This window comes from Massilia sp. UYP34, assembly GCF_056279385.1.
This window is the reverse complement of record NZ_JBWBRF010000004.1, coordinates 224,463-338,837: the sequence shown is the minus strand read 5'-3', so window position 1 is coordinate 338,837 and position 114,375 is coordinate 224,463. Positions and strand designations below refer to the sequence as shown.

Annotated in this window: 98 protein-coding genes, 1 tRNA gene and 2 pseudogenes (2 of these 101 running past the window's edge); 47 read left to right on the top strand and 54 right to left on the bottom strand. The window is 66.2% G+C overall.

Translation table 11 applies throughout. From position 1 onward, the window contains the following. The 3 genes from ACZ9AQ_RS10345 to ACZ9AQ_RS10335 all read right to left on the bottom strand — a co-directional run. Positions 1–921, bottom strand: the 5' portion of a protein-coding gene (locus ACZ9AQ_RS10345) for a high affinity choline transporter 1 (protein ID WP_429203672.1). The gene continues 540 nt to the left of window position 1, outside the view; only the first 921 of its 1,461 coding nucleotides appear in the window; it begins with the start codon at positions 919–921; its stop codon lies beyond the left edge, outside the window. Positions 922–1,104: 183 nt separating this feature from the next. Next, entirely contained in the window at positions 1,105–1,866 is a 762-nt protein-coding gene (locus ACZ9AQ_RS10340; RefSeq protein WP_429203671.1) for a LytR/AlgR family response regulator transcription factor, read from the bottom strand. A 4-nt stretch (positions 1,867–1,870) separates the two neighbouring features. Continuing rightward, positions 1,871–2,968 (bottom strand): sensor histidine kinase, encoded by a 1,098-nt coding sequence (locus tag ACZ9AQ_RS10335; RefSeq protein ID WP_429203670.1) that lies wholly within the window; start codon positions 2,966–2,968, stop codon positions 1,871–1,873. Positions 2,969–3,103: 135 nt separating this feature from the next. Here ACZ9AQ_RS10335 and ACZ9AQ_RS10330 point away from each other — a divergent pair, with 135 nt between their 5' ends. Both ACZ9AQ_RS10330 and ACZ9AQ_RS10325 read left to right on the top strand, forming a co-directional pair. Next, complete coding sequence (locus ACZ9AQ_RS10330) at positions 3,104–3,880, top strand: DeoR/GlpR family DNA-binding transcription regulator (protein WP_429203669.1); 777 nt, start codon at positions 3,104–3,106, stop codon at positions 3,878–3,880. Next, complete coding sequence (locus tag ACZ9AQ_RS10325) at positions 3,877–5,040, top strand: MFS transporter (RefSeq protein WP_429203668.1); 1,164 nt, start codon at positions 3,877–3,879, stop codon at positions 5,038–5,040. Before ACZ9AQ_RS10330 ends, ACZ9AQ_RS10325 begins: the two co-directional genes overlap by 4 nt. 89 nt (positions 5,041–5,129) lie before the next feature. Here the strand turns inward: ACZ9AQ_RS10325 and thpR are convergent, their stop codons facing one another. From thpR to hda, 7 genes are all read right to left on the bottom strand, one after another. Next, positions 5,130–5,663 (bottom strand): RNA 2',3'-cyclic phosphodiesterase, encoded by a 534-nt coding sequence (gene thpR, locus ACZ9AQ_RS10320; RefSeq protein ID WP_429203667.1) that lies wholly within the window; start codon positions 5,661–5,663, stop codon positions 5,130–5,132. 7 nt (positions 5,664–5,670) lie between these two features. Then, on the bottom strand, positions 5,671–6,537 hold the full coding sequence (panB, locus tag ACZ9AQ_RS10315; RefSeq protein ID WP_429203666.1) for a 3-methyl-2-oxobutanoate hydroxymethyltransferase: 867 nt from the start codon (positions 6,535–6,537) through the stop codon (positions 5,671–5,673). 87 nt (positions 6,538–6,624) lie between these two features. Then, positions 6,625–6,972 carry a DMT family protein gene (locus tag ACZ9AQ_RS10310; protein WP_429203665.1) on the bottom strand — a complete coding sequence of 116 codons (348 nt, stop codon included), beginning with the start codon at positions 6,970–6,972 and terminating at the stop codon, positions 6,625–6,627. A gap of 12 nt (positions 6,973–6,984) precedes the next feature. Next, on the bottom strand, positions 6,985–7,458 hold the full coding sequence (gene folK, locus ACZ9AQ_RS10305; protein WP_429203664.1) for a 2-amino-4-hydroxy-6-hydroxymethyldihydropteridine diphosphokinase: 474 nt from the start codon (positions 7,456–7,458) through the stop codon (positions 6,985–6,987). After that, positions 7,455–8,855, bottom strand: a complete 1,401-nt coding sequence (gene pcnB, locus ACZ9AQ_RS10300; protein ID WP_429203663.1) for a polynucleotide adenylyltransferase PcnB — start codon at positions 8,853–8,855, stop codon at positions 7,455–7,457. The genes folK and pcnB overlap by 4 nt, the downstream gene beginning before the upstream one ends. Beyond that, entirely contained in the window at positions 8,848–9,522 is a 675-nt protein-coding gene (locus ACZ9AQ_RS10295; protein WP_429203662.1) for an HAD family hydrolase, read from the bottom strand. Before ACZ9AQ_RS10295 ends, pcnB begins: the two co-directional genes overlap by 8 nt. After that, on the bottom strand, positions 9,519–10,202 hold the full coding sequence (hda, locus tag ACZ9AQ_RS10290; protein ID WP_429203661.1) for a DnaA regulatory inactivator Hda: 684 nt from the start codon (positions 10,200–10,202) through the stop codon (positions 9,519–9,521). Before hda ends, ACZ9AQ_RS10295 begins: the two co-directional genes overlap by 4 nt. A 181-nt stretch (positions 10,203–10,383) precedes the next feature. On the opposite strand from hda, the gene purM reads away from it, so the two are divergent. After that, the gene (purM, locus tag ACZ9AQ_RS10285; protein WP_429203660.1) at positions 10,384–11,427 is read left to right on the top strand and encodes a phosphoribosylformylglycinamidine cyclo-ligase; all 1,044 of its coding nucleotides are present in this window, start codon (positions 10,384–10,386) and stop codon (positions 11,425–11,427) included. 137 nt (positions 11,428–11,564) lie between these two features. On the opposite strand, the gene ACZ9AQ_RS10280 is transcribed toward purM, so the two are convergent. The 5 genes from ACZ9AQ_RS10280 to ACZ9AQ_RS10260 form a co-directional block, all read right to left on the bottom strand. Beyond that, positions 11,565–13,586 carry a S9 family peptidase gene (locus tag ACZ9AQ_RS10280; RefSeq protein ID WP_429203659.1) on the bottom strand — a complete coding sequence of 674 codons (2,022 nt, stop codon included), beginning with the start codon at positions 13,584–13,586 and terminating at the stop codon, positions 11,565–11,567. A gap of 125 nt (positions 13,587–13,711) precedes the next feature. Then, positions 13,712–15,760 (bottom strand): sodium:solute symporter family protein, encoded by a 2,049-nt coding sequence (locus tag ACZ9AQ_RS10275; RefSeq protein WP_429203658.1) that lies wholly within the window; start codon positions 15,758–15,760, stop codon positions 13,712–13,714. Further along, on the bottom strand, positions 15,757–16,083 hold the full coding sequence (locus tag ACZ9AQ_RS10270) for a DUF4212 domain-containing protein (protein ID WP_429203657.1): 327 nt from the start codon (positions 16,081–16,083) through the stop codon (positions 15,757–15,759). Before ACZ9AQ_RS10270 ends, ACZ9AQ_RS10275 begins: the two co-directional genes overlap by 4 nt. After that, complete coding sequence (locus tag ACZ9AQ_RS10265) at positions 16,061–17,650, bottom strand: sensor histidine kinase (protein WP_429203656.1); 1,590 nt, start codon at positions 17,648–17,650, stop codon at positions 16,061–16,063. The genes ACZ9AQ_RS10270 and ACZ9AQ_RS10265 overlap by 23 nt, the downstream gene beginning before the upstream one ends. Further along, a complete protein-coding gene (locus ACZ9AQ_RS10260) occupies positions 17,647–18,408 on the bottom strand; it encodes a response regulator (protein WP_429203655.1) in 762 nt (253 codons plus the stop codon). The genes ACZ9AQ_RS10265 and ACZ9AQ_RS10260 overlap by 4 nt, the downstream gene beginning before the upstream one ends. Positions 18,409–18,610: 202 nt before the next feature. Here ACZ9AQ_RS10260 and recA point away from each other — a divergent pair, with 202 nt between their 5' ends. The 6 genes from recA (at position 18,611) to ACZ9AQ_RS10230 (ending at position 24,164) form a co-directional block, all read left to right on the top strand. Further along, positions 18,611–19,687 (top strand): recombinase RecA, encoded by a 1,077-nt coding sequence (gene recA / locus ACZ9AQ_RS10255; protein ID WP_429203654.1) that lies wholly within the window; start codon positions 18,611–18,613, stop codon positions 19,685–19,687. Between the two features lie 87 nt (positions 19,688–19,774). After that, positions 19,775–20,242, top strand: a complete 468-nt coding sequence (recX, locus tag ACZ9AQ_RS10250; protein WP_429203653.1) for a recombination regulator RecX — start codon at positions 19,775–19,777, stop codon at positions 20,240–20,242. A 434-nt stretch (positions 20,243–20,676) separates the two neighbouring features. Further along, complete coding sequence (locus tag ACZ9AQ_RS10245) at positions 20,677–21,240, top strand: DUF2889 domain-containing protein (protein ID WP_429203708.1); 564 nt, start codon at positions 20,677–20,679, stop codon at positions 21,238–21,240. A gap of 68 nt (positions 21,241–21,308) precedes the next feature. Further along, positions 21,309–22,478 carry an ADP-forming succinate--CoA ligase subunit beta gene (gene sucC, locus ACZ9AQ_RS10240; protein WP_429203652.1) on the top strand — a complete coding sequence of 390 codons (1,170 nt, stop codon included), beginning with the start codon at positions 21,309–21,311 and terminating at the stop codon, positions 22,476–22,478. Between the two features lie 18 nt (positions 22,479–22,496). After that, positions 22,497–23,378 (top strand): succinate--CoA ligase subunit alpha, encoded by an 882-nt coding sequence (gene sucD, locus ACZ9AQ_RS10235; protein WP_429203651.1) that lies wholly within the window; start codon positions 22,497–22,499, stop codon positions 23,376–23,378. 303 nt (positions 23,379–23,681) lie between these two features. Further along, positions 23,682–24,164, top strand: a complete 483-nt coding sequence (locus ACZ9AQ_RS10230; protein ID WP_429203650.1) for a pilin — start codon at positions 23,682–23,684, stop codon at positions 24,162–24,164. Between the two features lie 66 nt (positions 24,165–24,230). Here the strand turns inward: ACZ9AQ_RS10230 and ACZ9AQ_RS10225 are convergent, their stop codons facing one another. Further along, entirely contained in the window at positions 24,231–26,309 is a 2,079-nt protein-coding gene (locus ACZ9AQ_RS10225) for a S9 family peptidase (protein ID WP_429203649.1), read from the bottom strand. A 187-nt stretch (positions 26,310–26,496) separates the two neighbouring features. Beyond that, complete coding sequence (locus ACZ9AQ_RS10220; RefSeq protein ID WP_429203648.1) at positions 26,497–26,952, bottom strand: fasciclin domain-containing protein; 456 nt, start codon at positions 26,950–26,952, stop codon at positions 26,497–26,499. A gap of 277 nt (positions 26,953–27,229) precedes the next feature. On the opposite strand from ACZ9AQ_RS10220, the gene ACZ9AQ_RS10215 reads away from it, so the two are divergent. Beyond that, on the top strand, positions 27,230–28,198 hold the full coding sequence (locus ACZ9AQ_RS10215; RefSeq protein ID WP_429203647.1) for a MerR family transcriptional regulator: 969 nt from the start codon (positions 27,230–27,232) through the stop codon (positions 28,196–28,198). A 359-nt stretch (positions 28,199–28,557) separates the two neighbouring features. Here the strand turns inward: ACZ9AQ_RS10215 and ACZ9AQ_RS10210 are convergent, their stop codons facing one another. Next, a complete protein-coding gene (locus ACZ9AQ_RS10210; protein ID WP_429203646.1) occupies positions 28,558–28,893 on the bottom strand; it encodes a hypothetical protein in 336 nt (111 codons plus the stop codon). A 117-nt stretch (positions 28,894–29,010) separates the two neighbouring features. Then, a pseudogene (moaC, locus tag ACZ9AQ_RS10205) lies at positions 29,011–29,115 on the bottom strand (cyclic pyranopterin monophosphate synthase MoaC); the annotation flags it as partial. A gap of 207 nt (positions 29,116–29,322) precedes the next feature. Here moaC (ACZ9AQ_RS10205) and ACZ9AQ_RS10200 point away from each other — a divergent pair. Together ACZ9AQ_RS10200 and ACZ9AQ_RS10195 are read left to right on the top strand one after the other, a co-directional pair. Next, a complete protein-coding gene (locus ACZ9AQ_RS10200; RefSeq protein WP_429203645.1) occupies positions 29,323–30,789 on the top strand; it encodes a benzaldehyde dehydrogenase in 1,467 nt (488 codons plus the stop codon). 49 nt (positions 30,790–30,838) lie between these two features. After that, positions 30,839–31,732, top strand: a complete 894-nt coding sequence (locus ACZ9AQ_RS10195) for a transporter (RefSeq protein ID WP_429203644.1) — start codon at positions 30,839–30,841, stop codon at positions 31,730–31,732. 23 nt (positions 31,733–31,755) lie between these two features. Here ACZ9AQ_RS10195 and ACZ9AQ_RS10190 read toward each other — a convergent pair whose 3' ends face one another. After that, entirely contained in the window at positions 31,756–33,639 is a 1,884-nt protein-coding gene (locus ACZ9AQ_RS10190; protein WP_429203643.1) for a sigma-54-dependent Fis family transcriptional regulator, read from the bottom strand. Between the two features lie 211 nt (positions 33,640–33,850). After that, positions 33,851–34,351, bottom strand: a complete 501-nt coding sequence (gene moaC / locus ACZ9AQ_RS10185; protein ID WP_429203642.1) for a cyclic pyranopterin monophosphate synthase MoaC — start codon at positions 34,349–34,351, stop codon at positions 33,851–33,853. 101 nt (positions 34,352–34,452) lie between these two features. Between moaC (ACZ9AQ_RS10185) and ACZ9AQ_RS10180 the strand changes: the two genes are divergently transcribed. Beyond that, positions 34,453–36,024 carry a beta-barrel assembly-enhancing protease gene (locus ACZ9AQ_RS10180; protein WP_429203707.1) on the top strand — a complete coding sequence of 524 codons (1,572 nt, stop codon included), beginning with the start codon at positions 34,453–34,455 and terminating at the stop codon, positions 36,022–36,024. A gap of 6 nt (positions 36,025–36,030) precedes the next feature. On the opposite strand, the gene ACZ9AQ_RS10175 is transcribed toward ACZ9AQ_RS10180, so the two are convergent. The 3 genes from ACZ9AQ_RS10175 to ACZ9AQ_RS10165 are packed head-to-tail and all read right to left on the bottom strand — an operon-like array spanning position 36,031 to position 37,838. Continuing rightward, entirely contained in the window at positions 36,031–36,618 is a 588-nt protein-coding gene (locus ACZ9AQ_RS10175) for a DUF2946 family protein (protein ID WP_429203641.1), read from the bottom strand. Then, positions 36,619–37,611, bottom strand: coding sequence for a YheT family hydrolase (locus ACZ9AQ_RS10170; protein ID WP_429203640.1), 993 nt, complete (start codon positions 37,609–37,611; stop codon positions 36,619–36,621). It lies immediately after the preceding gene. 32 nt (positions 37,612–37,643) lie between these two features. Beyond that, on the bottom strand, positions 37,644–37,838 hold the full coding sequence (locus ACZ9AQ_RS10165; RefSeq protein WP_429203639.1) for a zinc-finger domain-containing protein: 195 nt from the start codon (positions 37,836–37,838) through the stop codon (positions 37,644–37,646). Positions 37,839–38,106: 268 nt separating this feature from the next. Here ACZ9AQ_RS10165 and ACZ9AQ_RS10160 point away from each other — a divergent pair, with 268 nt between their 5' ends. The 11 genes from ACZ9AQ_RS10160 (at position 38,107) to ACZ9AQ_RS10110 (ending at position 49,356) form a co-directional block, all read left to right on the top strand. Beyond that, positions 38,107–38,859 carry an AzlC family ABC transporter permease gene (locus ACZ9AQ_RS10160; RefSeq protein WP_429203638.1) on the top strand — a complete coding sequence of 251 codons (753 nt, stop codon included), beginning with the start codon at positions 38,107–38,109 and terminating at the stop codon, positions 38,857–38,859. Continuing rightward, on the top strand, positions 38,852–39,196 hold the full coding sequence (locus ACZ9AQ_RS10155) for an AzlD domain-containing protein (RefSeq protein ID WP_429203637.1): 345 nt from the start codon (positions 38,852–38,854) through the stop codon (positions 39,194–39,196). Before ACZ9AQ_RS10160 ends, ACZ9AQ_RS10155 begins: the two co-directional genes overlap by 8 nt. A gap of 50 nt (positions 39,197–39,246) precedes the next feature. After that, entirely contained in the window at positions 39,247–40,449 is a 1,203-nt protein-coding gene (locus ACZ9AQ_RS10150; protein ID WP_429203636.1) for a phosphoglycerate kinase, read from the top strand. 59 nt (positions 40,450–40,508) lie between these two features. Next, positions 40,509–41,957 (top strand): pyruvate kinase, encoded by a 1,449-nt coding sequence (pyk, locus tag ACZ9AQ_RS10145; RefSeq protein WP_429203635.1) that lies wholly within the window; start codon positions 40,509–40,511, stop codon positions 41,955–41,957. A gap of 89 nt (positions 41,958–42,046) precedes the next feature. Further along, on the top strand, positions 42,047–43,111 hold the full coding sequence (fba, locus tag ACZ9AQ_RS10140) for a class II fructose-bisphosphate aldolase (RefSeq protein ID WP_429203634.1): 1,065 nt from the start codon (positions 42,047–42,049) through the stop codon (positions 43,109–43,111). Positions 43,112–43,360: 249 nt separating this feature from the next. After that, positions 43,361–44,257, top strand: a complete 897-nt coding sequence (locus tag ACZ9AQ_RS10135) for a phosphoribosylaminoimidazolesuccinocarboxamide synthase (protein WP_429203633.1) — start codon at positions 43,361–43,363, stop codon at positions 44,255–44,257. Positions 44,258–44,261: 4 nt separating this feature from the next. After that, positions 44,262–44,759, top strand: a complete 498-nt coding sequence (gene purE, locus ACZ9AQ_RS10130; RefSeq protein ID WP_429203632.1) for a 5-(carboxyamino)imidazole ribonucleotide mutase — start codon at positions 44,262–44,264, stop codon at positions 44,757–44,759. 5 nt (positions 44,760–44,764) lie between these two features. Next, entirely contained in the window at positions 44,765–45,949 is a 1,185-nt protein-coding gene (locus ACZ9AQ_RS10125) for a 5-(carboxyamino)imidazole ribonucleotide synthase (RefSeq protein WP_429203631.1), read from the top strand. Position 45,950: 1 nt separating this feature from the next. Then, positions 45,951–46,994, top strand: a complete 1,044-nt coding sequence (locus tag ACZ9AQ_RS10120; RefSeq protein WP_429203630.1) for an L-threonylcarbamoyladenylate synthase — start codon at positions 45,951–45,953, stop codon at positions 46,992–46,994. A gap of 259 nt (positions 46,995–47,253) precedes the next feature. Continuing rightward, positions 47,254–48,615, top strand: a complete 1,362-nt coding sequence (locus tag ACZ9AQ_RS10115) for an SGNH/GDSL hydrolase family protein (protein WP_429203629.1) — start codon at positions 47,254–47,256, stop codon at positions 48,613–48,615. A gap of 57 nt (positions 48,616–48,672) precedes the next feature. Next, positions 48,673–49,356 carry an OmpW/AlkL family protein gene (locus tag ACZ9AQ_RS10110; RefSeq protein ID WP_429203628.1) on the top strand — a complete coding sequence of 228 codons (684 nt, stop codon included), beginning with the start codon at positions 48,673–48,675 and terminating at the stop codon, positions 49,354–49,356. Between the two features lie 170 nt (positions 49,357–49,526). On the opposite strand, the gene ACZ9AQ_RS10105 is transcribed toward ACZ9AQ_RS10110, so the two are convergent. Continuing rightward, complete coding sequence (locus ACZ9AQ_RS10105) at positions 49,527–51,614, bottom strand: putative bifunctional diguanylate cyclase/phosphodiesterase (RefSeq protein ID WP_429203627.1); 2,088 nt, start codon at positions 51,612–51,614, stop codon at positions 49,527–49,529. A 294-nt stretch (positions 51,615–51,908) separates the two neighbouring features. Between ACZ9AQ_RS10105 and ACZ9AQ_RS10100 the strand changes: the two genes are divergently transcribed. The 5 genes from ACZ9AQ_RS10100 (at position 51,909) to ACZ9AQ_RS10080 (ending at position 57,009) form a co-directional block, all read left to right on the top strand. Continuing rightward, positions 51,909–52,262, top strand: coding sequence for a hypothetical protein (locus tag ACZ9AQ_RS10100; RefSeq protein WP_429203626.1), 354 nt, complete (start codon positions 51,909–51,911; stop codon positions 52,260–52,262). Positions 52,263–52,345: 83 nt separating this feature from the next. Then, positions 52,346–52,693 (top strand): hypothetical protein, encoded by a 348-nt coding sequence (locus ACZ9AQ_RS10095; protein ID WP_429203625.1) that lies wholly within the window; start codon positions 52,346–52,348, stop codon positions 52,691–52,693. A 170-nt stretch (positions 52,694–52,863) separates the two neighbouring features. Continuing rightward, positions 52,864–53,754 carry an oxygenase MpaB family protein gene (locus ACZ9AQ_RS10090; protein WP_429203624.1) on the top strand — a complete coding sequence of 297 codons (891 nt, stop codon included), beginning with the start codon at positions 52,864–52,866 and terminating at the stop codon, positions 53,752–53,754. Between the two features lie 110 nt (positions 53,755–53,864). After that, positions 53,865–55,322, top strand: a complete 1,458-nt coding sequence (locus tag ACZ9AQ_RS10085; protein ID WP_429203623.1) for an ATPase domain-containing protein — start codon at positions 53,865–53,867, stop codon at positions 55,320–55,322. Then, positions 55,312–57,009 carry a response regulator gene (locus tag ACZ9AQ_RS10080; RefSeq protein WP_429203622.1) on the top strand — a complete coding sequence of 566 codons (1,698 nt, stop codon included), beginning with the start codon at positions 55,312–55,314 and terminating at the stop codon, positions 57,007–57,009. Before ACZ9AQ_RS10085 ends, ACZ9AQ_RS10080 begins: the two co-directional genes overlap by 11 nt. A gap of 22 nt (positions 57,010–57,031) precedes the next feature. Here the strand turns inward: ACZ9AQ_RS10080 and ACZ9AQ_RS10075 are convergent, their stop codons facing one another. Together ACZ9AQ_RS10075 and ACZ9AQ_RS10070 are read right to left on the bottom strand one after the other, a co-directional pair. Beyond that, the gene (locus tag ACZ9AQ_RS10075) at positions 57,032–58,225 is read right to left on the bottom strand and encodes an acyl-CoA dehydrogenase (protein WP_429203621.1); all 1,194 of its coding nucleotides are present in this window, start codon (positions 58,223–58,225) and stop codon (positions 57,032–57,034) included. Between the two features lie 107 nt (positions 58,226–58,332). Beyond that, a complete protein-coding gene (locus ACZ9AQ_RS10070; RefSeq protein WP_429203620.1) occupies positions 58,333–58,854 on the bottom strand; it encodes a flavin reductase family protein in 522 nt (173 codons plus the stop codon). Positions 58,855–59,011: 157 nt separating this feature from the next. On the opposite strand from ACZ9AQ_RS10070, the gene msrA reads away from it, so the two are divergent. Next, a complete protein-coding gene (msrA, locus tag ACZ9AQ_RS10065; RefSeq protein WP_429203619.1) occupies positions 59,012–59,554 on the top strand; it encodes a peptide-methionine (S)-S-oxide reductase MsrA in 543 nt (180 codons plus the stop codon). Positions 59,555–59,629: 75 nt separating this feature from the next. Here msrA and ACZ9AQ_RS10060 read toward each other — a convergent pair whose 3' ends face one another. After that, positions 59,630–60,889, bottom strand: a complete 1,260-nt coding sequence (locus ACZ9AQ_RS10060) for a class I SAM-dependent methyltransferase (protein ID WP_429203618.1) — start codon at positions 60,887–60,889, stop codon at positions 59,630–59,632. A 48-nt stretch (positions 60,890–60,937) separates the two neighbouring features. Further along, complete coding sequence (pdxH, locus tag ACZ9AQ_RS10055; protein WP_429203617.1) at positions 60,938–62,146, bottom strand: pyridoxamine 5'-phosphate oxidase; 1,209 nt, start codon at positions 62,144–62,146, stop codon at positions 60,938–60,940. Positions 62,147–62,242: 96 nt separating this feature from the next. On the opposite strand from pdxH, the gene tcdA reads away from it, so the two are divergent. The 3 genes from tcdA (at position 62,243) to cysK (ending at position 64,803) form a co-directional block, all read left to right on the top strand. Then, complete coding sequence (gene tcdA / locus ACZ9AQ_RS10050; RefSeq protein ID WP_429203616.1) at positions 62,243–63,127, top strand: tRNA cyclic N6-threonylcarbamoyladenosine(37) synthase TcdA; 885 nt, start codon at positions 62,243–62,245, stop codon at positions 63,125–63,127. A gap of 43 nt (positions 63,128–63,170) precedes the next feature. After that, on the top strand, positions 63,171–63,704 hold the full coding sequence (locus ACZ9AQ_RS10045; RefSeq protein WP_429203615.1) for an FKBP-type peptidyl-prolyl cis-trans isomerase: 534 nt from the start codon (positions 63,171–63,173) through the stop codon (positions 63,702–63,704). 166 nt (positions 63,705–63,870) lie between these two features. Continuing rightward, complete coding sequence (gene cysK, locus ACZ9AQ_RS10040; RefSeq protein ID WP_429203614.1) at positions 63,871–64,803, top strand: cysteine synthase A; 933 nt, start codon at positions 63,871–63,873, stop codon at positions 64,801–64,803. Positions 64,804–64,837: 34 nt separating this feature from the next. Here cysK and ACZ9AQ_RS10035 read toward each other — a convergent pair whose 3' ends face one another. The 7 genes from ACZ9AQ_RS10035 to ACZ9AQ_RS10005 all read right to left on the bottom strand — a co-directional run bounded on the left by ACZ9AQ_RS10035 (position 64,838) and on the right by ACZ9AQ_RS10005 (position 71,606). Next, on the bottom strand, positions 64,838–65,821 hold the full coding sequence (locus ACZ9AQ_RS10035) for a cation diffusion facilitator family transporter (protein WP_429203613.1): 984 nt from the start codon (positions 65,819–65,821) through the stop codon (positions 64,838–64,840). After that, on the bottom strand, positions 65,818–66,129 hold the full coding sequence (locus tag ACZ9AQ_RS10030) for an ArsR/SmtB family transcription factor (RefSeq protein WP_429203706.1): 312 nt from the start codon (positions 66,127–66,129) through the stop codon (positions 65,818–65,820). Before ACZ9AQ_RS10030 ends, ACZ9AQ_RS10035 begins: the two co-directional genes overlap by 4 nt. 198 nt (positions 66,130–66,327) lie before the next feature. Then, the gene (locus ACZ9AQ_RS10025) at positions 66,328–67,245 is read right to left on the bottom strand and encodes a LysR substrate-binding domain-containing protein (protein ID WP_429203612.1); all 918 of its coding nucleotides are present in this window, start codon (positions 67,243–67,245) and stop codon (positions 66,328–66,330) included. 105 nt (positions 67,246–67,350) lie between these two features. Next, entirely contained in the window at positions 67,351–67,989 is a 639-nt protein-coding gene (gene leuD, locus ACZ9AQ_RS10020) for a 3-isopropylmalate dehydratase small subunit (RefSeq protein ID WP_429203611.1), read from the bottom strand. Beyond that, positions 67,989–69,416: a 3-isopropylmalate dehydratase large subunit gene (gene leuC / locus ACZ9AQ_RS10015; RefSeq protein ID WP_429203610.1), complete on the bottom strand. Its 1,428-nt coding sequence runs from the start codon at positions 69,414–69,416 to the stop codon at positions 67,989–67,991. The genes leuD and leuC overlap by 1 nt, the downstream gene beginning before the upstream one ends. A 58-nt stretch (positions 69,417–69,474) precedes the next feature. After that, a complete protein-coding gene (locus ACZ9AQ_RS10010; RefSeq protein ID WP_429203609.1) occupies positions 69,475–70,413 on the bottom strand; it encodes a hydroxymethylglutaryl-CoA lyase in 939 nt (312 codons plus the stop codon). Beyond that, positions 70,410–71,606, bottom strand: coding sequence for a CaiB/BaiF CoA transferase family protein (locus ACZ9AQ_RS10005; protein WP_429203608.1), 1,197 nt, complete (start codon positions 71,604–71,606; stop codon positions 70,410–70,412). Before ACZ9AQ_RS10005 ends, ACZ9AQ_RS10010 begins: the two co-directional genes overlap by 4 nt. A gap of 248 nt (positions 71,607–71,854) precedes the next feature. Here ACZ9AQ_RS10005 and ACZ9AQ_RS10000 point away from each other — a divergent pair, with 248 nt between their 5' ends. After that, the gene (locus ACZ9AQ_RS10000) at positions 71,855–72,811 is read left to right on the top strand and encodes a Bug family tripartite tricarboxylate transporter substrate binding protein (protein WP_429203607.1); all 957 of its coding nucleotides are present in this window, start codon (positions 71,855–71,857) and stop codon (positions 72,809–72,811) included. A gap of 105 nt (positions 72,812–72,916) precedes the next feature. Beyond that, positions 72,917–73,666 (top strand): maleate cis-trans isomerase family protein, encoded by a 750-nt coding sequence (locus ACZ9AQ_RS09995; RefSeq protein WP_429203606.1) that lies wholly within the window; start codon positions 72,917–72,919, stop codon positions 73,664–73,666. A gap of 179 nt (positions 73,667–73,845) precedes the next feature. On the opposite strand, the gene ACZ9AQ_RS09990 is transcribed toward ACZ9AQ_RS09995, so the two are convergent. Genes ACZ9AQ_RS09990 through ACZ9AQ_RS09980 form a run of 3 tightly spaced genes read right to left on the bottom strand, consistent with a single transcriptional unit; the run spans position 73,846 to position 78,140 of the window. Next, positions 73,846–76,683 (bottom strand): M16 family metallopeptidase, encoded by a 2,838-nt coding sequence (locus tag ACZ9AQ_RS09990; RefSeq protein ID WP_429203605.1) that lies wholly within the window; start codon positions 76,681–76,683, stop codon positions 73,846–73,848. Between the two features lie 14 nt (positions 76,684–76,697). Then, a complete protein-coding gene (locus ACZ9AQ_RS09985) occupies positions 76,698–77,651 on the bottom strand; it encodes a metallophosphoesterase family protein (RefSeq protein ID WP_429203604.1) in 954 nt (317 codons plus the stop codon). A 6-nt stretch (positions 77,652–77,657) separates the two neighbouring features. Further along, on the bottom strand, positions 77,658–78,140 hold the full coding sequence (locus ACZ9AQ_RS09980) for a CinA family protein (RefSeq protein WP_429203603.1): 483 nt from the start codon (positions 78,138–78,140) through the stop codon (positions 77,658–77,660). Between the two features lie 296 nt (positions 78,141–78,436). Here ACZ9AQ_RS09980 and ACZ9AQ_RS09975 point away from each other — a divergent pair, with 296 nt between their 5' ends. Both ACZ9AQ_RS09975 and ACZ9AQ_RS09970 read left to right on the top strand, forming a co-directional pair. Next, positions 78,437–80,488, top strand: coding sequence for a sensor histidine kinase, YfiR-like protein-associated (locus ACZ9AQ_RS09975; protein WP_429203602.1), 2,052 nt, complete (start codon positions 78,437–78,439; stop codon positions 80,486–80,488). Continuing rightward, a complete protein-coding gene (locus ACZ9AQ_RS09970; RefSeq protein WP_429203601.1) occupies positions 80,485–83,106 on the top strand; it encodes an EAL domain-containing protein in 2,622 nt (873 codons plus the stop codon). Before ACZ9AQ_RS09975 ends, ACZ9AQ_RS09970 begins: the two co-directional genes overlap by 4 nt. Positions 83,107–83,143: 37 nt before the next feature. On the opposite strand, the gene ACZ9AQ_RS09965 is transcribed toward ACZ9AQ_RS09970, so the two are convergent. From ACZ9AQ_RS09965 to thiL, 4 genes are all read right to left on the bottom strand, one after another. After that, entirely contained in the window at positions 83,144–85,006 is a 1,863-nt protein-coding gene (locus ACZ9AQ_RS09965; protein ID WP_429203600.1) for a hypothetical protein, read from the bottom strand. An 83-nt stretch (positions 85,007–85,089) separates the two neighbouring features. Next, entirely contained in the window at positions 85,090–86,076 is a 987-nt protein-coding gene (locus tag ACZ9AQ_RS09960; RefSeq protein ID WP_429203599.1) for a glycosyltransferase, read from the bottom strand. Positions 86,077–86,231: 155 nt separating this feature from the next. Continuing rightward, positions 86,232–87,926 carry a hypothetical protein gene (locus ACZ9AQ_RS09955; protein WP_429203598.1) on the bottom strand — a complete coding sequence of 565 codons (1,695 nt, stop codon included), beginning with the start codon at positions 87,924–87,926 and terminating at the stop codon, positions 86,232–86,234. A gap of 176 nt (positions 87,927–88,102) precedes the next feature. Then, entirely contained in the window at positions 88,103–89,077 is a 975-nt protein-coding gene (thiL, locus tag ACZ9AQ_RS09950; RefSeq protein WP_429203597.1) for a thiamine-phosphate kinase, read from the bottom strand. A gap of 139 nt (positions 89,078–89,216) precedes the next feature. Here thiL and ACZ9AQ_RS09945 point away from each other — a divergent pair, with 139 nt between their 5' ends. From ACZ9AQ_RS09945 to ACZ9AQ_RS09925, 5 genes are all read left to right on the top strand, one after another. Beyond that, positions 89,217–91,529 (top strand): NADP-dependent malic enzyme, encoded by a 2,313-nt coding sequence (locus tag ACZ9AQ_RS09945; RefSeq protein ID WP_429203596.1) that lies wholly within the window; start codon positions 89,217–89,219, stop codon positions 91,527–91,529. Positions 91,530–91,835: 306 nt separating this feature from the next. Beyond that, a complete protein-coding gene (gmd, locus tag ACZ9AQ_RS09940) occupies positions 91,836–92,876 on the top strand; it encodes a GDP-mannose 4,6-dehydratase (RefSeq protein WP_429203595.1) in 1,041 nt (346 codons plus the stop codon). Between the two features lies 1 nt (position 92,877). Further along, positions 92,878–93,840: a GDP-mannose 4,6-dehydratase gene (locus tag ACZ9AQ_RS09935; RefSeq protein ID WP_429203594.1), complete on the top strand. Its 963-nt coding sequence runs from the start codon at positions 92,878–92,880 to the stop codon at positions 93,838–93,840. Beyond that, the gene (locus tag ACZ9AQ_RS09930) at positions 93,837–94,976 is read left to right on the top strand and encodes a glycosyltransferase family 4 protein (protein ID WP_429203593.1); all 1,140 of its coding nucleotides are present in this window, start codon (positions 93,837–93,839) and stop codon (positions 94,974–94,976) included. Before ACZ9AQ_RS09935 ends, ACZ9AQ_RS09930 begins: the two co-directional genes overlap by 4 nt. Before the next feature lie 12 nt (positions 94,977–94,988). Further along, positions 94,989–96,161, top strand: a complete 1,173-nt coding sequence (locus ACZ9AQ_RS09925) for a glycosyltransferase family 4 protein (protein ID WP_429203592.1) — start codon at positions 94,989–94,991, stop codon at positions 96,159–96,161. Between the two features lie 84 nt (positions 96,162–96,245). On the opposite strand, the gene ACZ9AQ_RS09920 is transcribed toward ACZ9AQ_RS09925, so the two are convergent. The 3 genes from ACZ9AQ_RS09920 to ACZ9AQ_RS09910 all read right to left on the bottom strand — a co-directional run bounded on the left by ACZ9AQ_RS09920 (position 96,246) and on the right by ACZ9AQ_RS09910 (position 103,031). After that, entirely contained in the window at positions 96,246–97,241 is a 996-nt protein-coding gene (locus tag ACZ9AQ_RS09920; RefSeq protein ID WP_429203591.1) for a response regulator, read from the bottom strand. After that, positions 97,238–100,549 (bottom strand): MHYT domain-containing protein, encoded by a 3,312-nt coding sequence (locus ACZ9AQ_RS09915; protein WP_429203590.1) that lies wholly within the window; start codon positions 100,547–100,549, stop codon positions 97,238–97,240. The genes ACZ9AQ_RS09920 and ACZ9AQ_RS09915 overlap by 4 nt, the downstream gene beginning before the upstream one ends. A 286-nt stretch (positions 100,550–100,835) precedes the next feature. After that, a complete protein-coding gene (locus ACZ9AQ_RS09910; protein WP_429203589.1) occupies positions 100,836–103,031 on the bottom strand; it encodes an O-linked N-acetylglucosamine transferase, SPINDLY family protein in 2,196 nt (731 codons plus the stop codon). 524 nt (positions 103,032–103,555) lie between these two features. Here ACZ9AQ_RS09910 and ACZ9AQ_RS09905 point away from each other — a divergent pair. Both ACZ9AQ_RS09905 and ACZ9AQ_RS09900 read left to right on the top strand, forming a co-directional pair. Further along, the gene (locus ACZ9AQ_RS09905) at positions 103,556–103,702 is read left to right on the top strand and encodes a dual OB domain-containing protein (protein ID WP_429203588.1); all 147 of its coding nucleotides are present in this window, start codon (positions 103,556–103,558) and stop codon (positions 103,700–103,702) included. 53 nt (positions 103,703–103,755) lie between these two features. Then, positions 103,756–103,869 (top strand): annotated as a pseudogene (locus ACZ9AQ_RS09900) (single-stranded DNA-binding protein); the annotation flags it as partial. An 841-nt stretch (positions 103,870–104,710) separates the two neighbouring features. On the opposite strand, the gene ACZ9AQ_RS09895 reads toward ACZ9AQ_RS09900, so the two are convergent. The 8 genes from ACZ9AQ_RS09895 to hutC form a co-directional block, all read right to left on the bottom strand. Then, positions 104,711–104,795: transfer RNA gene (locus ACZ9AQ_RS09895), tRNA-Leu, on the bottom strand. A 124-nt stretch (positions 104,796–104,919) separates the two neighbouring features. Then, positions 104,920–105,387, bottom strand: coding sequence for a hypothetical protein (locus tag ACZ9AQ_RS09890; protein ID WP_429203587.1), 468 nt, complete (start codon positions 105,385–105,387; stop codon positions 104,920–104,922). Positions 105,388–105,654: 267 nt separating this feature from the next. Beyond that, on the bottom strand, positions 105,655–107,376 hold the full coding sequence (locus ACZ9AQ_RS09885) for an ArnT family glycosyltransferase (protein ID WP_429203586.1): 1,722 nt from the start codon (positions 107,374–107,376) through the stop codon (positions 105,655–105,657). Positions 107,377–107,487: 111 nt separating this feature from the next. After that, the gene (locus tag ACZ9AQ_RS09880) at positions 107,488–107,757 is read right to left on the bottom strand and encodes a type B 50S ribosomal protein L31 (protein WP_429203585.1); all 270 of its coding nucleotides are present in this window, start codon (positions 107,755–107,757) and stop codon (positions 107,488–107,490) included. A 345-nt stretch (positions 107,758–108,102) separates the two neighbouring features. Then, positions 108,103–109,365 carry a transcription termination factor Rho gene (gene rho / locus ACZ9AQ_RS09875; protein ID WP_005665081.1) on the bottom strand — a complete coding sequence of 421 codons (1,263 nt, stop codon included), beginning with the start codon at positions 109,363–109,365 and terminating at the stop codon, positions 108,103–108,105. Positions 109,366–109,495: 130 nt separating this feature from the next. Continuing rightward, positions 109,496–109,822, bottom strand: a complete 327-nt coding sequence (gene trxA, locus ACZ9AQ_RS09870; protein ID WP_005665082.1) for a thioredoxin TrxA — start codon at positions 109,820–109,822, stop codon at positions 109,496–109,498. A 229-nt stretch (positions 109,823–110,051) separates the two neighbouring features. Further along, positions 110,052–110,462 carry a response regulator gene (locus tag ACZ9AQ_RS09865; protein ID WP_429203584.1) on the bottom strand — a complete coding sequence of 137 codons (411 nt, stop codon included), beginning with the start codon at positions 110,460–110,462 and terminating at the stop codon, positions 110,052–110,054. 146 nt (positions 110,463–110,608) lie between these two features. After that, positions 110,609–111,310, bottom strand: coding sequence for a histidine utilization repressor (gene hutC, locus ACZ9AQ_RS09860; protein WP_429203705.1), 702 nt, complete (start codon positions 111,308–111,310; stop codon positions 110,609–110,611). Positions 111,311–111,465: 155 nt separating this feature from the next. Between hutC and ada the strand changes: the two genes are divergently transcribed. The 3 genes from ada to ACZ9AQ_RS09845 all read left to right on the top strand — a co-directional run. Continuing rightward, positions 111,466–112,554, top strand: coding sequence for a bifunctional DNA-binding transcriptional regulator/O6-methylguanine-DNA methyltransferase Ada (ada, locus tag ACZ9AQ_RS09855; protein ID WP_429203583.1), 1,089 nt, complete (start codon positions 111,466–111,468; stop codon positions 112,552–112,554). Beyond that, positions 112,551–113,249: a 2OG-Fe(II) oxygenase gene (locus ACZ9AQ_RS09850; RefSeq protein ID WP_429203582.1), complete on the top strand. Its 699-nt coding sequence runs from the start codon at positions 112,551–112,553 to the stop codon at positions 113,247–113,249. The genes ada and ACZ9AQ_RS09850 overlap by 4 nt, the downstream gene beginning before the upstream one ends. Before the next feature lie 81 nt (positions 113,250–113,330). After that, positions 113,331–114,375 carry the 5' portion of an amidohydrolase gene (locus ACZ9AQ_RS09845; RefSeq protein WP_429203581.1) on the top strand. It continues 650 nt past the right edge of the window, so the window shows 1,045 of its 1,695 coding nt (coding positions 1–1,045); its start codon is at positions 113,331–113,333; its stop codon lies beyond the right edge, outside the window.

The following is a 114,375-nucleotide window of genomic DNA, read 5'->3' as shown; positions in this document are numbered from 1 at the left end:
CAGCAGGCGCTGGTAGTCGTTCTGGGCCAGGTCGAGCGCGGTGCTGCCCATCACGACCACGGCGGCGGCCACGATGAACATCGGCACGAAGGCGAACACGATGTAGCTGGCGCCGCCGACGATGGCGCCGGTGCGCGCGGTCGGCGCGTCCTTGGCCGACATCACGCGCTGGAACACGTCCTGCTGCGGAATCGAGCCGAACATCATCGTGACCGCGGCGGCGATGAAGAACATCACGTCCTTGAAGCTGGGCTCGGGCAGGAAGCGCCACAGGTCGGCCTGCTGGGCCATCGCCAGCACGTTGCCGGCGCCGCCGGCCAGGTCGGCGGCGAACCAGGCGATCACACTCATGCCCACCACCAGCACGATCATCTGGATGAAGTCGGTCACGGCCACGGCCAGGAAGCCGCCCACGACCACGTAGACCAGCACCGTCAGGGTGCCGACGATCATGCCCACGGCCGGCGACATGGCGCCGGCGGTCAGCACCGAGAACACCAGGCCCAGCGCCGTGATCTGGGCCGCGACCCAGCCCAGGTAGCTCAGGATGATGGCCACCGAGCAGAACACCTCGATGCCCTTGCCGTAGCGCTGGCGGTAGTAGTCGCCGATCGTCAGCAGGTTCAGCTTGTAGAGCCGGGCGGCGAAGAACACGCCGACCAGGATCAGGCACATGCCGGCCCCGAACGGATCCTCGACCACCGCATTCAGGCCGCCCTGCACGAACTTGGCGGGGATGCCCATCACGGTCTCGGCGCCGAACCAGGTGGCGAAGGTGGTGGTGATCACCATGACCAGCGGCAGGCTGCGGCCGGCGACGGCGAAGTCGCTGGTGTTCTTGATCCGCGTGCCCGCCCACATGCCCAGGGCAAGCGTACCCAACAGGTAGAGCACGACGAAAGAGATCAGGGTGATGTTCATGCTGGTGAATGCTCCGAAGGCCAGGAATTATTATCGGGCGGAAAATCCGCGATTATAAAGGCAGAACCTGGCGGTAAGTTCAACTTTGCGCCGATTTGCCGCTCAATGTTGTTTGGATGTAAATATAATCGGATCGCCCTCACATCGCCTTCACATCGCCCTCGCATCGCCCTTGCATCGTCCTCATATCGCCATCTCGCGCAGCAGCTTCGACGCTTCGCGGTTGGCGCCGATGCAGGCGCCGTCGCGCATGCAGATCTGCAGCTGCGACTGCTCGTCGGCGCGCATCGATTCGACGAAATCGAGGTTCACCAGCGCCGAGCGGTGCACGCGGATGAAGCGCTGCGGGTCGAGCTGGGTTTCCAGTTCCGAGAGCCCGAGGCGCACCAGGAAGTGCTGGCCGCGGGCCACGATCACCGTGTACTTCGAATCGGCCTTCATGTATTCGATCTCGCCCAGCGCGAGCGGGAAGATGCGGCCGCGGTCGCGCACCAGGATGCGCTCCAGCCGCGCCGGGCCGCTCGCCGCGCGCGCCAGCGCATCCTCGACGTCGGCGCGATCCGGTTGCCGATCGGGGCCGTCCAGCAGGCGCGCCACGCTGGCCGCGAAGCGCGCCCGGGTAAACGGCTTGAGCAGGTAGTCGACCGCGTGCAGCTCGAAGGCGGTCACCGCATACTGGTCGTAGGCCGTGGTAAACACGATTTGCGGCAGGTAGTCGAGCCGGCGCAGCACCTCGAGGCCGGTCATCTCGGGCATCTGGATGTCCATGAACACGACGTCGGGCCGCAGCCGCCCGATGCGTTCGAGCGCGCTGGCGCCGTCGGCGGCTTCGCCGATCAGGCGCAGGCCGGGATGGGCATAGATGGCGTCGCGCAGCACGTCGCGCGCGAGCGGTTCGTCTTCGGCGAAGAAGACGGTCTTTGCGGTCTTTGCGGTATGGGTCATGGTCTCAAGCGATGGGCAGGGTGACGCAGGCGGCAAAGCCGGCGCCGGGACGGGAGTCGATCGCCAGCGCCGCGCGTCCCGCGTAATCGAGTTCGAGACGGCGGCCGATGGTGCGGATGCCGAGGCCAGGCGACGCGGCGATCGTCTCCTGCGCCGCGCCCGGGCCATCGTCGCTCACGGTCAGGCGCAGCATGCCGGCCTGCGGGTCGCGCCGGCTCTCGATGCGCAGCAGGCCGGGCCGGGTGTACGGATTGAACGCATGCTTGATGCTGTTCTCGATGAGCGGTTGCAGGGTCAGGGCCGGCAGCACGACGTCACCCAGGTCGGGGTCGAGATCCCATTGCACCTGCAGGCGCGGCCCGAGGCGCAGCTGCTCCAGCTCCAGGTAGTCGCGCACGAACTGCAGCTCGGCGTCGAGCGTCACGCGGTCGGCGCCAGCGCGCTCGGTGTCCAGCACGTAGCGCAGCATGTCCGAGAATTGAAACAGCGCCGTCTCGGCGGCGGCCGGATTGCGCTGGGTGAGGGCGATGATCGAGTGCAGGGTATTGAACAGGAAGTGGGGGTTGAGCTTGCTGCGCAGGGCGCCCAGCTCGGCGGCCACCAGCAGCGTGCGGGCCTGCTGGGCCGCCAGCGCCTGGCGCTGGGCGGCGGCGTTGGCGCGCACGGTCCGGAAGATGCCGGCTATCATGGCATAGCCCATCAGGCTGTACATCAGCGGCCAGGCGTGCCACGACAGCGGTCGCCCGTCGTCTCCCTTCTGCAGCGACAGGATGATCAGGTGCGCGCAGATGGCGAAGGCGATGGCCGCCGTCAGGTGGATGGCCAGGCGCGTGCCGGTCGCCAGCGCACGCCGCTCCATCCAGCCGGTGAGCGGCCACACCAGCGCCAGCAGCACGCCGCCGGAACCGGTGGTGACGAAGGCATGGGCGATCAGCGACGGGTCGAACTGCCCGGCCGCCAGCGCGTCGGCCTGCACCACCAGGCCCACCAGGACGACGTAGGCGAGCCAGGCGCCGATATAGATGCGCCACATGGGAGAGAGGGAAGCTGGCCTGGTCGGGTTCATCTGCAAAGTATCGTCGAGATTGCGGCGCTTGCGCATGTCATGCGCTCAATTGCAGGAAATACGGCGCCAGTCGCGGCCTGGATGCGACGACGCGCAGGCATGCATGCTTTTGCGCGTTATTGCATGGGTCTGCTTGTTTGGATACAGTGGCGCATCAACGGGAGCCAAACCATGCAATTGCCGGAAGAACGACGCCAACTGATCGCCGAGGCGGTCGAGCGCGAGGGACGGGTCTCGGCGGCCGAACTGGCGCTGCGCCTGTCGACGTCCGAAGACACGATCCGGCGCGACCTGCGCGACCTCGATGCGGCCGGCCTGCTGCGGCGCGTGCACGGCGGCGCGCTGCGCCTGCGCGCGGGGGCGAGTTTCGCGCAGCGCGCCGCCAGCGACCTGCCGCGCAAGACGCAGCTGGCGCAGGGGCTGCGCGCATGCATCCGCCCCGGCGACACGGTCCTCATCGACGCCGGCTCGACCCACCTGGCGCTGGCGCGCCTGCTCGAAGATGGCTGCTGCGCCGCCATCGTCACCAACAGCCCGCAGATCGCGCTGGCGCTGGGGGGCTTGCAGCGCACCCGCATCGTGCTGCTGGGCGGGACCTATCATCCGAACGAGGGCGCGGTCTACGGCGCCGCCACCCTGGCCGAAGTGCGGCGCCTGCGGCCCGACCTGGCCCTGGTGGGCGTGTGCGCGCTCGATCCCGCGCGCGGCCTGGCCGCCGCGAACCCCGAGGAGGCGGCGCTCAAGGAGGCGATGCTGGCCGCGAGCGCGCGGCGCGCGGTCGCCGTCCTCAACGAACGCTTCGACGACGGCGCGCCGTTCCTGTTCGGCGCGCTGGACGGGATCGATCACCTCGTTCTGGAGGCCGACGCGCCGCCTGCCGCCATCGCCGCGCTGCGCGAACGCCATCCCGCACTCGACATCAAACTCACCGGCAAGGCCCCGGCATGACCCAGGTTCCCGCCCTCGCACCACGCAGCGTCGAAGCCGGCCGCTGGGCCATCTCGACCGTCTTCCTGCTCAACGGCGCCGGTATCGGCCTGTGGGCCGCCCACGTGCCGACCGTGCAGGCGCGCATGGGCATCGATACCGGCATGCTCAGCCTGGTGCTGCTGACGATCGCCGGCGGCGCCCTGATGGCGATGCCGCTGATGGGCGGCCTGACCGGGCGCTGGGGCACGCGCCGCATGGTGCTGCTGTCGGGCTTTGCCTTCGCGCTGATGACGGCGGTGGTGATGAGCGTGCCGAACCTGCCGCTGCTGTTCGTGGCGGCCTTCCTGTTCGGCGTGTCCAACGGCGCGCTGGACGTGGCGATGAACGCCAACGCCAGCGAGGTCGAGACCGCGCGCGGCCGGCCCACCATGTCGTCGTTCCACGGCTTCTTCAGCCTGGGAGGCCTGTTCGGCGCGAGCCTGGGCGGCGTGCTGGTCGGCCAGGGCCTGGGGCATGGCGAAGGCGCGCTGATGGTGGCGCTGGCGACCGCGCTGGTGCTGGCCCTGAGCGCGCCGCGCGTGCTGGGTTTTGCCGCGCCAGGAGCGCCTCCCACCTGCCGGGATAGGCTCTTAATGCTGCCGCGCGGCGCCGCCCTCGGCTTAGGGCTGCTGGCGCTGCTGTGCTTCGCGGTCGAAGGCGCGCTGGTCGACTGGAGCGCGCTGCTGTTGGAAGAGCGCACCGGCGCCTCGCCGGCGTCGGCGGCGCTGGGCTACTCGGCGTTCTCGATCGCGATGGCGGCCTGCCGCTTCGCGGGCGACCGCATCATCCTGCGCGTCGGCGCGCTGCGGGTGATGGTGATCGGCGGCCTGGTCATGTTCGCCGGCCTGGCGCTGGCGGTGCTGAGCACTGATTTTGTGCTGTCGAGCTGCGGCTTCGCCCTGGTCGGGCTGGGCGCGGCGAACGTGGTGCCGCTGCTGTTCGGCGCCGCCGCGCGCATCCCCGGCATGCATCCCGGCGCGGGCGTGGCGGCGGTAGCCACGCTGGGCTATGGCGGCCTGCTGCTGGCGCCGCCGGTGCTGGGCTGGGTGGCGGTGCACTCGAGCGTGATGGTGGCGCTCGGCGCGCTGTCGCTGTCGGGGATCGTGATCGCGCTGAGCGCGGGGGTGTTGAAACGGTAGGGTTGGCCGGGGCGCGCAGCTGGCTACGCCGCCGACGCGGTGATGGTTGGCAGCGAGATCATCCGGCGCGAAAGCGGAGCCGTTAACGATCACCGCGTCGGCGGCAAAGCCGCCGACCCTACGTACTCGCGCAGGACGGCGTAGACGCCGCCCTGCGATTCGACCAGCGCGTAGCGGTCGGCCTGCCACGCGATCGGGGGGCCCTGCCCAGGCATGGCGACGCCGCCGGCGCGGCGCGCCATGGTGACGTGCGGCCGGTAGCTGCGCGTCTCGGGCTGCAGGCCGAGGCCGACCAGCGCGTCGGCCAGCCGCGCGTGCAGCGCCGGCAGTGCGGGCGGTACGGCCAGCGGCTCGAGCACCGCGATCCCGTGCGGCCACAGCGCCGGCGTGCCGAGATCGATCCGGAACGGGTCGAACGGGACCGCCAATCCATCGAGGAGCTCGGGCACGCGTTCGGACGCGACGCCGCCCAGGAAGTGCAGGGTGAGGTGCAGCTTGTCGGCAGGGACCGGCGTCGCGCCGCGTGGCCATTGCCAGGCATCGCGCCGCGCGCGCAGCTGCGCGCGCAGCGCGTCCGGCGGCAACAAGGCCAGGAACAGGCGCGACGTCGTTTGCTGGCCCATGCTTCTCTTAGAAGCAGTGCTCCGGCGCCGGGAAGCTGCCGTCCTTCACGGCCGCGACATAGGCCATGACGGCCGCGTCGATGCTGGTCTGGCCGTCCATGAAGTTCTTCACGAAACGCGCCTTGCGGCCCGGGAACACGCCCAGCAGGTCGTGCATCACCAGCACCTGGCCCGAGCAATCGGGGCCGGCGCCGATGCCGATGGTCGGCACCGTCAGCAGATCGGTGACTTCGCGGCCCAGGGCCGCCGGCACCGCCTCGAGCAGCACCACGGCGGCGCCGGCCGCTTGCAGCGCCAGCGCATCGTTCTTGAGGCGCTCGGCGCCTTCGCCGGTCTTGCCCTGCACCTTGAAGCCACCCAGCTGGTGCACGAACTGCGGGGTCAGGCCGATGTGCGCGCACACCGGAATGCCGCGCTCGACCAGCAGGCGCACGGTGTCGGCCAGCCAGGCGCCGCCCTCGATCTTGACCATGTGGGCGCCGGCGCGCATCAGCTGCACCGCGCTGTCGTAGGCCTGCTGCGGGTTGCCGTAGCTGCCGAAGGGCATGTCGGCCAGTACCAGCGCATTCTTGTTGCCGCGCGCGACCGAGGCGGTGTGATAGACCATGTCGGCCACCGTCACCGGCAGGGTCGAGTCGTGGCCGGCGCAGACCATGCCCAGCGAATCGCCGATCAGGAGGATCTCGACGCCGCAGCGGTCCATCAGCGAGGCGAAGCTGGCGTCGTAGCAAGTCAGCATCGCGATCCTGTCGCCGGCTGCGCGCTTGGCGAGCAGCGCGGGAACGGTCACGGCCTTCGCCACCGCGGGCACCGGCGTCGGCACCGTAGCGGCGCCGGTCGCGGCCATATCGTTACCCTGCAAATATGAGCTCATACAAATCCTTTGTAAAACTGGAACGTCCAGATTCGCGTAGTGTAATGCGGCGCCCGCGAACCTGCAGGCGCGGGGGCGATCAAGCCCTCAGGAGCGGAAGATGAAATACACGGCGCCGACCAGGCACAGGCCTGCCCAGATGTAGTCCAGCTTGAACGGTTCGTTCATGTAGAACATCGCGAACGGCACGAACACGCTCAAGGTGATCGCCTCTTGCATGATTTTCAGCTGCGCCAGCGAGAACTGGGTGTGGCCGATGCGGTTGGCCGGCACCTGCAGCAGGTATTCGAACAGCGCGATGCCCCAGCTGATCAGCGCCGCCACGTACCAGGCGCGGTGCTGCAGGCCTTTCAGGTGGCCGTACCAGGCGAAGGTCATGAAGACGTTCGACAGGATCAGGAGGCCCGTGGTCTGGGCCCAGACGGGCAGGTTCATGGCATGGGCTTCCTACGCGATCTTCGCGATGGTCTGGCCGGCCACCAGCGCCGCGAAATTGCGCGCCGGGCCGTGGCCGGGAATGTCGATGTCGGGGGCGATCTCGAGCAGCGGCTGCAGCACGAAGGCGCGTTCATGCATGCGCGGATGCGGCACGCTCAAGCTGGGGCTGGCGATCACCTCGTCGCCGTACAGCAGCAGGTCGAGGTCGAGCGTGCGCGGCGCGTTGCGGTAGGGCCGCTCACGGCCATGGGCCTGCTCGATGTCCTGCAGCGCGGCCAGCAGGTCGTGCGGGGCCAGCGTGGTGTCGAGGCAGGCCACGGCATTGACGTAGTCGTCGCCGCTGGAATCGACCGGGGCGGTGCGGTACAGGCTCGAGGTGTGCAGCAGGGTGCTGCCACCCAGGCGCGCGAGGCGCGCCAGCGCGTCCAGCACGTTCGCCTGCGCGTCGCCCAGGTTGGCGCCGACCCCGACCCAGGCCTTCATTCTTCGGATCCGGCCCGGGCCGGCGCCGCTGGCGCGCCGCCTTCGCCTTCGCCACTATTCTTGCGCGGGCCGCGGCGCGGGCGGCGTTTCTTGGCCGCGCCGCCATTGGCGCCGCCGTCGCGCTCGCGCGTGCTGGCCGCCGCCACCAGGCGCTCGCGGTCGCCGCCTTCGGCCGCATAGAACTCGGTCCACCATTCGCCCACTTCGGCCGGCAGTTCGCCCGACTGGCAGCGCAGCAGCAAAAAGTCGTAGCCGGCGCGAAAGCGCGGGTGTTCCAGCAGCTTGTACGGCGCGCGGCCGGCGCGGCGCTCGAAGCGCGGCTGCATGGCCCAGATGTCGCGCATGTCGGTGGCGATGCGGCGCTGCAGGGCCAGGTTCTCGGTTTGCGTTTCCAGCACGGCGTCGGCCGCCAGGTGCAGCGCGGGAATCGGCGCCTCGCCGGCGGCGCGGTAGGCGGTCCATTTTTCCAGCACCTGGTGCCACAGCAGCGACGCGAACAGGAAGCCCGGCGAGACGCCCTTGCCGGCCTTGACGCGCGCATCGGTGGAGTCCAGCGCCAGGGTCACGAACTTCATGCCGATCGGCTGCTCGAGCACCACGTCCAGCAGCGGCAGCAGGCCATGGTGCAGGCCGGCCGAGCGCAGCTCCTTGAGGCAGGCCAGCGCGTGGCCCGACAGCAGGAGCTTGAGCATTTCGTCGAACACGCGCGCCGCCGGCACGTTGTCGATCAGCGGGGCCATGACGGGGATCGGCGCGCGCGTGGTCGGCTCGATCGTGAAGCCCAGCTTGGCCGCAAAGCGCACCACGCGCAGCATGCGCACCGGGTCTTCGCGGTAGCGCGCCTCGGGCATGCCGATGATGCGCAAGGTCTTGGCGCGGATGTCCTCGATGCCGCCGTGGTAATCGAGCACCGATTGGGTGGCCGGATCGTAGTACATCGCATTGATCGTGAAGTCGCGTCGCGCCGCGTCTTCATGTTGTGGACCGAAGCTGTTGTCGCGCAGGACGCGGCCGTGTTCGTCCTTCGGCGCGTTGTCGCTGCCGTTGCCGCGGAAGGTGGTCACCTCCAGCAGGTCCTGGCCGAACATCACGTGCACGATCTGGAAGCGGCGGCCGATGATGAAGGCGCGCCGGAACAGCTTTTTCACCTGCTCGGGCGTGGCGTCGGTGGCGATGTCGAAGTCCTTGGGCTTCACGCCCAGCAGCAGGTCGCGCACGGCGCCGCCGACGACGAAGGCCTTGAAGCCGGCCTCCTGCAGCGCTTGGGTGACGCGGATCGCGTTGGATGAGACGTTCTTGGGGTCGATGCCGTGTTCGGCCGGGCCGAGGATGGTCGGTTCGGTTGCGTCGCGCTGGTCTTTCACACCCAGGATTTTACGGATGAATTTTTTAATCATTGAATAGATGGATGGTTGGCCAGCCCTGTTGCTGCGCGTGGCTCGCGAGCGCGGCGCTCGGATTGGTCGCGACCGGATGGGAGACGATGGACAGCAGCGGAATGTCGTTGTGCGAATCGCTGTAGAAATGGCTGCGGCCGAAGCTGCCGAACGGCTGCCCCAGGCGTTCGAGCCAGGCGTGCATGTGCGTGATCTTGCCGGGGCCCGAGGTCGGGGTGCCGGCCAGGCGGCCGGTGAGATTGCCGGCGGCGTCGCGCTCGGGCATGGCCGCGATATGGTGCTCGACCCCGAAGGCGGCCGCGATCGGCGCCGTGATGTAGTGGTTGGTGGCGGTGATGATCGCCACCAGGTCGCCGGCGGCCTGGTGCTCGCGCACCAGCTTGACGGCTTGCGGCTTGATCGCCGGCGCGATCACTTCGCGCATGTAGCGCGCATGCAAAGCCTCGAGCTCCAGGCGCGGAAAGCCCGCCAGGGTGCCGAGCGCGAACTCGAGGTATTCGACCGGATCGAGCACGCCGGCGTTGTACTGGGCGAAGAAGGCGTCGTTGCGGGCGCGGTAGGCATCGCCGTCGACCGCGCCGACCCGCGCCAGAAATTCGCCCCATTCGTGGTCCGAATCGAGCGGCAACAGGGTATGGTCGAGGTCAAACAGGGCAAGGTTTTTCATTCTTTGGGTTCAAGCGGCAGGTTCTCTTGCAACAGCAGGTCGCGCAGCAGGGGCAGCGTGACCGGGCGCTGGGTTTCGAGCGAATACTGGTCCAGCGCGTCCAGCATTGTCGACAGGGAACGCATGTCGCGTTTGAAATGAGACAACAAATAGGGTAACACGCTGGCCGACAAGGTCAAACCGCGCGCCTCGGCGGCATGCGTCAGCGCTGCGATCTTCTGGTCGTCCGACAGGCCGTGGATCTGGTACACCAGGCCCCAGCCCATGCGGGTGCGCAGGTCTTCGCGCACCTGCAGCACGGCCGGCGGCACCGGACCGGTGCAGACCATGTAGGCGCCGTGCTCGCGGATCTGGTTGAACAGGGCGAAGGCATCGATCTGGCGGCGCGGGCTGAGGCGGTCGCAATCGTCCAGCAGGTACAGGGTGACGTCGGGCGCGTGCACGAACTGCCCGGCAGCCGCGTCGGCCGCGATGTAGCGCGAAGCGGGACTGGCCGCCAGCGCCTGCAGCAGGTGGGTCTTGCCGGCGCCGGTGTCGCCCCACAGATAGGCGAAATGCTCGCGCGAGACGCGCTCGGCGAACAGGTGCATCAGGTGCGCCAGTTCGGCATTTTCCCCCACCTGGAAGGTGTCGAGGCTGTGCGCCGGCTCGGCGCCTAAATCGAGCACCAGCTGTTTCATGGCGTTCGTCGGTTCATGCCCGCGGTAAGGGAAAATGGCATGCCAGTAAGGTGATGTCCGCTGCGCTGTTAATCAAATTAGTTCGTCAAACGGTTATGGGGAGAGCCGTTTTGCTAAAATAGTGGATTGACCAGTTTTTTGCCGGTCGCCTCCTATTTTACCGCCTCCGCTGCCAAATACCATGAGCCAACCATCTAATGTTTCTCTCTCTTACCGCGACGCGGGTGTCGATATCGATGCCGGCGACGCCCTGGTCGAAGCGATCAAGCCTTTCGCCAAGCGCACCATGCGCGAAGGCGTGCTGGGCGGGATCGGCGGCTTCGGCGGTCTGTTTGAGATCAGCAAGAAGTTCAAGGAACCGGTCCTGGTCTCGGGCACCGACGGCGTGGGCACCAAGCTCAAGCTGGCGTTCGAGCTGAACCGCCACGACACCGTCGGCATCGACCTGGTCGCCATGAGCGTCAACGACATCCTGGTGCAGGGCGCCGAGCCGCTGTTCTTCCTCGATTACTTTGCTTGCGGCAAGCTGGACGTGGCGACCGCCACCGCCGTGGTCAAGGGCATCGCCCAGGGCTGCGAAGAATCGGGCTGCGCCCTGCTGGGCGGCGAAACCGCCGAAATGCCGGGCATGTACCCGGACGGCGAATACGACCTGGCCGGCTTCGCCGTCGGCGCGGTCGAAAAATCGCAGATCATCGACGGCAGCAAAATCGTCCCGGGCGACGTGGTGCTGGGCCTGGCCTCGTCGGGCATCCACTCGAACGGCTACTCGCTGGTGCGCAAGATCATTCAGGTGGCCAAGCCCGACCTCGAGGCGGACTTCCATGGCCGCAAGCTGGCCGACGTGCTGATGGCGCCGACCCGCCTCTACGTCAAGCCGCTGCTGGCCCTGATGGCCTCGATGGAAGTGAAGGGCCTGGTGCACATCACCGGCGGCGGCCTGGTCGAGAACATCCCGCGCGTGCTGCAGGACAACCTCACCGCGGTGCTGGACGCCAAGTCGTGGACCATGCCGCCGCTGTTCCAGTGGCTGCAGCAGCACGGCGGCGTGCTTGATGCCGAGATGCACCGCGTGTTCAACTGCGGCATCGGCATGACCGTGATCGTCTCGAAAGAGAACGCGGACGCCGCTTTTGCCCAGCTGGAAGCGGCCGGCGAGACCGTGTACCGCATCGGCGAGATCCGCACCCGCGAAGAAGGCCAGGCGCAGACCGTCGTCCTGTAACAGCATCCAGGATCAGGTTGGATGAAGCCGGCAGAATGAATCAGGCTGAATGAAGCAGGCAGAATGAGCCGGCAGGATGAACGACGGGGCGCTTCTTGCGCCCCGTCGTTCATTCTGCCCTGGCGCTGCGCCAGCCGTCAGCGCGCGGCGCCGCTGCCGATATGGCGGTCGAGGAATTTCTCGACACGGGTATAGAAATCGATGCGGTTCTTTTCCAGCGCCCAGCCGTGGCCTTCTTCGGGATAATGGACCCATTCGACCTGCCGGTTGGTGCGCATGACCGCGTCGCGCAACTGGGTGCCATGGTTGATCGGCACCCGCTCGTCCACGCCGCCATAGGCCAGCAGCAATGGCTGGGTGATGCGCGCCGCCTGCCGGATCGGCGAAGTCGCCTTGAAGCGCTCCGCGTCCTTGACCGGGTCGCCCAGCATCTGCGGCAGGCTGTAGGCCTTCAGTTCGTCGGTCGCATCCGAGGAAAATATCCAGCCATTGTCGAACAGGAGTCCCAGGTCGGTGACGCCGACCCAGTTGATGCCGCACTTGTACAGATCGGGATCGTTGACCAGGCCCATCAGGGTGGCATAGCCGCCGTAGCTGGGGCCGGCGATGCAGATGCGCTGCGGATCGACGATGCCCTTGGCGATCGCCCAGCGCGCGCCGTCCGCGAGATCGTCCTGCATCTTGAGTCCCCACTGTTTGAGGCCGGCCTGGAAGTGGTGGTCGCCGAACCCCGTGCTGCCGCGGAACTCGGGTTCCAGCACCGCGTAACCGCGCGAGGCCAGGAACTGCGATTGCGCATCCCAGCCCCACGAGTTGCCGCGCACATAGGGGCCGCCGTGCACCAGCACCACCAGCGGCAGGCCGCCCCGCTTGGCGCCTGCGGGCAGGGTCAGCAGCGCGGGAATCTCGAGTCCGTCGCGCGCCTTGTAGCGCACGAATTCCTGACGGCCCATCTGCGCGGGAACGATGTCGGGGCGGGTGTCAGCGACCTTGTTCACTTGTCCGGTCTGGCGGTTGTACAGGCTGTAGACAGGCGGGATCCGGTCCGAATACGAGGTCACCAGCGCCCACGGTGAATCGGACTGGGCCGGCATCGACAAGACGTTGACGGTGGCCGGCATCGTCTTGTCGACGGCCGCCTGCAGGGTCTTCATGCCGGGATCGAACCATTCGTTCGAGACCGCGTCGGTACGCAGCCGCATGCCCAGGATCTTGTCGCGGTTCGCCACCAGGCTGCCGTCGATGTCGTAGCCGGCAGCGCTCAGCAGCGGCTCGGCGCCGAGCTTGCCGGTGGCCACGTCGTAGGCGTACAGCGAGGTGAACTTCGTGCCGCCGCGCGCCAGCACGTACAGCGTGCCGTCCGGGCCGAAGCCGACCGGCTGCAGGGCATTCTGGCCGTCGCCGAAGCTCGCGTAGCTGGCCAGCACGCGCCAGCTGCCGTCGCCGGGCTCGCGGTAATGCAGGGTGATGCGGCCGTCCTCGCTGGTGTTGGCAAGACGCGGCTCGCCCTGGTGGTCGAGCAGCCAGCCTTTCGCATTGCCCGGACGCGGCACGGCCTGGGTCGAACCGGTGCGGGTATTCAGGCGCAGCAGGTTGACGTAACGGACTTCGCGCTTCGTGTCCAGGACCGGGCTGGAGACGTAGACGTGGTCCGAATCCTGGGCCCCGGGCTGGCCCAGCATGAAGGTATGCCAGGGCAGCAGACGCCGGCCCTTGGGGCCGCCGGTGACCATGCCGCCGCCGGTGCGCTCGGCCAGTTGCATGAATTGCGCGCCGTCGCGGTCCACCGCATATAGCCCGGGCGCCTTGCTGGTGTCGCCCAGGCCGGCGCTGCGGTCGCGGGTATTGAAGATCAGGCGCTCGTTGTTGACCCATTCGAAATCGCCGACGTCGGCGTCGTTGTACGAGGCCACGATCTTGCCGCTGTTGTTCTGCAGGTCGACCACCACCAGGAAATCGCGCTGGCCCTTGGCACTGGAGCGCGCCGCCAGGTGACGGGCGTCGGGCGACAGCTTGGCGCCGCCGAAGGCGGCGTTGGCGAAGAAGGCGGAGATCGGCGGTGGCGCGGTGGGGGCCGGCGTCTGGGCCAGGGCGGCCGGCGCGCAGCACAGGACCAATGCGGCAAGCGCGGCGTGTCCGGCGCGGGTAAGAACGTGCATGGATTTTCCGTGAAGAGATCGTTGTTAGATTGCCGGCGTCGGCGAGACAGAGCCTAACACTCATCGAACGTCGGAAATCTCATCAATTTTCACGGGAGGCAGCCGGCTGCTCCACCCACGCCCGGCTACTCCGGCGCCCGGATGTAGTCGACCATGCCTTCGCTGCCGCGGCTGGGCGGCGCGGTGAGCAGGCTCACCGCCACGACCGTGAGCATCCCGGCCGGCACTCCGAACACGCCGGCCGCCGCCGGCAGGATGCCGAACCAGGCGGCATCCAGGCTGCCGCCCAGCGCCGGGCTGGCGCGCAGCATGTAATACAGGCAGACCGCGAAGCCGGCGAGCATGCCGGCGATCGCCCCCTGGTGGTTGGCGCGCTTCCAGAATACGCCCAGCACCAGCACGGGGAACAAGGTGGAGCCAGCCAGGGAGAACGCCGCCGCTACCAGCGAGAGGATGTCGGCCGGCTTTTGCGAGGCCACGTAGGCGGCGATGAAGGCCACCGCCAGCAGCAGCAGCTTGGAAATCGTCACCCGCTTCTGGGTCGAGGCGCCCGGATTGACCATCTTGTAGTAGACGTCGTGCGAGAGCGCATTGGAAATCGCCAGCAGCAGGCCGTCGGCGGTCGACAGCGCCGCCGCCAGGCCGCCGGCCGCGACCAGGCCCGCGATCACGTAGGGCAGGCCGCCGATCTCGGGCGTGGCCAGCACCAGCACGTCGGCGTCGATCGCGAATTCGGCCAGCTGCACGATGCCGTCGCCGTTGATGTCGGCCACGCTCACCAGGGGATTGGCCTTGTCCACGTTGGCCCAGTACGAGATCCAGGTGGGCAGCGCCGAGAAATCGCTCCCCACCAGCGAGGTATAGATATCGTACTTGGCCAGCACCGCCAGCGCCGGAATCGTCAGGTACACCAGCAGGATGAAGAACAGGGTCCAGAACACCGAGACCCGGGTGTCGTTGACCGACGGCGTGGTGTAGGCCCGCATCAGGATGTGGGGCAGCGCCGCGGTGCCGAACATCAGGCAGAACACCACCGCCAGGAAGTTGTTGCGGCGCCCGTCCGACTCTTCCTGCGTGGCGCCGGGGAAGGGTTCGGCGTGCGGCTCGGGCGGCCGGGCGCGCGCCAGGTTGGCGTCGCGCCGCTCGCTCCATTGCGAGCGCGCCTCTTCCACCGAATTGGGGTAGGTGGCCAGCGCGCGCTCGGCCTGGCGCACCTCGCTGAGCGAGGCATTGCGCGCGCGCGCCGCCGCCAGCTGGCGCTGGGCCTCCAGCTTGCCCGTCTCCCACGATTCGGGCAGCGCGCCCAGCCGCGCCGCGTATTCGTCGGCCCGGCGGCGGAACTCGGCGCGCACCTGCTCCTCGCGCGGGTCGCGCGCCAGCTCGGCTTCGCGCGCGCTCAGCTTGGGCAGCAGCGAGCCATAGGCCACCGCGGGAATCGGGTTGTCGGCATGCTTGGCCGACAGCCACATGGTCGGAATCAAAAAGGCCACCAGCAGGATGATGTACTGCGCCACCTGGGTCCAGGTGATGGCGCGCATCCCGCCCAGGAACGAGCACACGAGGATGCTCGCCAGGCCCAGGAAGATCCCGACCGAGAAGTCGACCCCGGTGAAGCGCGAGGCGATCAGGCCGACCGCATAGATCTGCGCCACCACGTAGGTGAACGAGACCAGGATGGTGGCGCCGACCGCGACCGCGCGCACCGGACCGCCGCGCCCGCCGGCGCCGCCGCCGTAGCGCGCCGCCAGGAAGTCGGGCACGGTGTACTGCGCAAACTTGCGCAGGTAGGGCGCGATCAGCAGCGCGACCAGCACGAAGCCGCCGGTCCAGCCCATGATGAAGGCCAGGCCGTCGAAGCCCTGCAGATAAAGGCCGCCGGCCAGGCTGATGAAGCTGGCCGCCGAGATCCAGTCGGCGGCGGTGGCCATGCCGTTGAACATGGCCGGCACGCGCCGCCCGGCGACATAGTATTCGGTGACGCTCGAGGTGCGGCAGATCACGCCGATGATCGCGTACAGGGCGATGGTGGCGAACATGAACAGGTGGCCGATCCACAGGCGCGGCATGCCTTCCTGCTCGAGCAGGGCGACGGCGACCAGGAACAGCGCGAAGCTGCCGGTGTACCACAGGTAGTAGCGCGCCAGCTTGCTGAAATAGGGTGGCTTGCCGCTCATCGTGGCCCATCCCCGGCGTCGGCCGCGGTATTGGCCGCAGTATTGGCCGCGGCGTCGCGGTCCAGCCGGCGCATGCGCCAGGCATAAAAGCCGATGATGGCCAGCGACACCAGCGACGCGCCCTGCGCCGCCATGTAGAACGACAGCGGCCAGCCGAACACCTCGAAGCGCGCCAGCTCGCGCGCGAAGAACACGGTGCCGAAGCTGGTCGCCAGCCACAGCGCCAGCAGCAGCAGGGTCATCCTGCGGGTGCGTTCCCAGTGCACGGCGCGGCGCCGCGCCGCGGCGTCATGGTGGGGGTCAAGGGGCGGCATCGGGTTCATGGAGCGGGGGAGGGAAGGTCAGGCGGAACAGGCTGCCCGGGAAGCGCCGGGACTGGCTGCGCGGGTTGTTGAAGATGTCGATCTCGGCGCCGTGCTGCTGCGCGATTTCGCGCACGATCGCCAGGCCCAGGCCGCTGCCCTGGGTATTGCTGCCCAGGATGCGGTAGAAGCGCTCGAACACGCGCTCGCGCTCATTGGGGGCGATGCCGGGGCCGGTGTCCTCGACCTCGAGCAGCGCCCGCTCGCCGTCGCGCCGCACGCGCACCGTGACGCTGCCGCCGGCCGGCGTGTAGCGCAGCGCATTGTCGATCAGGTTCGACAGCAGTTCGCGCAGCATCAGCGGCTGGCCGGCGATGACGACCGGGCCGTCGCCGGCGGCCGGCGGCTCGAAGCCCAGGTCGATCTCGCCCGCGAACGAGGCTTGCACCCAGTCCTGCACCGTCTCGCGGGCCAGGCGCGGCAGGTCGATCTCGGCGAAGGCCAGGCCGGCCTGCGGCTGGTTCTCGGCGCGCGCCAGCGCCAGCAACTGGTTCACCAGGCGCGTGGCCGATTCCGAACTCTTGGCCAGCTGTTCCAGCGAGCGGTGGATCTCGGCCGGATCGAGCTGGCGCAGGGCCAGCTCGGACTGCATGCGCATGCCGGCCAGCGGGGTCTTCATCTGGTGCGCGGCGTCGGCGATGAAGCGCTTCTGCATCGCCATCGATTCGCCCAGGCGCTCGAGCATGTCGTTGAAGGAGCCGACCAGCGGCGAGATTTCTTCGGGCACCTGGCGCGGATCGATCGGCGACAGGTCGTCCTGGGGCCGCGCGCGGATGCGCTGCTGCAGCTCGGCCAGCGGGGTCAGGCCGCGCGACAGCGCGAACCACACCAGGGCCAGGATCACCGGCAGGATGATGAACTGGGGCAGGATCACGCCCTTGATGATCTCGCCGGCCAGGTGCGCCCGTTTATCGAGCGTCTCGGCCACCTGCACCAGGGCCAGCGGCGGTTCGAGCGGCGGCTGCAGGGAACGTTCATGCAATGGGTCGAGGTTGACGTAGGTGTAGGCGACCCGGATCGGGGTGCCGTGGATGCTGTCGTTGCGGAACTCGACGGCGCCGGCGCGCGCATGCTCGTCGGCCGCGTCCATCCGCGGACGCGGCAGGTCGCGGTCGCCGTCCAGCAGCTCGCCGTCGGGTCCGGCCAGCAGGTAATAGACGCTGTCGACGTCGTCGGCGCGCAGGATGTCGCGGCCGGACGGATGCAGCTGGCCGGCGGCCTTGCCGCCCACGCTGCGGATCTGCTGGCCCAGCACCGTGACCCGGTCTTCGAGTGCGTCGTCGAAGGGCTGGTTGGCGATCGACTTGGCGACCAGATAGGTGATGGCGATGCTCATCGGCCACAGCAGCAGGAGCGGGGCCAGCATCCAGTCGAGGATCTCGCCGAACAGCGAGTGCCGGATGTTTTCGTCGGGCTCGGGATTCGGCGGGACGTAGGTCGGCTCGGCCGCCGCGGCCGGGGCGGAAGCCGCCCCGTATGCCGGGCCTTGTGCCGGCCCGGCCGTGAAATCGGCGTCGCGTTCGTTCACCTGTCGGCGACGGTTGCCGTTGCCGTTGCCGTTGGCGTGGCCGTTGGCGTTGCGGCGGCGCGTTCCGCCGAAGGCGCGGCGGCGGCGGCCTCGGAGAATTTCTCGAGGCAGTAGCCAAGGCCGCGCACGGTGGCGATGCGCACGCCGCCGACTTCGATCTTCTTGCGCAGGCGGTGCACGTACACCTCGATCGCGTTGTTCGAGACTTCTTCGCCCCATTCGCACAAATGGTCAACCAATTGTTCTTTGGATACCAGGCGGCCGGTGCGCGCCAGCAGCACCTCGAGCAGGCCCAGCTCGCGCGCCGACAGGTCGAGCATCTGGTCGTTGATGTAGGCGCTGCGGCCCACCTGGTCGTAGACCAGCGGGCCGTGGCGCACCACGGTCGGGCCGCCGCCGGCGCCGCGGCGGGTGAGGGCGCGCACCCGCGCCTCGAGTTCGGACAGGGCGAACGGCTTGGCCATGTAGTCGTCGGCGCCCAGGTCGAGGCCTTCCACCCGCTGCTCGACGGAATCGGCGGCGGTGAGGATCAGAACCGGCAGCAGCGAGGCGCGGGCGCGCAGGCGGCGCAGCACTTCGAGTCCCGACATCTTCGGCAGGCCGAGGTCGAGGATGAGCAGGTCGAATTCTTGGGTGGAAAGGGCGGTATCGGCATCCTGCCCGTTCTTGACGTAATCGATGGCGTAGCCGGACTGGCGCAGGGATCGCGTCAGCCCATCGGCAAGTACGCTATCATCTTCGGCGAGCAGAATTCGCATGGGGACACCTCGGTTATCGCGTTAGACAAACTCAGGCCCGTATTGTGTTTGATTTGTCACAACAATGCGAGCCTTGATCATTTTATTGGCAAGACGACCACGTTTTAGTGCTTGCAAAAACCACTGGATTTTTATACAGTAGTGGCTCTTGAAGTGCGCGTGCGCGCCCACACCTTGCCTACTCCACGATTGAAAGTACACCATGGACGACAAAAAAACCGCATTGAACGCCTCTGAAAAAGGCAAAGCGCTGGCAGCCGCCCTGGCGCAGATCGAAAAGCAGTTCGGCAAGGGCTCGGTCATGCGCATGGACGCCAACGCGCCGGTCGAGGAAGTGCAGACTGTTTCCACGGGCTCGCTGGGCCTCGACATCGCCCTGGGCGTCGGCGGCCTGCCGCGCGGCCGTATCGTCGAGATCTACGGTCCGGAATCGTCGGGTAAAACCACCCTGACCCTGCAAACCATCGCCCAGATGCAAAAGCTGGGTGGCACCTGCGCCTTCATCGACGCCGAGCACGCGCTTGACGTGACCTATGCCCAAAAACTGGGCATCAACCTGAGCGAGCTGCTGATCTCGCAGCCGGATACCGGCGAACAGGCGCTCGAAATCACCGACGCGCTGGTGCGCTCGGGCAGCGTCGACCTGGTGGTCATCGACTCGGTGGCGGCACTGACCCCGCGCGCCGAGATCGAAGGCGACATGGGCGATTCGCTGCCGGGCCTGCAGGCGCGCCTGATGTCGCAAGCGCTGCGCAAGCTGACCGGTTCGATCAACCGCACCAACACGCTGGTGATCTTCATTAACCAGATCCGCATGAAGATCGGCGTCATGTTCGGCAGCCCGGAGACCACCACCGGCGGTAACGCACTGAAGTTCTACGCCTCCGTGCGCCTGGACATCCGTCGCACCGGTTCGATCAAGTCGGGCGACGAAGTGATCGGTAACGAAACCAAGGTCAAGGTCGTCAAGAACAAGATCGCGCCGCCGTTCAAGGAAGCCCACTTCGACATCCTGTACGGAGCAGGCACCTCGCGCGAAGGCGAAATCCTGGACCTGGGCGCCGACAACAAGATCGTCGAGAAGTCGGGCTCGTGGTACAGCTATAACGGCGAGCGCATCGGCCAGGGCAAGGACAATGCCCGTCAGTTCCTGGTGGATCGCCCAGCCCTGGCGCGTGAGATCGAGAACAAGGTCCGTGCCGCCCTGGGCGTGCGCGAACTGCCGCCGGCGGCAGCCGGTGGCGACGACAAGCCGAAGCTGCAGGCAGTCGGTGAGTAATCGCCTGGCGAGGGCGGCGTGGCAGGCTGGCGCCTTGGGTGTCTGCTCCACGTCCGCCCACGCCATGTTGTCGATGAGGGTGTCCCGATGCCAGCGCCGGTACTGAGCCTCAAGGGGCGCGCGCTGCGTTACCTGTCGCAGCGCGAGCACAGCCGGTTCGAGTTGCGGCGCAAGCTGGCCAAGTATGCCCAGGAAGACGAAGACGTCGACGCCCTGCTGGATTTTCTTGAAAAGAATAACTGGCTGTCGCAGGAACGTTTCGCCGAGTCCCTGATCAACCGTAAGGCCAGCCGCTACGGCAACAGCCGCGTGGTGGCGGAGCTGCAAAGCCATGGCGTCACCGGCGATGCGCTGGTCGAGATCAAGGCCGGGCTGTCCGACAGCGAGACCGCGCGCGCCACCGAAGTCTGGCAGCGCAAGTTCGGCGCCGTCGCCACCGACGCGGCGATGCGCGCCAAGCAGATGCGCTTCTTGTTGCAGCGCGGCTTTTCCCAGCGTGCGGCGCGGGTGGCGATGCAGGGTAGCCCTGCGGACGATGAATTCGATGGAAGCTGATGGATGTCGGTCCATCGGCATGATCGCTCTAGGCGCCAGCGTGGAGCGCCATTCCCGATATGCTTAAAAGCATATTCCTCAACGGGTGATGGCGCTGCACGCTGGCGCTTTTTGTCGTCTGGTCATCCGGCCAGCGGCTGATCCTATCCTAACGACATATCTTTCATTCACGCCGTGAATGGGGCGGCAATGTTCATTATCGACAGGCGAATAATATAAGCGGTCAACGCGCCGTCATGTTTCCGTGAAGTCCCTTCATCTCCCCGTAGTATCCCTTACCGACCTTTCTTTCCCATGCGCCGCTGTGGACGCTGTGCTAAACTTTGCGGGTTTAAGCAGCGCCGCATGAGCGGTTGTTGTCGCAGAAGCTGCGGCAACGTGCAAGAAGCACACCGGCTGCATCACTAACCGCCGTTTCGACGGCACTGGTATTTATGCCTTTGTCACCTCCCGTATCGCGCTCGCTCCGGCATACGCGCGCCATCACAGTCGAAGCGTTCGCGCGCGACGATGGCTTGTGGGACCTCGATGCCAGCATCCGCGATGTGAAGACGCGTACTATCGCGCTTGCTTCCGGCGAACGGCCCGGCGGCATGCCGGTGCACGACCTCAAGCTGCGCGTGACCATCGACCGCGACCTGAACATCGTCGATGCCGAAGCCGCATCCGATGCCGTCCCGTATCCGGGCTACTGCGATACCATCGGCCCTGCCTACAAGAAGTTGATCGGGCTCTCGCTCGTGAACCATTTCCGGTTGCATCTGAAAGACCGCCTATCCGGCGTGCTCGGCTGCACCCATCTGACCGAATTGGCCCAGGTGCTGCCGACCGCAGCCTTGCAAGCCTTTGCTGACGACAATGTCGATGCCCCAGGTGGGCTCGGCGGCTCGTCGACCGACCGTCCATTTGAGCTCGACCGTTGCCATGCCCTGCAAAGCGACGGCCCTGCCGTGGCCAAATACTACCCACGCTGGTCGATCAAGGCCGTCTCGGGTTAGCGTTCGTCGTTTTTATTTTTGTAGTCCAACCGTATTTCTAATTCAGTAATAGAAGAAGGGAAGCCAGCATGAAGATCCATGAGTACCAGGGCAAAGAGATCCTCCGAAAATTCGGAGTGACCGTTCCGCGCGGCATTCCGTGCATGTCGGTGGAAGAGGCTGTCAAGGCCGCCGAGGAGCTGGGCGGTCCGGTCTGGGTGGTCAAGGCCCAGATCCACGCTGGTGGCCGTGGCAAGGGTGGTGGCGTCAAGGTCGCCAAGTCGCTGGAACAGGTCAAGGAATACGCCGACCAGATCATGGGCATGCAGCTGGTGACGCACCAGACCGGCCCGGAAGGCCAGAAAGTGCGTCGCCTGATGATCGAAGAAGGCGCCGACATCAAGCAGGAACTGTACATCTCGCTGGTTACCGACCGCGTGACCCAGAAGGTCGTGCTGATGGCCTCGTCGGAAGGCGGCATGGACATCGAAGAAGTCGCGCACAGCAACCCTGAGAAAATCCACAACGTCGTGATCGATCCGGCCGTCGGCCTGACCGACGCCGACGCCGACGCTGTCGCCGCCAAGATCGGCGTGCCGGAAGGCTCGATCGCCGACGTGCGAGCCAACCTGCAAGGCCTGTACAAAGCCTACTGGGAAACCGACGCATCGCTGGCCGAAATCAACCCGCTGATCGTCACCGGCTCGGGCAAGATCATCGCCCTGGACGCGAAATTCAACTTCGACGCCAACGCGCTGTTCCGTCACCCAGAGATCGTCGCCTACCGCGACCTGGACGAAGAAGATCCAGCCGAAGTCGAAGCGTCGAAGTTCGACCTGGCCTACATTTCGCTCGACGGCAACATCGGCTGCCTGGTGAACGGCGCCGGCCTGGCCATGGCCACCATGGACACCATCAAGCTGTTCGGCGGCGAGCCGGCCAACTTCCTGGACGTGGGCGGTGGTGCTACGGCCGAGAAAGTGACCGAAGCATTCAAGATCATGCTGAAGAACCCGGAACTGAAGGCCATCCTGGTCAACATCTTCGGCGGCATCATGCGTTGCGACGTCATCGCCGAAGGCGTGATCACCGCATCGAAAGCCGTGTCGCTGCAAGTGCCGCTGGTCGTGCGCATGAAGGGCACCAACGAAGACCTGGGCAAGAAGATGCTGGCTGACTCGGGTCTGCCAATCATCGCCGCAGACACGATGGAAGACGCAGCGAAGTCGGTCGTTGCCGCTGCCGCTGGTAAAGCCTAATTCGCTAAGGATATAAAAATGTCGATTCTGATCAACAAAGACACCAAAGTCATCACCCAAGGTATCACCGGCAAGACCGGCCAGTTCCACACCCGTATGTGCCGCGACTACGCGAACGGCAAGGAAGCCTTCGTCGCAGGCGTGAACCCGAAGAAAGCCGGTGAAGATTTCGAGGGCATCCCGATCTACGCATCGGTCAAGGAAGCCAAGGCCGAAACCGGCGCCACCGTCTCGGTCATCTACGTCCCACCGGCAGGCGCAGCCGCCGCCATTTGGGAAGCCGTCGAAGCCGAGCTGGACCTGGCAATCTGCATCACCGAAGGCATCCCAGTCCGCGACATGATGGAAATCAAGGATCGCATGGCCAAAGCCGGTTCCAAGACCCTGCTGCTGGGCCCGAACTGCCCAGGCCTGATCACCCCTGACGAAATCAAGATCGGCATCATGCCGGGTCACATCCACCGCAAGGGCCGTATCGGCGTCGTGTCGCGTTCGGGCACCCTGACCTATGAAGCAGTCGGCCAGCTGACCGCACTGGGCCTGGGCCAATCGTCGGCAGTCGGCATCGGCGGCGACCCGATCAACGGTCTGAAGCACATCGACGTGATGCGCATGTTCAACGACGATCCTGATACCGACGCGGTCATCATGATCGGCGAAATCGGCGGTCCGGACGAGGCGAACGCCGCTTACTGGATCAAGGACAACATGAAGAAGCCGGTCGTCGGCTTCATCGCCGGCGTCACCGCGCCTCCGGGCAAGCGCATGGGCCACGCCGGCGCGCTGATCTCGGGCGGCGCCGATACCGCGCAAGCCAAGCTGGAAATCATGGAAGCCTGCGGCATCACTGTCACCAAGAACCCGTCGGAAATGGCGCGTCTGCTGAAGGCGATGCTGTAATCCTGACGAGCGCTTGATCGGCAGCTAGAACGGGGAGCTTCGGCTCCCTGTTTTTATTGTGGATTTCATTTCGCGCCGCCAATTTTGATCGCCTGACAAAAATTGCCTTACGACACTGACAAATTTTGTCACCGGAGGCGTCAATTTTTGTCGTGGGACAGGGGTTTGTTATCTCGGTATTAATAAAATCGACCGTTTCTTGCTGTTTTCGGGCTGGCACGCCACTTGCGTATAGGAAAGCGTAGCAGCTGAGCAGTACAAGATACGTCGTCCCAACTTCGAACTACCACCCTGGAGAGAAAAATGAACTTCAAGCAAATGCAAACCAAGAAAGCCGAAGGCGGCTTCACCCTGATCGAACTGATGATCGTTGTCGCGATCATCGGTATCCTGGCTGCCGTCGCAATCCCGGCCTACCAGGACTACATCGCCAAGGCCAAGGCCGCAGCCGCCTACGCCGACATCTCGGGCGGTAAAACTGGCTACGAAATGGCTGTGGTGCAAGGTCTGCCAGAAGTCGATGGCGCAGCGGCTGGCGCTGACGCATACCTCGCAGCGGCAGGCCTGTCGGCTACGACCGGCAACTGCACCGCCATCGCAGCAACTGTGCCGGACGCCGACGGCGTTGGCTCGCTGACTTGCACGATCGCCTCGCCTGGCCGCCTGGGTACGAACCCAACCATCGCACTGAATCGTGCTGATGATGGTACTTATGCATGCGTCGCCACCAACTTCGCTGAAACGGATTACATGCCAGCCGGTTGCGCCGCTCCTGCCGCTCCATAATCAGCGTTAAAAGATCTAGCTCCATTCGATAAGAGAGACCGCCTAGGCGGTCTCTCTTTCGTTTTTCTACTGCCGATCAGGTGACGCCGCTTGCGGTTTCAAGTACTGATCCAACCACCCCAGCACCGTGTGATGCCACTGCACCGAGTTCGCCGGCTTGAGCACCCAGTGGTTCTCATCCGGGAACACCAGCAGCTTGCTCTCCACACCCATGCGCTGCAGCGCAGTGAAAGTGCCCAGCGCCTGCGCGGTAGGAATCCGGAAGTCCAGATCGCCCTGGATCACCAGCATCGGCGTCTTCCACTTGTTCACGTGATGAACCGGGTTGAAGCGTTCATGGTTCTCCGGCACCTTGAAGTACGGCCCGCCACTCTCCCAATCGGTGAACCACTGCTCTTCGGTCGAGTACGCCATGCCGCGCGTATCGAACACGCCGTCGTGGTTCACGATGCATTTGAACTCATCCGACCAGTTACCCGCGATCCAGTTCATCATGTAGCCGCCGTACGACGCCCCCAGCGCGCAGTCGCGTGAACGGTCGAGCCACGAGAACTTCTGCACCGCCGCGTCATAACCCTTCTGCAGGTCGACCAGCGGCTTGCCGCCCCAGTCGTTGCTGATCGAGTCCGTGAACTTCTGGCCATAGCCGGTCGAACCGTGGAAGTCGATGAACACGGCCGCATAGCCCGCGCCGGCGTACACCTGCGGATTCCAGCGATAGCTCCAGCTGTTGCCGAAGCTGCCCTGCGGGCCGCCGTGGACGATGAAGGCGACCGGATACTTCTGGCCCGGCTGCGCATTCCATGGCTTCATCACGTAGCCGTAGACGGTTTCGCCATTGGCGCCGGCAAACGAGAACTGCTCGGACTCGCCAAAGCGCACGTCTTTCAAACGTTCGCTGTTCACATCGGTTAGCTGCTTCGGCTTGCCACCCAGCTTCATCGAGAACAGCTGCGCGCCCGACTGCAGGTTGGCGTGGGTATAGACCAGCGTGTCGCGCCGCAGGTCATAGGCGCCGACCGCGCCCTTGTCGGTCAGCGGCGTCACCTTGCCGCTGGCGACGTCGATCGAGAACAGGCGGTGCTGGCCGATGTCTTCGGCATCGACGATCAGCGCCTTGCCGTCCGCGCGCCAGACCAGGCTGCCGGCCGAACGGTCCCAGTCGGCGGCCAGCTTGCGCTTTTCGCCGGTGGCCACGTCGATTAGCATGACCTGGTAGCGGTCGGCCTCGAAGCCGGGACGCGCCATGGCCAGGTAAGCGAGGGTGCGGCCGTCAGGCGAGAAAGTACCTTTCGTGTCCCAGGCCGGATTGTCCTGGGTCAGGTTGCGCGGCGCCGCGCCGCCCGCGGCCGGCACGCTGTACAGGTCGAAGTTGGTCGACCAGGCTTCGGTCTTGCCGGCGATGCGGCTCGAGAACACGATGGTCTTGCCGTCCGGGCTGAAGCGGTATTCCTCGCGGTCGCCGAACGGCTTCGAAGGCACGTCGCCGTCGAGCGAGCCGGACAGGCTGACCGGTTCGCTGCCGACCTTGCCATCCGCGCCCAGCGGCGCCGAGAACAGCACCGCGTTGCGGTGGTCGTTCCAGGTGTCCCAGTGACGCACGAACAGGCGGTCATAGACCTTGCCGCTGGCCTTGTCCTTCTCTTTGGCATCGAGGCGCGACCTGGTGCAGGCCAGATCGGCGCAGTCGCGGAACACGGCCAGGCTGAAGGCGAGCCGGTCACCGCCTGGCGCGAGGCGGAAGTTGTCGACGTCCAGCGGCAGGTTCGTCACCTGCACCGCCTCGCCGCCGGCGACCGGCTGGCGCCATACCTGCGACGAGCCCGAGCGCGCCGACAGGAAGTAGACGGCGTCGCCGGAGGGTGACCATTCCGGGTCGTTGCTGCTGGACGCATCCTGGGTCAGGCGCTGCGGCGCCGGCTTGGCGGCGCGCAGGTCGACCATCCACAGTTGGGTATTGCCGCGGTTCTTTTCCATGTCCGTGCTGCGCACGGTATAGATCACGCGCGTGGCGTCCGGCGACACGGCCGGGCTGCCCACCCGCTCCATATTGACCAGGTCTTCCACGGTAAAGCCGCGCGGCGCGGCCGTCGCGGTGGTAGCGGCCAGCAGGGCCGCTACCATCGTCAGCAAGCGAAATGTCATTCCATCCTCGTCGATCAGTGCCGCGGCCGGGTGCCGCATGCAAGCCGGCAATTTACCACGATGTCTTCAAGCATGAAGCTGACATCGTTCCCCGCCGCGGGCCTGGCCAGCACGGGGGCGCGGCCTGGCGAGGAGAGGCGCTCGAGGAGAAGCGATCGAGGAGAAGCGATCGAGGAGAAGCGCTTGCTTACTTCGGCATGATGACCGTATCGATCACATGGATCACGCCATTGTCGGCTGCGATGTCGGTCTTGGTGACGGTGGCGTTGTCGACCATGACCTTGCCGCCCGCGACTTTCACCGCGAATGCGCTGCCTTCCACGGTCTTGACGTCGCCAGGCTTGACGTTGGCAGCCATGACCTTGCCCGGCACCACGTGGTAGGTCAGCACCTTGGACAGCGCGGCCTTGTCTTTCAGCAGGGCGTCGAGCTTGGCTTTCGGGATCTTCGCGAAGGCCGCGTCGGTCGGGGCGAAGACGGTGAACGGACCCGGACCTTTCAGGGTGTCGGTCAGGCCGGCAGCCTGGACTGCAGTGACCAGGGTATTGAAGGTGCCGGCCGACTTGGCGGTATCCACGATATCGGCTGCCTGGGCCGAAGCGAAGGCGAATGCGAGGGGCAAAGCGATCAGGATCTTTTTCATTATCAACTCCGTGAGTGGGTTTGTGATGGTTCAAGTTGAACCGATCTGGGATAAATTTACCGCCATTTTGTAATTTGGTCTAATGTGTGTAGCGTCTTTGTCCTATAAAATAGGTTCAATCATGGTTCGTTTAGTTGGCTTGTTGGGCAGGGCCGATGGAAACGATCCAACCGGTAGCTCGCTCGGGCCTCGCACTGTTGAGCATGGAGCTGCAATGCGCGGCAAGTTGTGACACCATTCATTTTCAAAATCAATTGATACAACGTTGGGATGCACGATGACGGATTCAGTCAAGACGGGACAAGAGCGGATCATGTACCGCACGGGCGCCGCCGCACGGTTGGCGGGTTTGCCGGTTGAAACGCTGCGCGTATGGGAGCGCCGTTACAGCCTGTCGGATGCCCAGCGCTCCGAGCGCGGACAGCGCCTTTATTCCGCCGAGCAGGTGGCGCGTCTCGGCCTGCTCAAGCAGCTGGTCGACCAGGGCCATTCGATCGGCGTGCTCGCTGGCCTGAACCGCGACCAGCTGCAATCGATGCTGGGCCTGGATGGGCAGTCCCGGGCCATCCAGGCTGCGCCGGTGCGCGTGTTGCTGGTGGGCGCCATGCTGGCGCGGCGCGTCGCGGTCATGGGGCAGCACTCGCTTGGCCTGGACGTGCGCGGCCACAGTGCCGGCCTGGCGATGGCCGAAGAATTACCACGCAACACAGGCGCTGACGTGCTGGTGATCGAACAATCCGAGCTCGACGAGCGGGTGATGCCCGCCATTGCCACGGCGCGCGAAGCGACCGGCGTGGCCGCGGTCGTCGTGTTGTACCGATTCTGTTCCAGCGCCACGATCCGCACCCTGCGCGCGCAAGGCTGCCTGGTCGCGCGCATCCCCGCCGACCTGAACGAGCTGGCGCTGCTGTGCCAGTCGGCCCTGACCGGCCACCGCCCGGCGCTGCAGGAACCGGCTGCCGCCGCCGTGGCGCCGCCACGGTTTGCCGACGAAGACCTGGCCAATATCGCGGCTGCCGGCAACCGCCTGACCTGCGAATGTCCACGTCACCTGACCGAATTGCTGCTCATGGTGGGCAGTTTCGAACGCTACAGCCAGCATTGCGCTTCGCGCAATCCGCAGGACGCGGCGCTGCATGCCGAGCTGGCGCTGGCCTCGGGCCGCGCGCGGGTGGTGCTGGAAGCGGCGATGGAGCGCCTCGCGATCGAGGAGGGATTGCCGCTGCCGAAGGGTTGGGCAGCCTGACCTGAGTACTCACCCGTAAATAAATGTGTTTGGCCCCCAGAACCGGCGCGTTGCTGCGTTGATCCGTGGCCACTTGCGGGGCTTGCAGTGCTCGCACTGCGGTGCAGTCGCCGCCTTGCCGACCTGCATATTGAGCGTGTCGAATTCGTATTCCTGGGCTTCAGCGCATGGGCCTGGGCGCTGTTCATATCGGTAACCAAGCAGGCGGCCATTGCCGCAGAGAAAAGCTGGCATGATAGCAGCAGCTTAGCTCTGCAATATACCTTTACGTCACTGCTTGCTGTCGACCGCCGGTGGCAATCAGTTCATGGCCGTATGCGCCTGCCGCTTCGTGTTGAATGGGGACGACGCCGCGGCGCTCAGCGCGCGGGTTTCCAGCCGGACGCCATGGCGTCGGCGAAGCTCTGGCCCATGATCTCGACCGCCTTCTGGTTGGCGTTGATGAGCCGGCCGAATGACTGCTGCTGGACCGATACGGCATTCCTGGTCAAGGCTTCGGCGCAGGACTGCGAGGCGGCAATGAAGGCCTTCATCGTCTCTTCCATGACGATCTTGGAGGAGCTGATCCACAGCTGCTCGAGGCTGGCGCGGGTCGAATCCGCGTAGACATTGGCGATTTTCAGGAATGCATCTTGATAGGGCAGGGCGTTCAGCTGGACAGTCGCTGCGGTGAACTGCGGGTATGCGGTCGTCATGACACATCCTCTCGGGCAGATAGCAGGTTGAAGTAGGGGAAAACGCATTGCGCGTCGCCCATCAGTATAGGCCGACTATGGACCTTGTCTACAGCATTGGGCAAGTTGTCGAACTGCTCAGGCGTCGATCCCGGCCGTCCAACCCCCGCTCCTGCCGTCATGCTTTTCAGCACCCGCACGTCCGTCATCACCATTCCCCCGATCGACTGCCTTGCACATGTCGCAGCTTGCGACACCCCTGTGCAACTTGCTACACCGCGTCCCCCGCGGCTTGCCTGCGCCGTTCGGCCTCAAGAAAAAACTCAGCATGATCAAAGGCTTGCATCGTCCCGTATGGCGCATTCCGATTGGCACGCCTTTTGCGATAGGTAGTGAAGCAACACCCGTGCTTGAAACGCACCGACATTACCAACCATAAAGGAGACACCCATGAATGCATTTGAACAGGCAACCAACGGCTGGAACGGCAAGATCTATTCGAGCGGCTGGCGCGACGCCGGCGGCGGCACCGCCGACGTGCTGGAGAAGGCCACGGACCAGGTGCTGGCCCAGACCGGCCTGGGCGACGCCGCCGATATCGATCGCGCCGTGCAGCAGGCCTACGATGCGCAGCAGGCGTGGGCGGCGACGCCGTTCGACCGCCGCGCGGGCATCATCCGCAAGGCGGCCGAGCTGCTGCACGCGCGCGGCCAGGAGATCGTCACTTGGATCAAGCGTGAATCCGGCTCCATCTCCGGCAAGGCCGAGTGGGAGTTCAATGCCAGCTACGAGCAGATCCACATGGCCGCGGCGCTGCCGATGCAGCCTGAAGGCTACCTGCTGCCATCGTCGGTCCCGGGTCGCAGCAACCAGTGGCGCAATGTGCCGATCGGCGTCGTCGGCGTGATCACGCCCTGGAACTTCCCGCTGCTGCTGGCCCTGCGCTCGGTGGCGCCGGCGCTGGCGCTGGGAAATACCGTGGTCCTGAAACCCGACGTCCAGACGCCGATCTGCGGCGGCCTGCTGATCGCCGAGATTTTCGAAGAGGCAGGCCTGCCGCCCGGCGTGCTGCACGTGATTCCCGGCGGCGCGGCCACCGGCGAGGCACTGGTGCGCCATCCCCAGGTCGGCATGATCTCCTTTACCGGCTCGACCGCGGTCGGACGCGCGATCGGCCAGACCTGCGGCGAACTGCTCAAGAAGGTGACGCTGGAGTTGGGCGGCAATAACGCGATGATCGTGCTCGACGACGCCGACATCGACGCCGCCGCCTCGAGCGGCGCCTGGGGTGCGTTCCTGCACCAGGGCCAGATCTGCATGCAGGCCGGCCGCCACCTGGTGCACCGTTCGGTCGCGCAGCAATATGCCGAAAAGCTCGCCGCCAAGGCCGCCGCCATGCACGTGGGTGACCCGCATGCCGGCGAAGTGCACCTGGGCCCGCTGATCAACCGCAGGCAATGCGATCGCGTGCACCGGATCGTGCAGGAGACCCTGCAGGCTGGCGCCCGCGCGCTGACCGGCGCCACCCACGAGGGACTGTTCTACCGCCCGACCGTCCTGGTCGATGTTCGCCCCGAGATGTCGGCGTTCCATGAAGAGATCTTTGGCCCGGTGGCGCCGGTGACCGTGTTCGACGACGACGAGGAAGTGATCGCGCTGGCGAACAGTTCGGCCTACGGCCTGTCGGCGGCGATTCACAGCCGCAACATCGCCCGCGCCGACGCGATCGCGCGCCGCCTGAAGACCGGCATGGTCCACATCAACGACCAGACCGTCAACAACGAATTCCAGGTGCCGTTCGGCGGCATGGGCGTGTCCGGTAACGGCGGGCGTTTCGGCGGTCCGGCCAGCGTGCATGAATTCACCCAGACCCAATGGGTGAGCACGATCGCCACGCCGATCGCCTATCCGTTCTGACGACGTCCGATCCGCAGCGACTCGAGAAAAAATACAGGAGACAGCAAGAATGCAACAGCATCGACAATCCCGACCATCTTCCCTGCGCAAGGCGGCGTGCGCGCTGGCCGCAGCCGGCTTGGCCGCGCTGCTCGCGCCGGCGACGGCCGCTGAAATCCCGACCGATCCGGGCGATTACGTGGCACTGCCGGCGGGCACCGATCTCGGCATCCTCTATTATCAACGGGCCGAGTACAAGGCGGTGTATGCCGACGGCAAGCGGCTGGCCGTGCCGTTCAATCTGGTGACCGATATCGGCGTGGCCCGCTGGGTCCATTACACCAAGCTGGGCGACTACCTGGTCACCCCCCAGGTGATCATCCCGTTCGGCAAGGTGGATGTACGCTCGCAATCGGCAAGCGGCGTGGGCGACCCGATCGTCGGTTCCGCGCTGTGGCTCGTCAACCGGCCGGAGGAGAAGCGGTGGGCCACCGTGTCCGCTTTCGTGTCGCTGCCGGTCGGTAAGTATGACGGCGCCCAGGGGCCGATCAACCTGGGCGAAAACCGCTGGAAGGGCGTGCTCCAGAGCTCTTACATGACCGCGCTGTCGGCGAACCTCATGCTCGATCTCGTGGGCGAGTACGCGCTCTACGGGGAAAACGACGACTTCGTGGGCCTGCGTCGCAAGCAGGATGCCTCGTATGGCGGCCAGGTGCACCTGCGCTACAATCTTTCCCCGGCCACGGCGCTTTCCCTGTCGTACTATCACGACTTTGGCGGCGAAAGCAAACTGAACGGTGTGGCGCAGCACGACAGGATGAACAACAGTCGCTTCCTGGTCGGCCTGGCCGGCTTCGTGTCGCCCACCGTGCAGCTGCAACTGCAGGCCGGCAAGTCGCTGAAAGTGACCAACGGGGTGAAGGAATCCAGCCGGATTAACTTGCGGCTGGTCAAGGTGCTCTAACGGTGCCTTGACACCGGGCCGCGTCAGCGCTGCTTGTTGATCCAGCGATGCAGCGTGGCGCGGCTGATTCCCAGCTGCCTGGCGGCGTTCGACACGTTGCCTTCAGCCTGGATCAGCGCCCGGTTGATGACTTCGTCGGCCAGTTCCTTCAACTGCGCCGGCGGCGCGCCCGGCCCGGCCACCAGGGCGTGGCCGGGCGTCGCTTCCACTACGGTAGTGCGGATATCGTCGGGCAGGTGCTGCAGCCCGATCGGTTCGCCAGGGTCGGCCATCGCGCCGGCAAAACGCAGCGTGGTGCGCAACTGGCGCGTGTTGCCAGGCCAGGCGTAGGCGAGCAGCGCCGCGCGGCAGTCCGGCGCCATCCTGCCTGGCACAATGCCGGCCTCCTCCAGCAGGATCTCGATCAATGCGCCCAGGTTGCTTCGTTGCCGTAGCGGCGGCAGGTAGAGCTGCATGCCGCTGAGGCGGAAATACAGGTCGCTGCGGAAGCGCTGTTCCTTCACCAGGGCGTCGAGGTCCTGGTGCGTGGCGCCGATCAGCTGGAAATCGAGCTTGCGTGTCCTGCTTTCTCCCAGCCGTGTCACCTCGCGGCTTTCGAGCACGCGCAACAGGCGGGTTTGCAGATCGAGCGGCATGTCGCCGATTTCGTCGAGGAACAGGGTGCCGCCGTCGGCTTCCTCGATCCGCCCGCGCGCGCCCCCGCGGCGGGCGCCGGTGTAGGCGCCGTCGGCATAGCCGAACAATTCGCCTTCTATCAGCTCGCGCGGAATCGCACCGCAGTTGATGGCGATGAACGGCCCCTCGCTGGCGCGACTGCCGCCGTGCAGCGCGCGCGCGGCGACTTCCTTGCCGGTGCCGGTCTCTCCCAGCAACAATACCGGCAGCCCCGCCTGCAACGCGCGCAAGGAGCGCTGCAGGGCGAGTTCGGTGGCGGCGTCGCCAAAATCCGGCAGCGGCGCGGCCGGACGCTGCTGTGCCACCGGCAGCCTGGCGGTGCGCGCCGGCGCACTCACCAGCTCGCGCAGCGCGTGCACGGCGCTGGCATATACGCGCAGACCCGACTGCAGGGTCAGTGGCTGCGGACCGGGACGGGCGCTGAATGCGTCCACGCATGCCGCGTAACTTCCCTGGAACAGATGCCCGAAGCGCAGGCCGGCCGTGGTGTCGGCCAGCTCCAGCAACCTGCGCGCGGCGCGGGTGGCGCCGAGCACTTCGCCGTCCGGTCCGAACGCCAGCATCGCGTTGCCCGACTCCGCGCTATCGTCGCTGCGCCAGTGGAGCGCCAGGGCCAGGTGCGCGTGCAGATGCTGGAACAGCGCGTTCTCGATGGCGGCGGCGCCGTCGACGATCAGCGACAGCACTCCGAACTGCGGCAAGGGCGTGTCGCGCGTGATATCGAGCGACCCGACCAGATGCCCGTCCGGCCCGAAGATCGGGGCTGCCACGCACTGGAAGGTGCTGTTTTGAACAAAATAATGCTCGGCGCCCAGGACGGCGACGGCGCGCTCCTCGGCCAGCGCGGCCGCCATCGCATTCGTTCCGACCGAGCGTTCGGACAGGTCGACGCCCGGTCGCAAGGCCTGGCGCAGCAGCTTGCCGCACTTGTCGATCGGGCCATGCACGGCGACGGCGATGCCCGTCCGGTCGGTCAGCAGCAAACCGTATTCGCTGCCGTGAAACGCTTGCTCGAGGCGCCGGAATGTCGGCTGGGCGGCCAGGATCAGATGACGGTTAATCTCCAGCAATTCGGCCACGCCGTTGCTGCGAACCGGATTGAAGGGGACCGTGTCGCCGACCCTGCGGCCACCGTTGGCGCAGCGCTGCCACGAGCGCCATACCGCATCGTTGACCAGGCCGCTGGGCAGCGTGCCCTCCTCGAAAAACAACTGGCGGGCCTGGCTAACCAATGCCAGTCCAGTCGTCGGTTTCCGCTCAATACGGTCGGCACTCCGCATGCAATGTTCCCCCAAGTGTCTCCATCTGATCAATCACGCCGCCGCGGTTGCGCGCAGGGCATGCTGGCTTATGTTTTTCGGGGCTGAGGAACCCCATGCGTTCATTATGCCGTTGATTTCGATGAAAGATTCAATCTTGCGGAAATTCACTGCATCGTGCGGCCTACAGCTCGGCGGTCCAGTCCCCGCTCTTGCCGCCGTGTTTCTCCAGCACCCGCACGTTGGTCATCACCATCCCGCGATCGACCGCCTTGCACATATCGTAGACCGTCAGCAGCCCCACCTGCACCGCGGTGAGCGCTTCCATCTCGACGCCGGTCTTGCCGATGGTTTCCACCTGAGCCCGGCAATGCACGCTGTTCGCCGCCTCGTCGACCTCGAAATCCACCGCCACGCGCGTGATCGGCAGCGGATGGCACAGCGGCACCAGGTCGCTGGTGCGCTTGGACGCCATGATCGCGGCGATGCGTGCGATGCCGATCACGTCGCCCTTCTTGGCATTGCCCGAGGTAATCAGGGCCAGCGTCTCCGGCTTCATGCGGATGGTCCCGGCCGCCACCGCGGTGCGGTGCGTGTCCTGTTTCGCGCCGACGTCGACCATATGGGCCTGGCCGGTGGCGTCGAAGTGGGTCAAATGGTCTGCGGTCGGGATCGGATTCGTCATTACTCGGTTAATTCGTTCGGGTTACAAAATGGTTCACTGGGCAGCAGGATGTGCGCGGATGCAGGTATGATAGCACCGTGAAATCCGTCGTCCGTCCAGCAATGGCGCGCCGCTGGCGCGCCTCATTGTCCGTCATGGCCTTGTGCATGGCGACCGCCTTCCCCGTTGCAGCGCAATCCGACGTGTTCAGGCGCCCCGATTCGATCCGCCTGCCCACGCTCGGCGACACCGCGCGCGGCGACCTGTCGCCCGTCGTCGAGCGCAAGCTGGGCGAGGAGTTCATGCGCGACGTGCGGCGCGACCGCGATTACCTCGACGATGAGCCGATCTCCGAATACCTGAACAATTTCGGCAACGGCCTGGTCGCCGCCGTGCCCGGCGCGCGCGGCGAGACCAATGCCGACTTTCACTTCTTCGCCGTGCGCGATCCGGCCCTGAACGCGTTCGCGATGCCGGGCGGCTTCATCGGCGCCCACTCGGGCCTGATCATCGCGGCCCAGACCGAATCGGAACTGGCCGGCGTGGTCGCGCACGAGATCGGCCACGTCACCCAGCGCCATATCGCGCGCCGGCTGGGCCAGCAGCGCCAGGACGTCTTGCTGCCGCTGGCGTCGATGATCCTGGCGGCGCTGGCGGCCCGGGCCAGCTCGGATGCGGCCATGGGCGTGCTGATGGGCGGCCAGGGACTGGCCGTCCAGCGCCAGCTGAACTTCAGCCGCGACGCCGAGCGCGAGGCCGACCGCGTCGGCTTCCAGATCATGGAGGCGGGCGGCTACGATACCACCGGCATCGTCGCTTTCTTCCGGCGCCTCCAGGCCGCCTCCAGGCTGTATGGCGACCTGCCGCCCGGCCTGGCCAGCCTGAGCAGCCACCCGCTGACCCAGGAGCGGATCACCGACATGCAGGCGCGCATCCGCGAGATTCCCAAGAAGCAGCGCGTGGACAGCCTCGATTTTCATCTGGTGCGCGCGCGCATCCGCGTGCTGCAGGACGCGAGCGAGCAGGGCCGGCGCGACACGCGCACCGCCTTCGAGGCCCAGCTCAGGGAGCAGCCCCACCGCCAGTGGCAGGCCGGGGCCCAGTACGGCCTGGCCTATCTGGCGCTCAAGGAGAACGACCTGGCCGGCGCCCAGCGCTGGCTCGACAAGGCGCTCGAGACCATGAAGCCGCGCGAAGGGGTGCTGTCGGCGGCGCCGTCGAACGTGGGCGATGGCGCGACCATGTTCGCCGGGCTGGCGCTGGAGATCAAGATGGCGCCAGGCCAGCCGCGCTCCGTGCTGGAACAGGCGGTCAAGGAAGCCGACGCGGCGCGCCAGCGCTTCCCGCTGTCGCGCGCGCTCGCGCACCAGTACGCGCAGGCCCTGATCGCAACCGACCGGTTCGACGAGGCGGCGCTGTTCCTGCGCGACCAGGCCCAGCAGTATCGGGAGGAACGCAAGCTGCACGACCTGCTGGCCAGGACCTATGCCAAGCAGGGCAAGATCGCGCTGCAGCACATGGCGCTGGCCGAATCGTACGTGCTTGCCGGCGCCGTGCCGGCGGCGATGGCCCAGCTCGAACTGGCGCGCAAGGCCAGCGATGCGTCGTTCTATGACCAGGCGGTCATCGACGCGCGCGTGCGCGAACTGCAGGAAAAACAGAAGAAAGCGCAGGAAGAGGCCGAAGAGCGCTGACCGACCCTACGGCGCCGGCGTCCGGTTGAATCCGAACCGCGCCGGCATCTGTTCGCCGGCCACGCGCTCGACGGCAAGCCGGCGGCCAGCCCACGGCAGGGCCAGGCAACCTTCGCCATGTTCCAGCCACGCCATCACCGCCTCGTCGGGCGCCGCGGCGCCATCGAGCTCGAGCAGGCCCAGTACCTGGGCCACGTCGCGGTCGTCCAGCTGCGCCACCGTGTCGCCGGCCACGAACACCAGCGCGCCGGTGTCGCTCAGATAGACCCGTTCGAATTCCGCCAGGGCCTGCCCGGTCTGCAATACCAGCCCCTGCTGTGGATCGGTGCGCGCGATGAAGGGTGTGGCCTCCAGGTTCACGTACACCCGCTGCGGCCCGTTCTGGAAATACCAGTTGCCGCGCTCGTCGTGCAGGTAGTTGCGGTTGATGAATCCCACCAGCGCGGGATTGTTCAAGCGGTCGCCCGCAGCGCCCGCGCGCTGGGCCGCTTCGTCGCGCATGCGCCAGCCGCCGCGCGCGTCGAGCGCGAGCCAGCCGTAGCAGTGGGGCACGCTCGGCCACTTGGCCATTGCCTGTTTTACGATATCGTCCATTCAGGCAGCATCGCACGGTTCGGCCGGCGCCAGCGCGCGCATGCCGGGCGTCCCCTGCACGGCGTCGAAATGGTGCAGGATGCGCCGCGGCAGCCAGTCGATCCGTCCCGGGAACGGGCCGACGGCAAAGCCGACGTGTCCACCCTCGGCCGGATACTCGAGCGTCACCGCGCCAGACGCCGACGTCGGCAGGTGAATGCCCGGCAAGAAGGGATCGTTGCGGGCATTGAGCACCAGGGTCGGCACCGTGATGTCGTGCAGCACGTGGCGGGCGCTGGCGCGGTGCCAGTAGTCGTCGGTGTCGCGGTAGCCATGCAGCGGCGCGGTGACGACATTATCGAAGGCATACAGGTCGCGCGCGGCGAGCAGGGCGGCGCGGTCGAACAGGCCAGGAAACTGCTCCAGCTTGGCCAGGCACTTCGGCTTGAGCGTCTGCAGGAACATCCGGGTATACAGCATATTCAAGCCCGACGACAGCGCCTCGCCGCCGCGCGCCAGGTCGAGCGGGGCCGAGACGGCGCAGGCGGCATCGACGATCCCGGCGCCGTGGCCCGATTCGCCCAGCCAGCGCAGCAGCGCATTGCCGCCCAGCGAGACGCCGGCCGCATACAGCGCGCCTTGGTGGGCGGCGCGCAGCTTGCGCACGATCCAGTCGACTTCGCCCGCGTCGCCCGAGTGATAGAAGCGCGGCGCCAGGTTGGCTTCGCCGGAACAGCCGCGGAAATGCGGCACCACGCCCGACCAGCCGCGCGCCGCGAGCGCTGCCATCAGGCCGCGGGCGTAATGGCTGTTCGAACTGCCTTCCAGGCCATGGAACAGCACCACCAGCGGCTGGCCGGGCCGGCCATCCACGAAGTCGAGGTCGACGAAGTCGCCGTCCGCGCTGTGCCAGCGTTCGCGCCGGTAGGCGAGCGGCGGCTTGGCGACGCAGGTCGCCGGATAGATGGTCTGCAGGTGGCCGCCAGGCAGCCACGACGGGGCGGGGTAATACATGGACAACAGGCACTTGCGTGCCTCATGGACAATCAGTGGTGCTTGAGCACGGTGCCCGGCGCCAGCCGGTAGCCGGTGCCGCAATAGGGGCATTTGGCCTCGCCGTGGTGGTCGAAGTCCAGGAAGACGCGCGGGTGCGAGGACCACAGCGGCATTGCCGGGTTGGGGCAATAGGCCGGCAGGTCCTTGGCCGTGAGCTCCACCACAGGCGTCGTCTTTTGATTCATCTGTTTCTCCGTCAGGCAAGTTGGGCAAAGACTGGATTTTAACGGATTCGCTCTATTGTCGAAATGACCGTAAAATAATGCGTTCAGCATAAAGAGCATGAGCAACGCCTGTTATATTGGGCGTCCAACCCGTGCCACATCCATTCATGCGTTTCATGCCCGACCGTTTCACGCCCGCCGCCTTCGCCGACATCCCCGTCCGCCGTTGCAAGAATGCCACAGCTCACGTTGCGATGCGCGCTGTGCCGCGCGCGCCGCGGCCCGCTGCATGAGCGCGGCCGACGAGCCGGGCCAGCTTCCCGCCGCCATCGGCGACGCGCCGAACCGCGATGCCTGGAACGAAGGTTTCAAGACCGGCCTGCCGACCCTGTTCGGCATCGCCGCCTGGGGCCTGGTGGTCGGCATTGCCATGGTCAAGAGCGGCCTGTCGGTGCCGCAGGCGCTGGGCATGACCTTGCTGGTGTTCGCCGGCTCCGCCCAACTGGCCTCGCTGCCGCTGATCGCCGCCCAGGCCCCGATCTGGGTCATCTTCGCCACCGCCCTGGTGGTCAACCTGCGCTTCGTGATTTTTTCGGCATTGCTGGGGCCGCACTTCGCCCACTTGCCGTGGAGGCAACGTTTTTATCTTGGCTATATCTCGGGCGACTTGACCGTCGCGCTGTTCCTGCAGCGCTATCCGACCCTGGCGCCGGTGGCGGGCAAGCTGTCCTACCTGAAGGGGCTGATGTATCCGAACTGGGTTGCCTGGCAAATCGGCTCCATCGCTGGCATCTTCCTCGGCAGCGCGGTGCCGGCCGAATGGGGACTCGGCTTTGCCGGCACCCTGGCCATCCTGTGCATCATGGTGCCGCTGATGATCAACAACGCGGCCCTGTGCGGCGTGCTGGTGGCGGGGGCGGTCTCGGTGCTGGCCTACGACTTGCCGTACAAGCTGGGACTGCTGCTGGCGGTGCTGGTGGGAATGGTTACCGCGATGGTGATCGAAGAAACGTGGGCGAAAGCGAAGGTGCGCCGTGGCTGACTGGGAAATCTGGGTCGTGATCGGCGTGCTGTGCGTGGCCACCGCCGCCACCCGCAGCTCGTTCTGGATGATCGGCCACCGCGTGACGATTCCGCCGCGGGTGCAGGAAATGCTGCGCTATGCCCCGGCCTGCGCGCTGGCGGCCATCATCGGGCCCGACTTCCTGATCGATACGCAAGGCGAAGTCCAGTTCACGCTGGCGAACCCGAAGCTGCTGGCCGGCCTTGCCGCCTTTGCATTTTATCTATGGCGGCGTAACATGCTGCTGACCATTTTATTCGGCATGCTTGTGTTTACAGTGTTGCGCGTACTGCACGTTTTTGGCGCCGCTGGCTAGCAGGCTGCTAATGTACAATGACGTTTTTTCACTATTGCCACGCCGACCAAATGGACGCTCTCCGTTTCACCCGCCTGCAAGACCTGATCGATCAACAAGCGCTGCAAGGCAAGCGCGTCTTTATCCGCGCTGACCTGAACGTACCGCAAGATGATGCTGGCAATATCACCGAGGACACCCGTATCCGGGCGTCGGTGCCGGCGATCCAGGCCGCCGTCAAGGCTGGCGCGGCGGTGATGGTCACGTCCCACCTGGGCCGTCCGACCGAAGGCGAGTTCAAGCCGGAAGACAGCCTGGCGCCGGTCGCCGGGCGCCTGTCCGAGCTGCTGGGCCAACCCGTCGAACTGAAGCAGAACTGGGTGGACGGCGTCGACGTCGCTCCCGGTTCGGTCGTGCTGCTGGAAAACTGCCGCGTCAACAAGGGCGAAAAGAAAAACAGCGACGAGCTGGCGCAAAAGATGGCGAAGCTGTGCGACGTGTACGTGAACGATGCCTTCGGCACCGCCCACCGCGCCGAGGCGACCACCCACGGCATCGCCAAGTTCGCGCCGGTCGTGGCCGCCGGTCCGCTGCTGGCCGCCGAACTCGACGCTCTCGGTAAAGCCCTGCATCAGCCGCAGCGTCCGCTGCTGGCCATCGTCGCCGGCTCGAAGGTATCAAGCAAGCTGACCATCCTGCAAAGCCTGGCCGACAAGGTCGACAACCTGGTCGTCGGCGGCGGCATCGCCAATACCTTCATGAAGGCCGTCGGCCTGAACATCGGCAAGTCGCTGGTCGAGAACGACCTGGTCGATGAAGCCAGGGCCATCATCGAGAAAATGTCCCGGCGCGGCGCGCAGGTGCCGATTCCCGTCGACGTCGTGTGCGCGAAAGAGTTCGCACCGACCGCGGCCGCGATCGTCAAGGACGTCGCCGAGGTGCTGGATGACGACATGATCCTCGACATCGGCCCGAAAACCGCCGCCATGCTGGCCGAGCAGGTCGCCAGGGCCGGCACCATCGTCTGGAACGGTCCGGTCGGTGTCTTCGAATTCGACCAGTTCGCCAAGGGCACGGAAACCCTGGCGCTGGCCATCGCCCAGTCGAAGGGCTTCTCGATCGCCGGCGGCGGCGACACCCTGGCCGCGATTGCAAAATACAAGATTGCCGACCAGATCGGCTACATTTCGACCGGCGGCGGCGCCTTCCTCGAATTTTTGGAAGGAAAAACCCTGCCGGCTGTCGACATCCTGCTGCAACGCAGCGCTCACTAGCACTCGTCTGAGACCCTAGCGCAGCCAGTCTGCGCTTTGTTTTTATACAAGGACAATCCATGTACCGTGGCACCAAGATCGTCGCAACCATTGGCCCCGCTTCGACCGACTTCGATATTCTCGTCAAAATGATCCGCGCCGGCGTCGACGTCGTGCGGCTGAACTTCTCGCACGGGAAGGCGCAGGACCATATCGATCGTGCTGCCCTGATACGGCGCGCCGCCCACGAGTGCGGCCGCGAAGTGGCCATCATGGCCGACATGCAGGGTCCGAAGATCCGCGTCGGTAAGTTTGAAGAAGGCAAGATCTTCTTGACCAATGGTGACCGCTACATCCTGGATGCCAAGTGGGGCGATAACGGCGAGCTGGGCAATCAGGAACGCGTCGGCCTGGATTACAAGGCGCTGCCGCGCGACGTCAAGCCGGGCGACAAGCTGCTGCTGAACGACGGCCTGATCGTCCTGATCGTCGACCGCGTCCTGGGCCACGAGATCTATACCACGGTCAAGGTTGGCGGCGAACTGTCGAACAACAAAGGCATCAACCGCCAGGGCGGCGGCCTGACCGCGCCGGCGCTGACCTCGAAGGACATGGAAGACATCAAGACCGCGATGAGCTTCCAGGCCGACTACCTCGCCATCTCGTTCCCGAAGAGCGCGACCGATATGGAAATGGCGCGCCAGCTGGCCAACATCGCCGGCGAGCCGTATGGCCACAAGCCGATGATGATCGCCAAGATCGAGCGCGCCGAAGCGATTCCGCTGCTGCAAGAGATCCTGGACGCGTCGGACGGCATCATGGTCGCCCGCGGCGACCTGGCCGTCGAAGTCGGCAACGCCGCCGTGCCGGCGTTGCAGAAGCGCATGATCCGCATGGCGCGCGATTCGAACAAGCTGGCCATTACCGCGACCCAGATGATGGAGTCGATGATCGTCAACGCCGTGCCGACCCGCGCCGAAGTGTCGGACGTGGCCAACGCCGTGCTGGACGGCACCGACGCCGTCATGACCTCGGCCGAGACCGCATCGGGCAAGTACCCGGTCGAGACCGTCGAGATGATGGCCGCGATCTGCGTCGAAGCCGAGCAGTCCGAATACAACAAGATCGACGTCGACTTCCTCAACAAGCAGTTCACCCGCATCGACCAGACCATTGCCTACGGCACGCTGTTTACCGCCCACCACCTGAGCGTGAAGGCGATCGTGGCGCTGACCGAGTCGGGCTCGACCGCGCTGTGGATGAGCCGTCACAGCATCGACACCCCGATCTTCGCCCTGACCCCGCTGCAGGCGACGCAGCGCAAGGCGTCGCTGTACCGTAACGTGCGAGCATTCCACCTGCTGCAGGAAGGCGGCAGCCACGCGGTGCTGCGAAAGGCTGAGGAACTCTTGATGAAAGAAGGGTTCGTACGCAAGGGCGACCTGATCGTCGTGACCTGGGGCTCGCCGATGGGCGAGGCCGGTGGCACCAATGCGCTCAAGATCGTGCGCGTTGGCGAATATGATTAAAGGGATTTCACGAGTGGCCTGAGGCGCGACGCCGCGCTCGGCATTCGAGATTCCCGAACAACGTTTCTTTATTGTTTTGGAGTACAACCATGGCACTCGTATCATTGCGTCAATTGCTGGACCACGCCGCCGAGAACGGCTACGGTCTGCCCGCATTCAACGTCAACAACCTGGAGCAGGTGCAGGCCATCATGGCCGCCGCCGACGCTGTCAACAGCCCGGTCATCATGCAGGCCTCGGCCGGCGCGCGCAAGTACGCGGGCGAAGCCTTCCTGCGTCACCTGATCGACGCCGCCATCGAAGCCTACCCGCACATCCCGGTCGTCATGCACCAGGACCACGGGCAGTCGCCGGCCGTCTGCATGGCCGCGATCCGCTCGGGCTTTTCCTCGGTGATGATGGACGGTTCGCTCGAGGCCGACGGCAAGACCGTCGCCAGTTATGAGTACAACGTCGAAGTGTCGAGGGAAGTCGTCAAGTTCTCGCACTCGATCGGCGTGACCGTCGAAGCCGAACTGGGCGTGCTGGGCTCGCTGGAAACCATGAAGGGCGACAAGGAAGACGGCCACGGCGCGGACGGCACCATGACCCGCGAACAGCTCCTGACCGACGTCGACCAGGCGGCGGACTTCGTCAAGCGCACTCAATGCGACGCTTTGGCCATCGCAATTGGAACCTCGCACGGCGCGTATAAATTCACGCGCAAGCCGACCGGCGACATCCTGGCGATCGACCGCATCAAGGAAATCCATGCCCGCATCCCGAACACCCACCTGGTGATGCACGGCTCGTCGTCGGTGCCGCAGGAACTGCTGGCCATCATCCGCGAATTCGGCGGCGACATGAAGGAAACCTATGGCGTGCCGGTCGAAGAGATCCAGGAAGGCATCAAGCATGGCGTTCGCAAGATCAATATCGACACCGACATCCGCCTGGCGATGACGGCCGCGATCCGCAAATACATGTTCCAGAACCCGTCGAAGTTCGACCCGCGCGACTACCTCAAGCCGGCGCGCGAAGCGGCGATGGAAGTGTGCAAGGCGCGCTTCCTGGCGTTTGGCTGCGAAGGCCAGGCCGGCAAGATCAAGCCGATCCCGCTGGAGAAGATGGCCGAGCGTTACATGGCCGGCGAACTGGCGCAGATCGTTCAATAATTACGCCTCGAGATGTCGGGACAGTAGGGTTGGCGGCTCTGCCGCCGACGCGTCGATTGTTATCGGGCCCGACGTCGCGCCGGGTGATCTTGCCGTCAACAATCACCGCGTCGGCGGCGTAGCCGCCAACCCTACGATCGCCAGCTGCACAAATTGACGTAAAATATCGCATTGCACAGGCTTGTACGGCCTGACTTTCTCAACCGGCGGCCCTTTGTCGCCGGTTTCCGCTTTCCTGATAGCCCATCTATGAACAGCCTCTACCAATCCTCCATCCAGTCCCTGCCGCTGCTCGGTCACGGCAAGGTGCGCGATAACTACGCCGTCGGCGACGACAAGATCCTGATCGTCACCACCGACCGCCTGTCGGCCTTCGACGTGGTCATGAACGAGCCGATCCCGGGCAAGGGCAAGGTGCTGAACCAGATGAGCGATTTCTGGTTCGAGAAGCTCGGTCACATCGTGCCGAACCACCTGACCGGCGTGGCGCCGGAAAGCGTGGTCGCCGCGAACGAGGTGGACCAGGTGGCAGGCCGCGCCGTCGTGGCCAAGCGCCTCAAGCCGATCATGGTCGAAGCCGTCGTGCGCGGCTATATCATCGGTTCGGGCTGGAAGGACTATCAACAAAGCGGCGCCATCTGCGGCATCCAGCTGCCAGCCGGCCTGCGCCAGGCCGACAAGCTGCCGGAACCGCTGTTCACCCCGGCCGCCAAGGCCGAACTCGGCGAGCACGACGAGAATATCTCGTTCGCCGACATGGAACAGCGCATCGGCGCCGACCTGGCCGCCAAAATGCGCGACGTGAGTATCAAACTCTATAGCGCCGCCGCCGAATATGCTGCCACGAGGGGCATCATCATCGCCGACACCAAGTTCGAATTCGGCCTCGATGACAACGGCGTGATGCACCTGATGGACGAAGTCCTGACTGCCGATTCCTCGCGCTTCTGGCCGGCCGACTCGTACGCGCCGGGCATGTCGCCGCCGTCGTTCGACAAGCAGTTCGTGCGCGACTACCTGGAAACCCTGACCGACTGGGGCAAGACCGCACCGGCCCCGAGCTTGCCGGCGGACGTCATCGAGAAAACCCAGGCCAAGTATTTCGAAGCCATCGAACGCCTGACCGGCGAGAAGCTGAAGGCATAAGCAGATGAGCGAGCAGAACAAGCCGTTGGTCGGCGTCATCATGGGTTCCTCGTCCGACTGGGACGTGATGCAGAATGCCGTGGCCATCCTGAAGCAGTTTGGCGTGCCGTTCGAAGCCCAGGTGATCTCGGCCCACCGCATGCCGGACGAGATGTTCACCTACGCCGAGCAAGCCCGCGCGCGCGGCCTGCGCGCCATCATCGCCGGCGCCGGCGGCGCGGCCCACCTGCCGGGCATGGTGGCCGCCAAGACCATCGTCCCGGTGCTGGGCGTGCCGGTGCCGTCGAAATACCTGCGTGGCGAGGATTCGCTGCTGTCGATCGTGCAGATGCCCAAGGGCGTGCCGGTGGCGACCTTCGCCATCGGCGAAGCCGGCGCCGCCAACGCGGCCCTGACCGCGGTGGCGATCATCGCCGCCGGCGACGACGCATTGGCCGACAAGCTGGAGCAGTTCCGCCGCGACCAGACCGCCGCCGCCCAGGCCATGACTCTTCCTGTGTAAGTTCGATGAATAATCCGTTTCTTCCATCCGCCGATCCGTCGACCTGGCTCGGCGTGATGGGTGGCGGCCAGCTCGGCCGCATGTTCGCCCACGCCGCGCAGGCGATGGGCTACAAGGTCGCCGTGCTCGAGCCGAGCGCCGATTGCCCGGCCGGCCAGGTTGCCGACCGCACCGTCGAAGGCGGCTACACCAACGGCGTCGCCCTGAGCGAGCTGGCGGCGTTGTGCTCGGCCGTCACCACCGAATTCGAGAACGTCCCGGCCGACAGCCTGGCGCTGCTCGCCGCCGACTGCTTTGTCGCGCCATCGAGCCTGTGCGTGCAGATCGCCCAGGACCGCATCCTCGAGAAGAAGTTCTTCGTCGACTGCGCGCCGGCCTCGAACGTGATGCCGGCCCCGCACAAGATCATCGCCTCGCATGCCGACATCGACGCCATCGCGGACGACCTGCTGCCGGGCATCCTCAAGACCGTGCGCATGGGCTACGACGGCAAGGGCCAGGTCCGCGTGCGCTCGCGCGAGGACGTGCGCGTCGCCTTCGACGCCATGGGCGGCGTCGCCTGCCTGCTCGAGAAGATGCTGCCGCTGGCGTATGAAGTTTCTGTGCTCACCGCGCGCGGCCATGACGGCGCCTCGGTCGTGTACCCGATCGCCGAGAACGTGCACCGCGACGGCATCCTGTTCACCACCACCGTGCCGGGACCGAACGTGTCCGCGGCCTGCGCGAAACAGGCCCAGGACGCGGCGCGCGCCATCGTCGCCCAGCTCGGTTACGTGGGCGTGCTGTGCATCGAGTTCTTCGTGCTCGACGACGGCTCCCTGGTCGTCAACGAGATGGCGCCGCGTCCGCACAACAGCGGCCACTACACCATGGATGCCTGCATCACCAGCCAGTTCGCGCAGCAGGTGCGGGCGATGGCGCGCCTGCCGCTGGGCGACGTGCGCCAGCATTCGCCCGCCGTCATGCTCAACATCCTGGGCGACGTCTGGTTCGAGGCGGACGGTGACACTGCCCGTGAACCGGCCTGGGACCAGGTGCTGGCGCTGCCTGGCGCCAACCTGCACCTGTACGGCAAGAACGATCCGCGCCGCGGCCGCAAGATGGGCCACGTGACCTTCGTGGCGCCGACGCTGGCCGAAGCGCAGGACAGCCTGCGCGCCGCCTGCGCCATCCTGGGAATCGAGCCCTAGGATGGACACGCAGCAGTTCGACCCGGCGGCCATCGACGCCGCCGCCCGCGCGCTGGAAGCCGGCCAGCTGGTCGCTTTCCCGACCGAGACCGTGTATGGCCTGGGCGCCGACGCCGAGAACCCGGCGGCGGTGGCCGCCATCTACGCCGCCAAGGGCCGCCCGCAAGACCACCCGGTGATCGTGCACCTGGCGCCCGAAGCGCCGCTCGACTACTGGGCCTGCGACATCCCGCCGCAGGCGCAGGCGCTGGCCGACGCCTTCTGGCCCGGTCCGCTGACCATGATCCTCAAGCGCGCCCCGAACATCCCGGACGCCGTCAGTGGCGGCCAGGATACGGTCGGCCTGCGCTGCCCCGCGCACCCGGTGGCGCTGGCGCTGCTGCGCGCCTTCAAGGGCGGCCGCGGCGGCATCGCCGCGCCGTCGGCCAACAAGTTCGGCCACGTCAGCCCGACCCTGGCCGAGCACGTGCGAGAAGAATTCGAGCGCGAGGCCAGCGTGGCCATGATCCTCGATGGCGGCGCCTCGCAGGTGGGCATCGAATCGACCATCGTCGACCTGTCGCGGTTGGCGTCGCACGGCCCGGTGCTGCTGCGTCCCGGCCAGGTCAGTGCCGAGGCGATCGCCGCCGTGATCGACCAGTTGCCGGCCGCGCCGGACGCTGCGGCGCCGCGCGCCTCGGGCACCCTCGAATCGCATTACGCGCCGCACACGCCGGTGGCGATGCAGCAACGCGAGGTCTTGCTGGAGACGCTGGCCGCGCTGCACGGCGCCGGCCGCAAGGTGGCGCTGATCCACATGGGCGACCTGCCGACCCACCTCGCCGCGACCCACGCCGCCCTGCGCCTGCCGGCCGCGCCCGACGGCTTCGCCCATGCGCTGTACGCCGCGCTGCGCGCGATGGACGGGCAGGGCGCCGATGTGATCCTGGTCGAAGCGCCGCCGCAGGGCGGCGACTGGCTGGGCGTGAACGACCGCCTGCGCCGCGCAGCGCACGGTTCGACAGGCATTGTGCATGGCCTGCTCAATTCCCACGCGAAAGTTTAATGTAGATCAATGAAGCGAATGACGGGGCGCAAACGCCCCGCATTTCGTTCTCATTCGTTACAAATTCGACTCTTTTTGCGTGGAAAACGGTGGTTATAATCCGTTCCCGCCAGCTACCCCATCTGTTCTGATAGGTGGGGTCGTTGAATGCCTACGCGCAATGGAATTTGCTATACAAGCGATTTGAACGCTGGCATAGTGTTCATGATACGAATAGCACGGGCGTTCGTTTCACAATAATTTCTATCCAGGAGACACGATGCGTCATACCAAATTCGCGCTGGCCGTTCTGACGGCTGCGCTCCTGACCGCATGCGGCGGCGGCACCAGCCCTGCCGGCGGCGATCAGACCGCCAAGCTCACGTTCACCAATCTGGTGTCGTTCGGCGACAGCCTGTCGGACGTGGGCACCTACCGTGTCGGCGCCGTCGCGGCGGCCGGCGGCGGCAAGTTCACGATCAACGGCGACAGCAGCGCCCGGAATGTCGACCTGAACGGCAAGATCTGGCTCGACTTCATGGCCGCCCAGCTCAAGCTGCCGGCCCCGTGCGCCGCCCAGACCGGCCTGCAGGGCAATGCCTCGCTCGGCTTCAACGTGCCGATCGTGAACCACCCGAATTGCTTCAACTATGCGCAAGGCGGTTCGCGCGTGGTCAATCCAGTCGGCCCGGGCAACGCCGCCACCGGCTCGCCGATCGGTGAGATGACCACCCCGATGGTGACCCAGATCGCCAATCACCTGGGCAAGACCGGCAACAAGTTCAGCGGCACCGAACTGGTGACCGTGCTGTCGGGCGGTAATGACGTGCTGATGCAGCTGGCCGCCGTGACCAGTGCCGGCACCGCCGCCGGCGCGCAAGCGTTCGCCACCGCCCTGGCCACCCGTCTCGCGGCCGGCGCGACCAATCCGCAAGCCGCGGCGCAAGCCATCGGCGTGGCGATCGCCACCGAGAACGCACGTCCGGGCAAGACCGACCAGAGCGTCGTGACCGCCGCCGTGACCGCTGCCGCGATGCAGCCGGGTAACCAGGCCGTCGCCCAGCCGGCCGTCTACGGTCCGATCGTGGCCGCCGCCCAGGCCGACGGCACCGCCGCCGGCAACGCCGCGGCCGGCGCCTACGCCACCGCCAACGCGCAGACGATGGTCACCGCGCTCGGCACCGCCGGCGCGCAGATGGCGGGCCTGGTCAGGAACGAACTGCTGGCCAAGGGCGCCAAGTACGTCATCGTCGCCAACCTGCCGGACGTCGCCAGCACCCCGACCGCCAGGTCGCGCCCTGTGGCGATTCAGCAACTGGTGACCGCCATGGTCAACGCCTTCAATACCCAGCTGAAAGCAGGCCTCGGCGCCGACGATGCGCGCGTGCTGTACACCGACCTGTACACCGTCAGCAACGACCAGGTGAAGAACCCCGGCCCGTACGGCCTGACCAATACCAGCGCGCCGGCCTGTGCCGACAACGCGCTGGGCATGACCTCGCTGATCTGCACCGCGAACAACACGGTCGCAGGTGATGTGAGCCGCTACATGTTCGCCGACGGGATCAACCCGACCCCGTTCGAGAACGACCTCATCGCCCGCTATGTCTTCAAGGACATGGCCATCAAGGGCTGGCTGTAAGCAGCGGCTGCAGACCCGTCCAGGTGGCGGGTCCTCACACACATATCAGGAGATAGCATGAAAGTTCGTTTCAACAGCATGATCAAGGTGCTGGGTGTGGCTGCCGGGCTGGCATTCGCGTCCGGCGCCTACGCGCAATCGGCCGGCCAGATCACGGCCAAGATCGGTTTCAACCGCTTGATGCCAAAGGTCGAGAGCGGCGACATCAGCGCGCCGGCGCTGCCGGGCACCAAGGCCGACGTCGGCAACGACATGCAGCCGGTGCTGATCTTCACCTACAGCCTGACCGACAATATCTCGCTCGAAGGCGCGCTCGGCACGCCGTACAAGCACAGCATCTACGGCGCCGGCGCGATCCAGGGCGCCGGCAAGCTGGGCGAGGTCGAGGCGCTGCCGCCGACCGCCTTCGTGCAATACCGCTTCGGCGCGCCGACCTCGACCTTCCGTCCGTTCATCGGCTTCGGCCCGACCTATGCCTACTTCATGAAGGAACGCGGTTCGGCCAAGATGACCGCGATCACCAATCCGGGCAGCGACGTGCCGACCACCTTCAAGATCGACAACAAGCTGACCTATAGCGCGCAAGTCGGCGTGGCGATGAACTTCGACGAGCGCTGGTTCGCCGACGCCACCGTCATCAAGACCCGCCTGCGCACCGACGTGCATTTCTCGACCGGCCAGACCCAGTTCATGAAGCTCGATCCGGTGGCGATCGTGCTGGCGGTGGGCTACAAGTTCTAATCGAACCAGCAGCTTGAGCAAGTCGTCCCCGCCCTCGCCGGGCGCCTTGGCAGGGACCCAAGTCCTTCGTGTAGCCACTACGTTTTATGGTGACAATGCGCTGAAAACTTGGGTCCCCGCCAAGGCGCCCGGCAAGGGCGGGGACGACGTTTTTGCGTTAGCGGGAAAGGCTAATGCACCCCGCGCGCATACTGCGCGAAATGCTCGGCGCTGAGCGCGCTCTGGTAGAGAAACCCCTGGTAGAGATGGCAGCCGGCATCGGCCAGGAACTGCCGTTGCCCGGGCGTCTCGACCCCTTCGGCAATCACCTGCAATCCCAGGCTGTCGCCCAGCGCGATGATGGAGCGCACGATCGACGCGTCGTTCTGGTTGGTCAACACGTCGCGCATGAACGAGTGGTCGATCTTGAGCTGGTCGAGCGGCAGCTTGCGCAGGGTGGCCAGCGACGAGTATCCGGTGCCGAAATCGTCCAGCGAAAAGCTCAGGCCGCGCCGCTTGAGCGTGGCCATGGTGTGCGCGGTCTGGGCGAAGTCGGTGATGACCAGGCTTTCGGTCAGCTCGAGTTTCAGGCTCGATGCCTGCACCCCGCTGTGCTCGAATACCTCCTGCAGCGTGGGCACGAAATCGGGCTGGTTGAACTGGCGCGCGCTGACGTTGACCGATAGGGTCAGGCCGGCCATCTCGGGCGCGCGCTGCCAGCGCGCCAGCTCGGCGCAGGCGGTGCGCAACACCCACTTGCCGATCTCGACGATGATCCCGCTTTCCTCGGCGGCGCGGATGAACTCGCCCGGATAGAGCACCCGGCCATCGGGCAGGCGCCAGCGCAGCAGCGCCTCGGCCCCGAACACCCGGCCCGAGTGGTCGAGCTGGGGCTGGTAGTGCAGCATGAACTCGTCGTGCTGCAGCGCGCGCCGCAGGCTGCCTTCGAGCTCGGCGCGCGCCGACCAGGCGGCCTGGGCCTCCGGATCGTGGAAACGGAAGGCGTTGCGGCCCGCGGCCTTGGCCTGGTACATCGCGGCGTCGGCCTCGCGCAAGGTCGATTCCACCGTGTCGTGGACGCCGCACAGCGTGACCACGCCGATGCTGACCGACACCGAGTAACTGAGCTCGCCGAGCTGGAACGGCGCGGCCAGGGCCGCCACGACCTTGGCGGCGACGACTTCGGCCTGGCTCGCGGCCAGCTCGCGCGCGTCCTCCACCGGCTGGATCAGCACCACGAACTCGTCGCCGCCCAGGCGCGCCACCATGTCGGCCTCGCGCACGCAGTGCTCGAGGCGGCGCGCCACCGCCTGCAGCAGCTGGTCGCCGACCGCGTGGCCCTGGCTGTCGTTGAGGAATTTGAAGTTGTCGAGGTCGCAGAACATCAGCGCCCCCCATTTGCGCGTGCGCGTACTGGTGAGCAGCGCCCGGCGCAGGTGGTCGAGCAGGTTGGCGCGATTGGGCAGGTCGGTCAGGTGGTCGAAGAAGGCCAGGTGGAAGATCCTGGCTTCATTGATCTTGCGTTCGCTGATGTCGGTGCCGATCACCAGGATCTTCTGGCTGGCGCCGAGCGTCTGGTCCGGGCCCAGCAAGGTCCAGCTGGTATCGGTGTCGATCGTCGAGCCGTCGCGCCGGATATGGGTCAGTTCGCCCGCCCACTCGCCCGATTCGAGCGTCTGCCGGAAGGCGGCCTCGTAGAGTGGGGGCTGGTCGCACAACAGGTCGCAGAAGCGCTTGCCGAGCGCTTCCCGGGCGCTCCAGCCATACAGGCGTTCGGCGCCATGGTTCCAGTAGCTGATGACGGAATGCATGTCCATCGCAATGATGGCGTCGCGCGCCCGTTGCAGGAACGAGGCTTGCTCCTGCAGCGTGATGTCGGCCTTCTTCAGGCGCGTGAAGTCGGACAGGAAGCCTTCCAGCATGCCGGGCGGGCCGCCCGACTGGTCGAGCGAACCCTGTTCGCAGATCCAGCGGATGTCACCGCTCGCGGTGCGGATCCGGTAGGTCACCTGGTAAGGGCGATCCTGGGCCAGCGCCAGCGCGACCGCACTATCGACCAGGATGCGGTCTTCGGGAAAAATGATGGCGCCGAATGGAAGGCCGGGGCGCGCGGTGAAGGCGGCCGCCGAGTAGCCGGTCAGCTTTTCGATGCCGTCGCTGATGAATGCGATGGTCCAGTCGCGGTCGTTGTGACAGCGATAGACCGCGCCCGGCAAGTTCCTCAGCAGCAGGTCGAATGACAGGGCGCCCGATTGTTCGGGCAGGGAGGGATCGGGCATGGGCTGCGTCGTACTCATCTGCGCATTCATTTGGTCACGCTCAAGAGGTAGAGACCGGCACGATCATCATGCATCGTGCATCGATGGTAGCGTAAATATCCATGCACACAGAGTCGACCTGGGTCGGATCGCGCCAAAGATTGTCGAATGAGAACGCCATACCACGGAATGTGTCATGTTCCGTACTCACTTTCACAGTCGCAACCCAAGGTGCATAAGATGTCGACTGCATTTTCTTTTTAGCAACTTGCATGCTGGACTGCCCGGCCTCCCATCCCGAGCGACTCCCCTGACGTGACCCCGCGCCGACTGTTCGTCCCGCTTGCCGCACTTGCCGCCTGCGCCTTGCTGACCGCCGGCGCCGCGCAGGCTTCCGGCGAGCGCGACGGCTTGCGCGCGCTGCGCATCGGCGCGCCCGATGCGCCGGCCATCGACGGCGTGCTCGACGAAGCGGTCTGGCGCCGCGCGCCGTCGTACGGCGTGACCCAGCTCGAGGCGTGGAACGACCGCCAGGTCCACCGCTCGCTGCTGTATCGCTACCAGTGGCGGGTCGGGCGCACGGTGTCGTTCGGCGTCGTGGACGACAAGCTGCCGCTGGTGGATGAGCGGAGCAGGTCGCTGACCTTCGCGCTGCAATGGGAAGTCTGAACCTCGACCGGTTATCGGACCAGGCAGCCATTCGGCTGCGATCGCCGACGGCGCGCCGCGCGCGCCGGTGATATGCTGGCGACATGACGACCGAATCCGATATCGAACTGTCCGGCGCCTTCCAGGCCAAGGATGGGCAAGGCCGTACCCTCGACGTGAAGAACATCACCATCTTCGACGAGGGCTACGGGATCATCGACGTGTACGTGAAATTCGCGGCCAAGCTCGAGCCCGGCGCTTACAAGGACACGGTCCTGGTGCGCCAGCTCGTCGACCGCCTGCGCGCGGTGGGCTACCAGGGGCCGGACTTCGGCCACAGCGATCCGGGCCTGCAGGAGAGCCGCCTGATCGTGCTCGAAGCGCCCGAGGAATTCGCCGCCTTCGCCAAGAGCCGCGGCTGGAAGAACCTGGCCGAGGACTTCGACGAATAAGGGCACGGCGAAAAACCTGCTGCGCGTTGCATTTTCGGTCTGCGATGCTCGCTGTACTCTAGTACAGCTGCGCTTCTCGACCGAAACTGCTGCCGCTCGCGACGGTTTTTCGAGGTGCCCATAAGCGCCACACGACAAGGGAGTAACGGGCGTCCTTGCCGGAGGAAGCGATGCTGAGCGCAATGCGGGAATGGATGCAGCCGCCTGCCGGCATGGCCTTCGATTTCAGCCAGCCGGCCGGCGAGGCCGCCCTGGCGCCGCACGACGGCATTGCGTGGCAGCTGTTCGCCAACCCGGTTTCCCTGTTCGTGGGCGGGGCGACGGCGGTGCTGCTCGAACTGGCCGAACCGTCGGTGCGCTCCGGCGTGTGGGACCACAGCAGCTTCCAGCGCGATCCGGGCACGCGCCTGCGCCGCACCGGCTTCGCGGCGCTGATGACCGTCTATGGCCCGCGTTCGGCAGCCGAAGAAATGATCGCGCGCGTGGTGCGCATGCATGAGCGGGTCGAGGGCGTCACGCCCGACGGCGTCGCCTACCGCGCCAACGATCCGCGCCTGCTCGACTGGGTGCAGGCGACCGCGTCGTTCGGATTCACCGAGGCCTACCACCGCTACGTCCGGCCGCTGTCCGATGCGGAAAAAAACGCCGCCTTCGCCGAGGCCGGGCCGGCCGCGCGCCTGTATGGCGCGCTGGGCGCCCCGCGCTCGTGGCGGGAGTGGGAAGCGATGCTGGCGAACACCGCGCCCGGCCTGGAAGGCTCGGCCATCCTCGCGGATTTCATGCGGATCATGGGGCAGGCGCAGCTCTTGCCCGATGCGCTGCCGGTGTCGTTGCGCCCCTTGCAGCGACTGCTGGTGCGCGCCGCGGTGCAGATCGTGCCGGAGCCGGTGCGTTCGCTGCCGCAGCTGCGCGGGCGCGGCCTGCGCTTCGGCGAAGCGGCGCTGGTGCGTGCGCTGGCGTATGGTGCGGCGCTGGCGCCGCTGGGCGACACGCCGCAGGTGCAGGCGGCGCGGCGCGTCGCCGGCCATCGCGCGCGCCGGACACCGTCCAAAAATAATTAGATGTCAACTGAAGCTTGCATTTTCGGTTGAAATATTATAATCGATACAACTGTACAATCCTTTCCTTTCATTGCCAGCCATATTTTTGGCAATTTCATGAAAGGAACACCATGATCGGCGCAGTCGAACGAATCGTCACCGGGATTCCCGAGCTGGACGCAGTCCTGCGCGGTGGTCTCATCCACCAGCGCGTGCACCTGATCGAGGGCCGGCCGGGTACTGGAAAGACGACGCTTGGCCTGCGTTTCCTGATCGAAGGCGCCGCGGTGGGCGAGAACTGCCTCTATCTGACGCTCTCCGAGAGCGAAGGCGAGTTGCGCGCGACCGCCGCGAGCCATGGCTGGTCGCTGGACGGAATCGGCATCGAAGAAATGATGCCGCTCTCTTCGAACACCACGTCGTCGCAGACGATCCTGCTGCCGACGAACACCGAACTGTCGGCCCTGGTCAATCTGCTCGCCGACCGGATCGCGGCCAGCGGCGCCCGGCGCGTGGTCATCGACTCCATGGTCGAGGTGCGCCTGCTCGCGCGCGACAGCGCGCACTACCGGCGCCAGATCATCGACCTGCGCCAGCGCCTGGCCATGCTCGACGCCACGGTCATCCTGCTCGACGACCTGACCGGGGACGGGCGCGAGTACGAATTGCAAAGCGCCGTGCATGGCGTGATCACGCTCGAGCAACTGGAGCGCAATTTCGGCGCCGCGCGGCGGCGCCTGCGCGTCGTCAAGCTGCGCGGCGGCGACTTCCAGAGCGGGTGGCACGACTTCGCCATCAAGTCCAGGGAGATCCTGGTCTATCCGAGCCTGATCGCCGAGGAGCATCATCGCGACGACCGCGCCCTCGATATTCTCAGCAACGTCGACAACCTGGACCGGATGATGGGAGGCAGCCTGGCGACCGGCAGTTCCACGATGGTGCTGGGCCCGTCCGGCGTCGGCAAATCCACGGTCGCGCTCCAGTACGCGCTGTCGGCGGTGCAGTCCGGGTGCCACGTCGGCTATTTCACCTTCGACGAATCCGAGACGATCCTGCGTTCCCGGATGCTGGAGCACATGCGGCACGGCAACGACAACGCCAACGACGCCGATCCGGAGCGCCTGTTCCACCTGCGCCGCGTGAATCCGTCGCGCATTTCGCCGGGCGAATTCATCTGGACCGTGCGGCGCGTGGTCGAGGATCGCGGCGCATGCCTGATCATCATCGACTGCATCAACGCGTACCTGGACGTGATTCGCGAGGAAAAGTCGCTGCTGCTGCAGATGAACGAATTGTTTTCTTACTTAAGCAACATGAACGTGACGTCCATCATCGTCGGGGCGCACTCGATGCGGCTGGATACCTCCAAGGAGCCCGACGCGCTCAGCCTCATTACCGACAACATCATCTCGCTGCGCTACTACGAACACGAGAACGTCGTCCACAAGGCGATCTGCGTGCTCAAGAAGCGCCACGGCCGTCACCAGCATGACGTGCGCGCGCTGCACCTGACGGACGACGGCATCGAGATCGGTGAGCGGGTCGGCGTGCCCGGCCTGCAGCCCGGAGCATCCTCTCTTGAGTTCTGACGACGTGGCGGCCATCCCCGTCCAGCCGGCGCCGACGGTGGTCGTGTTCGCTCCGGCGGCAGGGGATGGCGAATCGTTGCGCGCCCTGCTCGAGGAAGAAGGCCTGGACATCGTCCTGTGCGCCGACGCAGTCGCCTTCTATGCCAGCCTGGACCAGCGTGCCTGGTGCGCCATCGTGACCGAGGAAGGCCTGGACGCGTGCTCGCTGGAGGGCCTGGACTCGACCTTGCGGCGCCAACCCGCGTGGTCCGACCTGCCGCTCCTGACGCTGGCCGGACAGACCAGGGCGACCGTCGACAGCAACCGCTTCGTCCGGCTGGCGCGCATGGGCAACGTCACACTGATCGAACGCCCGACCTCGCGCGAAATCCTGCTGATGTCGGTGCGCTCCGCCTTGCGCACGCGCCGCCTGCAGTTCGCCATGCGCGACCACTGGCACGCGCTGGAGCGGCATGCCGGCGAGCTGGAGAATGCAGTGCGGGATCGCACCGACAAGCTGGAGCGCGAAATCGGAGAACGGCGCCGGGTCGAGCACGCGCTGGCGGAAGCGCGGCGGCTGGAGTCGCTGGGACGGCTGACGGGCGGCGTCGCCCATGATTTCAACAACCTCTTGCAGGTGATTTCCGGATCGGAGACGCTGCTGCGCATCCTGTTTCAGAAAGAAGACAATCCCAGGCTGGACCGGGCATTGGACAATATCCGCCGTGCGTCGGGCCACGGCGCGGCGCTGACGCAGCAATTGCTGGCCTATGCGCGCCGCCAGCCCCTCAACAATGTGTCGCTCGACCTGGGGCAGTATCTTCACGTCGCGGGCGACATGCTGGCCGGCGCGGCCGGCTCCGGGGTGCGCCTGGCGATCGACGCCGAGCGCGCGCTGTGGCCGGTCTTCGCCGACCCCGCCCAGCTCGATGCCGCGCTATTGAATATCGTCGGCAATGCGCGCGATGCGATGCCCGAAGGGGGCAGCCTGGCCATGCGGGTCTGGAACGTGGTGTTGCCGGATCCCGCATTGCCGGAAGGCGCACGCCTGGCCGGTGAATTCGTCTGCCTGATGTTGACCGACGATGGAGAGGGCATGTCGGAAAAAACCGCGCGTCACGCCTTTGATCCATTCTTCACCACCAAGCTGGTGGGAAAGGGCGCCGGCCTGGGACTGTCGCAGGTGGACGGCTTCGCCAGCCAGAGCCAGGGACTGGCCTTCATCCGGCGCGAGCGCATGGGCACGACCATCGGCCTGCTGCTGCCGCGGGGCAGGCAAGCGGCGCCGGCCGCGCAAGCCGCGCAAGCGCCGTATGCGCCGAGCACGCTGCAGGGCGTGCATATCCTGTGTGTGGAAGACGATCCGGGCGTGGCCGAGACCATCGCTTCCCTGTTGCAGGCCCTGGAGGCGGAGATCACCGTGGTGGACAGCGCCGATGCCGCGCTGGCGGCCGATCTGGACGGAATCGATCTGGTCTTGTCGGATGTGATGATGCCAGGCAGCATGGACGGCATCGGGCTCGTGCACTGGCTGGCCAGCCGTTATCCGGACCTGCCGGTCGTGCTGACCAGCGGCTACATGGTCGATCCCGGCCGCCTGCAGACGCTCCAGGTCGAGTTCGTTCGCAAGCCCTATGCCGTCGAGACGCTCGTGAATGCGATCGTCGGTGCGCTCGGCAGGGTGCCGGCAGGCATGCCGGCGCCCTGAGGAGCGCGCCCCGGATCAAGGGTCAGAACGCGGCGATGCCGGTCTGGGCGCGGCCCAGGATCAGGGCGTGGATGTCGTGCGTGCCTTCATAGGTGTTGACCACCTCGAGGTTGACCATGTGGCGGATGATGCCGAACTCGTCCGAGATGCCGTTACCGCCCAGCATGTCGCGCGCGACGCGGGCGATGTCCAGCGCCTTGCCGCACGAGTTGCGCTTCATGATCGAGGTGATCTCGACCGCCGCCGTGCCGTCGTCCTTCATGCGGCCCAGGCGCAGGCACCCTTGCAGGCCGAGGGTGATCTCGGTCTGCATGTCGGCCAGCTTTTTCTGCACCAGCTGGTTCGCCGCCAGGGGTTTGCCGAACTGGGTGCGGTCCATGGTGTAGCGGCGCGCGGTGTGCCAGCAGTCTTCGGCCGCGCCCAGCGCGCCCCAGGCGATGCCGTAGCGCGCCGAGTTCAGGCAGGTGAACGGGCCCTTCAGGCCGCGCACTTCCGGGAAGGCGTTTTCTTCCGGGCAGAACACCTCGTCCATGACGATTTCGCCGGTGACCGAGGCGCGCAGGCCGAACTTGCCGTGGATCGCCGGGGCCGACAGGCCTTTCCAGCCTTTCTCGAGCACGAAGCCGCGGATCGCGCCTTCGTCGTCCTTGGCCCACACCACGAACACATCGGCGACCGGCGAGTTGGTGATCCACATCTTGCTGCCGGTGAGGCTGTAACCGCCATCGACCTTGCGCGCGCGGGTGACCATCGAGGCCGGGTCCGAGCCGTGGTTGGGTTCGGTCAGGCCGAAGCAGCCGATCCATTCGCCGGTGGCCAGCTTCGGCAGGTATTTCTGGCGCGTCGCCTCATTGCCGAATTCGTGGATCGGCACCATCACCAGCGAGGATTGCACGCTCATCATCGAGCGGTAGCCGGAGTCGACGCGTTCGACTTCGCGTGCGATCAGGCCGTAGGCGACGTAGTTCAGGCCAGGCCCGCCGTACTGCTCGGGAATGGTCGGGCCCAGCAGGCCCAGCTCGCCCATTTCGCGGAAGATCGAGACGTCCATGGTCTCGTGGCGGAACGCCTCCAGGATGCGCGGCTGCAGCTTGTCCTGGCAATAGGCGGCGGCGGCGTCGCGCACCATGCGCTCATCATCCTGCAGCTGGCTGTTCAGCAGCAGCGGGTCATCCCAGTGGAAAGAAGCTTTCTTGGACGAGTCGGTACGGGTCATCGCAAATCCTGTCTCTAGGTTCTAGTTCGGTAGGTGCCGCGTGCGGCGCGCCTGAACATTATAGAAACGTGCCACAGCCGCATCTTTTGAAACTGCGACAGGCATTTTCATTTTTGAACGACGCACCCCGCCGTGCTGCCGAATTTGCCGCTGTGGAAGATCAAGGCCGGCTGCGGATGGACCTGGCACTCCTCGACCTCGCCGACGAAGATGACGTGGTCGCCTTCGGGATAACGGCTGCGGTTGTGGCATTCGAACCATGCCGATACGCCTTTCAGGATCGGCAGGCCGGTGCGCGACAGCTCGTACGCGACGCCGTCGAACGGGTTCTCGATGCGGCGCGAGAAGCGCAGGGCCAGTTCTTCCTGGCCGGCCGACAGCACGTTGATCACGTAGTGCGAGTTGCCGCTGAAGATGGGCAGGCTGTTGGCGCCGGCGCCCAGGCTCCACAAGACCAGTGGCGGGTCGAGCGAGACCGAGTTGAAGGAGCTGGCGGTCAGGCCGCGGAAGCTGCCGTCGGCCAGGCGCGTGGTAATGACGGTGACGCCCGTCGCAAATTGCGACAGGGCGTGGCGGAAATGTGTTGTATCGAAGCCGCGCGTCGTGGCGCGGGCGGAAAGTGTATTCATGCGATTCCTGAACGTTGGCGCTCATTATGCCATCGTCGGGGGAGTCCTTGCCGCGCCGGCGCCATGGGCGCCATGCCCACGGAGGCGGTTCGATGCAGGGAAGGGCGCTTTGCGCTACATTAAAGGATATATCTATCTATTGATGCCAAGGTGAATTATGAGTGAGCAAGCAGCAACCGAAGTCGCCATCCTCGGAGGCGGGTGCTTCTGGTGCCTGGAAGCGGTTTACCTCGAGGCGCGCGGCGTCACCCGTGTGGAATCCGGTTATATGGGCGGCCAGGTCGACAATCCGAGCTACGAGGCGGTGTGCGGCGGCGCCACCGGCCACGCCGAAGTGGTGCGTCTCGAATTCGACCCTGCCGTGATCAGCTACCGCGACATCCTCGAGATCTTTTTCACCATCCACGATCCGACCACCCTGAACCGCCAGGGCAACGACGTCGGCACGCAGTACCGTTCGGTGATCTTCACGACCTCGCCCGGGCAGGCCGAGATCGCGCACAAGGTGATCGGCGAGATGGGCCTGGTGTGGGACGCGCCGATCGTCACCGAGGTGACGCCGCGGGAAACCTGGTACAAGGCCGAGGACTATCACCAGAATTACTTTGCCCAGCACCCGCTGCAGGGCTATTGCGCCTTCGTGGTGGCGCCGAAGGTGGCCAAGTTCCGCAAGACCTTCACCGATCGCCTGAAGACCTGACGGTCAGGTCGAAACTCAGGTCGAAACTCAGGTCGACATTCAGGACAGCACTCAGGACGACACTCAGGACGACACTCAGGCGTACATATACTTCCTCGACCACGGCAGCTGCGCCACGTCGCTCCCCGCCTTGCCGCACACGATCTGGTACAGGCTGATGCGGTCGTGGGCGAAGGCGTAGGCGCAGCCGGCCAGGTACACGTGCCAGATGCGGAAGCGCCTGGGATCGGTGAGGGTGCGGATGTGGGCCGCATTGCTCTCGAAATTGTCGGTCCAGAGCGCGCAGGTATGGGCGTAGTGGCGGCGCAGGTTTTCCACGTCGCGCACTTCCAGGCCGCCTTCCTGCATCGCCCGCACCACGGTCGCCAGGTGCGCCAGCTCGCCCTGCGGAAACACGTATTCGTCGATGAACTGGCCGCCGCCGTAGGGTGTCGCGCCATTGTCGACGTCGGTGGTGGTGATCCCGTGGTTCATCGCCACGCCGCCCGGCGCCAGCAGGTCGGCCACCCGCGCGAAGTAGTCTTTCAGGTGCTGCACGCCGACGTGCTCGAACATGCCGACGCTGGTGATGCGTTCGAAGCGGCCGTCGACGTCGCGGTAGTCCTGCAGCCGGATCTCGATGCGGTCTTGCAGCTCGGCTTGTGCTACCCGTTCGCGCGCCAGCGCGGCCTGGTTCTCGGACAGCGTGATGCCCACGCAGCGCGCGCCGAATTGCTCGGCCGCGCGCAGCACCAGCGCCCCCCAGCCGCAGCCGATGTCGAGCAGGGTCTGGCCGGGACGCAGGTCGATCTTGCGCAGGATGTGGTCGATCTTCTTGCGCTGCGCGGTGGCCAGGTCTTCGTCGCCGTCCTCGAAATAGGCGCAGGAATACACCATATTGGGATCGAGCCAGGCGGCGTAGAACTCGTTGGAGACGTCGTAGTGGTAGCGGATCGCATCGCGGTCGGATTCGCGCGTGCGCTTCTTGCGCAATCCCAGCGCCCCGGCCAGGCGGCCGCGCATGGTGTCGGGCGCGGCTCCGGATGCCGTGCCGGAAACCGCGCCGGACGCCGCCAGCGCATTGCCGACCGCGATGATGTCGGCCGCGCGGCCGATCACCTCGATCGCGCCTTCGACGTAGGCGCGGCCCAGGCTGTACAGGGAAGGGGAGCGCAGGTAGCGCAGCGCGGCGGGGCCGGGGATGCGGATGGTGACCTGCGGCGGATCGGGCGACAAGTCGATCCGTTCGCCGTTCCAGAGCTCGACGCGCAATGGCAGGGACAACTGCGGTGACAGTTGCGGCAATGTGCCGCGCAGGCCTGCTTGCCAGGCCGACAGCTTGATCTGGTCGAACACGGTCCACCCCCTTTGTCCAAGGCGTAGCCGGCCGCGGCTCCTGGCCGGTTACGGTTGCAAGCGCTGGCGCGTCCAGCTGCCGTCTTCCTGCCGCTCGTAGACGATGCGGTCATGGAAGCGCGAACGCCGGCCTTGCCAGAATTCGATACGGTCGGGGATCAGGCGGTAGCCGCCCCAGTTGTCGGGACGCGCCGGATCCTCGCCGGCCCCCTGCGCCACGACGTCGTAGTTCTGTTCGAGCTGCGCACGGCTGGCGATGGGCGCGCTCTGGCGCGAGGCGATCGCCGACAGCCGGCTCTTGAGCGGACGGCTGCGGAAATAACGGTCGCTCTCGTCCGGCGCGGTGCGCTCCACACGTCCTTCGATGCGCACCTGGCGTTCGAGTTCGCTCCAGAAGAACAACAATGCGGCGTAGCTGTTGTCGCGCAAATCCGCACCCTTCTTGCTGTCGTAATTCGTGTACCACGAGAAACCGCGCGCATCGAATTGCTTGACCAGCACGATGCGCGAGCTCGGGCGGCCGCTGGCGGCCACGGTGGACAGCGACATCGCATTCGGTTCCTTCACCTCGGCCGTCAGGGCCTGCTCGAACCACGCCGTGAACTGCGCGATCGGGTCGTCCTGCACGTCGGCTTCGTCGAGGCTGGCCTGGCCGTAGTCCTTGCGCAGGTCGGCCACCGCCTGGCCCACGGCCGGCGCCGGCGGCGCGCTCGCCGGTGCATCCACGGCGATGCCGCGCCGCAGCCGCATGGCCTGGCCCAGGCGCGCCATCTGCTCGGGCGAGAACAGGCGCAGCGCCATCGGCGCCATGGTGCTCTCTTCGCGCTCCATATGGGAGGTATAGCTGGCCACGAAGCGCCGCGCCAGGCTTTCCGACAGCGCCGCGCCGGTGCCGTCGGCGACGGCGGTCAGCTGCTCGTGCAGGTCTTGCCACAACGCATCCATGTCCTGGTGGTCTTGCAGGATGGTCGGCGCCAGCGCCTGCAGGATGGCGGCGTCTTCTCCCTGCGCGGTGGCGCGCAGCATCGGGATCAGGTCCTGTTCCTCGTCGTCGTGGTGCAGGTGGGCGGCATGGTCGAAATAGCGCAGCACCGCGCCCGCCGCCTGGCGCGCCTGCTCGTCGGCGCCGTGGCGCGGCAGGTGCTCGAGCAGCTTTTCCAGGGTCGCGAGCTGTTTGCGGATGCGTCCGTGGCAGTGCTTGAGCACGGCGATGGGCTGGTCGAAATCGGGGGCGGCGTCGTGCGGCAGGGAGCTCATGGCGTTCTCGTAAGGCGTGGCGACACGCAAAATTATTTGATGATCTAAAAGGTATTTTAGTGCAGATGCGAAAGGCGTGTCCGCTACAATATCGGGATGAATCAGATCAATACTCAGCTCTTTTCGGCAACGTTGGACGACGAAGTCGACTTCGCGCGCCGTTTTGGCGGCATCGCCCGCCTGTATGGCGAGCGTGCGCTGGAACGCTTCCGTTCAGCGCACGTTTGCGTGATCGGCGTCGGCGGCGTCGGCTCGTGGGTGGTCGAGGCGCTGGCGCGCAGCGCGGTCGGCCGCCTGACCCTGATCGACCTCGACAACGTGGCCGAGTCGAACATCAACCGCCAGATCCAGGCGCTGAGCTCGACCGTCGGCATGGCCAAGATCGAGGCGCTCAAGCAGCGCATCGCCCAGATCAATCCGTTCTGCCAGGTCACGCTGGTCGAGGATTTCATCGATCCCGAGAATATCCCGGCCCTGATCGGCGACCAGGGTGTCGACTACGTCGTCGACGCCATCGACAGCGTGAAGCCGAAGGCGGCCCTGATCGCCTGGTGCAGCGCCAACCGGATGCCGCTGGTGGTGGTGGGCGGCGCTGGCGGCCAGATCGATCCGACCAAGGTCGAGATCCGCGACCTTGCCCGTACCGAACAAGAGCCCTTGCTCAAGAAAGTGCGCAAAATCTTGCGCGCACAATATGGTTTTGCGCGCGGCGAGAAGCAGAAATACCATATCGATGCTGTGTTCTCGATGGAACCGCTGCGTTATCCCGACGCAGGCGACGCCTGCGATGTCGATCCGAACAGTATCACCGGCCTGAACTGCGCCGGTTTCGGTTCGAGCATGGTGGTCACCGCCACCTTCGGCATGGTGACCGCCGGCCAGGTGCTGCGCCGCCTGGCCGAGGCGGCGAACGCCGATGCCGCCGCCGCGGCCGCCCCGGCCGGGCAAACTGTGCAAGCCGAAGCAGCCTTGTTATCATAAGATTGTTGCAACCGGCCGGTTGCCCACTCTTGAAAGAGAACACATGATTCGTCGATCCGCATTCATCGCCCTGCTGCTGGCCGCCGCGAGCGTCCATGCGCAGGAAGGCGCGCAGGACGCCAGCAAGCCGACCACCCAGCCGCCGCCGGACGTGCAGCAGTCGAGCACGCCGCCGGTCGCGCCGCCGGAGAACCAGGTCCCGGCGCCGGTGGCCGAAGCGCCCGTGCCCCAGGTCGAGATCGTCGACCGCGTGGTCGGCAAGGGCAAGGAAGCAACGCTGGGCAGCAATGTCGTGGTCAACTACACCGGCTGGTTCCACAAGCCGCTGGCCCGGCAGCAGCGCGGACGCAAGTTCGACTCGTCGCTCGACAATGGCCGCGAGCCGCTCGAGTTCCAGCTCGGCGCGGGCCGCGTGATCAAGGGTTGGGAGCAGGGCGTGGCCGGCATGAAGGTCGGCGGCAAGCGCACCCTGATCATCCCGAGCGCGCTGGCCTACGGCAAGCGCGGCGCGGGCGGCGGCGTGATCCCGCCGGATTCAGACCTGATCTTCGACGTGGAGCTGCTGGACGTCAAGTAAGGGGCACCTCGAAAAACCGTCGCGAGCGGCGGCAGTTTTGGTCGGGCCGCGCAGGTCGAGAAGCGCAGCTGTACTAGAGTACAGCGAGCATCGCAGACCAAAACTGCAACGCGCAGCAGGTTTTTCGCGGTGCCCTAACGTCAACAATTCGGCAACGGAGGCGGTAATGAGAATCGCGAACGATGTCACTGAACTGATTGGCAATACCCCGCTGGTGCGCATCCGCAGGCTGGCGGCGGGGAGCAAGGCCGACCTGGTCGGCAAGCTCGAATTCCACAATCCCGCGCACAGCGTCAAGGACCGCATCGGCCTGGCCATGATCGAGGCCGCCGAGGCGGCCGGCCTCATCACCCCCGACACCACCGTCGTCGAGCCTACCAGCGGCAATACCGGCATCGCGCTGGCGATGGTGTGCGCGGCGCGCGGCTACCGCTGCAAACTGGTGATGCCCGAGACCATGAGCAGCGAGCGGCGCATGCTGCTGCGCGCCTATGGCGCCGAGCTGGTGCTCACGCCCGGCAGCGAGGGCATGCTGGGCGCGATCCGGCGCGCCGAAGAGATCGTCGCGAACGATCCGCACGCCTTCATGCCGCAGCAATTCAACAACCCCGCCAACCCCGAGGTGCACCGCCGCACCACGGCCGAGGAAATCTGGCGCGACACCGACGGCAGGATCGACATCCTGGTGGCGGGCGTGGGCACCGGGGGCACCATCACCGGCGTGAGCGAGACCATCAAGCCGCGCCGCCCCGGTTTCCGGGCGATCGCGGTGGAGCCCGAAGCTTCGCCGATGCTGTCGAAAGGCACCAAGGGCCCGCATCCGATCCAGGGCATCGGGGCCGGCTTCGTGCCGCGGGTATTGAATACCGCGTCGTACGACGAAGTGATCTGCGTGAAGAACGAGGATGCCTTCGCGACGGCGCGCGCCGCGGCGCGCGAGGAGGGGCTGCTGGTCGGCATTTCGTCGGGCGCGGCGCTGTGGGCCGCGATCGAGGTCGCGCGCCGGCCCGAGAACGCCGGCAAGCTGATCGTCGTCATCATTCCCTCGTTCGGCGAGCGTTACCTCAGCACGGCCCTGTACGCCAACCTGGCGGGATAGTTGACGTCAATGCGTGCTCGTCAGTGCGTGCCCGTCAGTGCGCGTGGCGCTGCAAGGCGCAGTGGTGATGGATCGTTCCCTGTCCCACCTGCAGCGTGCAATGGTGGATCGCATAGTCATTGCGCAGCGTGTGCGCGATGGCGTCGAGCGCCGCGTCGCCCGGGTAGCCGCCTGGTATCACCAGGTGGGCGGTGAGCGCGGTCTCGGTCGTGCTCATGGCCCAGATATGCAGGTCGTGCACTGCGGTCACGCCGGGCTGGCCGGCCAGGTAGGCGCGCACCCTGTCCGCGTCGACGTTCGGCGGCACGGCAGCCATCGACAGTTGCACCGACTCGCGCAGCAGCGACCAGGTGCCGATCACGATCACCACCACGATCACCAGGCTCACGACCGGATCGATCCAGGTCCAGCCCGAATAGATGATCGCCAGCCCTGAAATGACCACGCCCAGCGACAGCGCGGCGTCGGCCGCCATGTGCAGGTAGGCGCCGCGGATGTTCAGGTCGCCCTTGCTGCCGGCCAGGAACAGCCAGGCCGAGAAGCCGTTGACGACGACCCCGATGGCGGCCACGATCGAGACCGTGGCGCCCGCCACCGGCGCCGGCTCGGCGATGCGCTGCACCGCTTCCCAGGCGATGGCGCCGCAGGCCACCATCAGGAGCAGGCCGTTGCCCAGCGCCGCCAGGATCGACGAGCCGCGCAGGCCATAGGTGTAGCGGCCCTTGGGCGCGCTCTTGGCCAGCAGGGCGGCGCCCCAGGCCAGCACCAGGCCCAGCACGTCGGACAGGTTGTGGCCGGCGTCGGCCATCAGCGCGGTGGAGTGGGCGATGAAGCCGTAGGTGAACTCGACGATGACGAAGGCCAGGTTCAGGGCGATCGCCAGTGCGAAGGCGCGGCCGTGGCCGTCGGGCGAGGGCAGGTGGTGGTGGTGATGGTGGCCGAAGCCATGGGAATGGCCGTGATCGTGACCATGGTCGTGGTCGCGGTGGGTGTGCTGGTGGTCGTGTGCTTGGCTCATGCGTCCATTCCGGTGGCGGGTTCGGCGATGTGTTCGAACATGGTGGAGAGCAGGCTGCTGATGTGGGCGTCGGCAGCCGAATAGAAGACTTGCTTGCCGTGGCGCTCGGCCTTCACGACGCGGGCCGCGCGCAGCAGGCGCAGGTGGTGGCTGACCAGCGAACTGGACAAGGTCAGGCCGGCCGCGATGTCGCCCACCGCCGTCGGCTGGGCCAGGCAGGCGAGCACGATGCGCAGCCGGGTCGGGTCGCCCAGCAGGTGGAACAGATCGGCCAGCTGGCCGATCGCCTCGTCGGGCGGCGGGGCGATCGGCTGGGCAGGCGCAGTCGCGCTCGTCAACTGACTGGTCAACTCGGTCGTCAACTGTAGCTCCAACATGTGAATAGATGTTCATATGTTAGGCGAAATCGCCGCGCGCGGCAAGCGCGGCCTTGGGCTTGACCCGCCGCCTCCCGAGACCGTCAGCAGCGCGGCCCGGGGCAGGGGTGGCGCCTGCCCGGCAACGCTTCAGCGCGTGCTCAATGCCCTGGCCGCATCGGCACTGAGGGCGCTGGCCAGCAGCCTGACCGGCGCCGGCGGCGCCAGGGTGCTGCGCAGCGCAAGCAGCAGCGTGCGCTCGGCCCAGTCGTCGGTCAGGGTGATCAGTTTCAGGCCCATCGAGCGCACATGCGGTTCGGCTGCCAGGTACGGCAATACGGCAATGCCCAGGCCGGCCATCACCATCCGGCAGACCGCGTCGAAGCTGCGCACCTGGATGCTCAGCTTGAGGGGCTTTTCGAGGCGGCCGCATTCCGCACGCAGCCGTTCAGCAAGCGAAGTCGCTTCCGACAGGCTGACGAACTCGTAGTCCAGTGCATCGGCGAGCTGCACGCTTTGATGCACGGCCAGCGGGTGGTCGCGGGAAACGATCAGGACCAGCTGGTCATTGCGGTAATCGAATACTTCCACGTCGCCCGCTGCGGTGCGGTCGGCAAAGATGCCGATATCGGCGCGGTTTTCACGCACCGCGGCCACGACGTCGCCGCTGGTGCGTTCTTCCAGGCTGATGCGGATACCCGGGTGTTCGCGCCGGAACCGGGTCAGGTCGTCGGGCAGGAATTGGGTGATGGCCGAGGTATTGGCCCAGATGCGGACTTGCCCGCGGCTGCCCGCGGCGAAATCCGACAGCGCGCCCGACATCTTGTCGACATCCTGGAGAATGCCGAGCGCATGCTGGAAACAGGCGTGGCCGGCTTCGGTGAGGGTGACGCCATTGGCCTGGCGGTACAGCAGCCGGGTGCCCAGATGGGCTTCCAGGTCCGAGATGCGCTTGCTCGCGGCGGCCATGGCGAGATTGGCCTGTTGCGCACCGCGTGTGATGCTGCCGGTGCGCACGATTTCGGTGAACAGGTTGAGCGTGACCAGATCAAACCGCGCATAGTTCACAAGCTCTCTCCCTGAATGACTGATCTCGACTCACCATGTTGTCGACAGTCAGCATTCTGCCACAAGCGCAAGCGGCTGGGCTCGAGCTCGAGCTCAAGCTCAAACTTAAAACGCCCAGTCTTCCTCCTGTCTGCGCCGTGCTTCGTAGGCCTTGATCTTGTCGGCATGGCCGAGTGTCAGTGCAATGTCGTCCAGGCCGTGCAGCAACCGGTGCTTGCGGGAAGCATCCACCTCGAACCGGATGACCCGCTCGTTGCCCGGCCAGGCGACCGTTTGCGCTGTCAGGTCGACGGCCAGTCGGAAGCCGGGCGTGCCGTCGCAGGCGTTGAAGAGGTCATCGACTTCTTGCTGCGCAAGAATAATCGGCAGCAAGCCATTCTTGAAGCAATTATTGTAGAAAATCTCTGCGAACGAAGGCGCGATGATGACGCGAAAGCCATAGTCGGCCAGCGCCCACGGGGCATGCTCGCGCGAACTGCCGCAGCCGAAATTCTCGCGCGCGAGCAGGATGCTCGCGCCCTGGTAGCGCGGCTGGTTCAGCACGAAATCGGGATTGCGCGGCCGCGTGCTGCAATCCTGGTCCGGCTCGCCGATGTCCAGGTAGCGCCAGGCATCGAACAGGTTCACGCCGAAACCGGAGCGCCGTATCGATTTCAGAAACTGCTTCGGAACGATGGCGTCGGTGTCGACGTTGGCGCGATCGAGCGGCACGGCCAGCCCTGCATGCGTGGTGAACTTTTCCATCAATGCCACTCCCTGATATCGACAAAGTGTCCCTTGACGGCGGCGGCGGCCGCCATTTCCGGGCTGACCAGATGGGTACGCCCGCCGGCGCCCTGCCTGCCCTCGAAGTTGCGGTTCGAGGTCGAGGCAGCGCGTTGTCCGGGCCGCAGCTGGTCGGCATTCATGCCCAGGCACATCGAGCAGCCCGGCTCGCGCCATTCGAATCCCGCTTCCCGGAAGATGACATCGAGTCCTTCGGCTTCGGCCTGCTGCTTGACCAGCCCGGAACCCGGCACCACCATGGCCAGCTCGACGCTGTGGGCCACCCGCCTGCCGCGCACGATGGCGGCGGCGGCGCGCAGGTCTTCGATGCGCGCGTTGGTGCAGGAACCGATGAAGACGACGTCGACGTGGATGTCGGTGATCGGCGTGCCGGGCGCCAGCCCCATGTAGGCCAGCGCATGCTCGATGCCGGCCCGCTTGACGGGATCGGGCTCCTGTGCCGGATCGGCCACCGTGCCGTCGACCGTGCTGACCATCTCGGGAGACGTGCCCCAGGTGACCTGCGGCTTGATCTGCGACACGTCGATCGTCACCACCTGGTCGAACACCGCGTCCGCATCGCTCCTCAAGGTGCGCCAGTAGGCCACCGCCCGTTCCCACTGCTCTCCCGTGGGCGCCTGCGGCCGGCCCTCCAGGTAAGCGATCGTCTTGTCGTCCACCGCAATCATGCCGCAGCGGGCGCCGGCTTCGACCGTCAGGTTGCACAAGGTCATGCGGCCTTCCATCGACAAGGCGCTGACCGCATCGCCGGCATACTCGATCGCGTAGCCGGTCGCGCCGGCGGTGCCGATTTTCCCGATCATGGCCAGCGCCATGTCCTTGGCCGTGACGCCCGCGGGCAGCCTGCCGTCGAAGCGCACCAGCATGTTCTTCGATTTCTTGCCGAGCAGGCATTGCGTCGCCAACACATGTTCGACTTCGGAGGTGCCGATGCCGAAAGCCAGGCAGGCAAAGGCGCCATGGGTGCTGGTATGGCTGTCGCCGCACACCACGCTCAGGCCCGGCAGGGTGATGCCCTGCTCGGGTCCGATGACGTGCACGATGCCCTGGCGCTTGTCGGTCATGCCGATTTCGGTGATGGCGAATTCGCCGCAGTTCTTGGTCAGCGTCTCGACCTGCAGGCGCGACACCGGATCGTCGATGCCGGCGCTGTCGGTACGGCTGCCGGTGGTCGGGATATTGTGATCGGCGACCGCGAGATTCGACGCGATGCGCCACACCTTGCGCCCATGCGTGCGCAAGCCTTCGAATGCCTGCGGGCTCATGACTTCGTTGAGCAGATGGCGGTCGACATACAGCAGCGTCGTGCCGTCGTCCTCGACGTGCACCGCATGCCGGTCCCACAGCCTGTCGTACAGCGTTTGTGCGTACAGCGTTTGTGTCATGGTCTCCTCCATCCTGCGACTTTTTTATGAATTGACTGCCCGGCTGGTTGGCGGCGGCCTATTGTGGAAACTTTTCCGCCAGCCAGGATGGCGGCGCGAAGCGGCGCAGCCGCGGCCCGGCTTGCGCCAGCTGGCTCGACACCGGCCGGCCGACCAGGTCGGACATGGAACCGACGACCGCGAGCAGGGCATCGAGCCCGACGCCGGTGCGGCACCCGATTGCGTCGAACATGTGTACCAGTTCTTCCGTGCTGACATTGCCGCTGGCGCCAGGCGCATACGGGCAGCCGCCCAGGCCGCCCGAGGCGCCGTCGAAGCGGTCGATGCCGGCGTTGAACGCGGCGAGGGCATTGGCCAGCCCCATTCCGCGCGTGTTGTGCAGATGGATGGTCAGGGGCACGCCCGGCACCGCCTGCTGCAGCTGCTCGCACAGGCTGGCGACCTGGGTCGGATAGGCCATGCCGGTGGTGTCGCACACGGTGATGCCGGCGGCGCCCGCATCGGCCAGCGCGCGGGCCAGCGCGATGACTTCCTGCGGATCGACTTCCCCATCGAAGGGGCAGCCGAAGGCGGTCGACAGCGACACGTTGCAAGGCAGGTCGGCCCCCTCGGCGGCGCGCATGACTTCCTTGAGCGTGGCCAGCGATTGCGCGCGCGTCATGCGCAGGTTGGCGCGGTTATGGGTTTCGCTGGCCGACATGACCAGGTTGATTTCATCCGGGCGGCCGGCCACGGCGCGCTCCATGCCGCGCAGGTTGGGCACCAGGGCGGTGTACTTCACGCCGGCGACACGCTCGATGCCGGCCATCACGGCTTCGGCATCGGCCAGGGTCGGAATGGCCTTGGGCGAGGTGTACGAGGTGACTTCGATACGGGCAAAGCCGCAGGCCGACAAGGCGTCGATGAAGGCGATCTTGCTTTCGGTGGGCACGTTATTGCGCTCCATCTGCAAGCCGTCGCGCGGCGAGACCTCATTGATTTCCAGGCGGCGGCTCACGATACCACCCCATTTTTCTTCAGTGCCGCGATCTGGTCCGCGGAAAGGCCGGCGCCGGCCAGGATGCGCTCGGTGTGTTCGCCCAGGCTGGGCGCGCGCTCGCGGATCGCGCCGGGATTGCCCGACAATTTCGGCATGACGCCGGGAATGTCGACTTCCAGGCCTTCGCTGCTGCGCACTTTTTCGATCACGCCGCGCGCCCGGTAGTGCTCATCCTCGGCGATATCCTTGGCCGAGTAAATGCGTCCCGAAGGAACGCCGGCCTGCTTGAGGCCCGCCAGCGCCGCTTCGATGGGGAGGGTGCCGGTCCAGGCTTCGATCGCCGCATCGAGTTCGGCCGCGCGGCCGGCCCGTCCGTCGTTGCGGGCCAGGCCCGGATCCTCGGCCAGGTCGGAGCGTCCGATCAGCAGCATCAGGCGCTTGAATATCGAGTCGCCGTTGCCGGCGACCAGGACGTACTCGCCGTCCTGGCAGCGGTAGGCATTCGACGGTGCGATACCGGGCAGGGCGCCGCCGGCCGGCTTGCGGACCGCGCCAAACGCCGCGTATTCGGGCAGCAGGCTTTCGGTCAGGTTGAATACCGATTCGTACAGGGCGACATCGATCATCTGGCCCGTGCCGCCCCGGGCGTCGCGCTGGTACAACGCCAGCAGGACCCCGAAAGCGCCATGCAGGCCCGCCAGCGTATCGCCCAGGGAGACCCCCGCGCGCACCGGCACCCGCCCCGGCTCGCCGGTGATGTAGCGCAGGCCGCCCATCGCTTCGGCAATCGCCGCAAAGCCCGGCTCGTCGCGCTTCGGTCCATCCTGGCCATAGCCGGAAACGCGCAGCATGATCAGGCGCGGATTGATGCGATGCAGGTCCTCCCATCCCATTCCCCACTTTTCCATGGTGCCGGGCCGGAAGTTTTCAATCAGCACATCGGTCGACTCCGCCAGCGTGCGCACCAGCTGCTGTCCTTCGAGGGTGCGCAAGTCGATGCAGATCGATTGCTTGTTGCGCGATTGCGCCTGCCACCAGACCGAGGTGCCCTCGTGCAACATGCGCCACTTGCGCAAGGGGTCGCCGTCGCCTGGCGTTTCCACCTTGATCACTTCGGCCCCAAAGTCGGCCAGGGTTTTTGCGGCGAATGGCCCGGCGATCAACTGTCCCAACTCCAGGACCCGGATGCCGGAAAGAATCTGATTTGTCATAGGTGGTGGTCGTGCTCGAATAGGAGATGGCGCACTCAGTTTGCTTGCAACGCGGCGCGAGTGGAACCACTAAATCGCCAATTGAGCCTTCGTGGATTACGAAGGCTTCGTGAATTGAGAAGGCTGACCCACTGTGAATACGAATGCAAAACCGCGCATAAACCGGTAGATTTCATCCATACCGTCGACGAACTGGAGCACGGTCGCGAACGGTGTCATTCATAACAATTACATTCAGGAGACTCACGATGTTGCGCACACTCGCCTGCAGCATGTTGCTACTTGCCTCATCCACCGCACTTGCCCAAACGCTTCCGTCCAGGCCGATCACCCTGATCGTCCCCAATCCGCCCGGCGGCGTGGTCGACACCGCGGCGCGCGTGGTCAGCCAGCCGCTTGCACAAATGCTCAAGCATACGGTCGTCGTCGACAACCGCCCCGGCGGCAGCGGCAATATCGCTTATCAGGCGGTGGCGCGCTCCGCCCCGGACGGCGCGACCCTGCTGGTGTCGTATTCGGCGTATCACACCGCCAATCCAGCGCTGTTCGCGAAGATGCCGTGGGCGCCGAAGGATTTCACGCCGGTCGCGCTGCTTGTCACCGCCACCAACGTCGTCGCGGTCCATCCTTCGCTGCCGGTCAATACGCTGCCCGAGCTGGTCGCCTACCTGAAAAAGAACCCCGGCAAGGTCACCTATGCGTCCCAAGGCAATGGCTCGCTGTCGCATATCGGGACCGAACTGTTCAAGCAACAGACCGGCACCGACATGCTGCACGTGCCGTACAAAGGTTCCGGCCAGGCGATCGCGGACGTGCTGTCCGGACAGGTGCAGGTATTCATCACGACGCCACCTTCGGTGATGCAGCACGTCCAGTCGGGCAAGCTGAAGGCGCTGGCGATTGCCGGCAAGACCCGTCATCCGATGTTGCCGAACGTCCCCACGACTGCCGAAGCCGGCTTGCCCAGCTTTACGCTGGAAGCCTGGGTGGGACTGTTTGCCCCGACGGGCACCCCGCCTGCCACGGTGACGCAAATCAGCAACGCCGTAAAGCAGGCGCTCGACACGCCTGAAGCCAGGAAGCAGGCGGCAGCGCAGGGCGTCGAAGTGCGCTACATGAATCCGAACGGCCTGGGCACCCTGCTGAACACGGAGCTTGACTACTGGGGCAACGTCATCAAGAAGGCCAACATCACGCTCAATTAATTGCGCGAAAAACGTTTCCTGAAATTGACACCCGTGTACTGCCTGTGACAGGCCTGGCTTGTCACAGGTGGTTTATGTTGCAAGGCATTTAAAAAAAATCAAACCATGAACAGCTATCGTATCGGACAGATCGTCCCCAGCAGTAACACCACCATGGAAACCGAGATTCCGGCCATGCTGCGCGCGCGCGAAGCCATCCTGCCGGAACGCTTCACCTTCCATTCGAGCCGCATGCGGATGAAGAAGGTCACGAAAGAAGAGCTTGCGGCGATGGACGCCGATTCGGACCGCTGCGCACTGGAGCTGTCCGATGCCCGGGTAGACGTGCTCGGCTATGCCTGCCTGGTGGCGATCATGAGCATGGGGCGCGGCTACCACCGCGTGTCCGAAGAGCGCCTGCATGGCCGCACGAGGGAAAACGACGCGCCGGCGCCCGTGGTCACCAGTGCCGGCGCGCTGGTGCATGGCCTGGGCAAGATTGGCGCCAAAAAGATTGCCGTGATTACGCCGTACATGAAACCCCTGACTGAACTGGTGGTCGACTACATCCAGCACGAAGGCTTCGAGGTGCTCGACTGCATTTCGCTCGAAATCGCCGACAACCTGGCCGTCGGCGCACGCGATCCGAACGCCCTGATCGAGATTTCGAAGCGGCTCAATGTCGCCAACTGCGATGCGGTGGTCCTGTCCGCCTGTGTGCAGATGCCGTCGCTGGCATCGATCCAGCCGGTCCAGGACCGCATCGGCTTGCCGGTGATGTCGGCGGCGGCCTGCACCACCTATCAGATGCTGGAAAAGCTGGGCCTGCAGAGGATTGCCCCGAACGCGGGTGCCTTGTTGTCCGGTAAATATTGATTGTGTCGCAGGGCCGTTCGCTCGGACGGTCCCGCGAATTCAGTAATGCAGCATATGAAATTTGGTCTTTATTCATGAGCCACAGTCATAAGATCGCGTAGTCGCTACGCGGTTTTTCTTACCCTTCCTTTTCACTCTGCGCGCCGCCTTCGCGGCTTCATTGTCGGCGTCACGGTCGTTCAGCGTTGTGGCCTGTCCAGCGGCTGGCCGTCGTCGTCGCGCTCTTCAGGCCGGCCCAGTCCCAGTTTTTGCAACTGCGGAAGGATCTTGCGCCGCTCGCCGACCGCGACCACGGTCATGCGGTCCGGATCGAGATAGCGGCGCGCCACGTCCAGGACGTCATCCGCGCCGATCCCGGCCAGCCTGCGCGCCAGCGCGTCGTAGTAATCGGGCGCCAGGTCGTAGACGAACAGCTCGGTCAGGCTGGCGCCGATGTCGGCATTGGTCTCGAACTGGCCCGGCAGCGACAGCAGCTGGGCGTTGCGCGCGGCGTCGAGTTCGGCCTGCGACAGGGGCTGCTCGCGCATGGCCGCGATCTCGCGCAGGATCTCGCGCACCGATGCGCCGGTGGCGTCCTGCTGCACGCTGGCCTCGACCGCGAACGGCGCCGGGGCGCGATCGTAGTCGAAGTGCGAGTAGATGCCGTAGGTATAGCCCCTGGTTTCACGCAGATTGTTGTTGAGCCGGCTCGAGAACATGCCGCCCAGCGCGCCGTTCATCACCTGCAGGGCCGGGAAGTCGGGCGTGTCGCGCGCGGGGCCCATGCAGGCCACCTGCAGCGCCGTCTGCGCCGCGTCCGGCTGGTCGACCAGCACCAGGCGCGCCTGGGTCGGGCGTGCCTCGGCCGGCGCCAGCGCGGGCGCGGGCGCCGCCGGCCAGGCGCCGAACTGCGCCTCGGCCAGCGCTTCCAGCTCGGCCCGCGTGATGTCGCCGCTGACCACCAGCGCCGCATTGGACGGCACGTAGTGGCGCTGCCAGAAGCCGGCAATGTCCTCGCGCGTGGCGGCGCGGATCGCGTGTTCGAGTCCCAGCTGGCCATAGGCCTTCGGATGGCCGTTGCCGAACAGGGCGCCCGCCGCGGCCAGCGCCGCCACCGTCTCCGGGTCGTCGCGCTGCTGCGTCAGGGCGCCCAGCCGGTCTTGCCGCTGGCGCTCGATCTCGGCCGGCGGGAACGACGGATGCTGGACGATGTCGGCCACCACCGCCAGCGCGCGGGCAAAGGTCGCGCGCAGGGTCAGCAGCGACACGGTCGACACGTCGTCGCTGCTGCCGGCGTCCATGAAGGCGCCCAGCTGCGCGATCTCGTCCGCGATGTCCAGGGTGCTGCGCGTGGCCGTGCCTTCTTCCAGCATCTGGGCCGTGAAGCCGGCCAGGCCCGGCAGCGCGACCGGATTGGCCGCGCCGCCGCTCTTGACGACGAGCTGGCTCGACACCAGCGGCAGCGCCGGATTGTGGTGGTGGATCACGGTGAGGCCGTTCCCGAGCCTGAAGGTGTCGCCGCGCGGCAAGGTCACCTGCGGCGTGGGGCCGGCCACGGGCGGCGTCGCGCGCCACGGCTCGGCCTCGTTGAGCGCAGCCTGGGCGGACTGCGGCAGCGCCGCCGCCGCCTTGACTGCCTTGGCCGATTTCGGCGCGCGCGGATCGTCGACCTTCGGCTTGCCGGGCACGCCCGTCACCACGGCGCGCGCCTCCGGCCCGAGCCAGGCCTGCACCGCGCGCTGCACGGCGGCGGCGTCGATGCGGCGCAGGCGCGCCAGGTCCTTGGCCAGGTAGCCCGGATCGCCCGTGTACAGGTTGTAGTGGTTGAGCTGCTCGGCCAGGCCGTCGCCGCCGAGTTTTTCGAGCGACGCCAGGAGCGCCGTCTCCAGGCTGTTGCGGGCGCGCTCGACTTCCCGCTCGCTCGGGCCGTCCCGGCGCAGCCGTTCCAGCTCGGCGTCGATCGCCGCTTCGAGTTCCTGCGGCGTGTGGCCGGCGCGCGTGGTGACGTCGACCACGAAGGTCGAGCTCAAGGCCAGCGAGGTCTGGGTGCTCGAGACGTCCTGCGCGATCTGGCGTTCGTACACCAGCGATTTGTACAGGCGGCTCGACTTGCCGCCGCCCAGGATGGCGGCGGCCACCGCCAGCTCGGCGTCGCCGGGCTGAAAGGCGGCCGGTGTCAGCCAGCCCATGAACACGCGCGGCAGCTCCACCCGGTCGCGCACCACGACCCGGCGCTCGGCCGTGATCGGGGGCGTGACCACCTTCGGGCGCGCGACGTCCGGCCCGCGCCGCAGGGTGCCGAAGTAGCGCTGCACCAGTTCGCGCGTCTTGCCCTTGTCGATGTCGCCGGCGATCACCAGGCTGGCGTTGTTGGGGCCATAATAGTTGGTGAAGAATGCGCGCACGTCTTCCAGCCGCGCGCCCTGGATGTCGGCATGCGAGCCGATGATCGAGGCCGCATATGGATGGTTCTTGGGGAACAGCGTTTGCAGCAAGGCTTCCTCGACCAGGCCGTACGGCTCGCCCTCGACGGTCTGGCGCCGTTCGTTGCGCACCACGTCCTGCTGGTTGCTCAGTGCCTGCTGGTCGAGCACGTCCAGCAAAAAGCCCATGCGGTCGGCATGCACCCACAGCGCCAGTTCGAGCTGGTTGCTCGGCACCGTGTCGTAGTAGCTGGTGCTGTCGAAGCCGGTGCCGCCATTGCTGTCGGTCGCGCCGGCGCCTTCGAGCAGGCGGTCGGCCGCGCCGCGCGGGATGTGGCCGGTAGCGGCGAACATCATGTGCTCGAACAGGTGGGCAAAGCCGGTCAGGCCGGGCGCCTCGTTGGCCGGGCCCACGTGGTACCACAGGTTGACCGCCACGATCGGCAGGCGCTTGTCCTCGACCAGGATCAGCTGCAGGCCGTTGGGCAGCACGGTTTTTTCGAAGGCGATCGACGGGACCGGCGCCGATGCCGGCGCCAGGGGCGGCTCCTGGGCCTGGCCGGACGCCGAAGCGGCGGCCAGCATCACCGGGACCATCAGGGTGGGAATGTTCAAATACTCTCCATGATTCAATGACAACGACCAGTGCCGCGATCGAGCGTCGCGCCGGCCGGCACCCGCTCGGGTTCGGCGGCCAGGAATTGCCACTCATAGCCGTCCGCCAGCAGCCGCAAACGCAGCACGCCGTCGAAGCTGGCTTCGCGCACCTCGCTATTATCCCGGATACGCAGGAAAGGCGTGGCGTAGGCACCGCCGGTGCCGACCACGAACTGGGTGAGGCCCCGCGCGCGGTCCAGCCGCCCCCGGGCATCCTGGGGCGCGAAGCGCTCGTAGTCGTGGTCGTGGCCGGACAGCACCAGCTCGGCCCCGGCCCGGTGCAGGATGTCCCAGGCATCGGTCATGCGCCCCGGGCCGAGGTGGCCGCCGGAACTGAAGGCAGGATGGTGCCAGAACGCCAGCGTGCAAGAGGCGGTGCTGCTTTCCAGCTCGGCGCGCAGCCACGCCAGCTGGGCCGCGTGCGGTTCGCCCTTCAGGTTGCTGTTGAGCGAAACGAGCAGCCAGCTGCCCAGCCGCAGGCTGTAGTAGCCATTGCCGTCGACCCCGCGCGCGCGCGCGCCGAAGTAGTCGAAATAGGGCAGGGCGTCCCGGGTGTTGTACTCATGGTTGCCCGGCGTCGGCCAGGTGCGCTCGCGAAAGCGCCCCCAGGTCGGGCCGTAGCAGTCGGCGAATTCGCGCGCCGTGCCGTCGGGATAGGTATGGTCGCCCAGGGTCAGCACCACGGCCTTCGGATCGGCGCGCAGCGCCCATTCGACCAGGGTCGCGGTGGTGGCGGCGCCCGACCAGCGCGGGTCGGGATGCCTGCAGCGCGCGATGTCGCCGGCCGCGTAGACCGTATGCGCCGTGGATGAAGCGTGGGCCGGCGCTGGATGGGGCACTGCAGGGGGCGCCGCAGGGGACGCAGCGCGCGCTGCGCAGGCCAGCGACAGCAGGATGGCGCCCGCGGCCGGGCGGCGAAGCGCCACGGATCCTTACTCGACCAAGCGCAGGATGCCGCGCAGGGCGTGGGCGATGGACTGCTCGCGCACCGCCTGGCGGTCGCCGTGGAACACCAGGCGTTCGGTGTGGACATGGTCGCCGCGCGCCCAGCCGAAGCACACGGTGCCGATCGGCTTGCCGGGCACGGCGCCGGTCGGGCCGGCGATGCCGGTGGTCGAGACGCCGACGTCGGCATTGCTGTTGGCCACGGCGCCCGCCGCCATGGCGGCGGCCACCTCTTCGCTGACCGCGCCGAACTGCGCGATCACGGCGTCGGGCACGTCCAGCATCTCGTTCTTGGCGGTGTTCGAATAGGTCACGAAGCCGCAGTCGAACCAGTCGCCCGAGCCGGGGATGGCGGTGAGCGTGTAGGCGATGCCGCCGCCGGTGCAGGATTCGGCGGTGGCCAGCATCAGATTTTTTGCGCCGAGGGCGTCGCTGACTTTCTGGGCAAGATCGATGAGTTCGTTCGTCACGGGGGTCTCCTTTGCAAGCCGCCGGCCGGGCGGGTGCCACGTCGGGAAGCCGGTCGGACTTGCTTCATTCTAGCGCGCTGCGTGCGCGCGCGACATGGCAAAGTTTCAAAAATTGCTACCCAAACCGCAGGCGAACGTTTACAGTGCCAGCCGCATTCTCATCCAGGTCGGCGAATAAATGTTTCGTGCGACACATAGCTCTAGCGTGCTGCTATGCTGGAATGATCAATTTCTCGTCTTTGTTAGAACTTTTACATGTCGCGCATGCGTTCCCGTGAGCGGCCCGTGGAGGAAGCATGAGCCGCCAGCGCTCTATCCGAAAGAAGCTGGTGGTGGTGGTGATGACGACCACGTTCGTCGCGCTGCTGGTCTCGATCGTCATCGTGATCGGCTATGACTTGCGCAGTTACCACCGCGCCCTGGTCAACGATCTCTCTACCCAGGCCGAACTGGTCGGCCACATGACGTCCGCCGCGCTGAGCTTCGACGATCCGCGCCTGGCCAACGAGAACCTGGCGCTGCTGCGCACGAGTCCCCTGGTGCGCGCCGCGGCCATCTACGACGCCCAGGGCAAGCTGTTCGCTTCCTATGCCGCCGCCGGCGCATCCCGGCCTGGCGCGGCGCGCGACATTCCCCAGCGCCTTGCCGAGGTGAGCCTGCCGCGCGACGACGGCGCGGAGCTGATGGTGCGCCAGCCCATCGTGGACAATGGCGACATGGTCGGCACCGTCGTGCTGCGCGCCGAGAACCGGATGCTGGCGCGCACCGTCGACTATCTCGCGATCGCAGCCGGGGTGACCCTGCTGGCGATGGCGATCGCCTACCTCTTGACGCGGCGCCTGGGACGCGTGATCACGGCGCCGGTGGTGGCGATCACCGAGATCGCGCGCGAAGTGGTGGCCACGCGCGACTACTCGCGCCGCGCGCCGCGCGTCGGCGACGACGAGGCGGCCGAGCTGGCCGACTCCTTCAACGCCATGCTGACCGAGATCGAGGGCCGCACCCGTGAGCTCGAGGATTCGCACAGCACCATCCTGCGCGAAGCCGGGAAGCGCACGCGCGCGCAGCAGGAAGTGATGCGCCTGAACGAGCAGCTCGAGCAGCGCGTCGACGAGCGCACGCTGCAGCTGGCGCTGGCCAACGCCGAACTGGCCAACGCCAACGAGGAGGCCAGGAGCGCCAACCAGGCCAAGTCGGCCTTCCTGTCCTCGATGAGCCACGAGCTGCGCACGCCGCTCAATGCGATCCTCGGCTTCGCCCAGATCCTGACCTCCGACAAGCTGCCCTCGACCCTGGAGCAGAAGAAGGAATTCGCGAACCACATCCTCAAGTCGGGCCGCCACCTGCTCACCCTGATCAACGAGATCCTCGACCTGGCCAAGGTCGAATCGGGCACCATCACGCTGTCGATGGAACCGGTGGCCCTGAGCACCATGCTGCTCGAGGTGCGCACCATGATCGAGCCGATCGCCGCCACGCGCAAGGTGCGGGCGCTGTTCCCGGAGGTGGACGGCGCGGTGGTGATGGCCGACCGCACGCGCCTGAAACAGGTGCTGCTCAATCTGCTGTCGAACGCGGTCAAGTACAACCGCGAGGAGGGCGCCGTGGTCGTCTCCTGCGAGCAGTCGGGGCCGCAGCGCCTGCGCCTGTCGGTGCGCGACACCGGCCTGGGCCTCAATCCGGAGCAGCTGGCCAACCTGTTCCAGCCGTTCAACCGCCTGGGCCAGGAAGCCGGCGCCCACGAGGGCACCGGCATCGGCCTGGTGGTGACCAAGCGCCTGGTGGAACTGATGGGCGGCGAGATCGGCGTCACCAGCAGCCGGGGCGTGGGCAGCGTGTTCTGGATCGAACTGGCCAGCACCGCGCCGCTGGCCTCGGCGCCGCCCGAGCGCGGCCCCCAGGCCGAGACGGCGCCGGGCGCCCCGTCCGCCGAATGCGCGCCGCGCCTGGTGCTGTACGTCGAGGACAACCCGGCCAACCTGCGCCTGGTGGAACAGATCTTCGCCTTCCGGCCCGACCTGCGCCTGCTGGCGGCCGCCGACGGCCACCTTGGCCTGGAGCTGGCCAGGGCGCACCGCCCGGACGCCATCCTGATGGACCTGAACCTGCCGGGAATGGGCGGCTTCGAGGTGCTGCGCCAGCTGCGCGCCGATCCCGCGACCACCTGGATTCCCGTGATCGCGCTGACCGCCAACGCCATGCCGCACGACATCGAGCGCGGCATGGCGGCGGGCTTTTGCCGCTATCTCACCAAGCCGATCGACATCGACAAATTCACTGAAGCGATCAACAGTACGCTGGCGCAGCAGCCCGGGACGGGCCTGCCAGGCGAAAGGAAGGCCAGATGATTTCCCCGTCCGACATCCGGCGCGCGCGCATCCTCGTCGTCGACGACGAGCCGGTGAACGTGCAGCTGCTCGAATACCTCCTCAAGACCACCGGCTACGAGAACGTCAGTTCCACCTACGATCCGCGCCAGGTGGTGGCGCTGCACCTCAAGCACCGCTTCGACCTGATCATCCTCGACCTGCACATGCCGGGCATGGACGGCTTCGACGTGATGGAAGCCTTGAAGCCGCTGGAAAGCGATTCCTGGCTGCCGGTGCTGGTGGTGACGGCCGAGCCGGACAAGAAACTGGCGGCGCTCGAGGCGGGCGCGCGCGACTTCATCGGCAAGCCGTTCGACACGGTCGAGGTGATGACGCGCATCCGCAACCTGCTCGAGGTGCGCCTGCTGCACCGCGAGTCGCTCGACTACGGCAGCCAGCTGGAGCGCCAGGTGCGCGAGCGCACCGCCGAACTGGCGCGCTTTCGCGGCGCGATGGACGCCACGCCCGACGCGCTGTTCCTGATCGACACCGCCAGCATGGCGATGGTCGACGTGTCGCAAGGCGCCTGCCGCATGCTGGGCTTTTCGCGCGACGCGCTGCTGCGCATCGATCCGGTGGCGCTGGGCCTGGCCACGCGCACCCAGCTCGAGCGCCTGCTGGGCGGCGGCGCCGCCCACGACGGCACGTCCGAGTCCGAGGCCGACATCGTCGAGACCGAGCTGCTGCGCGCCGGCGGCGAAGGCTCGGTGTCGGTCGAGATCAGCTGGAAGCTGCAGGACCAGGGGTCACAGCCCGACCTCCCGCACGGCGCGCAGCGCATGCTGATCGCGGTGGCGCGCGACATCAGCGAGCGCCTGCAGGCCCAGGAAAACCTGCGCCATGCGGCCAGCTACGACGCCCTGACCGGCCTGCCGAACCGCACCCTGTTCTTCGAAAACCTGCGCGACACCATCGAGCTGGCCCAGGACAAGAACTGGCGGGTGGCGATCCTGTGCATCACGCTCGACCGCTTCAAGGTGATCAACGACACGCTCGGCACGCGCGGCGGCGACGAGCTGCTGCGCCAGTTCAGCACGCGCCTGGTGCGCTGCGTGAGGGTGCGCGATTCGGTCGGCCGCCTGGGCGGCGACGAGTTCGCGCTGATCCTCACCATGCCGCGCGAGCAGCAGGACGCGGTGAACATGGCCAACGACGTGCGCGAGGCCCTGCGCCTGCCGTTCGACCTGCACGGCCAGCCGGCCGCGCTGACGGCCAGCATCGGCATCGCCATGTACCCGGACGACACGACCGACCCGGGCACGCTGGTCAAGTACGCCGACACCGCCATGGTGCGCGCCAAGGAGGCCGGCCGCGACGGCTACCGCTTCTTCACCGCCGGCATGAACGTGCAGGTGCTGGCGCGCCTGGACCTCGAGCTGGCCCTGCGCGGCGCGCTCGAAGACGCGCAATTCGTGCTGCACTACCAGCCCAAGATGGAATTGAACACCGGCCGCATCGCCGGCACCGAGGCGTTGTTGCGCTGGCACCGCCCCGGCTACGGCCTGGTGTATCCGGCCGAATTCGTGCCGGTGATGGAAGAGACGGGCCTGGTGGTGCGGGTCGGCGACTGGATCATCGACGAAGCCTGCCGCCAGATCGCGGCCTGGAGCGCGGCCGGGGTGCGCGACGTGCGGGTGGCGGTGAACGTGTCGAGCCGCCAGTTCGTCGAGGGCGACCTGGAACGCGTGATCCGCGAAGCGCTGGCGCGCCACGACGTCGAGCCGGCGCTGCTGGAACTGGAGCTCACCGAGAGCGCGCTGATGCAGAACGCCGAGCGCACCACCGAGGTGCTCACGCGCCTGAAGGCGCTCGGGATCCGGATCGCGATCGACGATTTCGGCACTGGCTACTCGAGCCTGGCCTACCTGAAGCGCTTCCCGATCGACAAGCTCAAGATCGACATCGCGTTCGTGCGCGACATCGTCAACAACCCGGACGACGCCGCCATCGCGTTGGCCATCATCAGCATGGCGCACAGCCTGCACATGCAGGTGATCGCCGAGGGCGTCGAGACGCGCGCCCAGATGGCCTACCTGCGACGCCACCGCTGCGACCAGATCCAGGGCTTTTATTTCTCGCGCGCGCTGCCGGCCGACCAGATGGCCGAGATGGTGGTGTCCAACCGCGCCAAGCCGGAAGAGAAACAGGCCGTCGACGACAAGGTGCAGACCCTGCTCGTGGTCGACGACGATCCGAACGTGCTGAGCGCGCTGCACCGCCTGTTCCGGCGCGACGGCTACCGGGTGCTGACCGCGTCCTCGCCGGCCGAGGGCTTCGAATTGCTGGCGCTGTACCGCGTGCACGTGATCCTGTGCGACCAGCGCATGCCGGTGATGAACGGGACCGAGTTCCTCAGCAAGGTCAAGGAGATGTACCCCGAAACCATCCGCATCATCCTGTCGGGCTATACCGGGGTGGAATCGGTGCTCGATTCGATCAACCGCGGCGCGATCTACCGCTTCTACACCAAGCCGTGGGACGACCAGCAGCTGCGCGACAACGTCCGCCTCGCGTTCCGGCATTACTGGATGACGTACGGACCGTATGACGACCGCAAGGCGCCGCGCGAGGCGGGCCAGCGGGGCGAGGCGGCCTAGGAACCTGTCCCGGTAGGTGAGAGCTGTCGACTACCGACTACCTGGCGGCAGTCACCGTGCAGAATCTGAACGGGTAGGGCGCCGTGCCGACCGTTGCCAGATAGGTCTGGCAAGCGTCGGCGTCGACCGCCAGGCCGTAGCGCGCCAGCTTTTCCCTGGTCGCCTGCATACGGGCGCGATCCTGTTCCGGCAAATCGGCAACGTAGCGCTGCTGCAGCTCGAGCGTGCAGGCGCGACCCGGCGCGTCCACCAGGCGCACGTCGACGTGGAAGCGGCCGCGTCGTGTCAGGCGCTCCAGGCGCGCGCAACCGGCCGCGTCGTCGGTGAGCCCGAGTGCATCGACCAGCGCGCGTTTGCGTTGCAGGCTGTTTTCCTTTTCGCTCCGGGCGGCCGCCAGCATCACGTAATGAGGGCCGGGCCGCTCGGCGACGGCGGCGTGGACGCGTTCGAGCCAGGCTGGCGACTCGGGGAAGCCGCCGGCCAGCGCGATCACGCGCACCTCATGCGGGAAGAAGGTGGCCAGCCAGCCCATCGGCGGATCGCCGTGGGCGGTGAACACGATCGTGTCGGCCGGACTGGCAAGCGGCGGCACGCTGGCGTTGAAGTTCGGCGAAGCGCAGCCGGCATGGCCCCAGGAGACGAAGGGAAACACGGCCAGCGTGCTCGCGGCCAGCAGCCAGCCGCCGATGCGGGCGGCGCGGGCGGCCGAGAAGATGCGCTCGGCCAGGATCCACACCATCAGCGGCGCCAGCAGCTCGAGCGGCACCAGGTAGCGGTAGATGCCGAACAGTTTCATCCACAGCAGGTAGGCGACCAGGCCGAAGAACAGCAGGCCGCAGGCGCGCGTCGACAGCGCGGAAGCAGCGCTGCCGGCGCCCGCCCTGCGCGCAAGGCGGCCACGCAGCCAGTCGGCGGCGAACACCAGCGCCAGGGCGTACAGCAGCGGCACCACGGCGATCTTGAGCGGGATTTCCGACACGCGCGTGACTTGCGCCATGAACACGAAGGGCCAGAACAGCGCTTCGAGCACACCGTGCGGCATGTGGGAATTGTCGATCACTCCCAGCTGCTGAGCCAACGGACTCTTGAAGATATTGTTGAATTGCGGAAATAGTGGATTGCCGAAGCGTTCCCACATCTCGATCCACCAGTAGCCGGCGCTGGCAAGCATGCCGGCCAGGACCCCGCAGCCCTGCACGAAGGCGAAGCCGATGCGCGCAGGCCAGGAGGCCGGCACCAGCAGCAGCGCCAGGCACAGCGCCACCGCATACGGCGCATTGGTCAGCTTCAGGCCGACGCCCAGGCCCATGAGCAGGCCGGACGCCAGCAGCATCCCGGCCGTGCGGCCCGACAGCTCGGACAAGCCGTCCCAGCCGCGCATGACCATGTGGAGCGCGCCCAGTACCAGCAGGGCGGTCAGGTTGTCGCCCATGGTATTGCCGACCTGCGACAGGAAGCCGGCGCCGCAGACCCCGGCTCCGGCCAGCAGCAACGGCAGGCGTGCGCCGTCGGCGCGATCGCCGATCACGAGGCGGGCGATGGCCAGCACCAGGATGAAGTTCAGGCCGTGCACCCAGCCCATCAGAAAGCCGACCAGCGGGCCAGGCAGGTTCGTGCTCAGCACATAGTAGGGAACGTCGATCAGCGGATTGAAGTAGCTCTGGAACTGGGCCGGCGCCATGTCGAGGTCGAGCCTGCCATTGAGCAGGGCATGGGCGTTATACCAGTGGTAGTTACGCAGGTCCCAGTTCTCGTCCTGGCCAAGGTAGACCGACACCAGGCCGAACAGCACCGGCACGATCCAGGCCGCGGCGGCTGGCGCACCGGGCCGCGCCAGCGCCATGGTGCGGCGCTGGAACCAGGCTTCGAGCCTGGCGGGCAAATTAGTTGGAAAACGCATGCGATTCTCTCGAAGCTCGAGAAGTGAGGAATAACGGCCGGCAAGCGGCCGGAGTCGTCGCCCCGGCCGGCAAGCGGCCGGAGTCAGTCGCCCCGGCCGGAACGGAAGGCGGCGACAGCCAGGTAGCGAAAGCGCTTCTGCTCGATCCGTGACTTGGTGATGGCGTCGAGGATGATGCCGCAAGCAAGCAGGATCACGCCGAACAGCATCAGTGCGGTGCACAGCAATGCGGTCGGCAGGCGCGGCACCAGGCCGGTCTCCAGGAAGGTGGCGAAGACCGGGATCGCCATCTGCACCGACGCCAGCGCGCAGACGGCGAAGGCGATCGAATAGAAGCCGAGCGGCTTTTCGGACTTGAACAGGCGCAGGATGGTGAGCAGGATGCGCATGCCGTCACGGTAGGTGTTGAGCTTGCTGACCGAACCGTCGGGGCGCGCGCCATAGGCGGTGTCGACTTCGGCCACCGGCATGCGCAGCTCGAGTGCGTGGACGGTAAGCTCGGTCTCGATTTCGAAGCCCGACGAATGCGCGGCGAACGATTTGACATAGCGGCGCGAGAACACGCGGTAACCGGACAGGATGTCGGTGAAGGTGCGGCCGAAGATCAGCGACAGGAAGCCGGTCAGCATGCTGTTGCCGAAACGGTGGCCAAAACGGTAGGCGGCCTGCTCGGTGCTGATGCGGCTGCCGACCACCATGTCGAGGTCTTCGTCCAGGAGTTTCTGGACCAGCTGCGGCGCCACCGTGGTGTCATAGGTGCCGTCGCCGTCGACCATGATGTAGGCATCGGCCTCGATGTCCGCGAACATCCGCCGCACCACACTGCCCTTGCCCTGCATCGAGACCCGGCGCACGTTGGCGCCGGCGCCACGCGCGATCTCGGCGGTATTGTCAGTGGAATTGTTGTCGAAGACATATATCTGTGCCTCGGGGAGGCACTGATTGAAGTCCTTGATCAACTGGGCGATGGTGAGCGCTTCGTTATAGCAGGGGATGACGACGGCGATGTGCGGCGCATTGCGCAGGATTTCCGTCTCGGTCCCGGGCTGCAGGCTGGCTAAGGAGTTCATGGAACATGGCTCGGCAATTGCTAAGTCTGTCATTATATCTTTCTTGATAGCACGTCAACCAACTGTCGGGATCTAATTCTGAGGTACTGTCGCAATCCGGTGAAGCGCGGCGCTTGATGCGCGGCCCTTGAAGCGCGGCCCTGGAGACGGCCGGCTCAGGGTACGAGCGCCACCGGGCAGAACCGGTACGGCAGGGAAGCCGTACCGATGGCGGCCGCGTACGTCCTGCAGGCGCCGTCGTCGATCCGCAAGCGGTAGCGCGCCAGTTGTTCCTTGGCGGCTTGCATGCGCAGGCGGTCTTCGTCCGCTATCGCCTGCCTGCGTTGCGGGCTGTCCGCCGACCCTTCCGGCGAAGTCGACAGGATCACGTAATGCGGCCCCGGACGCACGGTCGCGGCGGCCCGGATACGCTCGAGCCAGGCAGGCGACTCCGGGAACGCGCCCGTTACCGAGATCACGCGCACCTCGGGTGGGAAAAAGGGGGCCAGCCAGCCCACTGGCGGATCCCCGTGCGCGGTAAAGACAACCGTGTCGGCGGGAGCCGCCAGGGGCGGCACCTGTACGCTGACATTCGGCGAACCCCAGTCGGCATGGCCCCATGTCACGAAGGGGAAGACGGCGAGGGACGTGGCCAGCAGCAGCCCGCCACCGACGCGCGCTGCCGTACGAGGCGGCATCAGGCGCTGGAGCAGGATCCACGCCATGAGCGGCGCCAGTAGTTCGAGCGGCACCAGGTAGCGGTAGATGCCGAACAGCTTCATCCAGGCCAGGTAGGCCACCAGGCCGAACACCAGGAGGAATCTCGCACGCGCCGGCATCGGCGCGTGCGCCGGCCGGCCGGTCATTCGGCCCAGCAGCCAGGCCGCACCGCACGCCAGCGCGAGCACGTACACGACCGGCACGATCACCAGCCTGAGCGCAAGCTCCGATACCCGCGAGACGTCGAACGCGAACACCAGTGGCCAGAACACCGTCTCGAGCATGCCTTGAGGCGTGTGGTGGTTGTCGATCACCCCCATGTGCTGCGCCAACGGGCTGCGGAAGATATTGTTAAATTGCGGGAACAGGGGATTGCCGAAGCGTTCCCACATCGTCATCCACCAATAGCCGGCGCCGAGCAGCAGGCCGGCGAGCACGGGGCAACCGTGGGTGATGGCAAGCGCCAGCCGCTGCCGCCAGGCCACCGGCGTCGTCAGCAGGGCGATGCACAGCGCCGCGGCATACGGCCCATTGGTCAGCTTCAGCCCCGTCCCGAAACCCATGAGCAAGCCGGAAACCACCATCAGCCCGATTGTTCGACCCGTCGCGGCATGCAGTCCATCCCAGCCGCGCAGCACGAGCAGCAGCGAGGACAGCACCAGCAGCGCGGTCAGGTTGTCCCCCATGGTATTACCCAGTTGCGACAGGAAAGCGGGACCGCACACGCCCGCGACGGCCAGCAGCAAGGGGAGACGCATGCCGCCGCTTGCCGACACGATGCGGCGCGCGATGGCCATCACCAGCACAAAATTCAGTCCGTGCACATACCCCATCAGGAATCCGACCACGGGGCCGGGCAGGGTAATACTCAGCAGGTAGTAGGGAACGTCGATGAGCGGATTGAAATAGCTTTGCCACTGGCCCGGGGCCATGTCGAGGTCGAGCCGGTCGTTGAGAAGGGCATAAGGGTTGTACCAGTGGTAGTTTTTCAGGTCCCAGTTACTGTCCTGCCCCATGGCCACTGACAGCAGGCCGAACAGGATGGGCGCGATCCAGGCCGCGGCCAGGGCCACGCGCGGTTGGGTCAGCATTCCGGTGAGGCGCGCGAGCCAGGGTTCCCTCCGGGCGATCGGGTTCTTCAGGAGATGCATGGTCTCTCTCGACAGTGTGAGACGGCTTGGGGCATGCCCGCTGCGATCGTTCCGGCCGGCATCATTTTACGAATGGTCATCGCATACGCAAACCGCCGGGTTCGGCGTTCACCTGTCAATAATACAACTTTCTTGGTGGCAGTTGAACCTGATTGTCCTGACAGGATACCGATGACTCACGCAGTTCTGAAATGGTCCCAGCCCGATAGCGTCAGGTCGAGCGGCGCGCCGTGGGCATCGACCAGGCGCAGGCCGGGCGTGGCCTCGATCGTGCCGACCCGGGTGACCGGCGTGGCGGCCGCCGCCGCGGCTTCCAGCACCGCCGCGCGGCGCGACGCCGGCGCCGTGAAGCACAGCTCGTAATCGTCGCCGCCGGCCGCCGTGAAGCGGCGCCGCAGGGCGACGTCTTGCCGCGCCAGCGCCGGGCCGGCCGGCAGCGCGTCGACGTCGAGCGTGGCGCCGACGCCGGAGGCCGCCAGGATGTGGCCCAGGTCGCCCACCAGGCCATCCGAGATGTCGAGCGCGGCGTGTGCGATCGGCGCCTCGGCCAGCGCCAGGCCCAGGGCCACGCGCGGCGTGGGCATGTGCAGCCTTGGCGCCGCCTGCGCCTGCAGCGCCGGATCGAGCTCGAGCTCTTTCCAGCAGCCGGCCAGCGCCAGGCGCGCATCGCCCAGCGTGCCCGAGATCCAGATGTCGTCGCTGGGACGCGCATGCGCGCGCCGCAGCGCATGGCCGGGAATGGTTTCGCCGAACACGGTGATGCAGATGTTCAGCGGCCCTTTGGTGGTGTCGCCGCCGATCAGTTCGCAGCCGTGTGCATCGGCCAGCGCGAACAGGCCGCGCGAGAACCCGTCGAGCCATGCCTCGTCGGCCCGCGGCAGCGCCAGGGACAAGGTAAACGCAACAGGCCGCGCGCCCATCGCGGCCAGGTCCGACAGGTTCACGGCCAGGGCCTTGTGACCCAGCATTACAGGATCGGCGCCGGCGAAGAAGTGGCGCTCTTCGACCAGCATGTCGGACGAGATCGCGATCTGGCGGGCGGGCGTCGGGGCGAGCAGGGCGCAGTCGTCGCCGATGCCCAGCGCGACGTCAGGACGGGCCTGGCGCTCGCGCTGGAAAAAGCGCTTGATGAGATCGAATTCGGAAAGCATGGCAGCGATTGTACCGTCCGCGTTGGCTTACCAACAATTGCTGCGACCGCACATAACGAGCGTAAAAATACGTAGCCATTGACAACATCCTGTCTGATAGAATCAAAGACCCCGATTCGCTTCAGGAAGGCTGCCCAGTATGGATTCGTCATCTGACAAAAAAGAAGAATTACGTCAGCAACTGCGTCAAGCAGCGCTCGAGTATCATCAGTTTCCCCGTCCCGGCAAGATCAGCGTGGCGCCCACCAAGGGCCTGCTGAACCAGCGCGACCTGGCGCTGGCCTATTCGCCGGGCGTGGCCGCGCCTTGCGAGGAAATCGTCAAGGATCCTGCCAACGCCTACAAGTACACCGCGCGCGGCAACCTGGTCGCCGTGATCTCCAACGGCACCGCCGTGCTGGGCCTGGGCAACATCGGTCCGCTGGCGTCGAAGCCGGTGATGGAAGGCAAGGGCGTGCTGTTCAAGAAGTTCGCCGCGATCGACGTGTTCGACATCGAGATCAACGAGACCGATCCCGACAAGCTGGTCGACATCATCGCCGCGCTCGAGCCGACGTTCGGGGGCGTGAACCTGGAAGACATCAAGGCGCCCGAGTGCTTCTACATCGAGCGCCAGCTGCGCGAGCGGATGAAGATCCCGGTCTTCCACGACGACCAGCACGGTACCGCGATCATCGTCGGCTCGGCCATCCTGAACGGCCTGAAAGTCGTCGGCAAGAACATCAAGGAATGCAAGCTGGTGGTCTCGGGCGCCGGCGCGGCCGCGCTGGCCTGCCTCGACCTGATCGTCGACCTGGGCTTCCCGATCGAGAACATTTTTGTCACCGACCTGGCCGGCGTGGTCTACAAGGGCCGTGTCGAGCTGATGGACCCGGACAAGGAACGCTTCGCGCAAGACACGCCGCACCGTTCGCTGGCCGACGTCATTCCGGGCGCCGACATCTTCCTGGGCTTGTCCGCCGGCGGCGTGCTCAAGCAGGACATGGTCGCCAAGATGGGCCCGAACCCGCTGATCCTGGCGCTGGCCAACCCGAACCCGGAAATCCTGCCTGAAGACGTGAAGGCGGTGCGCGGCGACGCCATCATCGCCACCGGCCGTTCGGACTATCCGAACCAGGTCAACAACGTCCTGTGCTTCCCGTATATGTTCCGCGGCGCCCTGGACTGCGGCGCGACCACCATCACGCGCGAGATGGAAATCGCGGTGGTGCACGCGATCGCCGACCTGGCCCTCGCCGAGCAGTCGGACATCGTGGCCTCGGCCTACGGCATCTCGAACCTGTCGTTCGGTCCGGAATACCTGATCCCGATGCCGTTCGATCCGCGCCTGTTGACCCATATCGCCCCGGCCGTGGCCAAGGCCGCGATGGATGGCGGCGTCGCCAGCCGTCCGATCGAAGACCTGGAAGCCTACGCCGAGACCCTGCAGCAGTTCGTCTACCGCAGCGGCACCTTCATGAAGCCGCTGTTCACGGTCGCCAAGAGCGCCCCGCCGGAGATGAAGCGCATCGTCTACGCCGAGGGCGAGGACGAGCGCGTGCTGCGCGCGGTGCAGGTGGTGGTCGACGAGAAGCTGGCGCGCCCGATCCTGGTCGGCCGTCCGGCGGTGCTCGAGCAGCGCATCGAGAAATTCGGCCTGCGCCTCAAGCTGGGCGTGCACTTCGACGTCATCAACCCCGACTTCGACGAGCGCTACCGCGACTACTGGACGACCTACCACCAGATGGTGATGCGCAAGGGCGTGACCCAGGACCTGGCCAAGCTGGCCATGCGCCGTCGCCACACCCTGATCGGCGCCATGATGATCCACAAGGGCGAAGCCGACGGCATGATCTGCGGCACCTACGGCACCACCCAGATGCACCTGGAGTTCATCGACCAGGTGCTGGGCAAGCGCGCCGGCGCCAACGTCTATGCGGCGATGAACTTCATCATCACGCCGGAACGCCAGCTGGCCATGGTCGACACCCACGTCAACGAGAATCCCAACGCCGAACAGCTGGCCGAGATCACGATCATGGCGGCCGAGGAGATGGAGCGCTTCGGCATCAGCCCGCGCGCGGCCCTGTTGTCGCACTCGAACTTCGGCAGCGCCAACTCGGAGTCGGCGCAGAAGATGCGCGCCGCCCTGGCGCTGGTGCAGCAGAAGAAGCCGGAACTCGAAGTCGACGGCGAGATGCACGGCGACGCCGCGCTCGACGCCAAGAACCGCGCCAAGATCATGCCGGAGTCGACCCTGAAGGGCGACGCCAACCTCCTGGTGCTGCCGAACATCGACGCCGCCAACATCTCGTACAACCTGCTCAAGACGGCGGCCGGCAACGGCATCGCGGTCGGCCCGGTCCTGCTCGGTTGCGCGCGTCCGGTCCACATCCTGACCCCGTCGGCGACGGTGCGCCGGATCGTCAACATGACGGCGCTGGCCGTGGTGGACGCCGTGTCCCAGCGCTGATCCATCAGCCGGTTGGGCCAGCACCTCACGCCTGTCCGAGCGCCTTGCGCCCGGGCAGGCGTCGTCGTCTGGGCCTGTCGCCAGCTGTCGCCGTTTGTCGTCCGCCAAAGACACTGGTAACAAACCGTAAGCGGCCAGCGCGGCGCATCATTTTGAGGTCATAATGTTCAGATAAGTGTTGATTTAATTGCACACATTTCTCATGTGCAATTAAGCAACCCGACCTCCTCTGTTACAATCCTTGCTTCACCGGGCTCGCCAGGTAGTACATTGCGCCCGCAAGACCACTTCATACCATCCAAGAACATGCAAAACAAACGAGCCCTCATCACCGGTATCACCGGCCAGGATGGCGCCTATTTGGCCCAGTTGCTCCTGGAAAAAGGCTATCACGTCACCGGTACCTATCGTCGCTCGAGCTCGGTCAATTTCTGGCGCATCGATGAACTCGGCATTACCGCGCATCCCAACCTGTCGCTGGTCGAATACGACCTGACCGACCTGGCCTCGAGCCTGCGCCTGATCGAAGCAGCGCAGCCGGGCGAGGTGTACAACCTGGCGGCGCAGAGCTTTGTCGGCGTGTCCTTCGACCAGCCGGTGACCACCGCGTCGATTACCGGCCTGGGGGCCGTCAACCTGCTCGAAGCCATCCGCATCGTCAATCCGAAGATCCGCTTCTACCAGGCGTCGACCTCGGAAATGTTCGGCAAGGTGCAGGCCATCCCGCAAAAAGAAGATACGCCGTTCTACCCGCGCAGCCCGTATGGCGTGGCCAAGCTGTACGCGCACTGGATGACCATCAATTACCGCGAGTCGTATGACATCTTCGGTTCCTCGGGCATCCTGTTCAACCACGAATCGCCGCTGCGCGGCCGCGAGTTCGTCACGCGCAAGATCACCGATTCGGTGGCCAAGATCGTGCAGGGCAAGCTGGAGCTGCTGGAGCTGGGCAATATGGACGCCAAGCGCGACTGGGGCTTCGCCAAGGAATATGTCGAAGGCATGTGGCGCATGCTGCAGGTCGACAAGCCGGACACCTATGTGCTGGCGACCAACCGCACCGAGACCGTGCGCGACTTCGTCACCATGGCCTTCAAGGCGGCCGGCGTCACGCTGGACTGGAGCGGTTCGGGCGAGCAGGAAGTCGCCCACTGCAGCCAGAGCGGCAAGAAGCTGGTGGGCGTCTCGCCCAAGTTCTACCGTCCGGCCGAAGTCGACCTCCTGATCGGCGACCCCGAGAAAGCCAAGCGCGAGCTGGGCTGGGAGCCAAAGACCACGCTCGAAGAGCTGTGCCAGATGATGGTCGACGCCGACCTGCGTCGTAACGAACAGGGCTTCTCGTTCTGATATGACGCGCCTGGCCACGGATGACGATTCCGCTCTCGCGCAGCGCGCGCCGCAGCGCGAAGGGGAGGGCCGCCGCGCCCTGATCACGGGCCTGCGCGGCTTCACCGGCCATTACCTGGCGCAAGAGCTGGCGGCCGCGGGTTACCGCGTGTTCGGCACCGTGATGCCGGGCGAGGACACCGGGCCGGACTCGCAGTCAGACATATTCGCGGTCGACCTGTGCGACCGCGACGCGGTGGCCGCCATGGTCGCCGAGGCCAGGCCCGACGTCGTGGCCCACCTGGCCGGCATCGCCTTCGTCGGCCATGCCAACGTCGAGGCGATCTACCGCGTCAATGTGGTGGGCACGCGCAATCTGCTTGAAGCATTATCGGCCGGCGTGCATCGCCCCACCAGCGTGCTGCTGGCGTCGTCGGCGAACATCTACGGCAACGCCGATGTGGCGGTGATCGACGAAAGCGTGCCGCCGGCGCCGGCCAACGACTACGCGGTCAGCAAGCTGGCGATGGAATACATGGCGCGCCTGTGGATGGACAAGCTGCCGATCACGATCGTGCGTCCATTCAATTACACCGGCGTGGGCCAGGCCGAGAATTTCCTGCTGCCCAAGATCGTCAACCACTTCCGTCGTAACGAGAAGCGCATCGAACTGGGCAATCTCGCCATCGCGCGCGATTTCTCCGACGTGCGCATGGTGGCGCGCAGCTATCGCCGCCTGCTGGCGGCGGCGCCCGCCGGCGAAGCCTTCAACGTCTGCTCGGGCACCCCGCACTCGCTCTCGAGCGTCATCGAGACCATGGGCGAGATCGCCGGATATCGCATCGACGTGCAGGTCAACCCCGCCTTCGTGCGCGCAAACGACGTGCTTCAACTGACTGGCAGCAATCGCAAGCTGGCCGCCGTGATCGGCGACCTGGCGCCGATCCCGCTGCACGAGACGCTGGACTGGATGTACCGGGCGTGAAACCCGCAGTCATCAAGGTCGGTCTGGGCACGACCATGGTCGAGCCCGGTTTGACCGGTGGCCGGCTGGACGGCATCGGCGTGTACACCCGGGCCTTGATGCAGCACCTGGGCCCAGCGGGCTGCGAAGTGGCGCCGTACTCCTGGCCCCACCCGCGCCGGGGCGGCGCCGGCATCAGCATCGGCCAGGCCTTTCCCCAGTCGTTCGAGACGGCGACCCTGATCGACCTGGTGACGCCCGGCGCGCACCGTATCCACATGCCGGCCGACATCTTCCACGTGACCGACTACCGCGTGGTGCGCATGGATTGCCCGGTGGTGGCCAGCCTGCACGATGCGCTGACGATCAAACACCCGGAGTGGTGCAATCCGCGCCTGCGCAAGCTCAAGAACTGGCTCCAGGCCAAGGCGGCGCGCAAGGCCGAGCACGTGATCGCGCTGTCGCACTTCGCCATCGAAGAACTGGTCGAATGCTTCGGCGTCGACGAGCGGCGCATCTCGGTGGTGCCCTGCGGTGTCGACGAGGAGTGGCTCACCGCGCCCGAACCGCGGGCGGTGGCGGCGACCCTGGATGCCTATGGCCTGCAACCTGGCTATTTCTTCTTTGTCGGCACCCTGCAACCGCGCAAGAACGTCGAACGCCTGCTGGAAGCGTATCTCGCGCTGCCGGCGCCCCTGCGCCTCGAGCGCGGCCTGGTGATCGTCGGCGCGCCCGGCGCGCGCAGCGAAGCCCTGGTGGCGTCGCTCAGGGCGGCGCAGGCGGCGGGCGAGAACGTGGTCTGGCTGGATCGCTTGACTGACCATGGGCAATTGCGTGACCTGTATGCCGGGGCCGGCGTCTTCGTCTTTCCTTCCTTGTACGAGGGCTATGGCATTCCGGTACTGGAAGCCTTCGCCTCGAACGTGCCGGTGGTGGCATCGAACACGACCTCGCTGCCGGAAGTCGCGGGCGACGCGGCGCTGCTGGTCGACCCGCTGTCGAGCGGCGCCATCGCCGACGCCATGCGCATCCTGGCCACGGAAGGTGTTGCGCGCGCGCGCTGTGTCGCCGCCGGACGCGCCCGCGCCGAACAACTGACATGGCAAAACACCGCACGCCTGACGGCGCAGGTGTACCGTGCCGTCCTTTCGCAGTAAGCTGAATTGATTATGCGCGTCCTTCATTTCTACAAGACCTACCACCCCGATTCGGTGGGCGGGGTCGAACAGGTGATCCGCCAGATGTGCGTGGGCACCGGTCGTCTCGGCGTGAGCAATACGGTGCTGTCGCTGTCGCGACAGGACAAGCTGGTCCCGTTCGAATTCGAAGGCCATATGGTCCACCGCGTGCCGCTCAATGCCGAGATCGCGTCCAACGCCATCTCGGTGCAGTCGATCGGCGCGCTGGCGCGCCTGGCGAAGCAGGCCGATGTGGTGCACTACCATTTCCCCTGGCCCTTCATGGACCTGGCCCATTTCATGGCCCGGGTCGACAAGCCGACGGTGGTCACCTACCACTCCGACATCGTGCGCCAGCGCCACCTGCTGCGCCTGTACCAGCCGCTCAAGCACCGCTTCCTCAAGAGCGTCGACGCGATCGTCGCCACCTCGCCCAACTACCTCGGCTCGTCGACCGTGCTGGCGCGCTACAAGCAAAAAACCTCGGTCATTCCCTTCGGCCTGGACCGCGGCACCTATCCGCAGCCCGAGCCGGCCCGCCTGGCGCACTGGCGCGAGCGCGTGGGCCCGAAGTTCTTCCTGTTCGTGGGCGTGCTGCGCTACTACAAGGGCCTGCACATCCTGCTCGAGGCGGCCAGAGGTCTCGACTATCCGATCGTGATCGTCGGCGCCGGGCCGATCGAGGGCGAGCTCAAGGAACAGGCCGCGCGCCTGGGCCTGTCCAACGTGATGTTCGTCGGCGCGATCGACGAACCGGACAAGGCGGCGCTGCTGACCCTGTGCTATGCCGTGTCGTTCCCCTCGCACCTGCGCTCGGAAGCCTTCGGCATCTCCCTGCTCGAGGGAGCGATGTACGGCAAGCCCATGATCTCGAGCGAGATCGGCACCGGCACCACCTACATCAACGTCGATGGCGACACCGGCCTGGTGGTGCCGCCATCCGACCCGCAGGCGCTGCGCGCGGCGATGCGCACCTTGTGGGACAACCCGGACATGGCGCGCGCCATGGGCCGGCGCGCGGAGGCGCGTTTCGAGGAATTGTTTACGTCCGAGAAGATGGCGGCCAGCTATACGGCGCTGTACCATGAGCTGGTGGCGCGCCGCGCCGTCAAGCCGAGCGGCACGGTCGCCGTAGGGTCGGCGGCTCCGCCGCCGACGCGGTGATGGTTGGCGGCGAGATCATCCGGCGCGAAAGCGGAGGCGGTAACGACCACCGCGTCGGCGGCGTAGCCGCCGACCCTACGTCAGTTACGCCGTTTCGGCCCAGCGCAACCTGATCTCGCGGATCGCCGGCATCTGGCCGGCGAACAGCTCCACCAGCTGCGGATCGAAATGGCGGCCCTTCTGCTCGTGCAGGAAATTCACCGCCTCTTCCTCGGTCCACGCCTTCTTGTACGGCCGCACCGAGGTCAGCGCGTCGAACACGTCGGCGATCGCCACGATCCTGCCCACCAGCGGGATATCCTCTCCAGCCAGGCCGTACGGATAGCCGCTGCCGTCGTATTTCTCGTGGTGGGTCAGCGCGATCTGGCGCGCCAGCGCCAGCATGCCGCCGGCGTGCTCGCCGATGATCTCGGCGCCGATCGTCACGTGGCCCTGCATGATCTTCCATTCCTCGGCGTCGAGCGGCCCGGGTTTCTGCAGGATGCGGTCGGGGATGCCGATCTTGCCCACGTCGTGCATCGGCGCCGCGTGCAGCAGGTCGTCGGCCTCGATGTCCGTCAGGCCGGCGGCGATCCCGAGGAGGCGCGAGAAGTGGCTCATGCGGATCACGTGCAGGCCGGTCTCGTTGTCCTTGTATTCGGCGGCCAGGCCCAGGCGCTGCACGATTTCGAGGCGGCTGGCGCGAAGCTCTTCCATCCGCACCAGCGACAGGTGGGTGCGCACGCGCGCCCGCACCACCGGCGGGCTGACCGGCTTGGTGATGTAGTCGACCGCGCCGGCCTCGAAGCCTTCGACTTCGTCGGTGGTCTCGGTCAGGGCGGTGACGAAAATCACCGGGGTCGAGGCGGTGGCCGGATGCGCCTTGAGGGCGGCGCACACCTCGTAGCCCGACATCCCGGGCATCATCACGTCCAGCAGTACCAGGTCGGGCTGCTCCTGGCGCGCCAGTTCGAGCGCGCGCGCGCCGTCCTTGGCGAACAGCAGGCGATAGTGGTCCTGCAGGATCTGGCGCAGCAGCTGCAGGTTGCTGGCTTCGTCGTCGACCGCGAGGATCAGCGGACGGGTATTCGGTTGGTTCATGCTGCGAATTCGCTGGATGCGGGGTCATGCGCCTCGTCGCCCAGCAGGCCGATGACGGCCTCCAGGTGGCCGAGGGCGAGGTCGAAGTCGAAGTCGGCGAGCGCCGACTGGACCTGGTTCACGCGGGTGGCGGCCGGATGCGCCGCCAGGGCCGCGGCCAGGCTGGCCATGGCGCCGTCGTTCAGGGCGCCGCGGCGCAGCGCCTCGAGCAGCACGCCGCCGGCGCGCCGCGCGCGCGCCAGGTCGACCTCGCTCCCTTGCGGCGCCAGGGCCGGCGCCGTCGCCACGGCGTTCAGCGCCGCCAGCGCCGCGTCCAGCGCAGTGGTCGCCGCCGCCAGCGTGTCGGCCACCCGGTGCGCGTCGGTCGGCACCGCATCGGCGGCCTGCTCGAGCGTGGCCAGGGCGTCCGCCAGCAGCTCGAAGCCGACATTGGCGGCCGCGCCGCGCACCTTGTGCGCCAGCATGCGCAGCTGCTGGCGCTCGCCGGCGGCGGCGTGCAGGCGCAGCGCCTGGTCCAGGCCGGCGTACTGGCGGGCAAAGTGCTCGAGCGCCTCGGCATAGGCGTCCTCGCGGTTGCTCCAGCGGTGCAGGCCGGCGCGCCGGTTCAGCACTTCGCGCGGCGCATTGGGCGCGCCCGGCACGTCCGGCGCGCTGGCCGGCAGGCCGAGCACGCGCGCGATCTCGTGCGACAGCGCGAACCAGTCCACCGGCTTGCTGGCGAAACCGTCCATGCCGGCGTCGATGCTGGCCTGGCGGTGTTCGGCCAGCACGCTGGCCGTCATCGCGATCACCGGCAGGCGCGGGCGTTCCTCCCGCGCCTCATGTGCCCGAATCGCGCGGGTGGCGGCCAGGCCGTCCATGACCGGCATCTGGAAGTCCAGCAGCACCAGGTCGAACTCGCCGCTGGCGCTGAGTTCGACCACGGCGGCGCCGTCGCGCACGGCGGTCATGGTGTGGCCGCGGCGGGTCATCAGGAGCTGCATCAGTTCCAGGTTCTGCGGCACGTCGTCGGCCACCAGCACGCGCAGCGGCGGCAGCACGGCGGCGCTGCGCACGCGCGGCGCCTGTTGCGCGAAGCGCGCCAGCACCAGCGGCACCCGCACATGGAAGGTGGTGCCGTGTCCGAGCTCGCTCTCGGCCCAGATCCGGCCGCCCATCAGCTCGACCAGCTGCTTGCTGATGGTGGTGCCCAGGCCCGTGCCGCCGAAGCGTCGCGTCATCGAGGCGTCGGCCTGGGTGAACGGGTCGAAGATGGCGGCCAGGCGCTCGGGCGCGATGCCGATCCCGGTATCGGTCACGGCGATGCAGAGCTGGTCGCCTTCGGCGCCGACCGTGAGCGTCACGCTGCCCGTGGCGGTGAACTTGATCGCGTTGTCCAGCAGGTTGGTCAGCACTTGGCGCATGCGCAGCTCGTCGCCGCGCAGGCCGGTCGGCAGCGCCGGATCGTACTGGATATCCAGGTGCAGGCCCTTGGCGCGCGCGTTCGCGGCCAGGGTCGAGGACAGTTCGTCGATCAGGGACAGCAGGTTGTAGTCGTCCTGCTCCAGCTCCACCGCGCCTTTTTCGAGCTTGGCGGTGTCGAGGATCTCGTTGAGCAGGCGCAGCAGGGCGCGGCCGGCGCTGCGGATGGTGTCCAGGTGGCGCCGCTGCTCCACGTCCAGCTCGCCGTCCAGCAGCACGTCGGTAAAGCCCAGGATCGAATTCATCGGGGTGCGGATCTCGTGGCTCATATTGGCCACGAAGGTCGCGCGCGCGGCGGCGGCCTGCTCGGCGGTTTCCTTGGCGGCTCGCAGCGCTTCTTCCATCTGGCGGCGCTCGGTGATGTCGAGGATCACGCCGTCCAGCCATTCGACGTCGCCGGCCGCGTCGCGCACCCCGGTGCCGTTTTCCCAGAGCCAGCGCACGCCGCCGTCGGCGTGCAGCAGCCGGTATTCCACCAGGTAGGGCCGGCCTTCGCGCAGCGCGGCGCCGATGTCCCTGGCCACCCGGATCCGGTCTTCGGCATGGATCAGGGCGCCGAACGTGCGCCGCGGCGGCTCGCTCACGAAATCGGCGGCCGGATAGCCGGTGACGCGCTCGACCGCATCGCTGATGAACACCATCGGCCAGTCGTCACTGAGCTTGCTGCGGTAGGAGACGCCGGGGATGTTCCCGATCAGGGAACGGAACTGCTGCTCGCTGTCGCGCAGCGCCCCTTCCATGGCGCGCCGCTCGCTGATGTCGGTGACGAAGCAGACGAACAGGTCTTGCCCGTCCAGCCGCGCGTGGCCGAGCGCGCCGCGCACCGGCACCAGGCTGCCGTCCTTGCGCAGGCCGAAGGTTTCGGTGCTGGTGTTGACGCCTTCCAGGTTGCCCTTGGCCAGGACGTGCAGCAGGCCATGCCTGGCGGTGCGGTCGGCTTCTTGGAGAATCAAGCCGATATGGCGGCCGACGATCTCGTCGCGCTGCCAGCCGAAGATGCGTTCGGCCGAGGCGTTGAATTCGGTGACGGTGCCGTCGCGCCCGACCGTGATCACGCCGTCGACGGTGGTGGTGAGCAGCGCGCGCATCCAGGCTTCGCTGCGCGTAAGGCCCAGGTACAGCTCGCGGTAGCGCAGCAGGCCGTTGGCGGCCACCACGCCCAGCGACAGCGCCACCGTGATGACCGTGATCGACAGCGCCATGAAATCGCTGTTCGAATCGTCCAGGCCCAGCGGATCGACTTCGCCGGCGAAGCGCGCTGCCGCCATGCCGGTGTAGTGCATGCCGGCGATGGCGCAGCCCATCACCACCGCCGCGATCAGCAGGCGGCGCGCATCGGTCATCGACTTGAAGCGCGACAGGCCGTGGCGCACGCCCAGGGCCAGCGTGGCCAGCACCACCGCGACCACGATCGACAGCGCGAACATGGCCGGATCGTAGTAGAGGTCGAGGCGCATGCGCATGCCGGCCATGCCGGCATAGTGCATGGCGCCGATGCCGGCCCCGACCAGCACCCCGCCCACCAGCAGGTGCGCCAGGCGCAGCTGGGGGCGCGAGATCAGGTGCAGCGCGATCCAGGACGCGCCGATGCTGGGCAGCGCCGACAGCAGGGTGATGCCGTGGTCGTAATGGACCGGCGTGCACAGGTTGAAGGCGAGCATGCCGATGAAGTGCATCGACCACACGCCGGCGCCGAGCGCCAGGCTGGCGGTGCCGAGCACGATGGCGCGGTGGGCGGGATTGGCGCTGGCGCGACCCGTGATCTGCAAGCCCATCCAGGAAGAAAAGATCGCGACCAGCACCGACAGCACGACCAGGCGCGGCTCATGGACACCATAGGCCAGCATGGACGGATCAGTGGGGGCGTTAAATATTTGCAACATGTATTCGTGGATGGTGGTAACGGGCAAACATCTTTCCGTAAGGCATGATCACGAAGTATGGCATTTCCCATGCTGAAAATGTTGTTGTGCACAGGAATGAACAGACGATTGGCGCCATTGTGTAGCGCCTGAGCGACCATTTTGTGCAGTTCTTGTTCAATAACTATGGTCGGCTCGTAGAGGGAACCGCGGGGAACCGCGGGAAACTGACGGGACGGCACGCCCGGCGAACCGGGCGTGCCTGCGCCGTCTACGGGGCGGCGTCGGCCGGGCGCGGCGGCAGCGTCGCCTCGAAGCTGGCTGGCGGCAAGCCCTGGCACCAGCGGCGCCACATCAGGCGCAGCGCGTGTTCGATGCCGTCGGCGACCCGGGTCACCGAGTCCGACGTGGGCAGCGCATAACGTTCGCGCAGCGTGGCGCGCACCGCCGCCAGCGCCGCCAGGTCGCCGCAGACGGCCACGCCCTTGGCGACGAAATCGTCGACGTCGTGCGCGGCAAACTGCTGCAACCCGCAATGCTCGAGGAAGCAGGCGGTTTGGCGTCCCGTCACGGTGCCTGCGTCCAGGGTCAGGGTGGGCACGCCCATCCAGCCGGCGTGCATGGTCGTGGTGCCGCCCGTGTACGGGAAGGTGTCGAGGCACACGTCGACCTGCTGGTGCAGCTTCAGGTAGTCGTGCAGCCCGGTGCGGCCATGAAAGTCGACCCGGTGCGCGGCGATGCCTTCGTGGTCGAGCCAGGCGCGCAGCTGGGCATGGTCGTGCTGTTGCGGCATGCCGGCTACCAGCAGCCGCGCATCGGGCAGCGCGCGCAGCAGCCGGCCCCAGGCCTTGACCACTTCGCCGTTGAACTTGCTGAGACGGTTGAAGCTGCCGAACGTGACGTAGCCGTTGGCCAGGGCGGGCAGCGGGCCGACCTCGGGCGCGCTGGTCACCGGCTCGAAGGGGATCGACAGCGGCAAATGCACCAGCTTCTCCGAAAACAGATGGTCGAAGCGCCCGGACGGCAGGAACTTGGGGACGGCCAGGTAGTAATCCATCGTCGCCAGGCCGGTGGTGCCGGGATAGCCGATCCAGGTCGCCTGGACCGGCGCCAGCCGGCGCGCGAACGCGGGCAGCCGGTTGAAGGCGGAGTGGCCCGACAGATCGATCAGGATGTCGATGCCGTCGGCCCGCACCAGCCGCTCCAGTTCATCGTCGTCGAGCGCGGCGACGTCGCGCCAATGGGGCAGGTGGCCACGCAGGCGCTCGGTGACCGGGTCATGCAAGGCATGGTTGTAGTAGGCATGCAGTGTCAGCCCGGGACGCTTCCCGAGGCGCTCGAAGACCGGTTCGATGAAGGAGGCGACCGCGTGGTTGCGCAGGTCGCCCGACACGAAGCCGATGTGCAGGCGCCGTTCCGGCTCCGGCGTGTTGTCCCACGGCGCGGGCGGCGCGGTCCGCTGCGCGACCAGCCTGCCGTACTGCAGATGTTCGGCGAACAGTGCTTCCGGCGTGAGTCCGGGCATTTCGGTCAGGCAGAACAGCATATTGCTGTGGGCATCGGTATGCTCCGGGTTGCGCTCCAACAAGTCGCGATAGATGGCCACCGCGTCGGCCGGCCGGCCCTGGGTCTGCAGGATCAGCGCGAGCGTGATGCCGGCTTTCTCGTGATGCGGGTCGAGCGCCAGCGCCGCGTCGATGCTGGCTTGCGCTTCGGCCAGCCGTCCCAGCTCGGCCAGGGTGATGGCCAGGTGGTTGTGGGCATCGGCGTTCGCCGGCTGCAGCGCGAGGGCGCGCCGCAGCACGTTTTCCGATTCGTCCAGCCGGTTGGCGCGCATCAGGAGCATGCCCAGGTTGCTGAGCGTCTCGGCATCGTCGGAGTCGAACCTGGCCGACATGGCCATCGCATTCAGGGCCGCTTGCGCATCGCCGCGCCGGTGATAGATGCCACCCAATAGTTTCCAGCCGAAAGCGTGTTGGGGGAAACGCTCGACGAGCGCGCGCGCGGCGTGCTCCGCTTCCTCGTTGCGTCCCTGGGCGAACAGAACGGCGGCGCTGTCGATCTCGGCGCCGTCGGGCGCGCCCGACGTGGCCAGCTGGCGCTCGATGTCGTCGATCGCCGGGCCTTGCAGGCCGTGGGTGCGGCCGAGCTGGAGCAGCTCGGCAGCGGCGGCGAACTGGCGCGCCTCGATCAGGGCGGCGAGGTAGGCCAGCCAATGGGCCTGCTGGCCGGGGTCGGCCTCCAGCGCGGCGGCAAAATGCGGGATCGCCGCCTCGGCATCCCCGGCGCGGCCGGCCAGCACGCCCAGGGCGTGGTGGGCGCCGGCGTGGCCGGGCTGGAGGTCGAGTATCGCCTGGTACAGCGCGAGCGCCTGGTCGAGGTTGCCCGCCTCGGTTTCGTGGTGTGCGGCCTGCATGGCCTGGTCGACGATCTGGCGGACGTCGGCGCTGGGGGGGAGCGTGCTCATGCCGCTACATTAGGGGATGAGGAGGGCGAGGGTCAAGGAGAGGGGATGGGCGGCACTCCGCGCTACTGGCGGGCTGGATAACAAAAAACCCGCTGGTCCGGTGAAGGATGCGGGTTTCAAGCTTTGCTGGGCTGGTGCTCGGACCGGAATCGAACTCCCCTATGAAACATAAGCGTAAGCGTCAAAAGTACCAACATAAATACCAACAAAAACCTATCTGTATTGCACTTCCTGCATGTCGGCACATACATGCGATCAAACGACCTGCGCTCATGCTACCGGCAGCCCGGGGTATCATGGGCAATGACTGAACGCAAAGGCGTACTAGCCGCTACCTTGGCCACGTCTTAATTCTGCTACCCATCAAGCTCATCAACCGGTCCCCGGTCCCTTTGGCTGATCGATATGACCACTACAGGCCGTAGCTGCAACCCGTCATGAGGCAATATTTCAAAAAATGAATTGAAAGGAATGCAATTACAGGTAACCCCTGACCGACCTTTCAATATTTCATAAAAGCAATTATGCCTGAGACAGTCTTGATACTTGCGTCCTCTAGGAAACCAGGAGGTCGGTGCGTTGCTGGAAAGATATTGGGAACGAACCAGTGGGTTCGCCCGGTTCTTCTCTACTACGGCCCTCTCTACTGTATTGTTCGGCTCATCGAATAGTGGTAGCTGGTAGCTATCTGGTAGCTTAAAGCAGGCCGGGGCAACCCGGCTTTTTTCTCGAAGGCCGCCTGCAGACCCGCAAGTACACCGACAAGGACAACATCGAGAGCTACGCCACCGACATCATCGCTGAAAACATGCAGATGCTGGGTGGCCACAAGGCAATCTAGTCAAGATCGAAGAGCAGGACCGGAAGACCTTCGACTACATAGTCGCCGTCTTTGCCGACTTCAGCCATTACTTCCTGAGCGTACTTGGAGCTGTCGCGATCTTGGATAGAAAGACGCGTTTATAGAGTGGAAAACGACCTTTTCGGAGATCCCGAAGGACAAAATTACAACACAATTTGTACCTACGCCTAGGCGCAAACTTAGGTCTTAGTCGACCTCGGGCTGTGGATAACAGTTTTTGTCGGCCTCATAATAAGGGTGCCCGACACACAGAAGGGGTAGTTCGGAGGTTTAGAGTCGGGTAGCGTGATAGAGCTGGATATAGCTCTTGAAGCGAAGTGACCGAGGGTTCGCGGCCCACGGTCCCTTATTTACTAACTGCAGTCAGCGTCACCCATATAAAGGACCCACGCTATGACCATTATCGTCAAAAACCAGCGAGGAAGCATTGTTCTTCGCATAGATCGTCGCATTGTTGTTCCATTGATAACTTTATGCTTAGCTGCATTCTACAAGGGACTCCCCCTGTAAAGTAAGTGTCCCGCGCTAATCCTTAGTACCGCCAAAACCTCGTGAGGACTATGAATGCGGCCGATCAGAAAATCATTGACCTCCTGATGGCCGTATTGGACAAGCTGGAGGAGAAGATCGAGGATTGCATAGGTCCTGCCTCACTCCCGCTTGAGGATCAGCTATGGGACACAACCGATGTGGCGATTCACCCAAGTCTTCCGCATGGGGTAGTGTTTGAAGGCACAACGTAGCGCAACAAAAAACCCGCGCTCTCTATGAGAAACGCGGGTTTTGCTGTTCAGTGGTACATGTTGCTACAAGGTAATGGTGCCTCCGGCCGGAATCGAACCGGCACGCCTTACGGCGCTTGATTTTGAGTCAAGTGCGTCTACCAATTCCGCCACAGAGGCCCAATAGCAGGGGCGCATCTTAGCACATGGCGCGCGCAACTGACCAGTGTGCGCAAGCAATTAGCACAACTCGGCATCAGGTCGCCCCTGCACGAGGCGCCAGGCGAGCACCGGCGCCGGCCGCTCAGCGCGCGATCCGGTGCTGCAACAGCCGCAAGCTTCCCACCGGTCCGACGATCTCCAGCACGTGCTCGCGCACCGCGACATTGATCGCGCCTTCTTGTCCGCGCAGCCAGGGGCGCGGACGGAAGTAGCGGATGCTGGTGCTGTCGGTGGCGGTGCGCCGGTAGCCCAGCGCGCCGAGCGCTTCGTCGAGCGTGCTGATCATGTAGTGGGCGTCGAAGCGGGTGCGCATCTCGAAGCGGCCAGGCCCGAGCATATATACCGGCAACAGGCCGCCCACGATGGCCGGCAATACCAGGTAGGGCAGCGGCGTGTCGGGGTCGATCACATGCATCACCAGCACCAGCAGCGGCAGGCCGCCCAGCATGGTCAGCGCCCAGGGCAGGGACTGGCGCCAGGTGTCGATGCGCCGCAGAAATCCGGGTCGCTCCCGGACACGCACGATTTCTGAAAACGTTACACTCTTCATGGTGATCTCTCCTCACAGCATTCTGTGCAACGGTCCTTGTCTTGCTACTATCCAACTAGCGCAACAACCATTTAGCCTGGGCATTCAGTCGTGTCGATTCGATTGTGACGAGCGGTCCGGGCTAGTGTTTGACTCCGCGCAAACACGCATCCTTTGCAGTCAGGTTCTCATATTGGCAACACTCGCCGCGCACAGGTGAAGTTCATTGCCCGCAACCCTTATAAGTGAACAAGCCGCATCATCGTGCGGCTTGTCGAGGTGCATGTTTTACCGGGTGCGGCGGAACAGCCTGAAGCGCTCGTCGCGGTCGGAGGCGCGCCGGCCTTCCCACAGCGGGACCGTGTTGCGCACGCCCCATTTGCGCAGCAGTGCGCGGTCGTTACGGTTGCGCAGGCTGTCCTGCAGCAGCACGTAGTTGCACGTGCCGCCGGCCAGGCTAACGAAGGGCAGGCGGCCGTAATAGGCCAGCGAGGCGCGCTGGGCCGGGCCGACATTGGTTTCGATGCAGTCGGTGTCGGCCGGCAGGCGCGCCGCGATCTGCTGGGCCACGCCGGCGTAGCTCTTGCTGTAGTTCAGGTCCGGCAGGAACAGGGTCATCAACAGCACCCACAGCAGGATCAGGCCGCCGGACGACAGCACCACCGCGCGCCACAGCACCGCCGGCTGGCGCGACAGGCGCCAGTGCACCAGCATCACCCAGCCCACGCTGGCGGCGGCCGCCACGGTGAAGGTGACGATGCCGATTTCCGGCGTGAAGCCGGGCACCAGCTTGAGCGCGTTCTTGGCCAGCTGGGCCGGCCAGCCGGTCAGCTTGGCGATCCAGAACAGCCAGATGGCGGCGCCCAGCATGGTCAGCACCATCACCGAGAACCAGTCGATGGCGTTGATCGCGCCGCGCTTCATGGTCGGCAGGCCGAAGGCGGCCATCAGGGCCAGCGGCGGCAGCATCTTGAGGAAGTCGCTGTTCTCGGGCACCGGGTCGCACAGCAGCTGCAGCACCAGGGCCAGGAAGAAGAACACCGGCAGCACGATGTGCAGCATCTGCTGCTGGCGGCGCCAGGCCCAGACCGCCCAGATCGCGAACGGCCAGGCCGGCCAGAAGAACCAGACCCCGATGCGGAAGAAGGTCTTCACCGCAACCCAGCCAGGCACGCCGAACTGGGCCCCGTTCCAGGCCAGCCAGTCGGCCACCGGCGGCAGGCCATACGGCTGCATGACGATGGCGGGCAGGACCCACACCAGAGTCAGGCCGAAGCCGACGCCGGCCGCCACCAGCAGGTGGCGCAGCGCCTGGCCGGCAGGCATGTCGAGGTAGCGGGTGCAGGCGAACAGGGCCACGATCAGCACCAGCGGCGGCAGGAAGCCCTGGGTCAGCGTCAGGGCGCCCAGGGCGAGGCCGACCAGCACCGCGTTGCGGGTGCTGGTGTGCTCGACGTAGCGCACGGCGCGGTACAGGAAATAAGCCAGCAGCGCGCCCTGCAGGGTGGCGGCCAGGGTCAGGTGGCTTTGCAGCAGCAGGCCCAGGCTGCCGAGGTAGATCAGGACGGCGGTGTCGCCCAGCGTGCGGCCATAATCGTTGGGCTCGGGCTGGCCGCCGAAGGCCAGGCGCAGCGGCTGCGCCTCGGCGCGTCGGCCAAGGTGGAAGGCGGTGTACCACAGCGATGTCGTGCCCAGCACGAAGATGGCGATGGTCGAGACGCGCGCGGCCAACACGTCGCCCAGGATCCAGCCGAACAGCTTGATGCAGATGGCGCCCAGCCAGAAGGCCAGCGGCCCCTCGTCGACGCTGGCCAGGCCGGCGATGTTCGGGTACAGCCAGTCATCCAGGCCGCCATGCGCCATGGTCCACATGATGCCGAAGCTGCCCGCGTCTTCCTTCCACAAATCGCGGCCGATAATGCCGGGCAGGATATACAGCATGCCCAGCGCGAGCAGGGCCCAGCGGGGCAGCGCCAGAGTGGCGGCGGCGGGAAGACGGACTGGTTTCATCGGTAAATCAGGTGGATGGAATAACTGCGTAGTATAGCTGCGAAAAAAAAGAAGCCGCGGAGGCGGCTTCTTCGGCGAAGCCCGTGGGCTTCGAAGATTCTACTGCGGCAATTAGCCGTTGGCGACCGAGGTCTTCGAGCCGACTGCACCGAACTTCTGGCGGAACTTCTCGACGCGGCCAGCGGTGTCGACGATCTTGTGCTTGCCGGTGAAGAACGGGTGCGACTCAGCGGACACCTCGATCTTGACCAGTGGGTATTCTTTGCCTTCGTGGGTGATCTTTTCGCGGGTGTTGATGGTCGAACGGGTCACGAATTTGAAGTCGCACGACAGGTCGTGGAACACGACTTCACGGTAATCTGGATGGGTATCGGTCTTCATGGTTCTGCTTTCTATTGAGTTGGTAGCCAAACAGCACTTCGTCGGTCGCACAGCTTCTTGACCCGATTGCCGATCACTTGCCAGGGGTTGGACTGAACCGGCGATTATAAAGCGGTTTTTCGCACCAGGCAAACACTACGCATTCATTGTCGGCCTATGAACGTCGTTCCCGCGAAGGCGGGAACCCAAGTGTGCATGCGTCGTGGTGATGTTTAACCTGACCTGTAGCGCGAAGGCCTTGGGGCGGGAACGACGTGCGAGCGATATCGGTGAGATGGCCTTGGCAATGCTCACACAACAAAAAAGCGGCCCGCAGGCCGCTTTCGCGCGATTGTCGCAGGCGGATCAGCCGCCGCGGCGCATCATGTCGAAGAACTCGACATTGTTCTTGGTCGCGCGCATCTTGTCGAGGATGAACTCCATCGCCTCGATCTCGTCCATCGAGTACAGCAGCTTGCGCAGGATCCAGATCTTCTGCAGCTGGTCGGGCTTGATCAGCAGCTCTTCGCGGCGGGTGCCCGATTTGTTCAGGTTGATCGCCGGATAGACGCGCTTCTCGGCCAGGCGGCGTTCCAGGTGCACTTCCATATTGCCGGTGCCCTTGAATTCTTCGTAGATCACGTCGTCCATGCGCGAGCCGGTCTCGATCAGCGCGGTCGCGACGATGGTCAGCGAGCCGCCTTCCTCGACGTTACGGGCGGCGCCGAAGAAGCGCTTCGGACGCTGCAGCGCGTTGGCGTCGACGCCGCCGGTCAGCACCTTGCCCGAGGCCGGGATCACGGTGTTGTAGGCGCGCGCCAGGCGGGTGATCGAGTCCAGCAGGATGACCACGTCCTTCTTCATTTCGACCAGGCGCTTGGCTTTCTCGAGCACCATCTCGGCGACCTGCACGTGGCGGGTGGCCGGTTCGTCGAAGGTCGAGGCGACGACTTCGCCGCGCACCGAACGCTGCATCTCGGTCACTTCTTCGGGACGCTCGTCGATCAACAGCACGATCAGGGTCACGTCGGGGTGGTTCGCGGTGATCGCATGCGCGATGTGCTGCAGCATGACCGATTTGCCGGACTTGGGCGAGGCCACCAGCAGGCCGCGCTGGCCCTTGCCGATCGGCGAGATCAGGTCGACGATGCGGCCGGTGATGTTCTCGGCGCCGTTCATGTCGCGCTCCAGGCGCAGCGGCTCGTTCGGGTGCAGCGGAGTCAGGTTCTCGAACAGGATGCGGTGCTTCGAGGCTTCCGGCGATTCGCCGTTGACCTTGTCGACTTTGACCAGGGCGAAATAGCGCTCGCCGTCCTTCGGCGTACGTACTTCGCCTTCGATCGAGTCACCCGTATGCAAGTTGAAACGACGGATCTGCGACGGCGAGATATAAATGTCGTCGGTCGAAGCCATGTAGCTCGCGTCCGGCGAGCGCAGGAAGCCGAAACCGTCCGGCAAGACCTCAAGGGCGCCGTCGCCGAAGATCTGTTCGCCCTGTTTCGCGCGCTTCTTCAGGATCGCGAACATCAGTTCCTGTTTGCGCAGGCGGGCTGCGTTGTCGATGTCGAGGCCGATTGCCATTTCCAGCAGCGCGGAAACGTGCATCGCCTTCAGTTCAGATAAATGCATGTGTGTGGGTGACCCGTGACGGGTGAATGTGGTAGGGGAGGGAACTGCGTGGGTTAATCAAGGCGGGAGGGTGACTCCCGGCCAAAACTGGCGACTGCGCGGGCGCGCCGTCACCGTTATATTACTTGGATCAGATGTTGCTGTCGATGAAAGCGGTCAGCGGACCCTTGGCGACGGCGCCGACTTTCTGGGCTGCGACCTGGCCGTTCTTGAACAGGATCAGGGTCGGGATGCCACGGATGCCGAACTGGGCCGGTACGGCCTGGTTCGCGTCGACGTCCATCTTGGCGATCGTGATCTTGCCAGCGTATTCCTTGGCCACTTCTTCCAGGATTGGGGCAATCATCTTGCAAGGGCCGCACCACTCGGCCCAGAAATCGACCAGCACCGGCTGCTCGGATTTGAGCACGTCGGCTTCGAAGGATGCATCGCTGATGTGTTTGATGTTTTCGCTCATGGTTTCCTCAATGTGAGGTAAGAATCGTTATTAACGCCTTGAGACAAGTCATGCGGGGAGTCTCAACCGGCTACCGTGTGTACTGCCTTGCCAATATTGCTGCTACACAATGGTGGAGGCACTGTGTGCGAATTTCAATATTGGAAGAACGGCTAGAGGGTGTCAGGCGGGGAATGAGGCGAATAATACCCCATTTTTTTAAAAAGTGTTCAGGGCTTTGTACAAAATCTCAACACGCCAGCGCATCACGCAATTGTGCGGGCGTGAGCGGCTTGCGAAACGCGCCCACCACGCGCAGGCCGAGCGCGCGCGCCAGACCGGCGGCGGCCTCGCGCACTCCGTCCTCGAGGGCCGACAACAGGATCACCTTGCCGGCGTAGCCATGGCTGGCCGCGGCCTGCAGGAACTCGATGCCGTCCATCTCGGGCAGCACCAGGTCGCAGATCAGGACGTCGGGCATGGCGTCGCCAAGCCGGGCCAGGGCCTGGCGCGCATCGACTTCGAGGATGATCTCGCACGGGCCGCACGCCGCCAGCATCTCGCGCATCACCTCCAGCAGCAGCTGGTCGTCGTCGAGCACCAGCACGCGCGGTTGCGCGCAGGGCGAGGCGGCGGCGACGGGAGGCAGGTGCGACGTCAAGTACTCACCCGCAAATAAACGTGTTGTTGGCTGCCAGAATTCACATTCGTTCCCGGTTGAGTACTTGGCTGACATGGGTAAATCGGATCCACGGCCATTATCGCGAAAAACTGGCAAGCCGGGTTGTCCGATTCCGTCATGATTGATCAGACGCTGCCGGTGAAGCGCGCCAGATGTCCCGGATGCCACATGGTGGCCACCGACGCCACGCGGCCGGCCGAGGTGGTGCGCCGGTGCAGCACCAGGCACGGGGCGCCGGCCTCGATCGCCAGCAGGCGCGCCTCGTCCGCCGGCGCCGGCTGGGCCTCGATCGTATAGGTGGCCCCCTGCAGCGGCGCGGTCGCCATCAGGTGCTCGTTGGGCGTGATGCGGGAAAAATCCTGCTCCAGGTAGGCCGGGGCGCAGGCCGGGTTGACCCAGCGGTCTTCGAGCTGGACCGGCGCCTCGTTCTCGAAGTGGATGATCAGCGAGTGAAACAGGGTGGCGCCCGGCTCCAGCTCGAACTCGGCGGCCAGGGTGTCGTCGGCGCTTCTGGCCTCCAGCGCCAGCACGCGGCTGGCGTGCAGCTTGCCGCGCGCGCGGATCTCGTCGGCGATGTTGCGGATCTCGACCAGGGTGCCCTGGTACTTCTGGGGGGCGACGTAGGTGCCCGAGCCCTGGCGCCGCACCAGCACCTGCTCGGCCGTGAGTTCGCGCACGGCGCGGTTGACGGTCATGCGCGAGACGCCGAACTGGCGCACCAGCGCCTGCTCCGACGGCACCAGCTCGCCTTCCTTCCAGCGTCCGGAGGCGATTTCGCCAACCAGGTAATCCTTGATCTGCTGGAAAATGGGCGACTTTTCCTGCATGCTGTCTTGCGCGATCTGTGCTTCCAACTCAATCTCCGAATGCCTGGCCTCCGGGGCCACGCCCGATTCTAGCATCGGGGATTCGAAAGCAAGACCCGGAGTGCGGGGCGCCGGCGCAGGGCCCAGGATGGCGCTACCGACGAAGGAGCACGGCCATGACGACAGCCTTGAAACACCACGACAGCAAGCCGAACGACCACCAGGACGACGACGACGCGCGCTGGGATGCCGTGCGGCGCCGCGACGCCGCCGCCGACGGCCGTTTCTTTTATTCGGTGCGCACCACCGGCGTGTATTGCCGGCCCTCGTGCCCGTCGCGTGCCGCCCGCCGCGCCAACGTCGCCTTCCACGCCAGCAGCCAGGCGGCCGAGGCGGCGGGCTTCCGGCCCTGCCTGCGCTGCACGCCGCACCTGCCGCCGCTGGCCGAGCGCCAGGCGGACGCGGTGGCGCGCGCCTGCCGCCTGATCGAGGAGTCGAGCGACGAACCGGACCTCGACACGCTGGCCCAGGCCGCCGGCATGAGCCGCTTCCACTTCCACCGCGTGTTCAAGGCCCAAACCGGGATCACGCCCAAGGCCTATGCGGCGGCCCGGCGCGGCGCCCGGGTGCGCCAGGAACTGGCGCGCGGCGCCTCGGTCACCGACGCCCTGTACGGCGCCGGCTATGGCTCCAGCGGGCGCTTCTATGCGGCGTCGAGCGAGGTGCTGGGCATGGCGCCGTCGAACTACCGCGCCGGCGGGCGCGGCGAAACGATCCGCTTCGCCGTGGCCGAATGTTCGCTGGGCGCCATCCTGGTCGCGGCCACCGGGCGTGGCATCTGCGCGATCCTGATCGGCGACCAGCCGGAGCCGCTCGTGCAAGACCTGCAGGCGCGCTTTCCCAGGGCCGAGCTGCGCGGCGCGGAACAAGGCTTCGAGCGCACCGTGGCGCTGGTGATCGGCCTGGTCGAGCAGCCGCGCATCGGCCTCGACCTGCCGCTCGACGTGCGCGGCACCGCCTTCCAGCAGCGCGTGTGGCAGGCCCTGCGCGCGATTGCCCCGGGCCACACCGTGACCTACGCCGAACTGGCCGAACGGGTCGGCCTGGCCGGTGGCGCGCGCGCCGTGGCCGGGGCCTGCGCCGCCAATCCGGTGGCGGTGGCGATTCCCTGCCACCGCGTGGTGCGCACCGGCGGCGCGCTGTCCGGCTATCGCTGGGGCATCGAGCGCAAGCGCGCGCTGCTCGAGCGCGAGGCGAAAGCATGAGCACGGCGGGCACGATCGATTGGGATGATGTCGGCGTCCAGCTCGACGACGCCGGCTGCGCGGTGATTCCGGGCCTGCTCGATGCGCGCCACTGCGCGCGCTTCATTGCCGCCTACGACGAACCGCAGCGCTTTCGCAGCCGGGTGGTGATGGAGCGCCACGGCTTCGGGCGCGGCGAATACCAGTATTTCGGGTATCCGCTGCCGGAGCCGCTGGCCCTGCTTCGCGCCACCCTGTATCCGCCGCTGGCGCGCATCGCCAACCGCTGGCAGGCCGCGCTCGGGCTGGACGTGCGCTTCCCGGGCGAGCATGCCGACTTCCTCGCGCAATGCCACGCGGCCGGCCAGCTGCGCCCGACGCCGCTGCTGCTGCGCTACCGCGCGGGTGACTACAACTGCCTGCACCAGGACCTGTATGGCGAGCAGGTGTTCCCGTTGCAGGTGGCGGTGCTGCTGTCGCGTCCCGGCGAGGATTTCGCAGGCGGCGAATTCGTGCTTACCGAGCAGCGGCCGCGCATGCAGTCGCGCGCCGAAGTCGTGAGCCTCGATCAGGGCGACGCCGTCGTCTTCGCCGTCAATCAGCGGCCGGTGCAGGGAACGCGTGGCGTCTACCGGGTGTCGATGCGGCATGGCGTGAGCCGGGTGCGGCGAGGGCTGCGCCATACCCTGGGCATCATCTTCCACGACGCGACCTGAAGAGCCGCCGCCCTCATGCAGTACACTCTCCACACCGTGCCCACGAAGCGCGGAAACACATCTATCGGAGAGAAGAAAAGCATGCGCGCGCGCCAGTCACCCCTGCAGTGTTCCCTGAAGTGCTCCCTATTCGTCCTGGCTGCCCTCGGCAGCCTGTCGGCACATGCCGCCACCCTGGTCGACAACGCCAACGGCTATACCCTGAACGGGAAGGGTGAGCTGGTCCGGTTCACGGCGCTCGCCTTCGACGACAAGGGCCGCATCGTCGCCGTCGGGGGCGGCGCCGACGTCGCCGCCAGGGCGCCGAACGCCAGGCGCATCGACATGGGGGGGCGCACCCTGCTGCCGGGCCTGATCGACGCCCACGGCCACGTGTTCGGCCTGGGCCAGCAACTGACCCAGCTCGACCTGTTCCGCAGCACCTCGCTCGACGGCGCCCTGGCGTCGATCGGCGACTATGCGCGCGCCAATCCCGGCCACCAATGGATCCGCGGCCGCGGCTGGAACCAGGAAAACTGGAAGCTGGGCCGCTTCCCGACCGCGAAGGAACTCGACGGCGTTATCAAAGACCGCCCGGTATGGCTGGAGCGCGTCGACGGCCATGCCGGCTGGACCAATAGCCGCGGGCTGGCGCTGGCCGGCATCACCAGATCGACCCCGGACCCGGTCGGCGGCAGGATCGTGCGCGACGCCAATGGCGAGGCGACCGGCGTGCTGGTCGACACCGCCCAGGAATTGCTGACGAAGGTGCTGCCGCAGCAGACCGAGGCCGAGGGACGCGTCATGCTCGACCGCGCACTCGGTGAACTGGCGCGCGTGGGACTGACCAGCGTGCACGACGCCGGCGTCGACGTGGCCCAGGACCGCCTGTACCGCGCCTATGCCGACGACGGCAAGCTGACCACCCGCGTGTACGGCATGATCGCCGGCACCGACAAGGACTTCGACCAGCTGGCGATGAAAGGTCCGCTGAAGGACTACGGCAACGGCATGTATGCGCTGCGCGCCGTCAAGCTGTATTCGGACGGCGCCCTGGGCAGCCACGGCGCGGCCCTGATCAAGCCGTACAGCGACGAACCGCACTCGCACGGCCTGCTGTTCTACAAGGCCGCGCAGATGGACGCCA

Bases quoted from the DNA above. Each gene is read 5' to 3' on its own strand.
- ACZ9AQ_RS10090 (WP_429203624.1), top strand. From the start codon at position 52,864: ATGCTGAGCGCAATGCGGGAATGGATGCAGCCGCCTGCCGGCATGGCC.
- ACZ9AQ_RS10070 (WP_429203620.1), bottom strand. From the start codon at position 58,854: ATGAATACACTTTCCGCCCGCGCCACGACGCGCGGCTTCGATACAACA.
- pdxH (WP_429203617.1), bottom strand. From the start codon at position 62,146: ATGAGCTCCCTGCCGCACGACGCCGCCCCCGATTTCGACCAGCCCATC.
- ACZ9AQ_RS09935 (WP_429203594.1), top strand. From the start codon at position 92,878: ATGACGCGCCTGGCCACGGATGACGATTCCGCTCTCGCGCAGCGCGCG.
- ACZ9AQ_RS09920 (WP_429203591.1), bottom strand. From the start codon at position 97,241: ATGAACCAACCGAATACCCGTCCGCTGATCCTCGCGGTCGACGACGAA.
- ACZ9AQ_RS09885 (WP_429203586.1), bottom strand. From the start codon at position 107,376: ATGAAACCAGTCCGTCTTCCCGCCGCCGCCACTCTGGCGCTGCCCCGC.
- ACZ9AQ_RS09890 (WP_429203587.1), bottom strand. From the start codon at position 105,387: ATGAAGAGTGTAACGTTTTCAGAAATCGTGCGTGTCCGGGAGCGACCC.
- ACZ9AQ_RS10260 (WP_429203655.1), bottom strand. From the start codon at position 18,408: ATGCGAATTCTGCTCGCCGAAGATGATAGCGTACTTGCCGATGGGCTG.
- ACZ9AQ_RS09880 (WP_429203585.1), bottom strand. From the start codon at position 107,757: ATGAAGACCGATACCCATCCAGATTACCGTGAAGTCGTGTTCCACGAC.
- ACZ9AQ_RS09945 (WP_429203596.1), top strand. From the start codon at position 89,217: ATGGATTCGTCATCTGACAAAAAAGAAGAATTACGTCAGCAACTGCGT.
- ACZ9AQ_RS10245 (WP_429203708.1), top strand. From the start codon at position 20,677: ATGCCTTTGTCACCTCCCGTATCGCGCTCGCTCCGGCATACGCGCGCC.
- ACZ9AQ_RS10210 (WP_429203646.1), bottom strand. From the start codon at position 28,893: ATGACGACCGCATACCCGCAGTTCACCGCAGCGACTGTCCAGCTGAAC.
- ACZ9AQ_RS10330 (WP_429203669.1), top strand. From the start codon at position 3,104: ATGCAATTGCCGGAAGAACGACGCCAACTGATCGCCGAGGCGGTCGAG.
- ACZ9AQ_RS09965 (WP_429203600.1), bottom strand. From the start codon at position 85,006: ATGCGTTTTCCAACTAATTTGCCCGCCAGGCTCGAAGCCTGGTTCCAG.
- pyk (WP_429203635.1), top strand. From the start codon at position 40,509: ATGTACCGTGGCACCAAGATCGTCGCAACCATTGGCCCCGCTTCGACC.
- gmd (WP_429203595.1), top strand. From the start codon at position 91,836: ATGCAAAACAAACGAGCCCTCATCACCGGTATCACCGGCCAGGATGGC.
- ACZ9AQ_RS09850 (WP_429203582.1), top strand. From the start codon at position 112,551: ATGAGCACGGCGGGCACGATCGATTGGGATGATGTCGGCGTCCAGCTC.
- ACZ9AQ_RS09915 (WP_429203590.1), bottom strand. From the start codon at position 100,549: ATGCTGGCCTATGGTGTCCATGAGCCGCGCCTGGTCGTGCTGTCGGTG.
- thpR (WP_429203667.1), bottom strand. From the start codon at position 5,663: ATGGGCCAGCAAACGACGTCGCGCCTGTTCCTGGCCTTGTTGCCGCCG.
- purM (WP_429203660.1), top strand. From the start codon at position 10,384: ATGAGCCAACCATCTAATGTTTCTCTCTCTTACCGCGACGCGGGTGTC.
- ACZ9AQ_RS10005 (WP_429203608.1), bottom strand. From the start codon at position 71,606: ATGACAAATCAGATTCTTTCCGGCATCCGGGTCCTGGAGTTGGGACAG.
- folK (WP_429203664.1), bottom strand. From the start codon at position 7,458: ATGAAGGCCTGGGTCGGGGTCGGCGCCAACCTGGGCGACGCGCAGGCG.
- ACZ9AQ_RS10075 (WP_429203621.1), bottom strand. From the start codon at position 58,225: ATGACCCGTACCGACTCGTCCAAGAAAGCTTCTTTCCACTGGGATGAC.
- ACZ9AQ_RS10215 (WP_429203647.1), top strand. From the start codon at position 27,230: ATGACGGATTCAGTCAAGACGGGACAAGAGCGGATCATGTACCGCACG.
- leuC (WP_429203610.1), bottom strand. From the start codon at position 69,416: ATGACACAAACGCTGTACGCACAAACGCTGTACGACAGGCTGTGGGAC.
- ACZ9AQ_RS10045 (WP_429203615.1), top strand. From the start codon at position 63,171: ATGATTCGTCGATCCGCATTCATCGCCCTGCTGCTGGCCGCCGCGAGC.
- ada (WP_429203583.1), top strand. From the start codon at position 111,466: ATGACGACAGCCTTGAAACACCACGACAGCAAGCCGAACGACCACCAG.
- pcnB (WP_429203663.1), bottom strand. From the start codon at position 8,855: ATGATTAAAAAATTCATCCGTAAAATCCTGGGTGTGAAAGACCAGCGC.
- ACZ9AQ_RS10120 (WP_429203630.1), top strand. From the start codon at position 45,951: ATGGACACGCAGCAGTTCGACCCGGCGGCCATCGACGCCGCCGCCCGC.
- msrA (WP_429203619.1), top strand. From the start codon at position 59,012: ATGAGTGAGCAAGCAGCAACCGAAGTCGCCATCCTCGGAGGCGGGTGC.
- ACZ9AQ_RS09955 (WP_429203598.1), bottom strand. From the start codon at position 87,926: ATGCATCTCCTGAAGAACCCGATCGCCCGGAGGGAACCCTGGCTCGCG.
- ACZ9AQ_RS10160 (WP_429203638.1), top strand. From the start codon at position 38,107: ATGAGCGCGGCCGACGAGCCGGGCCAGCTTCCCGCCGCCATCGGCGAC.
- ACZ9AQ_RS09910 (WP_429203589.1), bottom strand. From the start codon at position 103,031: ATGAGCACGCTCCCCCCCAGCGCCGACGTCCGCCAGATCGTCGACCAG.
- panB (WP_429203666.1), bottom strand. From the start codon at position 6,537: ATGAGCTCATATTTGCAGGGTAACGATATGGCCGCGACCGGCGCCGCT.
- ACZ9AQ_RS10095 (WP_429203625.1), top strand. From the start codon at position 52,346: ATGACGACCGAATCCGATATCGAACTGTCCGGCGCCTTCCAGGCCAAG.
- ACZ9AQ_RS10180 (WP_429203707.1), top strand. From the start codon at position 34,453: ATGGCGCGCCGCTGGCGCGCCTCATTGTCCGTCATGGCCTTGTGCATG.
- tcdA (WP_429203616.1), top strand. From the start codon at position 62,243: ATGAATCAGATCAATACTCAGCTCTTTTCGGCAACGTTGGACGACGAA.
- ACZ9AQ_RS09975 (WP_429203602.1), top strand. From the start codon at position 78,437: ATGAGCCGCCAGCGCTCTATCCGAAAGAAGCTGGTGGTGGTGGTGATG.
- ACZ9AQ_RS10125 (WP_429203631.1), top strand. From the start codon at position 44,765: ATGAATAATCCGTTTCTTCCATCCGCCGATCCGTCGACCTGGCTCGGC.
- sucC (WP_429203652.1), top strand. From the start codon at position 21,309: ATGAAGATCCATGAGTACCAGGGCAAAGAGATCCTCCGAAAATTCGGA.
- moaC (WP_429203642.1), bottom strand. From the start codon at position 34,351: ATGACGAATCCGATCCCGACCGCAGACCATTTGACCCACTTCGACGCC.
- cysK (WP_429203614.1), top strand. From the start codon at position 63,871: ATGAGAATCGCGAACGATGTCACTGAACTGATTGGCAATACCCCGCTG.
- sucD (WP_429203651.1), top strand. From the start codon at position 22,497: ATGTCGATTCTGATCAACAAAGACACCAAAGTCATCACCCAAGGTATC.
- leuD (WP_429203611.1), bottom strand. From the start codon at position 67,989: ATGGAAAAGTTCACCACGCATGCAGGGCTGGCCGTGCCGCTCGATCGC.
- ACZ9AQ_RS10220 (WP_429203648.1), bottom strand. From the start codon at position 26,952: ATGAAAAAGATCCTGATCGCTTTGCCCCTCGCATTCGCCTTCGCTTCG.
- ACZ9AQ_RS10200 (WP_429203645.1), top strand. From the start codon at position 29,323: ATGAATGCATTTGAACAGGCAACCAACGGCTGGAACGGCAAGATCTAT.
- ACZ9AQ_RS10335 (WP_429203670.1), bottom strand. From the start codon at position 2,968: ATGCGCAAGCGCCGCAATCTCGACGATACTTTGCAGATGAACCCGACC.
- ACZ9AQ_RS10310 (WP_429203665.1), bottom strand. From the start codon at position 6,972: ATGAACCTGCCCGTCTGGGCCCAGACCACGGGCCTCCTGATCCTGTCG.
- fba (WP_429203634.1), top strand. From the start codon at position 42,047: ATGGCACTCGTATCATTGCGTCAATTGCTGGACCACGCCGCCGAGAAC.
- ACZ9AQ_RS10295 (WP_429203662.1), bottom strand. From the start codon at position 9,522: ATGAAAAACCTTGCCCTGTTTGACCTCGACCATACCCTGTTGCCGCTC.
- ACZ9AQ_RS10135 (WP_429203633.1), top strand. From the start codon at position 43,361: ATGAACAGCCTCTACCAATCCTCCATCCAGTCCCTGCCGCTGCTCGGT.
- purE (WP_429203632.1), top strand. From the start codon at position 44,262: ATGAGCGAGCAGAACAAGCCGTTGGTCGGCGTCATCATGGGTTCCTCG.
- ACZ9AQ_RS10150 (WP_429203636.1), top strand. From the start codon at position 39,247: ATGGACGCTCTCCGTTTCACCCGCCTGCAAGACCTGATCGATCAACAA.
- ACZ9AQ_RS09970 (WP_429203601.1), top strand. From the start codon at position 80,485: ATGATTTCCCCGTCCGACATCCGGCGCGCGCGCATCCTCGTCGTCGAC.
- ACZ9AQ_RS10035 (WP_429203613.1), bottom strand. From the start codon at position 65,821: ATGAGCCAAGCACACGACCACCAGCACACCCACCGCGACCACGACCAT.
- ACZ9AQ_RS10000 (WP_429203607.1), top strand. From the start codon at position 71,855: ATGTTGCGCACACTCGCCTGCAGCATGTTGCTACTTGCCTCATCCACC.
- ACZ9AQ_RS09995 (WP_429203606.1), top strand. From the start codon at position 72,917: ATGAACAGCTATCGTATCGGACAGATCGTCCCCAGCAGTAACACCACC.
- trxA (WP_005665082.1), bottom strand. From the start codon at position 109,822: ATGAGCGAAAACATCAAACACATCAGCGATGCATCCTTCGAAGCCGAC.
- ACZ9AQ_RS10105 (WP_429203627.1), bottom strand. From the start codon at position 51,614: ATGCCCGATCCCTCCCTGCCCGAACAATCGGGCGCCCTGTCATTCGAC.
- ACZ9AQ_RS09960 (WP_429203599.1), bottom strand. From the start codon at position 86,076: ATGAACTCCTTAGCCAGCCTGCAGCCCGGGACCGAGACGGAAATCCTG.
- ACZ9AQ_RS10085 (WP_429203623.1), top strand. From the start codon at position 53,865: ATGATCGGCGCAGTCGAACGAATCGTCACCGGGATTCCCGAGCTGGAC.
- ACZ9AQ_RS10325 (WP_429203668.1), top strand. From the start codon at position 3,877: ATGACCCAGGTTCCCGCCCTCGCACCACGCAGCGTCGAAGCCGGCCGC.
- ACZ9AQ_RS09925 (WP_429203592.1), top strand. From the start codon at position 94,989: ATGCGCGTCCTTCATTTCTACAAGACCTACCACCCCGATTCGGTGGGC.
- rho (WP_005665081.1), bottom strand. From the start codon at position 109,365: ATGCATTTATCTGAACTGAAGGCGATGCACGTTTCCGCGCTGCTGGAA.
- ACZ9AQ_RS10340 (WP_429203671.1), bottom strand. From the start codon at position 1,866: ATGACCCATACCGCAAAGACCGCAAAGACCGTCTTCTTCGCCGAAGAC.
- recA (WP_429203654.1), top strand. From the start codon at position 18,611: ATGGACGACAAAAAAACCGCATTGAACGCCTCTGAAAAAGGCAAAGCG.
- ACZ9AQ_RS10115 (WP_429203629.1), top strand. From the start codon at position 47,254: ATGCGTCATACCAAATTCGCGCTGGCCGTTCTGACGGCTGCGCTCCTG.
- ACZ9AQ_RS10195 (WP_429203644.1), top strand. From the start codon at position 30,839: ATGCAACAGCATCGACAATCCCGACCATCTTCCCTGCGCAAGGCGGCG.
- hda (WP_429203661.1), bottom strand. From the start codon at position 10,202: ATGAAACAGCTGGTGCTCGATTTAGGCGCCGAGCCGGCGCACAGCCTC.
- ACZ9AQ_RS10270 (WP_429203657.1), bottom strand. From the start codon at position 16,083: ATGAACCCGATGCCGCCCCTTGACCCCCACCATGACGCCGCGGCGCGG.
- ACZ9AQ_RS10230 (WP_429203650.1), top strand. From the start codon at position 23,682: ATGAACTTCAAGCAAATGCAAACCAAGAAAGCCGAAGGCGGCTTCACC.
- ACZ9AQ_RS10275 (WP_429203658.1), bottom strand. From the start codon at position 15,760: ATGAGCGGCAAGCCACCCTATTTCAGCAAGCTGGCGCGCTACTACCTG.
- ACZ9AQ_RS10175 (WP_429203641.1), bottom strand. From the start codon at position 36,618: ATGGACGATATCGTAAAACAGGCAATGGCCAAGTGGCCGAGCGTGCCC.
- ACZ9AQ_RS10170 (WP_429203640.1), bottom strand. From the start codon at position 37,611: ATGTATTACCCCGCCCCGTCGTGGCTGCCTGGCGGCCACCTGCAGACC.
- ACZ9AQ_RS10280 (WP_429203659.1), bottom strand. From the start codon at position 13,586: ATGCACGTTCTTACCCGCGCCGGACACGCCGCGCTTGCCGCATTGGTC.
- ACZ9AQ_RS10225 (WP_429203649.1), bottom strand. From the start codon at position 26,309: ATGACATTTCGCTTGCTGACGATGGTAGCGGCCCTGCTGGCCGCTACC.
- recX (WP_429203653.1), top strand. From the start codon at position 19,775: ATGCCAGCGCCGGTACTGAGCCTCAAGGGGCGCGCGCTGCGTTACCTG.
- ACZ9AQ_RS10110 (WP_429203628.1), top strand. From the start codon at position 48,673: ATGAAAGTTCGTTTCAACAGCATGATCAAGGTGCTGGGTGTGGCTGCC.
- ACZ9AQ_RS10165 (WP_429203639.1), bottom strand. From the start codon at position 37,838: ATGAATCAAAAGACGACGCCTGTGGTGGAGCTCACGGCCAAGGACCTG.
- ACZ9AQ_RS09905 (WP_429203588.1), top strand. From the start codon at position 103,556: ATGCCTGAGACAGTCTTGATACTTGCGTCCTCTAGGAAACCAGGAGGT.
- hutC (WP_429203705.1), bottom strand. From the start codon at position 111,310: ATGCAGGAAAAGTCGCCCATTTTCCAGCAGATCAAGGATTACCTGGTT.
- thiL (WP_429203597.1), bottom strand. From the start codon at position 89,077: ATGCTTTCCGAATTCGATCTCATCAAGCGCTTTTTCCAGCGCGAGCGC.